Annotated in this window: 76 protein-coding genes, 2 tRNA genes and 1 pseudogene; 49 read left to right on the top strand and 30 right to left on the bottom strand. The window is 68.3% G+C overall.

Translation table 11 applies throughout. The features are described from left to right. Window positions 1-159: 159 nt before the first annotated feature. The gene (locus NX1_RS23750; RefSeq protein WP_068063473.1) at window positions 160-825 is read left to right on the top strand and encodes a response regulator; all 666 of its coding nucleotides are present in this window, start codon (window positions 160-162) and stop codon (window positions 823-825) included. Here the strand turns inward: NX1_RS23750 and NX1_RS23745 are convergent, their stop codons facing one another. Continuing rightward, window positions 826-1,722, bottom strand: coding sequence for a serine hydrolase (locus tag NX1_RS23745; RefSeq protein ID WP_245668648.1), 897 nt, complete (start codon window positions 1,720-1,722; stop codon window positions 826-828). A gap of 271 nt (window positions 1,723-1,993) precedes the next feature. On the opposite strand from NX1_RS23745, the gene NX1_RS38560 reads away from it, so the two are divergent. Beyond that, window positions 1,994-5,347, top strand: coding sequence for a serine/threonine-protein kinase (locus tag NX1_RS38560; RefSeq protein ID WP_174555512.1), 3,354 nt, complete (start codon window positions 1,994-1,996; stop codon window positions 5,345-5,347). A 36-nt stretch (window positions 5,348-5,383) separates the two neighbouring features. On the opposite strand, the gene NX1_RS23735 is transcribed toward NX1_RS38560, so the two are convergent. The 3 genes from NX1_RS23735 to NX1_RS23725 are packed head-to-tail and all read right to left on the bottom strand — an operon-like array spanning window position 5,384 to window position 8,939. After that, window positions 5,384-7,876 (bottom strand): ABC transporter permease, encoded by a 2,493-nt coding sequence (locus tag NX1_RS23735; protein WP_068063472.1) that lies wholly within the window; start codon window positions 7,874-7,876, stop codon window positions 5,384-5,386. Continuing rightward, the gene (locus tag NX1_RS23730) at window positions 7,873-8,625 is read right to left on the bottom strand and encodes an ABC transporter ATP-binding protein (protein ID WP_068063471.1); all 753 of its coding nucleotides are present in this window, start codon (window positions 8,623-8,625) and stop codon (window positions 7,873-7,875) included. The genes NX1_RS23735 and NX1_RS23730 overlap by 4 nt, the downstream gene beginning before the upstream one ends. Window positions 8,626-8,654: 29 nt before the next feature. Beyond that, window positions 8,655-8,939 carry a hypothetical protein gene (locus NX1_RS23725; protein WP_245668647.1) on the bottom strand — a complete coding sequence of 95 codons (285 nt, stop codon included), beginning with the start codon at window positions 8,937-8,939 and terminating at the stop codon, window positions 8,655-8,657. A 227-nt stretch (window positions 8,940-9,166) separates the two neighbouring features. Here NX1_RS23725 and NX1_RS23720 point away from each other — a divergent pair, with 227 nt between their 5' ends. The 8 genes from NX1_RS23720 to gatB all read left to right on the top strand — a co-directional run bounded on the left by NX1_RS23720 (window position 9,167) and on the right by gatB (window position 19,886). Continuing rightward, window positions 9,167-10,543, top strand: a complete 1,377-nt coding sequence (locus NX1_RS23720; RefSeq protein ID WP_068063468.1) for a sensor histidine kinase — start codon at window positions 9,167-9,169, stop codon at window positions 10,541-10,543. After that, window positions 10,540-11,229, top strand: a complete 690-nt coding sequence (locus tag NX1_RS23715) for a response regulator (protein ID WP_068063467.1) — start codon at window positions 10,540-10,542, stop codon at window positions 11,227-11,229. The genes NX1_RS23720 and NX1_RS23715 overlap by 4 nt, the downstream gene beginning before the upstream one ends. A gap of 51 nt (window positions 11,230-11,280) precedes the next feature. Beyond that, entirely contained in the window at window positions 11,281-13,302 is a 2,022-nt protein-coding gene (locus NX1_RS38450; protein ID WP_281217004.1) for a serine/threonine-protein kinase, read from the top strand. A 193-nt stretch (window positions 13,303-13,495) separates the two neighbouring features. After that, the gene (locus NX1_RS23705) at window positions 13,496-14,074 is read left to right on the top strand and encodes a hypothetical protein (protein ID WP_157119994.1); all 579 of its coding nucleotides are present in this window, start codon (window positions 13,496-13,498) and stop codon (window positions 14,072-14,074) included. 555 nt (window positions 14,075-14,629) lie between these two features. Beyond that, window positions 14,630-15,511 carry a serine hydrolase family protein gene (locus tag NX1_RS23700; RefSeq protein WP_068063454.1) on the top strand — a complete coding sequence of 294 codons (882 nt, stop codon included), beginning with the start codon at window positions 14,630-14,632 and terminating at the stop codon, window positions 15,509-15,511. A gap of 149 nt (window positions 15,512-15,660) precedes the next feature. Continuing rightward, window positions 15,661-16,695: an ATP-dependent 6-phosphofructokinase gene (locus NX1_RS23695; protein ID WP_068063453.1), complete on the top strand. Its 1,035-nt coding sequence runs from the start codon at window positions 15,661-15,663 to the stop codon at window positions 16,693-16,695. A 240-nt stretch (window positions 16,696-16,935) separates the two neighbouring features. Further along, window positions 16,936-18,315, top strand: a complete 1,380-nt coding sequence (locus NX1_RS23690) for an alpha/beta hydrolase family protein (RefSeq protein ID WP_068063451.1) — start codon at window positions 16,936-16,938, stop codon at window positions 18,313-18,315. A gap of 65 nt (window positions 18,316-18,380) precedes the next feature. Next, on the top strand, window positions 18,381-19,886 hold the full coding sequence (gene gatB, locus NX1_RS23685; protein ID WP_068063449.1) for an Asp-tRNA(Asn)/Glu-tRNA(Gln) amidotransferase subunit GatB: 1,506 nt from the start codon (window positions 18,381-18,383) through the stop codon (window positions 19,884-19,886). Between the two features lie 58 nt (window positions 19,887-19,944). Here the strand turns inward: gatB and NX1_RS23680 are convergent, their stop codons facing one another. Next, on the bottom strand, window positions 19,945-20,352 hold the full coding sequence (locus tag NX1_RS23680; RefSeq protein ID WP_068063446.1) for a DUF4259 domain-containing protein: 408 nt from the start codon (window positions 20,350-20,352) through the stop codon (window positions 19,945-19,947). A 102-nt stretch (window positions 20,353-20,454) separates the two neighbouring features. Further along, a complete protein-coding gene (locus tag NX1_RS23675) occupies window positions 20,455-21,555 on the bottom strand; it encodes a PQQ-dependent sugar dehydrogenase (RefSeq protein ID WP_068063444.1) in 1,101 nt (366 codons plus the stop codon). A gap of 178 nt (window positions 21,556-21,733) precedes the next feature. Between NX1_RS23675 and NX1_RS23670 the strand changes: the two genes are divergently transcribed. Continuing rightward, window positions 21,734-22,573 (top strand): DoxX family protein, encoded by an 840-nt coding sequence (locus tag NX1_RS23670; protein ID WP_068063493.1) that lies wholly within the window; start codon window positions 21,734-21,736, stop codon window positions 22,571-22,573. Between the two features lie 133 nt (window positions 22,574-22,706). On the opposite strand, the gene NX1_RS23665 is transcribed toward NX1_RS23670, so the two are convergent. Continuing rightward, on the bottom strand, window positions 22,707-23,570 hold the full coding sequence (locus tag NX1_RS23665) for a hypothetical protein (RefSeq protein ID WP_068063439.1): 864 nt from the start codon (window positions 23,568-23,570) through the stop codon (window positions 22,707-22,709). Window positions 23,571-23,668: 98 nt separating this feature from the next. On the opposite strand from NX1_RS23665, the gene NX1_RS23660 reads away from it, so the two are divergent. Continuing rightward, on the top strand, window positions 23,669-24,538 hold the full coding sequence (locus NX1_RS23660; protein ID WP_169812274.1) for a YwqG family protein: 870 nt from the start codon (window positions 23,669-23,671) through the stop codon (window positions 24,536-24,538). Window positions 24,539-24,814: 276 nt separating this feature from the next. Here NX1_RS23660 and ilvD read toward each other — a convergent pair whose 3' ends face one another. From ilvD to NX1_RS36495, 3 genes are all read right to left on the bottom strand, one after another. Then, window positions 24,815-26,656, bottom strand: a complete 1,842-nt coding sequence (gene ilvD / locus NX1_RS23655; RefSeq protein WP_068063432.1) for a dihydroxy-acid dehydratase — start codon at window positions 26,654-26,656, stop codon at window positions 24,815-24,817. Window positions 26,657-27,038: 382 nt separating this feature from the next. Continuing rightward, the gene (locus NX1_RS23650) at window positions 27,039-27,587 is read right to left on the bottom strand and encodes a PH domain-containing protein (RefSeq protein ID WP_084501694.1); all 549 of its coding nucleotides are present in this window, start codon (window positions 27,585-27,587) and stop codon (window positions 27,039-27,041) included. A gap of 174 nt (window positions 27,588-27,761) precedes the next feature. After that, on the bottom strand, window positions 27,762-27,908 hold the full coding sequence (locus NX1_RS36495) for a hypothetical protein (protein ID WP_157119988.1): 147 nt from the start codon (window positions 27,906-27,908) through the stop codon (window positions 27,762-27,764). Window positions 27,909-27,933: 25 nt separating this feature from the next. On the opposite strand from NX1_RS36495, the gene NX1_RS23645 reads away from it, so the two are divergent. From NX1_RS23645 to ilvC, 3 genes are all read left to right on the top strand, one after another. Further along, window positions 27,934-29,868 carry an acetolactate synthase large subunit gene (locus NX1_RS23645; protein WP_068063431.1) on the top strand — a complete coding sequence of 645 codons (1,935 nt, stop codon included), beginning with the start codon at window positions 27,934-27,936 and terminating at the stop codon, window positions 29,866-29,868. A gap of 73 nt (window positions 29,869-29,941) precedes the next feature. Then, window positions 29,942-30,445, top strand: a complete 504-nt coding sequence (gene ilvN, locus NX1_RS23640; protein WP_067832673.1) for an acetolactate synthase small subunit — start codon at window positions 29,942-29,944, stop codon at window positions 30,443-30,445. A 42-nt stretch (window positions 30,446-30,487) separates the two neighbouring features. Then, window positions 30,488-31,501: a ketol-acid reductoisomerase gene (gene ilvC, locus NX1_RS23635; protein WP_068063430.1), complete on the top strand. Its 1,014-nt coding sequence runs from the start codon at window positions 30,488-30,490 to the stop codon at window positions 31,499-31,501. Window positions 31,502-31,568: 67 nt separating this feature from the next. Here the strand turns inward: ilvC and NX1_RS23630 are convergent, their stop codons facing one another. Beyond that, window positions 31,569-31,871, bottom strand: a complete 303-nt coding sequence (locus NX1_RS23630; protein WP_157119986.1) for a hypothetical protein — start codon at window positions 31,869-31,871, stop codon at window positions 31,569-31,571. 483 nt (window positions 31,872-32,354) lie between these two features. Between NX1_RS23630 and NX1_RS23625 the strand changes: the two genes are divergently transcribed. From NX1_RS23625 to NX1_RS23605, 5 genes are all read left to right on the top strand, one after another. Next, window positions 32,355-33,755, top strand: a complete 1,401-nt coding sequence (locus NX1_RS23625) for a DUF2252 domain-containing protein (protein WP_068063425.1) — start codon at window positions 32,355-32,357, stop codon at window positions 33,753-33,755. A gap of 9 nt (window positions 33,756-33,764) precedes the next feature. Then, window positions 33,765-33,971: a hypothetical protein gene (locus NX1_RS38735; RefSeq protein ID WP_068063422.1), complete on the top strand. Its 207-nt coding sequence runs from the start codon at window positions 33,765-33,767 to the stop codon at window positions 33,969-33,971. Continuing rightward, window positions 33,968-34,555 carry a nucleotidyl transferase AbiEii/AbiGii toxin family protein gene (locus NX1_RS23615; protein ID WP_068063418.1) on the top strand — a complete coding sequence of 196 codons (588 nt, stop codon included), beginning with the start codon at window positions 33,968-33,970 and terminating at the stop codon, window positions 34,553-34,555. The genes NX1_RS38735 and NX1_RS23615 overlap by 4 nt, the downstream gene beginning before the upstream one ends. A gap of 88 nt (window positions 34,556-34,643) precedes the next feature. Further along, a complete protein-coding gene (locus tag NX1_RS23610; protein WP_068063490.1) occupies window positions 34,644-35,525 on the top strand; it encodes an AAA family ATPase in 882 nt (293 codons plus the stop codon). Between the two features lie 157 nt (window positions 35,526-35,682). Next, window positions 35,683-37,098 (top strand): vWA domain-containing protein, encoded by a 1,416-nt coding sequence (locus tag NX1_RS23605; protein ID WP_068063488.1) that lies wholly within the window; start codon window positions 35,683-35,685, stop codon window positions 37,096-37,098. 54 nt (window positions 37,099-37,152) lie between these two features. On the opposite strand, the gene NX1_RS23600 is transcribed toward NX1_RS23605, so the two are convergent. Next, window positions 37,153-38,478, bottom strand: a complete 1,326-nt coding sequence (locus tag NX1_RS23600) for a DNA cytosine methyltransferase (RefSeq protein WP_068063413.1) — start codon at window positions 38,476-38,478, stop codon at window positions 37,153-37,155. Between the two features lie 187 nt (window positions 38,479-38,665). Between NX1_RS23600 and NX1_RS23595 the strand changes: the two genes are divergently transcribed. Beyond that, a complete protein-coding gene (locus tag NX1_RS23595) occupies window positions 38,666-39,079 on the top strand; it encodes a very short patch repair endonuclease (RefSeq protein ID WP_245668646.1) in 414 nt (137 codons plus the stop codon). A 34-nt stretch (window positions 39,080-39,113) separates the two neighbouring features. Continuing rightward, entirely contained in the window at window positions 39,114-39,893 is a 780-nt protein-coding gene (locus NX1_RS23590) for an NgoMIV family type II restriction endonuclease (protein WP_068063410.1), read from the top strand. Window positions 39,894-39,905: 12 nt separating this feature from the next. Here the strand turns inward: NX1_RS23590 and NX1_RS23585 are convergent, their stop codons facing one another. The 3 genes from NX1_RS23585 to NX1_RS23575 all read right to left on the bottom strand — a co-directional run bounded on the left by NX1_RS23585 (window position 39,906) and on the right by NX1_RS23575 (window position 43,941). Then, on the bottom strand, window positions 39,906-41,747 hold the full coding sequence (locus NX1_RS23585; RefSeq protein ID WP_068063408.1) for a DEAD/DEAH box helicase: 1,842 nt from the start codon (window positions 41,745-41,747) through the stop codon (window positions 39,906-39,908). Continuing rightward, a complete protein-coding gene (locus NX1_RS23580) occupies window positions 41,744-43,171 on the bottom strand; it encodes a ParB N-terminal domain-containing protein (protein ID WP_068063406.1) in 1,428 nt (475 codons plus the stop codon). Before NX1_RS23580 ends, NX1_RS23585 begins: the two co-directional genes overlap by 4 nt. A 95-nt stretch (window positions 43,172-43,266) precedes the next feature. Next, window positions 43,267-43,941 carry a KpnI family restriction enzyme N-terminal domain-containing protein gene (locus NX1_RS23575; RefSeq protein WP_068063404.1) on the bottom strand — a complete coding sequence of 225 codons (675 nt, stop codon included), beginning with the start codon at window positions 43,939-43,941 and terminating at the stop codon, window positions 43,267-43,269. A gap of 210 nt (window positions 43,942-44,151) precedes the next feature. Between NX1_RS23575 and NX1_RS23570 the strand changes: the two genes are divergently transcribed. Further along, complete coding sequence (locus tag NX1_RS23570; RefSeq protein ID WP_157119984.1) at window positions 44,152-44,946, top strand: hypothetical protein; 795 nt, start codon at window positions 44,152-44,154, stop codon at window positions 44,944-44,946. 391 nt (window positions 44,947-45,337) lie between these two features. Here NX1_RS23570 and NX1_RS23565 read toward each other — a convergent pair whose 3' ends face one another. The 3 genes from NX1_RS23565 to NX1_RS23555 form a co-directional block, all read right to left on the bottom strand. Then, window positions 45,338-45,628: a hypothetical protein gene (locus NX1_RS23565; RefSeq protein ID WP_068063400.1), complete on the bottom strand. Its 291-nt coding sequence runs from the start codon at window positions 45,626-45,628 to the stop codon at window positions 45,338-45,340. Window positions 45,629-45,769: 141 nt separating this feature from the next. Further along, window positions 45,770-46,783 carry a Gfo/Idh/MocA family protein gene (locus tag NX1_RS23560; RefSeq protein WP_068063398.1) on the bottom strand — a complete coding sequence of 338 codons (1,014 nt, stop codon included), beginning with the start codon at window positions 46,781-46,783 and terminating at the stop codon, window positions 45,770-45,772. Between the two features lie 12 nt (window positions 46,784-46,795). Beyond that, entirely contained in the window at window positions 46,796-47,830 is a 1,035-nt protein-coding gene (locus NX1_RS23555) for a LacI family DNA-binding transcriptional regulator (protein WP_068063397.1), read from the bottom strand. Between the two features lie 288 nt (window positions 47,831-48,118). Here NX1_RS23555 and NX1_RS23550 point away from each other — a divergent pair, with 288 nt between their 5' ends. From NX1_RS23550 to NX1_RS23520, 7 genes are all read left to right on the top strand, one after another. Continuing rightward, window positions 48,119-49,021, top strand: a complete 903-nt coding sequence (locus tag NX1_RS23550) for a TIM barrel protein (RefSeq protein WP_068063395.1) — start codon at window positions 48,119-48,121, stop codon at window positions 49,019-49,021. A gap of 68 nt (window positions 49,022-49,089) precedes the next feature. Then, complete coding sequence (iolC, locus tag NX1_RS23545) at window positions 49,090-50,046, top strand: 5-dehydro-2-deoxygluconokinase (RefSeq protein ID WP_068063393.1); 957 nt, start codon at window positions 49,090-49,092, stop codon at window positions 50,044-50,046. A 44-nt stretch (window positions 50,047-50,090) separates the two neighbouring features. After that, the gene (locus NX1_RS23540; protein ID WP_068063484.1) at window positions 50,091-50,945 is read left to right on the top strand and encodes a Cgl0159 family (beta/alpha)8-fold protein; all 855 of its coding nucleotides are present in this window, start codon (window positions 50,091-50,093) and stop codon (window positions 50,943-50,945) included. 13 nt (window positions 50,946-50,958) lie between these two features. Continuing rightward, window positions 50,959-51,852, top strand: coding sequence for a 5-deoxy-glucuronate isomerase (iolB, locus tag NX1_RS23535; protein ID WP_068063391.1), 894 nt, complete (start codon window positions 50,959-50,961; stop codon window positions 51,850-51,852). Next, window positions 51,843-53,687 carry a 3D-(3,5/4)-trihydroxycyclohexane-1,2-dione acylhydrolase (decyclizing) gene (gene iolD / locus NX1_RS23530; RefSeq protein ID WP_068063386.1) on the top strand — a complete coding sequence of 615 codons (1,845 nt, stop codon included), beginning with the start codon at window positions 51,843-51,845 and terminating at the stop codon, window positions 53,685-53,687. The genes iolB and iolD overlap by 10 nt, the downstream gene beginning before the upstream one ends. 210 nt (window positions 53,688-53,897) lie before the next feature. Continuing rightward, window positions 53,898-54,104, top strand: a complete 207-nt coding sequence (locus tag NX1_RS23525) for a cold-shock protein (protein WP_011210759.1) — start codon at window positions 53,898-53,900, stop codon at window positions 54,102-54,104. Window positions 54,105-54,258: 154 nt separating this feature from the next. Beyond that, a complete protein-coding gene (locus tag NX1_RS23520) occupies window positions 54,259-54,465 on the top strand; it encodes a cold-shock protein (protein ID WP_068063384.1) in 207 nt (68 codons plus the stop codon). A gap of 50 nt (window positions 54,466-54,515) precedes the next feature. Here the strand turns inward: NX1_RS23520 and NX1_RS23515 are convergent, their stop codons facing one another. Then, window positions 54,516-55,325 (bottom strand): nucleotidyltransferase domain-containing protein, encoded by an 810-nt coding sequence (locus tag NX1_RS23515; protein ID WP_068063482.1) that lies wholly within the window; start codon window positions 55,323-55,325, stop codon window positions 54,516-54,518. 458 nt (window positions 55,326-55,783) lie between these two features. On the opposite strand from NX1_RS23515, the gene NX1_RS36995 reads away from it, so the two are divergent. From NX1_RS36995 to NX1_RS23490, 5 genes are all read left to right on the top strand, one after another. Then, complete coding sequence (locus tag NX1_RS36995) at window positions 55,784-56,101, top strand: hypothetical protein (protein WP_169812273.1); 318 nt, start codon at window positions 55,784-55,786, stop codon at window positions 56,099-56,101. Window positions 56,102-56,903: 802 nt separating this feature from the next. Next, on the top strand, window positions 56,904-58,517 hold the full coding sequence (gene serA / locus NX1_RS23505; protein WP_068063376.1) for a phosphoglycerate dehydrogenase: 1,614 nt from the start codon (window positions 56,904-56,906) through the stop codon (window positions 58,515-58,517). Window positions 58,518-58,717: 200 nt separating this feature from the next. Continuing rightward, complete coding sequence (locus NX1_RS23500; protein ID WP_068063374.1) at window positions 58,718-59,725, top strand: 3-isopropylmalate dehydrogenase; 1,008 nt, start codon at window positions 58,718-58,720, stop codon at window positions 59,723-59,725. A 93-nt stretch (window positions 59,726-59,818) separates the two neighbouring features. Beyond that, complete coding sequence (locus NX1_RS23495) at window positions 59,819-60,418, top strand: Uma2 family endonuclease (protein WP_245668645.1); 600 nt, start codon at window positions 59,819-59,821, stop codon at window positions 60,416-60,418. Next, entirely contained in the window at window positions 60,415-60,759 is a 345-nt protein-coding gene (locus NX1_RS23490) for an SbtR family transcriptional regulator (protein WP_068063372.1), read from the top strand. The genes NX1_RS23495 and NX1_RS23490 overlap by 4 nt, the downstream gene beginning before the upstream one ends. A gap of 200 nt (window positions 60,760-60,959) precedes the next feature. Here NX1_RS23490 and NX1_RS23485 read toward each other — a convergent pair whose 3' ends face one another. Further along, window positions 60,960-62,141, bottom strand: coding sequence for an MFS transporter (locus NX1_RS23485; protein WP_068063370.1), 1,182 nt, complete (start codon window positions 62,139-62,141; stop codon window positions 60,960-60,962). A gap of 300 nt (window positions 62,142-62,441) precedes the next feature. Here NX1_RS23485 and NX1_RS23475 point away from each other — a divergent pair, with 300 nt between their 5' ends. The 4 genes from NX1_RS23475 to NX1_RS23460 all read left to right on the top strand — a co-directional run bounded on the left by NX1_RS23475 (window position 62,442) and on the right by NX1_RS23460 (window position 65,255). Next, a complete protein-coding gene (locus tag NX1_RS23475) occupies window positions 62,442-63,215 on the top strand; it encodes a fumarylacetoacetate hydrolase family protein (RefSeq protein WP_068063364.1) in 774 nt (257 codons plus the stop codon). Between the two features lie 13 nt (window positions 63,216-63,228). Next, window positions 63,229-64,704, top strand: coding sequence for a glutamate--tRNA ligase (gene gltX / locus NX1_RS23470; RefSeq protein WP_068063359.1), 1,476 nt, complete (start codon window positions 63,229-63,231; stop codon window positions 64,702-64,704). 257 nt (window positions 64,705-64,961) lie between these two features. Beyond that, window positions 64,962-65,033, top strand: a tRNA-Gln gene (locus tag NX1_RS23465). Between the two features lie 149 nt (window positions 65,034-65,182). Beyond that, window positions 65,183-65,255, top strand: a tRNA-Glu gene (locus NX1_RS23460). Window positions 65,256-66,837: 1,582 nt separating this feature from the next. Here NX1_RS23460 and NX1_RS23455 read toward each other — a convergent pair. From NX1_RS23455 to NX1_RS23445, 3 genes are all read right to left on the bottom strand, one after another. Further along, window positions 66,838-67,020, bottom strand: a complete 183-nt coding sequence (locus NX1_RS23455; RefSeq protein ID WP_068063355.1) for a DUF5302 domain-containing protein — start codon at window positions 67,018-67,020, stop codon at window positions 66,838-66,840. Between the two features lie 144 nt (window positions 67,021-67,164). Next, window positions 67,165-67,665 carry a pyridoxamine 5'-phosphate oxidase family protein gene (locus NX1_RS23450; protein WP_068063354.1) on the bottom strand — a complete coding sequence of 167 codons (501 nt, stop codon included), beginning with the start codon at window positions 67,663-67,665 and terminating at the stop codon, window positions 67,165-67,167. A gap of 33 nt (window positions 67,666-67,698) precedes the next feature. Next, complete coding sequence (locus NX1_RS23445; protein ID WP_067781941.1) at window positions 67,699-68,400, bottom strand: IclR family transcriptional regulator; 702 nt, start codon at window positions 68,398-68,400, stop codon at window positions 67,699-67,701. A 190-nt stretch (window positions 68,401-68,590) separates the two neighbouring features. On the opposite strand from NX1_RS23445, the gene leuC reads away from it, so the two are divergent. The 3 genes from leuC to NX1_RS23430 all read left to right on the top strand — a co-directional run bounded on the left by leuC (window position 68,591) and on the right by NX1_RS23430 (window position 71,469). After that, complete coding sequence (leuC, locus tag NX1_RS23440) at window positions 68,591-70,015, top strand: 3-isopropylmalate dehydratase large subunit (protein WP_068063352.1); 1,425 nt, start codon at window positions 68,591-68,593, stop codon at window positions 70,013-70,015. A gap of 37 nt (window positions 70,016-70,052) precedes the next feature. Next, a complete protein-coding gene (gene leuD / locus NX1_RS23435; protein WP_068063349.1) occupies window positions 70,053-70,661 on the top strand; it encodes a 3-isopropylmalate dehydratase small subunit in 609 nt (202 codons plus the stop codon). Between the two features lie 157 nt (window positions 70,662-70,818). Beyond that, window positions 70,819-71,469, top strand: a complete 651-nt coding sequence (locus tag NX1_RS23430) for an HU family DNA-binding protein (RefSeq protein WP_068063347.1) — start codon at window positions 70,819-70,821, stop codon at window positions 71,467-71,469. Between the two features lie 143 nt (window positions 71,470-71,612). Here the strand turns inward: NX1_RS23430 and NX1_RS23425 are convergent, their stop codons facing one another. The 3 genes from NX1_RS23425 to cofC form a co-directional block, all read right to left on the bottom strand. Beyond that, complete coding sequence (locus NX1_RS23425) at window positions 71,613-72,557, bottom strand: NUDIX hydrolase (RefSeq protein ID WP_068063345.1); 945 nt, start codon at window positions 72,555-72,557, stop codon at window positions 71,613-71,615. Between the two features lie 20 nt (window positions 72,558-72,577). Continuing rightward, a complete protein-coding gene (locus NX1_RS23420) occupies window positions 72,578-74,752 on the bottom strand; it encodes an RNA degradosome polyphosphate kinase (protein WP_068063340.1) in 2,175 nt (724 codons plus the stop codon). Between the two features lie 71 nt (window positions 74,753-74,823). Then, window positions 74,824-75,507 (bottom strand): 2-phospho-L-lactate guanylyltransferase, encoded by a 684-nt coding sequence (gene cofC / locus NX1_RS23415; protein WP_068063338.1) that lies wholly within the window; start codon window positions 75,505-75,507, stop codon window positions 74,824-74,826. 31 nt (window positions 75,508-75,538) lie between these two features. On the opposite strand from cofC, the gene NX1_RS23410 reads away from it, so the two are divergent. Together NX1_RS23410 and NX1_RS23405 are read left to right on the top strand one after the other, a co-directional pair. Next, window positions 75,539-76,549: an NAD(P)H-dependent glycerol-3-phosphate dehydrogenase gene (locus NX1_RS23410; protein WP_068063336.1), complete on the top strand. Its 1,011-nt coding sequence runs from the start codon at window positions 75,539-75,541 to the stop codon at window positions 76,547-76,549. Window positions 76,550-76,637: 88 nt separating this feature from the next. After that, window positions 76,638-77,729 carry a D-alanine--D-alanine ligase family protein gene (locus tag NX1_RS23405; protein WP_068063478.1) on the top strand — a complete coding sequence of 364 codons (1,092 nt, stop codon included), beginning with the start codon at window positions 76,638-76,640 and terminating at the stop codon, window positions 77,727-77,729. Between the two features lie 28 nt (window positions 77,730-77,757). Here the strand turns inward: NX1_RS23405 and NX1_RS36490 are convergent, their stop codons facing one another. Continuing rightward, complete coding sequence (locus NX1_RS36490) at window positions 77,758-78,306, bottom strand: DUF3515 domain-containing protein (RefSeq protein WP_068063477.1); 549 nt, start codon at window positions 78,304-78,306, stop codon at window positions 77,758-77,760. 464 nt (window positions 78,307-78,770) lie between these two features. On the opposite strand from NX1_RS36490, the gene NX1_RS23395 reads away from it, so the two are divergent. The 4 genes from NX1_RS23395 to NX1_RS23380 all read left to right on the top strand — a co-directional run bounded on the left by NX1_RS23395 (window position 78,771) and on the right by NX1_RS23380 (window position 81,742). After that, window positions 78,771-79,766, top strand: coding sequence for a thiamine-phosphate kinase (locus tag NX1_RS23395; RefSeq protein ID WP_281217009.1), 996 nt, complete (start codon window positions 78,771-78,773; stop codon window positions 79,764-79,766). Between the two features lie 11 nt (window positions 79,767-79,777). Next, window positions 79,778-80,461, top strand: a complete 684-nt coding sequence (locus NX1_RS23390; protein WP_068063333.1) for a uracil-DNA glycosylase — start codon at window positions 79,778-79,780, stop codon at window positions 80,459-80,461. A gap of 77 nt (window positions 80,462-80,538) precedes the next feature. Then, complete coding sequence (locus NX1_RS23385; RefSeq protein ID WP_068063331.1) at window positions 80,539-80,802, top strand: hypothetical protein; 264 nt, start codon at window positions 80,539-80,541, stop codon at window positions 80,800-80,802. A 58-nt stretch (window positions 80,803-80,860) separates the two neighbouring features. Beyond that, a complete protein-coding gene (locus tag NX1_RS23380; RefSeq protein ID WP_068063475.1) occupies window positions 80,861-81,742 on the top strand; it encodes an alpha/beta fold hydrolase in 882 nt (293 codons plus the stop codon). A 1-nt stretch (window position 81,743) separates the two neighbouring features. Here the strand turns inward: NX1_RS23380 and NX1_RS23375 are convergent, their stop codons facing one another. From NX1_RS23375 to rpmB, 3 genes are all read right to left on the bottom strand, one after another. Continuing rightward, window positions 81,744-82,532, bottom strand: coding sequence for an enoyl-CoA hydratase/isomerase family protein (locus NX1_RS23375; RefSeq protein WP_068063330.1), 789 nt, complete (start codon window positions 82,530-82,532; stop codon window positions 81,744-81,746). 52 nt (window positions 82,533-82,584) lie between these two features. After that, window positions 82,585-83,100, bottom strand: coding sequence for a GNAT family N-acetyltransferase (locus tag NX1_RS23370; RefSeq protein WP_068063474.1), 516 nt, complete (start codon window positions 83,098-83,100; stop codon window positions 82,585-82,587). 114 nt (window positions 83,101-83,214) lie between these two features. Next, window positions 83,215-83,406 (bottom strand): 50S ribosomal protein L28, encoded by a 192-nt coding sequence (gene rpmB, locus NX1_RS23365; protein WP_039799620.1) that lies wholly within the window; start codon window positions 83,404-83,406, stop codon window positions 83,215-83,217. A gap of 329 nt (window positions 83,407-83,735) precedes the next feature. Between rpmB and NX1_RS23360 the strand changes: the two are divergent. Then, window positions 83,736-83,922, top strand: a pseudogene (locus tag NX1_RS23360) (DAK2 domain-containing protein); the annotation flags it as partial.

Genomic DNA, 83,922 nt, shown 5'->3' with positions numbered 1-83,922 from the left:
ACGGCGGGTTCGAGGTGCGGGCCCGTCTGCCGCTCGGGCCCGCGGAGGCCGCGGCGGTTGTCGCGCCGCCGACCGTGTCCTGAGCCCGGCTGCTCTGGTTTGCGATAGGCGATCGGGGCGCGCGCCTCGCACGCGGGGCGCGGCAATTAGGGTGGGCGAGTGGCAATAACGGTTTTGATCGCCGACGATCAGGCGATGGTCCGCCAGGGTTTCGGCGCCCTGCTCGCCGCCCAACCGGACATCAGCGTCGTCGGCGACGCCCCCGACGGCAAGGTCGCGGTGGCGGAGGCCAAGCGGCTGCGTCCCGACGTCGTGCTGATGGACGTGCGCATGCCGGAGATGAACGGACTGGACGCGGCGCGCGCCATTCTCGCGGCGAATTTCGACCCGCCGGTGCGGGTGCTGATGCTGACCACGTTCGACATCGACGACTACGTGTACGAGGCGCTCAGCCTCGGCGCCAGCGGGTTCTTGCTCAAAGACGCGCCCGCCGAGGAACTGGTGCGCGCGGTGCGGGTGGTCGCCGATGGGCAAGCGCTGCTCGCGCCGACCGTCACCCGCAGGCTCATCGCCGATGTCACCAGCCGCCGCGCCGCCGCGCGCGCCAAACCCGCGCCACAACTGGCCGCGCTCACCCCGAGAGAGCGCGAGGTACTCGAGCTGATCGCGAAAGGCATGTCCAACACCGAGATCGCCGAGGCGCTGTTCGTGGCCGAGCAGACGGTGAAGACCCATGTCTCCAAGGTCTTCTCGAAGCTGAATCTGCGCGACCGGGCGCAGGCCGTCGTGCTCGCCTACGAATCAGGGCTGGTCACCCCCGGCTGATCAGTCCGCGCACTTGCCGCCGCGCAGCTCGTCCACATGGCGGCCGAGCAGCGCGGCGAGGCTGTCGAGCAGCGCCGTCGCGTCCGCGAAGCTACCCGAATCGGCTTGTGCCGCAAGAGCGACCGCCACCAGACCGGACCGGGACGGCAGCAGCCCGAACTGGCGCGCCGTGTAGACCCCGGTCTCGTCGTCGGGACCCCACCCGCCCTTGAACTCGGCGCCGTCCAAAGTGCCGAGACCCCAGCCCTGGTCGGGGACGATCTCGCCCATCAGCCGGGTCACCGTCTCGGTCTGCGGCAGGCACGGCAGGCGCGAGGCGAACCGGACCTGATCGGTCAGCGACCACTCGGTCGCGCCGAACGCCTCGTAGTCCAGCCGGGTGCGCGGGCCCGCGACGCCGGTGACCGCGTCGCCCGCCTCATCGAGCACCTGCTGCACGGCCTGGGCCGCCTCCAGCCCGTCGCCCAGCGAATTCCACAGCGCGTCGGCGGCGGCGTTGTCGGAGATGGTGATCGCCGCTTCCGCGTCGAGCATGGCGCCCTCTGGGTCGTGGCGCAGCGCGGCGATGGCCAGCGGAACCTTGATGGTGGACCAGGCGATGCCGGTGGTCCAATCCCCGAAGACGGTGATCCTGGTTCCGCCCACCGGCATGATCGCCAAGCCGACCTGTCCTGGCAGGGTGGGTTGCAACTGGGTGAAGTCGGCGGCCAGCGAGTTCGGCAGGCTCACCGTGCGTCCCGCGGCCCAGGTGCCCGCCGTCTGCGCGGTCACGGTCGCGGTGGTGTGCTTCTCCGCTCGTTCGGGTCCCAAACCGCAGGAGACCATGGCCAACAGCGTCCCGGCGACGCCGACACGCACCACCGGACGACATAGGGAAACGATTCGAGCCGACTTCACCACCGTGCACCTCCCCACCGCCCTGCGCGTCCCGCGCTGCCCTCGGCGGTGCCTTCTACCCGTCCAACCCGTCCGGGTGAATCACCGGCCGAGAACCCACCACCGTTCTCGCTCGTGGGAAGTGACGCGATGATGATGTGCTGTACATAGTTTGCCGATCAACGCGCGGAATTCGAAACCGAGCGTTCTGAGCAGGGCGAATGCAGGCTTACCTCCGCCTCCGATACGGCCGTGAATTAGGCTGGCTGTTCCGGACCGGAAGGGGGTCGCCTTGCTCAGTAGCGGTGAGGTGTTCGCGGGATTCACCGTGGAACGGCTGCTCGGGCAGGGCGGAATGGGTTCGGTCTATCTCGCGCGGCACCCCAGACTGTCCCGGCGCACCGCGCTCAAGCTCCTCAGCCGTGAGTTGTTCCTGGACAACGAGGTGCGAGCGCGCTTCGAGCGCGAGGCCGACCTGGCCGCGCAACTGGATCATCCCGGCATCGTCGCGGTGTACGACCGTGGCTCCGAGGACGGTCAGCTGTGGATCTCCATGCAGTACGTCGACGGGGTCGACGCGGCGGCGGTGAACCCGCTGACGCTGCCGCCCGAGCGGGCCGTGCAGATCATCGAAGGCGTCGCGGACGCGCTGGATTACGCGCACGGCATGGGAGTGCTGCACCGGGACGTCAAGCCCGCCAACATCATGCTGGCCAGGTCCGGCGGCGGGCAGGGCGAGCGAGTCTTCCTCACCGATTTCGGCATCGCCAGGCTGCGCGAAGACTCCGCCCACCTGACCCAGACCGGCATGTTCACCGCCACACTGGCCTATGCCTCGCCGGAGCAGATGACCGGCGCGCCACTGGGCAACCGCTCCGATCAGTACTCGCTGGCCTGCGCGCTGTACTGGCTGCTGGCCGGCGTCGGGCCGTTCGACGCCGACAATCCCGCCGACATCATCCACGGCCACCTCCAGCTTCCGCTGCCCTCGGTCCGGTTGCGCAGGCCGAACCTGAATCCCGCCCTGGACGCGGTGCTCGCGGCGGGCATGGCGAAACGCCCGGAACACCGGTACCGCTCCTGTACCGAATTCGCCGCGGCGGCTCGCAAGGCGCTGACCGCCGTCGGCCCACCCCCGCTACCGGTCATCCCGCCACCGGCCTACCCACCCCAGTCGTACCCCGCACCCCCCGGCTACCCGCCACCCGTGCCGATGCCGCATGCGATGCCGCCGCCACCCGTACCACCGCAACATGTCCCGCCGCAACAGGTTCTGAGGCAGATCCCGCCCCAGCCGGTGCCGCAGCCGATGCAGGCGCCACCGCAACCCATGCCGCCGCATCCCCCGGCACCGCAGCCCGTGCAGCCGCAGCCCGGGCCGCAACAGCCGGTGCCTCCACATTCCGTGCAGCCGCCCGTGCCGCAACAGCCGGTGCCGGCGCAGCCTCTCGCGGCTCCCGATACGGTGCCCCCGAACGCGCCTCCGGGCCGCCCTGGCGCGGTACATCCGTCGGCCGCTTCCACGCCGCAACCACCGGTTCCGCCGCAACCGTCTCCGGTCCCGCTACCGCCGAACGCAGCTGCTCACGGTGTCGGCCAACCGTCCCCGTCGCAACCGATGGCGGACCCGGCCGTGCAACAGCCGGTTTCGGGGCAACTGCCGCATGCGTCTGCTCCTGGCGCAGGCCAACGGTCCCCGTCGCAACCGATGGCGGACCCGGCCGTGCTACAGCCGGTTTCGGGGCAACTGCCGCATGCGTCTGCTGGCGGAGGCCAACGGCCCCCGTCGCAACCGATGGCGGACCCGGCTGTACAACAGCCGGTTTCGACGCAACCGCCGCATGCGTCTGCTCCTGGCGCAGGCCAGCCGCCCTGGCAGCAGTCCTCGGCTGCCTCTGTGTCACAACCTATTCCACCGCAATTTGCGTCTAACGCAATGCCGCCGAACATGTCCGGCTGCGAAGTGGGCACTGTCTCGCCGCAACCGATGGCCGATCCCACTGCACGGCAGCATGTCCCGGCGCAACAGTTGGCCGACCCGATCGCGCAGTCGCCGGTTCCGGCGCAACCTAGCCCATTGCCGATGCCGCCCACCGTGTCGCCGCATGGTCCCGGGCAGCCTGGCACTGTGCAACCGTCAGTCGATTCGGGGGCGTCGCTGCCCGATCGGCCGTTGCCGGATCAGGTTCCGTTGTCACCGAAGACATCTGCCGCCGGAGCGGGCCAACAGTCAGCGGAGCGGCTGATGCCGCGGCCGCTGGAAATGCCGCGGTCGGCTCCGGTTTCGATGCCGACGAACGCATCCGAGGCAAGCGGTCCTCCCCCCGCGTCAGGGGCGGCGCCGTCCGGCGAGGCGGAGGGTTCGCGCGGCGTTTCGCCGATACAAGGTGCGGCGATGGGCTCGGCTCGGAGTGCTACGAGGCGCGGCGCTGAAGCTGTTGTATCGCAAGCCGATGACGAGTCGGCGGTGGGTTCGGGCGTACCGGGCGAGCTGGAAAACGCGACGGCGGAGCCGGAGTCGTTCACGGCTGGAAGCTCCGCGGAGCCATCGCGGAGGTCTCCACGGGAGGGAGCGTCCAGTCCGGCGGACGCGTCGCCGCCGCCGAAGGCAGTGGGTTCGCTCGAGTTGCCGGCGCACGAAGCGGAGTCCGTTGGCGGCGAGGCGAAGTCGGATGCGAGCGAGCGTTCCGAGCATGCCAGCGCGCAGTTGGGCGACCCGTCCGGCGGCGCGGCCGCGGGCGCTGCGGAACCCCGGAACCGCCCACCCGCGCCGCCGCCGAACCTCGGTGGACCACCGCCGAATGCCGTGCCGCCGATGCCGGTGCAGATCCCGGGGGCGACGCCAGGCCCAGGGCCAGGGCCGACTCAGGGACCAAGCTCGGGACCCGTCAACGGGGCGTCGGTTCCACCTCCGGGGTATTCGCCCGGCCCGAATCCCCCTGGGGCCCAGCCGACGCCACCGCGCCGCCACCTCACCGGGCTGATCGGTGTACTCGCGCTCGGCTTGGTGACGGTCGTCGCGTTGACGGTCGCCGTGGTCGTCGTGCTCGTCTCGCGGTCCGATGCGGGAGAGACCGCCGCCGCCCCGGCGACCGCGCTTCCGAAGGCGGCCTCGCCCGCGCCGGCCCCGGATCCGCTGGCGGCGAGCAGGCGAGCGTTCCCGACGCTGCTTCCGCAGCAGGCGGGCGACATCGGGGAGGCATACGAGGAGGCCACCTGTTACGCCGAGAGGCGCGGGGATCGGTTGAACATCGACGAGGAGACGCTCACCTCGAGCCCGTGGGTCCTCGCCTGGGAATGCCGTCGCGACGTCGACAACCCGTTCGGCATGAGCTACACCGTGCTGGAATACCAGTCCGCCGCCGCGGCGCGGTCGGTGATCGAGACGCTGCCCGCCAATGCCGCGACGCCGGGTCGTAAATCGGGCGTGCCCTTCACCCAGCACCTGTGGATCCGGGCGGATCCGCCGGGACCGGTGCCGTCGCACTACTATACCGCCAAGCTCGTGGTCGGCTTCCCCTCCGACACGAGTCACGCGAATTACCTTGTGTACGCGAGTTATCGGGGGCCGGCCCGGAATCCGCAGTCGCCGCTGCGACCCGCCGAGGACGAATTAGCGGAGTGGTGGACGACGGCGCCACTGTGACGGGTGGCGCGACGCGAAGTAGCACCACCCGCCAAGTCAGTCGACCGCCAACGCCTCCACGATCGGCATACGCGCCGCACGCAACGCGGGCGGGATGGAGCCGAGCAACGCCAGCCCGAGTGCCGCGGTGCCGTAGACGAGCAGCATCGGGCTCGGCTCGTAGACGATGTCGATGGTCATGGCGTGGCCGATGGCGACGGTCGCCAGATACTGGATCGCCGCGCCGACCGCGAGACCGATTGCCGCGCCGATGAGTCCGATTCCCGCCGCTTCGGCGAGCACCGAGCGCAGCAGGAACTTGCGGCTGGTGCCCATGGCGCGCAGCACGCCGAGCTCGCGGCGGCGTTCGAGCACCGAGAGCATCAGGGTGTTCAGCAGCGCGACGGTCGCCACCAGCACCACGATCCACAGAATCGCCCGGCTCATCACCGAACCCTGCCGCATACTCGAGGAGATCGCGGTCACGGCGTCCGCGCCCGAGCTCACATAGATCTGCTCCGGTACGGCGGCGCGGACGGCGGCCTGCACCGCGGCCCGATCCGCGCCCGGCTCGATGTCGATGGCGAGGATGGTCTCACCGGGCCGCTGATACCACTGCCGCAGGGACTCGATGTCCATCATCACGATGCCCGAGATCGCGGACATGTACGGGATCACCTGCAACACCTCGACCCGGTGCGGACCGGTCGGCGTCTGCAGGGTCAGCTCGGAGCCGGTGCTCACCCCGAGCGAGCGCGCCACGTCGCGGGAGATCACCACGCCTTCGCCGGAGGCCATGCGCGGCAACAGATCCCGGTCGACGGAGCTGGTGCGCACATCGCCCTGCGCGGTCGGGTAGCCCTGCAGCATGACGCGCCCGGTGCCGAGGGTGGCGAAGGCCATCTGCGTGGGATTCACCCGCTCGACGCCGGGCAGCCGCGCGATGGTGTCCGCCAGTCCGGCGGGCAGCACCGGCCCGGTCGGGAACTGCTCCATCGCCGTCGGGCTGACGTAGATGTCCGTCCGGCCCAGGTCCTGGAACGAGGCGGTGGCCGAGTCGACCATGTTGGCGGACGCGCCGCCCATCGCCACGGTGGCGGACACGCCGATCATCACGGTCATCGCCGTCGCCCAGACCCGGCGCGGCGCGCGCTCCAATGTGGTCGAGCCGAGCGCACCGGGCGCGCCGAAGCGGCGGGCGATGGCGGCCGCGGTGCGCACGATGGGCCCGGTGGCCGCGAAGCAGACGAGCACCGTCGCCGTGAACGCCATCGTGATGGACGCGAGCGAAAGCCTGCCGAGGTCGGCCCTCGCGACGAAGACGGCGGCTACCGCGAGGCCGATGCCGAGCGCCGCCGCCGCCCAGCGCAGCGGCGGGCGGACCGAGTCGGACTGGCCGACGCCGACCGGCGCCAGCGCCTCGATCGGCTGCACCTTGTAGACCTGCCTGGCGGCGAGGGCGGAGGCGATGACGCTGGCCAGCACGCAGGCCGCCACCGCGGCCGGGATCGCGTAGCCGGGCACCATGTACTCGGTACGCGCCTCCACCGACTGCACCATGGCGGCGGGCAGGCGGTCGATCGCGGTGCGGCCCATGAACATACCGATGACCGCGCCGACCGCGCCGCCGAACAGCCCGAGCAGCGCCGCCTCGGCGAGCAGATCGCGCACCATCGGCCCGCGCTTGCCGCCGATGGCGCGCAGCAGCGACAGCGTCGGCCTGCGCTGGGCGACCGCCATGCTCATCGCGTTGTAGATCAGGAACGCCGAGACGATCAGCGCGGCGGCCGAGGACATCAGCGTCGAATAGCGGACGATCTGGATCGCCCCGCTCGCCTGCGCGGTGCGCAGATCCGGGTCGGCGACGACGGCGCGGCCGTCCACCGCCGCGGTCAGCGCGGAGCGCAGCTCGCCGAGGTCGGCGCCGTCCGTCGCGACGATCTGCACCGAGTCCAGCTTGCCCGCCCTGCCGGTCAGCGTCTGCGCCAAACCCAGTGGGGCGGCGATGATGTGGCCGCCGTTGAGCTTGTCCGAGGTATCCGCGTCGAGGACACCGGCCACGGTGACGGTGCCAGTGCCGAGCGGGAACCGGTCGCCTTCCGAATAACCCATCGCGGCGCCGACGAGGACGCCGTTGGGCGTGGTGATCAGTTTGCCTGCCTGCGCGCCCATCGGCCCGGCGATCTCGCTGCCGAGCGCCGTGATGCCGGCGTCAGCGCCGAGCAGCAGCGCGCGATCCTCGCCCGTGCCGAGCTGGGCGCGCAGCATCGGCACCGCCTTGTCGACGCCCGGTGTCGCCGAAATGCGCGGCAGCAGTCGCTGATCGAAGCCGGCGTCGGTGATGCCGGTGATCTCCAGCACCGCCTTACCGCCGAGCGACTTGGTGAGCTGGTCCACCGACCCGGTGACCGAACCGGAGATGCTCAGCACCGCGACCAGCAGCGAGGCCGAAACGCCCATCACGGTCAGCGACATGACGGTGCGCCCGCGGTGCGCGAGCAGTTCGCCGAAGTTGAACAGCCGCAGCCGATCCCAGCCCGCCCGGATCATGCGCGCACCGAACCCTCGTCCACCGCCGCGTCCGTGTCCGGCTCGGCGCGGGCGCTTCGCTCGACCCGGTCGTTGGAGCCGATCTTGCCGTCGCGCAGCGTGATCACCCGGTCGCAGTACTCCACCGCGCCCATGTCGTGGGTCACCATGACCACCGAATTGCCGTTGCCCGCGATGTCACCGAGCAGTTCCAGGATCGCCGCGCCGGTTTTGGAGTCCAGGTTGCCGGTCGGTTCGTCGGCCAGGATGAGCGGCGGGTCCATGATCAACGCCCGCGCCACCGCCACCCGCTGCATCTGGCCGCCGGACAATTCGGCGGGACGGTGCTCGGCCCGGTTGCTCAGCCCGACGCGCTCGAGCAGTTCCAGCGCCTTCGGCTTGGCCTTGCGTAATCCGGTGCCGTCGAGCAACTTCGGGATCGCCACGTTCTCCCACGCGGACAGCGTCGGCAGCAGGTTGAAGAACTGGAAGATGAAGCCGACCTGGTGGCGGCGGAACTCGGACTGCTGTTCCTCGTTCAGCGCCCCGATCTCGTTGCCCTGGAAGCGAATCGATCCAGAATCGGGGCTGTCCAGCGCGCCGAGCAGATGCAGCAGCGTGCTCTTGCCGGAGCCGGACGGACCGATGATCGACGTGAATTCGCCTGCCTCGATACGCAATCCGATGCCGTCGAGCGCGCGCACTGTCTGCTCGCCCACCCGGTACTGCTTGATGATGTCCGATAGTTCCAACATGGCCGGTTCCGACATCGTGGTTCCCCCACTTTCTTTCGACTGTGCTAACGCGCCAGTGCCTCGGACGCCCGGTGGCGGCGACGATACTGGCAATCGAGCACCGCGCGCAGCACGGGCTGCTCCGCGGCGAGCTCGAGATAGGCCTCGACCGCGGACTGTCCCTGCGTCAAGGCTTGCTCCATTTTGACGTCGAGGTGCAGTTGCCAGCGATACTTCAGGGCGAGCAGCACCCCCTCCGGGCCGCCGAACAATCGATCCAGGCCGGGAATCCCTTCGAACAGGTCGGGACTTTCCGGATCGGCCGCCGCGCGGGCGAGTACGGTGTGCACGATTTCGGTCCGAGCGTGTTGTTCTTCCCAGGACATGACATCGGCCTTTCGTGATGCGTCCGCCGCACCGCCGATCGGGCCGTACGGCGAGGATGCGGCCAACGCTACGGAGCGCTGACGGGAGTGTCGTCGTGCCGAGGACGAGAATCGATCTCCTACCGTGGTAGGAGAGCCGGACCGTTTGCGGAACGATGCGTCGGCGACTGTCTGCCGACTAGCCTGGCAGCATGGATGTGACGCATGTCATCCCTTCGCGGCCGGGCGCGAGGCAGGCGATTCCGCTGCGCGAGCGCGGGCGGGTGCGTGATCGCGTCCGCGAGTTCGCGCGCGATCCGATCGGCATGTTCCAGCGCAGTCTGACGGAGTTGCCGTTCGACTATCCGCCGAAAGTCATCATCATCGCCGACATCATGACCTTCGTGATCGGCGTCGCGGCGACCGTGCAGCGGCACGCCTACTTCCCGACGGCGTTGCCCTTGGCGGCCGTGTTGCTGTTGTTCGTCTCGGTCCCCGCGTTCTGCCTGCTCGGCGTCGTGCCCAATCCGGCAACCCTCGGCGTGTGCGGGATGGCGGCGGCCGGGCTGTTCCTGCTCCAGCCGGTCTCGACGGATGTCGCGCCGTTCGTGCTGGTCATCATCGTCGGTGAAGTGGCGGCGATCGCGTCGGTGCGGGTCGGCGTCGCGGTGGCGATCGGCGCGGTCGCCGAGCTGGTGGCCTTCGACATGTTCGGCCACGTGCTGTGGAGCGCCGACAACGAACGCTTCGAGGGGATGCCGATGTACAGCATCGGCGTCGTGCTCGGGCTGATGTGCGGGCTGATGTTGCAGTACCAGCGTCGCTTCCTCTACCAGGAACGCCACTATCAGGACATGCGCGCGGCACACGCGGCCGAGGAGGAGCGCCGCAGGATCGCCCGCGAGGTGCACGACGTCATCGCCCATTCGCTGAGCATCACCCTGCTGCACCTCACCGCCGCCAGGCACGCGCTGGAAACCGACCGCGATGTGGACGAAGCGGTGGAGGCACTGGTCGACGCCGAACGCCTGGGCCGCCAAGCGATGGCCGACATCCGCCGCACTGTCGGACTACTGGACAAGCGGCCTTCGAAGCTGGTTCCGGAACCGAGCGTCGGCGATATCGAGGACCTGGTCGGCGATTTCGTGCGCGCCGGACTCGACGTGCGATACCGGTGCACCGACGATCTGTCGCCGGTATCGGCGGCCGTTGGCTTGGCGCTGTACCGCATCGGCCAGGAGTCGCTGGCCAACGTGGTCAAGCACGCGCCGGGGGCGACGGCGACCGTCGTGCTCGCGGTGGACGACGCCACGGCCGCGCTCATGGTGAGCAACACGCTGCCCGGCGGTCTGCCCGCGCAACGCGGGCACGGCATGGGTCTGTCCGGCATGTGGCAACGCACCGAACTCCTCGGCGGGCGGCTGACCGCCGGACCCAGCGAGGACGGTTGGTCGGTGCGGGCGGAGTTTCCGCTCGCCACCACCAAGTCGTGGGTGTCGTGCCCGCTGCCCGGACTGCTCGCCGACGCCGCTGCCGCGCTGCCGCCCATCGGCTCCAAGCCGCGAAACATCCTGCGGGAGGGTGCGTGACAGCCGCAGCGCCGGACGCCGACACCATCGCCGTCCTCGTCGTCGACGATCAAGAATTGGTGCGCGGCGGTCTGCGTCGCATCCTGCGCCGCCGCGACGGTTTCCTGGTGACCGAATGCGCCGACGGTGACGAGGTGCCCGCCGCGGTCGCCGCGGGCAAGCCGGACGTGGTGCTGATGGATCTGCGCATGAAGCGCGTCGGCGGCATCGACGCCACCCGGCTGCTGCGCGCCGTCGAGGGCGCGCCGCCGGTGCTGGTGCTCACCACGTTCGACGACGACCAGCTGTTGTCCGGCGCGCTGCGCGCGGGCGCCGCCGGGTTCATCCTCAAGGATTCGCCCGCCGAGGACCTGATCCGCGCGGTGCGGATGGTGGCGACGGGCGGGGCATGGCTCGACCCTTCGGTGACCGATCGCGTGCTGACGACCTATCGAACGGCCCGCCCGGTGGCGGCCCGCACCGACAGCAGGCTCGCCGACTTGACCGCGCGCGAGTACGAGGTGCTCGAACTCATCGGCCGCGGCCGCGCCAACGCGGAAATCGCCAGGCAGCTCGGCATCTCGGAAGTCACCGTGAAAAGCCATGTCGGGCACATATTCGGCAAGCTCGACCTGCGAGATCGCGCCGCGGCGATCGTCTTTGCGTTTGACCACGGGGTGGTCGCACCCGGAGAATCCACTCTTTGACGGGCAGCCCGCACCCATGGGTCGCCGCCTGGGATGTGGAGGTTGCACGGGGTGGACGGACCTGGATGGCGAGTAGGCAGTCGGTTCGGGCCGTACGAGTTGCGCTCGCTGCTGGGCAAAGGGGGCATGGGCGAGGTCTACGAGGCCTATGACACGGTGAAGGACCGCGTGGTCGCGGTCAAGCTGCTGTCCGAGGAACTCGCCAAAGACCCGGTGTACCAGGTGCGTTTCCGCAGGGAATCGCAGGCCGCGGCGCGACTGGCCGAGCCGCACGTCATCCCGATCCACGACTGGGGCGTGATCGACGGCGTCCTGTTCATCGATATGCGGCTGGTCAACGGGGTCGACCTGCGCTCTGTCCTGCGCGGGCAGGGGCCGCTGAGCCCGGACCGCGCCGTGTTCATCGTCGAACAGATCGCCGCCGCGCTCGATGCCGCGCACGCGGGCGGTCTGGTGCACCGCGACGTCAAACCCGCCAACATTCTCGTCACCGACGCGGACTTCGCCTACCTGGTCGATTTCGGCATCGCCCACACCGAGGGCGATTCGGCGGTCACCCAGGTCGGTATGGCGGTCGGCTCGTACATCTACATGGCGCCTGAGCGTTTCGACGTCGGCCAGGTGACCGGTCGCGCCGATATCTACTCGCTGGCCTGCGTGCTGCACGAATGCCTCACCGGGGCAACGCCGTTCCCGGCGGCGAGCATGAGTGTGCTGATCAAGTCCCATCTTTCCGATCCGCCGCCGCAGCCGAGCGTCGAGCGTCCCGGTATCCCGCCCGGCCTGGACGACGTGATCGCGCGTGGGATGGCCAAGGATCCCGCGGACCGTTTCGCGACCGCGAGCGAGCTGGCGCGTGCGGCCCGCGCCGTGGTTGGATCGCCGTCGCCCGCCGCCACCGGGCCCACCTTCGTGGTGCGCGCCCCCGATCCCGCCAGGTTCGGGCAGTCGGATCCGACCGTGCGCGGGGCGACCGTGCCGCCGGAATCCACCGGGGAGCTATCGGTTCCCGCGATCATCCATCCGACCGCGCCGACCGAGATCCGGCCCGCCGACATCCAGTTCACCCCGCTGCCGCCCCAGCAGCCGCAGACACCGCCCGCGACCGGACCGCTGCCGCAGGTTCGGCCGTTTCCCGACGCGCATCTCTACCCGGAGTCCCAGCGGTACGGCGAACCTCCTTACGCCGAGAATCCCTACGGCGCAACCGGATACAACGAGCCTCGGTACGCGGAGCAGTACCCGGCGCCGCAAGGACCCGCGCAGTTCACCGCGCCGGAGACGCAGCGCTACGCCCCCTTGGTGCCGGAGGTGCCGCAAGCCGCGCCGGAGACGCAGCGCTACGCGGCGCCGCCGGTGCCCGAGGTGCCGCAAGCCGCGCCGGAGACCCAGCGGTACCCGGAAGCGCCGTTCGCCCCGCCGCCCCAGCCGCGGCACGGCGCGCAACCCGTCGCGCAGCCGACCTACGCCGACCACGTCGCGCAGGGCCCGGTCGGCGAATCGCATCCGCCGCGCGGGTACGACGCCTACGGCGAGCGCTACGACCATGCCGACCCCTATTTCTCGCACTATCCTGCGGACCAGCCGCGCCGGTCCATTGTGCTGCCCCTACTGTTCGCGGTGGTGGTGATCGTCGTGGTCACCGTGTCCGGCGCGGTCGTCTGGCAGACGATGTCCCGCGAGACAGTGACCGACACGGCCTCCCAAGGCCGGACGGATACGTCCCTGACCACGGCGCGCGCGCCGGGCGCCGCCGCCACCTCGGCCGCGCGCACGACCGCTCCCGCCTCGACGTCCAACGCACCCGCGCGGTTGCCCGACGGCGCGACCCCGTGCGGCGCGGGTCAGGGAACCGGCGCGTTCTCCAGGGCCGCCATCGGCAACGCCGTCACCAGCTGTCCGTTCGCGGAGGAAGTGCGCAAGGCCTACGCGGCGGCGGGGAGTGGGGGCGGCTCTCGGTCGGTGGTGGCCGTCAGCCCGGTCACCGGTCGGAGCTACACCATGACCTGTGCGGCCCAAGGGCAGGTCGTGACCTGCACCGGCGGTGAGAACGCGCTGGTCTACGTCTACTGACGTGGATTTCGCGCACGTCCAGCTATCTTGATCGGCCGATCGGAATGTGCACGAGACGCATCGAATTCCACACGGCTGCCGCTAGGTCACGAACTGATAGCTTTCCTCGATTTGCGAGGTGAGAACCATTTGAGTGGGAATTCGCGACCAGAGTGCGCCGATCGGCGGCGGACTCGGTGCTGCGGGTGGCGTCATGACGCCGACCGCGACACCGATCGATGAGTTAACTGTCAGCGACCTTTCAGGAGGTGCGATGCCCGACCTCTCGTCGATCGTCCGCTCTGCGTCCTCCGGTCCGCGGGGCCGATCTCCGACGCGCCTCGCGCACGGTCCCCCGCGGGTGTCGGAGGTGTGGACGGTCGTACTCGGGGCGGCCCTCGCCCTCGCGGCCTGTCTCGCGCTGCTCGGCTATGCCGGACCGCGGGCCTCGTCGGGCGATCGCCCCGGCCGCGCCGACGCGTCGCTCGATCCGGCCGATCTCGTGCTCGAGTCCGAATTGGCCGGCGTCGATCTCGCCGCCGCCGCGACCGAGGAGGATCTCGGGCGATATCAAACGGCTCTCGATCTCGCCGACGCCGTCTGCATGGAGGATCGGCGGGAGATAGCGGCACTCGCGGTCCACGGCGCCCGGTTGGTGGAGCAGCGCGGCGGCCATACGACGGCGCTCGAGGTGCTGCGCGGTGTCGCGGTGAGCATTCCGGCCGATCTCGCGCCGTTGCGGTGCGCGCAGATCGTCGGGTCGCTGGCAGTGCTGATGACTTACGCCGAGTGACATCGGCCGACTCCGTCGACGCCAGGCTGTCCAGTCGTATTGCGAGAAGTTTCGGCGAAAGCGCCGCCGCCGTAGGCGCTGTTCTGCGGTGATGTCCAAAGGGTATGGAAGAGTCGCGGAATCCGGTGCGGTTCAAGGGGTCACAACCGGCGAGTTCCGGGTAGGATCGGCCGCCAGCAATACGCGCGTGTCGGTACCGTTCCGACCGCCCGGCGAAGCCTGGCTGGAAGGTGAAGGTGCCCCCTCCTGTTACTCCCGACGTCCCTGCCTGGTTCGGCGACGACGAACGTACTCGCGTGTTCGCGTGTGCGCGTCCGTATTCCGGGCGCCGTGTCCGGCCTGCCCGAACCCTTCTGGTCCACAATTCCGCTGGTCCGCGCCTCGCGTGCCGTGCGGACGCCCCGCGCCCCGAGAGCGCGTGGAATCCGCCGTGGCAGTTCGGCATAGGCCGCCGTCCGGCGGAAATGGGTGATCGACAGTCGTTCCCAGTACGTTGTCGGCACGCTCTACTGACACCGAGACCGGGGGGAGTTCGCGACGAGGATGTACCGAAAGATGTCTACTGATCGATGCGGGCGCTTCGGAAAAGCGCTTGGCGCGGGCCTGCTCGCCGTTGCGGCGCTGACCTCGTGCGGCACCGGCCCCAGCGTTTCCACCGAGGCGACGACCATCACCGAGGCCGCCGCGCGCAGCGACCAGATGAACCTGGAGTTCACGCTGCCGGGCACGCTGGCCGGAGACTTCCAGGAATTCCGCGCCGGGCAGCGCGGTCATTTCGGCATGGCGATCATGGCGGTGGGCGGTGAGCGAGTGATGACCTTCGGCGACTGGACCACCGGCCCGGCTTGGTCGACCATGAAGGTCCCGCTGGTCATCGCCGCGCAGCGCCGTAACCCGTCCGTCTCGAGCTACTCCATGACGGCCGCGATCGCCTCCTCCGACAACGCCGCGGCCGACACGCTGTGGCAGGGGCTCGGCAGTCCGCAGGAGGCGGCCAAGGCCGTCGAGGCGGTGCTCCGCGAGGGCGGCGACGGCAAGACCGTGGTCCCCGCGACGCGCAGCCGCGCCGAGCATTCGGCGTTCGGTCAAGCGGAATGGTCGCTGACCGAGCAGGCGCGTTTCGCCTCGCGACTACCCTGCCTGCCGCAGTCGGAGACCGTGCTCGACCTGATGACCGAGATCGTGCCCAATCACCGCTGGGGCCTCGGCAACATCCGCGGCGCGGAGTTCAAGGGTGGCTGGGGACCGGATGCCGCCGGCGACTATCTGGTGCGCCAGTTCGGCATCATCGACGGTCCGACGGGGAAGATCGCCGTCGCCTTTGCCGCCCAACCCGATTCCGGCGCGTTCTCCGACGGCATGAGCGCGCTCGACGCGATGGCCACGCTCGTCTCCGAACACATCGACGAACTGTCCAGCGGCCGCTGCCCGCGCTGAGGGAAACCGCCGCGACCAGCGTCGATGGACCCCGCGCCGACCCGAGTGCGACCCGACTCGCGCGGCGAATGCCGCGCTGAGCGGGACGTAACCCAGGCTTCACGGGGTCGGGGCTGCCGAACATCGCCGAGCGGTGCAAGATAGCGGCCATGCGCATCGGAGTCTTGACCGGAGGCGGGGACTGTCCAGGACTGAACGCGGTGATCCGCGCCGTCGTTCGCACCGCGAACGGACGGTACGGGGACGCGATCGTCGGCTTCCAGGACGGCTGGCGCGGCTTATTGGAAGACCGGAAGATCAACATCCTCAACGACGACCGCACCGACCGGCTGCTCACCAAGGGCGGCACCATGCTCGGCACCGCACGCACCAATCCCGACGTGCTGCTGGCTGGCCTGGGCCAGATCAAACAGACCCTCGACGACAACGGCATCGAAGCACTCATCCCGATCGGCGGCGAAGGCACCCTCACCGCCGCGAGCTGGCTGTCCGAGGAGGGCGTGCCCGTGGTCGGGGTGCCCAAGACCATCGACAACGACATCGACTGCACCGACGTCACATTCGGCCACGACACCGCGCTGACCATCGCCACCGAGGCGATCGACCGCCTGCACACCACGGCCGAATCGCACCAGCGCGTGATGCTGGTGGAGGTGATGGGCAGGCACGCGGGCTGGATCGCGATCAACTCCGGCATGGCCGCGGGCGCGCACCTGACTCTGGTGCCCGAGGTCCCGTTCGACGTGGACGAGGTCTGCGCGATGATCAAACGCCGCTTCCAGCGGGGCGACAAGCACTTCATCTGCGTCGTCGCGGAAGGTTCGCATCCGGCGCCCGACTCCGGCTTCGCGCTGCGCGAAGGCGGCATCGACGAATTCGGGCACGAGCGGTTCACCGGTGTCGCCCAGCAGCTCGGCGCCGAGATCGAACGCCGCATCGGCAAGGAGGTGCGCACGACCGTGCTCGGCCACGTCCAGCGCGGCGGCAGCCCGACAGCCTACGACCGCGTGCTCGCCACCCGATTCGGCCTGCACGCCGCCGAGGCGGTGCACGCGGGGCGATTCGGCCAGATGGTCGCCTTGCACGGCACCACCATCGACCTGGTGCCGCTCTCGGAGGCCACCAAGCAGCTCAAGCGAGTCCCCGCCGACCGCTACCGCGAAGCGGAGGCGTTTTTCGGCTGACACCTGCCCCCAGCGGAATTACGCTGGCCGCCATGGGTCTCGTCGAGGACGCGATGCTCGAGTTCGGCGAGGTCGCGGACCCGGAGATGGACATGGCGGCCGTCGCCGCTGCGGTCAGGTACGCGCGCGGGGAGTGACCCGCCTCCGGGATGCCGTGGAGGACGGATCATTCCCGGGGCGTACATACGCGCGACTCGCGGTTGATCCCGGTCGGGCGTCGTCATCGGTACTGTCGCTGGCATGCGTACCGGTCGAGTGCTCGCATTGGTCCTGTTCGTCGTCGCCGCGCTGGTGACGAGTTGCGCCGAGGAGTCGAACCCGCCGGAACCGACCACGGGGGATTGGCACGGTGCGATCCAGGTTCCCGGCCAGCCGCTGGACATCGGGGTCACCTTCGCTGGCGACGGCACCGCCACCATCGACATCCCGGTGCAGGGCGTGCAGGACGAGCCGCTGAAGGACGTACGATCCGACCGCACCGGTGTCGCCTTCGCGATCCCGGACATCCAGGGCGATCCGGCCTTCAAGGGCGTCTACGACGCCGGATCCGACCGGATCACCGGTGATTTCACGCAGTTCGGGCAGTCGTACCCGCTGACGTTGGAGCGCGGCGCCGTCGCGCAGCTCGCCAGGCCGCAGGAACCGCGACCGCCGTTCCCGTACCGCTCCGAGGACGTGAGCTATACCAGCGGCGGCATCACCATCGCGGGCACGCTCACCGAACCCGAAGGGCCGGGACCGTTTCCCGCGGTGCTGCTGATCACCGGCAGCGGCCCGCAGGACCGCAACGAAGAGCTGATGCACCACAAGCCCTTCCTGCTGCTGGCCGACACTCTCACCCGCGCGGGCTACGCGGTATTGCGCACCGACGACCGCGGCGTCGGCGGCAGCGGCGGCAACCTGGACCAGTCGAACTACACCGACCTGTCCGGCGACGTCGCCGCGGGCGTGCGCTTCCTGCGCGCCCGCCCCGACATCGACCCGGCGCGCGTCGGGCTGCTCGGCCACAGCGAGGGCGGCTACCTCGCGCCGATGGTCGCGGCGCAGCCCGACAGCGGCGTGGCCTTTGCGATCCTGATGGCGGGGCCGACGGTGCCCGGCGGCGACGTGCTGATCGAACAGACCAGGGCGTTGCTGGCCGCCAACGGCGCGCCTCCCGAGGAGATCGACAAGCAGGTGCGCGAAACCACCGAGATGGTCGAACTGCTGAAGAAGGGCGATCTGGAAGGCGCCAAGGCGCTGGCCAAGCGCAACAACGCGGCGCTGCCCGAGGACCAGCGTGTTCCGGACAACCAGGCGGGCGCCGAGATCACCCCGTACTTCGCCGCCTTGATCGCCTACGATCCCGCGCCCGCGTTGTCCGCGCTGCGGATCCCGGTGCTCGCCTTCTTCGGCGACAAGGATCTCCAGGTGCTCGCCACGCAGAACGAGCCGCCCGCCCGTACGCTGCTCGCCGGTGACCCGGACGCCACCGTGCACGTGTTCCCGGGCCTCAACCACCTGATGCAGCCCACCCAGACGGGTCTGCCCAGCGAGTACACGACGATCCCGACGACCATCGATCCGCAGGTCCTCACCTATGTGACGGACTGGCTCACCAAGCGGTTCCCCCCGAAGTAATTCCCCCGACGCGAACCGCGGAGGTCGGCGCGGTGCCGACCGGACTCTTACCTAAACTGATCGGCATGAGCACAACCACCGTCGAGCTGATGGACTACAGCGACGTCATCGCCCGGTACGAGCCGGTGCTCGGCATGGAGGTCCACGTCGAGCTGTCCACCGCGACCAAGATGTTCTGCGGCTGCGCCACCGAATTCGGCGCGCAGCCCAACACCCAGGTGTGCCCGGTGTGCCTCGGCCTGCCCGGTTCGCTGCCGGTGGTCAACCAGCAGGCCGTTGAGTCGGCGATCCGTATCGGCCTGGCGCTGAACTGCTCGATCACCCCATGGGGCCGGTTCGCGCGGAAGAACTACTTCTACCCGGATCAGCCGAAGAACTACCAGATCAGCCAGTACGACGAGCCGATCGCCACCAACGGCCACCTGGACGTGGTGCTCGACGACGGCAGCATCTTCCGCGTGGAGATCGAACGCGCCCACATGGAAGAGGACACCGGCAAGTCGGTGCACGTCGGCGGCGCCACCGGCCGCATCCACGGCGCGAGCCACTCGCTGCTCGACTACAACCGGGCGGGCGTGCCGCTCATCGAGATCGTCACCAAGCCGATCACCGGCGCGGGGGAGCGGGCACCCGAGGTGGCCCGCGCCTACGTCACGGCGCTGCGGGATCTGCTGAAGGCCCTCGACGTTTCGGACGTCAAGATGGAGCAGGGCTCGCTGCGCTGCGACGCCAACGTCTCGCTGATGCCGATCGGAGCCACCGAGTTCGGCACCCGCACCGAGACGAAGAACGTCAACTCGCTCAAGAGCGTCGAGGTCGCGGTGCGCTTCGAGATGCGCCGCCAGGCCGCCGTACTGGCCGAGGGCGGCAGCATCGTGCAGGAGACTCGCCACTTCCACGAGACCGACGGCACCACCTCGCCGGGCCGCCGCAAGGAGACCGCGGAGGACTACCGCTACTTCCCCGAACCCGACCTGGAACCCGTGGCGCCCGCCGCGGAGTGGGTCGAGGAACTGCGCGGCACCATCCCCGAGTACCCGTGGCTGCGCCGTGCCAGGATCCAGGCCGACTGGGGCTGGTCGGACGAGGTCATGCGCGACGTGGTGAACGCGGGCGCGCTGGACGCCATCATCGCCACCGTCGAAGCGGGCGCCCCGGCCAACGAGGCGCGTTCCTGGTGGGTCAACTACCTCACCGAGAAGGCCAAGGAACGCGAGGTCGGCCTCGAGGACCTGCCCATCACCCCGGCGCAGGTGGCCGAGGTGACCAAGCTGGTCGAGGCGAAGACCATCAACAGCAAGGTCGCCAAGCAGGTCGTCGACTTCGTCCTCGCCGGCGAGGGCGAGCCCGCCGCGATCGTCGACGCCAAGGGCCTCGGAATGGTCAGCGACGACAGCGCCTTGCAGTCCGAGGTCGAGAAGGCCCTCGCCGCCAACCCCGACATCGCCGAGAAGATCCGCTCGGGCAAGGTGCAGGCCGCGGGCAAGATCGTCGGCGACGTCATGAAGGCGACCCGAGGCCAAGCCGACGCCGCGCGCGTGCGCGAACTCGTTCTCGCCGCCTGCTCCTGATCGCGTCTTTCGCGCCGCCCGTGGCTTCGTCGCGGGCGGCGCGCGCTGGCCACCGGCGCTAGCGGGAGAGGGCGTCGCGGTAGCGGTCCAGGGAACGCACCATCGTTTCGCCGAAGCCATCGCTCGTTTCGTCCCAGAGGTCGAACCATTCGTTGTCGGCCGGGTTCTGGATGCGGCGGATGCAGTTCGCGATCGACTCGCGCAGTTCGCTGGTCGGGGTCACCGCGATATCGGTTGCGAGCCGGGCGATTTCTGGGTCGCCGCCCTGGTCGACCAGATGGGTGAGCAGCGCGGCGATGCCGATGGCGGCTTGCGCCTCGTAGACCTCCACGTACTCCTCGCCGAGCACGCCATCGCAGATCTCACGGATGTGCGCCTTCGCGGCCGCCTGGTCGGCGTCGCGCAGACCGGCCAATGCGTCGTGTGATCCGTCGTTGTCGAACGGTCCTTCGCCCCACGCGCCCACAGGTTTTCCTTTCCTCGACCGATGTGCGGGCGAGGTTAGCGCCGGGGTCCGACACATCGCGCCGGACCGGGCCTGGCGCGGGCCGCGTGCACCCGCGCGGGCTTAGTCCGGTCCGGTGCCGCCCCCACCCTGCGGCGGGATGCGGACGACGCGGTCGTCGTTGGGACCGGGCTGGCCGTCGGTCTTGTTGACAGTGCCGACCCAGACGTTGCCGTCGGGGCCGACGGTCGCGCCGCCGAGCTGGCCGTAGCGGTCCTGGGCGAGCAGGCTCGGGGCCGTGGTCACCGCGCGGGTGTTCTCGTCGGCCGCCGCGATGGCCAGTGCCTTGGCGTTGGTCAGCGAGATCGCCACACCGTCCGCCGCGGCGGCGCAGCCCGCGACGCCCGGCCGGTCCGGCCACGTCCACGCGATGCTGACCGAACCGTCCGGACCCAGCCGTTGCAGCCGATCCTCGACCGGCGTCCGGTCGGTGAACCAGACGCTGTCCTTGCCGTCGCGGCACAGATCGCCCGCGATACCGATGCCGGAGACCGCGACCTCCGGCGACGCCGCGCCCGGCGCGGGCGAGTTCACCCGCAGCAGCTTGCCGGCCAGGGAGGACGGGGTCGAGGCCAGTCCCGGATTGCCCGCGTCGCCGGTCAGCACCAGCAGCTGGTTCGGGGTCGCCCACTCGATCGCGCCGTGATTACCGTTGGCGCCCTTGGGGATTCCGGTGAGGATGTCCTTGGGCTGGCCGCCCTCCGCGATGCGGACGACGCGATTGTCGCCGGCCGTGGTGATGTACGCGTAGAGCAGACCGTCCTCGCGGTAGGTGGGCGAGAGCGCGATGTCGCTGAGCCCGCCGTCGGCCGAGCCGTCCACGTCGAGGCGCGCGATCTCGATCGGCGGCTGATCCGGATCGATCACCTTCAGGATGCGGCCGGTGCGCCGCTCGGCGACCAGTGCGCCCTCGGCGACGCCGACCATCCCGGCGGTGGTGTCCAGGCAGGTCGCGACCACGGCCGGGTCGGGGTCGATGCACGGCCCGCTCGGGCGGGTCGTCGACGGCGGCGCCTGTTTCGGCGGCTTGGGATCCGCTGGACTGAACGTCGGCTCGGGGGTGAACGGGCTCGACGCGGAATCGTCGAACCGTGCGCACCCCGCCAGCAGAGCGGATGCGAGCGCCACACTCCAGGCGAGACGCCCCACGACAACCAACCTCATGCCCCAGACGTTACGGAAATACCGTCGCCCGCGCCGCCTCCGGGTGCGTGTTGACACGCCACAACGCGTCGGCTCCCGCCGTCGCGCGATGCGACATAGGGTGTACTTCCATGAGCGAGCGAAGTATCGGCACCGCGCTTTCATCGAACCCGGCGCCGAGGGGCAGCGAGGCCCGGCCGTGACCGACAAGCCGAACAAGACTCCCACCGCCACGGTCACGGGCGAACAGCCCGCCGCCGCGCGCGCGGTCACCAGCCCGTTCGATTCGCCGACCCAGCAGCTCCCCGTGGTGGATCTGGCCAAGCCGCGCCCGGACGACATGCCACGCACCGACGACGAGCTCGGTCTCGACCCGGATGTGCCGAGCATCGGGCAGATCGAATCCGACGAACCCGCCTACTCCTACGCGAGCATCCCGCCCGCGGCCAACTCGCCGGGTGAGCCGAGCAAGGCGGCGCTGCGCCGCAAGGCCGAAAACCGGCGCGGCACCCTCGATCTCGGCCTGTTCTTGCTGCGGCTCATGGTCGGCGCCACCTTCGTGTACCACGGTTTGCAGAAGCTCACCGGCTGGTTCCACGGCGCCGGGCTGGACGGCACCCGCGACATGATGGCCGAGGGCGGCTGGGACCACTCGATCATCGCCACCATCCTGCTCTTCATCGGCGAAATCGGCGGCGGCGCACTGCTGATCCTCGGTCTGGCCACCCCGCTCGCCGCGGGCGCGGTGCTGGCCGTGATCCTCGACGCGTGGGCGTGGAAGCAGGGCATGCTCCCCGGCTTCCAGTACAAGAGCTCGGTGCCCACCGGCGTCGAACTCGAGACCATCCTGGCAGGCGCGGCCGCCGTCGTCATTCTCACCGGTCCCGGCCGCTGGTCCCTCGACCGCGGCCGCGCCTGGTCCACCCGCCCCTCCTACGGCTCCTTCGCCGCCCTGCTGGCCGCCATCGCCGCTGCCGCGGGCGCCTACTGGTACTTGCACGGCGGCAATCCCCTCACCGGCATCGGACCCTTCGACTGACGCGGAGGAAGATTTCCAGTTACGCGAAAGGCCCCGGTTGCCGGGGCCTTTCGGTCGATCGGGTCAACGGTGCCTTGTCCGTCAGCGTTCTCAGGACAGCAGTCAGGGACTCCGTCGATCCGCGTTCCTGGGATCAGCCGTGAAACAGGTCCTGCACATCGGTGACGACCAGCGACCGATCCAGCCAGGTTTGCAGCATGTCCGGATCGGTGCAGGTGGTGATCCGATCGTGAGCCTCCGCGGAAACCGCGACACCGCGGCGGTCGAGCACGCGCAGAATGCTTCCGCATACGCCCTCGGCATGCCCTTCAGCACGCAGGCGCTGCGAACTCTCCGAGCGGAAGAACGTCAGATCCAATGACATCAGCTTCCTCCAGGTTTTGGCGGCCGGGCTGGCTCCGAGCCCCATTTCGGTGAGTTCGGCGAAGATGGACTGATCCTCGTCGAACCCGTGCAGGGCGGCAGCCAGCGCCTTCAGTATGGCATTGATATCGGGCTCGTTGGCGTGGGTGACGGCGGACAACGCGGCCAACGGGATGTCGGCGGCTGCGGTGGCGACGTCGGTCACGGCAGGAACGTTGTGCGGACCGAGGACTATCGGGGCGAGGATGAGGCTGCGCCGGAACGGTGCGCCGATCGCGGGCGGCCTGCGAGCCCACTGGGCCGTCTGCTGATCTTGGCACACCACCAGCAGCACCGGCGGAAGCCGGTATTTGGCGTGCAGATGCGACAAGTAGTAAGCCCAAGACGCGGGTTTGGCGTGGTCGATCTTTCCCTGCGCCTCGACCAACAACAGGAACGCACCATCGACGGTGCTGATCCGCAGCAGAGTATCGACCCGACGTTCCACCGGGCGGGTCTCGGTCAGATCTGTGGGTAGCAGCGCGACCTCGAGAGGGTCGAGGAACGGTAGTCCTAGGGCGCGTACGGCGCGCGTGAAAACGCCTGGGTCGTGCTGGAAGATCCGGTGCATCGCTTCGTGCGGGGAACCGACCATGGCGGCCACAGTAGGTCATCGATCGAAAATGTGTTCGGTGATTCGACGGGAGTCGGTTGCGTCACCGGCGTGTCGAGCGAATTCGGCAAGATGACACAGTGACTCACACTTCTGATGTGCCGCCGGTTGACCTTTCCCGCGTTGTTCCGGGAATAGGCGCGCACATTCGGCACACCGTCCGACTTCATCCCCGGCCAGGCGCGCCTGGTCTGCGGGACAGCCACATCGGCGGCCCGTTGCTGTGGCCAACGGCAGAAGAGTGGCCGCGCTGCGCGGCTGCCGACTGTTACCTGTATGAGGGGGCCCCGCTGGTCCCGCTGGCGCAACTGACCGCCGCGGATTTTCCCGAGATCACATTCCCCGACGACACCGACCTCGTGCAGCTGTTGTGGTGTGGCGGGGACTGGGATTCCGAGGCCGTCCGGGTCTTCTGGCGGCGGGCGGCCGATGTGACGGACGTGCTGACGGATCCGCCCACATCCGAGCTGGACGACGAGCCGATGGCCGAAGAGTTCTTTCCGCGCCCGTGTGTCCTGGATCCGGAAAGGGTGCCGGAGTATCCCTGGTACGAGGAGCTTCCTGACGAGCTCCGCGCGCGATTGCGGGCCTGGATCCCGGGTCCGGCCGAGGAGTACTACCCGCAGCTGTACAACGAGGTGGCCACAGCCCCCGGCTTCAAAGTCGGCGGCAGCATGAACTGGTCGACCACCGACATGCCGCAACTCGCTTGCCCCATCTGCTCCGCACCACCTGTCCTGCTGCTCCAGCTCGACACTTACGAATTCGATCGCAGCGGCGATCGCGTCTCGCGCTGGCAGCCGCTCGAGGAACGCCACCTGATCCATCACACGCCGGAGTACGAGCTGGCCTGCGAGCCAACCGGATTGCTCGTCGGCCGAGGTAGCCGTGGCGGTGTATTCGTCTGTTCCACGAATCCCGAACACTGGACGGGTTTCTTCTGTCAGTGACCGGCTGAGTGTCGATCATGAAAGCCGCGGCTGGATTCCGGGCACACCCGTGCGCGGCAACGCCCACACACGCTATCGGCCGTTTCGACTGACACCAGTCCGAGGAGGCATGTGGTTACGCGAAAGGCGACGGTAGCCGGGGCCTTTCGGTCGATCGGGCGTCTGATGGAATTCTGTCCAAGGACATCAGCTTCCACCAGGTAGCAGCGGTCGGGTCAGCTCCGAGCCCACGAAGGCCCCCGGTACGGAACTCGGGGGCCTTCGTCGTCGGATCGATCAGGGCACGCGGCGGACGGCGCCCTTGTCGGCCGAGGTGGCCAGGGCGGCGTAGGCGCGCAGTGCGGTGGTGACGGGGCGTTCGCGGTCGACGGGCTGCCAGGGGCGCTCGGACGCTTCCATCTTGGCGCGCCGCTCGGCGAGGACCGCGTCGTCGACCAGCACCTCGAGGGTGCGGGTGGCGACGTCGATGCGGATCTGGTCCCCGTTCTCGACGAGTCCGATCACGCCGCCGCTGGCCGCCTCGGGGGAGATGTGGCCGATCGACAGACCCGAGGTGCCGCCGGAGAAGCGGCCGTCGGTGATCAGCGCGCACTGCTTGCCGAGGCCCGAGCCCTTCAGGAATGCGGTGGGGTGCAGCATTTCCTGCATGCCGGGGCCGCCCGACGGACCTTCGTAGCGGACGACGATCACGTCGCCGGGCTTGATCTTCTTGGCGAGGATGACCGACACGGCTTCCTCCTGCGATTCCACGACGACGGCCGGTCCCTGGAAGGAGAACAGGTCCTCGTCGATGCCCGCGGTCTTGAGGATCGCGCCGTCCGGCGCGATGTTGCCGCGCAGCACGACCAGACCGCCCTCGACGGTGTAGGCGTGCTCCTTGTCGCGGATGCAGCCGTTCGCGGCGTCGGTGTCCAATGAGGACCACCGGTTGTCCGTGGAGAACGGCTCGGTGGTGCGCACACCGCCTGGCGCGGCGTGGAACAGCTCGACGGCCTCGTCGGACGCCTTGCCGGAGCGGATGTCCCAGGTGTCGAGCCACTCGTCGAAGCTCGCGGTGTGCACCGTCGTCACGTCGGAGTCGAGCAGCCCGGCGCGGCGCAGTTCGCCGAGGATGGCGGGGATGCCGCCGGCTCGGTGCACGTCCTCCATGTGATAGTCGGAGTTCGGCGAGACCTTCGACAGGCAGGGCACCTTGCGGCTGATCTCGTCGATGGTGCCCAGATCGAAATCGATCTCGCCCTCCTGCGCGGCGGCGAGGGTGTGCAGCACCGTGTTGGTGGAACCGCCCATCGCCACGTCGAGCGCCATCGCGTTGCGGAACGCCTTCGCGTTGGCCACGTTTCGCGGCAGCACCGAGGCGTCGTCCTCGCGGTACCAGCGGTTGGCGATATCGACGATCACCCGGCCCGCCTTCTCGAACAGCGCGCGGCGGGCGGCGTGCGTGGCGAGCGTGGAGCCGTTGCCAGGCAACGCGAGACCCAGCGCCTCGGTGAGGCAGTTCATCGAGTTGGCGGTGAACATGCCCGAGCAGGAGCCGCAGGTCGGGCAGGCGCTGCGCTCGACCTCGCTCAAGCCTTCCTCGGTGACATTGCTGTTGGCGCTGGCCGAGATCGCGGTGATCAGGTCCGTCGGAGCCTGGGCGACGCCGCCGACCACGACGGCCTTACCGGCCTCCATCGGACCGCCGGACACGAACACGGCCGGGATGTTCAGCCGCATGGCGGCGTTCAGCATGCCAGGAGTGATCTTGTCGCAGTTGGAGATACACACCAGCGCGTCCGCGGTGTGCGCGTTGGCCATGTATTCCACGGAGTCGGCGATGATCTCGCGGGAGGGCAGCGAGTAGAGCATGCCGCCGTGGCCCATGGCGATGCCGTCGTCCACGGCGATGGTGTGGAATTCACGCGGCACGCCACCCGCGGCGCGAACCGCATCGGCCACGATCTCGCCGACGTCCTTCAGATGCACGTGGCCGGGCACGAACTGGGTGTAGGAGTTCGCGATGGCGACGATCGGCTTGCCGAAGTCGGAATCGGTGAGGCCGGTGGCCCGCCAGAGCGCGCGTGCGCCTGCGGCGTTGCGTCCGGCGGTGGTGGTGCGTGAACGAAGCGGTGGCATGGATGGTCCTCGAGGGGGTCGCGGGGGCTGTCGTGCGACTGCGCGGAGTTCGCTCGGCGTGCGCGTGGCTTGCTCGGCGGCTGTTCCACGGTACTCCCGTGGGTGCCGGGCCGAGTTCGCCGGTCGCGGTAGCCGATCCGCCGTTGCGGCGGCCGCTCGCGCGTCGCGGGTCGGTGGGGTCGCCGCGGGTGGTGGTCGCCGGCGCTGACGGTGTCGTCGGGTGTGTGTCGGTACCCGAACCGTCCAGCCGCGCGGGCGGGTGTCCGTCTTCGGCGCGGCTGTGCCAAGACTAGCGCCGCGTGTCCAGCCGATATTCCGTCGCGGCGAAGACCCGATCGGATCTCGTCCCGCGCGGGCCGAGCGTGGTGTCGCGGACGAGGCGCTAGTCCTCGCCGGACTTGCGATCCGTCTCCGGAGCGTCCTGCCCGGCAGGCTCCTCGCTCGCGCGCTCCGCGGCGTACCGCTCGGCCTCGGCCTCGGCGGCCGCGCCGAACAGATCGGGTAGCCGCCCGTTCGACGCGGTGATCAGCGTGCGCAGCCGGTCGTAGCTCACCGCGGGCAACTTCACCTGCGAATCGTCGGTCAGGTGCGCGCGCACGAACCCGCGCTTGGGAATGCTCACGCCCTTGATCTGCTCCCAGTCGAGGTGTCGCGAGCCGACGAGAGTGCGCAGGTCCAGCCCGGCGTCGGACACGACGGTCCTGGTGCGCGCCACCCACGCGGCCACCACGACGGGGAGCAGCAGCAACCACCACAGACCGGCGGGCCACCCGACGAAGAACAGGAACACGCACAGCGCGAGCACGATCACGCCGAGGTAGGCGAGCGGCTGGATGCGGATGACCTTCGCTTCCGGTCGACCCGTATCCGATCCCGAGTCGGAGGTGTGGGACGATTTAGCCGGTGGCACGGACTGATGCGGTGATGACACACCACCATCCTCGCATCCTGGTAATCGGACACAAGCAACCACTGGAGTCCCACATAATGGGATGCACTGGGTCATCTGTTTGACTCATCGCTTCACGCCCGCTTAACGTCGTGCGCGTGAATCGAAACGAGTTGCTCGTAATCGGCAGGCGCGTCCAGCGTTGAGCCCGACTACCTAGGTCGAATACGTCAGCTCGCGTTGCGACGCGCCACCCTCGAACAGCATGCGCTGGTCGGGGGCTTTTTTGTGTTCGGGCATTTTCGGGCGCGGCGGGTCGCGAAGGCCGGTCGTGTCAAGCACAGCAGTGTTGTCCGGGGTCAAGAACGACAAGTTAGGAACGAAGACGGTGAGCGCACCAACCGCACGGCCCGGGCCATCGGCCCGCAGGTCAGCGCCTTCGGCTACTCAGCAGGCATCGCCCGCTGGCCACTCGACGACCGCGGCGAACCGCCGCCAGGTCCCGCCCGAGCGGGTCACCGGCGCGCAGTCCGTCGTCCGTTCGCTCGAGGAGCTCGGCGTCGACACCGTGTTCGGTATTCCCGGCGGCGCGATTCTCCCGGTGTACGACCCGCTCTTCGACTCCACCAAGGTCCGCCACGTGCTGGTGCGCCACGAGCAGGGCGCGGGTCACGCGGCCACCGGTTACGCGCAGGCGACCGGCAAGGTCGGTGTGTGTATGGCCACATCCGGCCCCGGCGCGACCAACCTGGTGACGCCGATCGCCGACGCCCAGATGGACTCGGTGCCGATCGTGGCGATCACCGGCCAGGTCGGCCGCAGCCTCATCGGCACCGACGCATTCCAGGAAGCCGACATCTCCGGCATCACGATGCCGATCACCAAGCACAACTTCCTGATCACCGACGGCGCCGACATCCCGCGGATGATCGCAGAGGCGTTCTACCTGGCCGCCTCCGGCAGGCCGGGCGCCGTGCTGGTCGACATCCCGAAGGACGTGCTGCAGGCGCAGACCACCTTCAGCTGGCCGCCGGAGATGCGGCTGCCCGGCTACCGTCCGGTCACCAAGCCGCACGGCAAGCAAGTGCGCGAGGCCGCGCGGATGATCCTCGAGGCCAAGGCCCCCGTGCTGTACGTGGGTGGCGGCGTGATCAAGGCCGATGCCTCCGCCGAGCTGCTGGAACTGGCCGAACTGACGGGCATCCCGGTGGTCACCACCCTGATGGCGCGGGGCGCGTTCCCCGACAGCCACCAGCTGAACATGGGCATGCCCGGCATGCACGGCACCGTCGGCGCCGTCGCGGCGCTGCAGAGGTCCGACCTGCTGATCACCCTCGGCGCCCGCTTCGACGACCGCGTCACCGGCCAGCTGGACTCCTTCGCGCCCGGCGCCAAGGTCATCCACGCCGACATCGACCCGGCCGAGATCGGCAAGAACCGGCACGCCGACGTCCCGATCGTCGGCGACTGCCGCGAGGTCATCACCGAGCTGATCGAGACGCTGAAGTCCGATCCGGCCGCGAGCGAAGCTCCGCTGCTCGAGCTCACCGAGTGGTGGTCCTACCTGGACGGCGTCCGCAAGCAGTACCCGCTCGGCTGGACCCCGCCGAAGGACGGTTCGCTCTCGCCCGAGTTCGTCATCGACGCGCTCGGCCGCCTGGCCGGACCGGACGCGATCTACTGCGCGGGCGTCGGCCAGCACCAGATGTGGGCCGCCCAGTTCATCAAGTACGAGAAGCCGCGCACCTGGCTGAATTCCGGTGGTCTCGGCACCATGGGCTACGCCGTCCCGGCCGCCATGGGCGCCAAGATGGGCGCGCCGGACAAGGAAGTGTGGGCGGTCGACGGTGACGGCTGCTTCCAGATGACCAACCAGGAGCTGGCCACCTGTGCTGTCGAGGGCGTGCCGATCAAGGTCGCGCTGATCAACAACGGCAACCTCGGCATGGTCAGGCAGTGGCAGACCCTCTTCTACGAGGAGCGCTACTCCAACACCGATCTCGGCACCCACACCCTGCGCATCCCCGACTTCGTCAAGCTCGCCGAGGCGCTGGGCTGCCATGGCATCCGGGTGGAGAAGGAAGAGGACGTCGAGGCCGCGATCCGCGAGGCGCAGTCCATCAACGACCGTCCTGTGGTGATCGATTTCATCGTCGGCAAGGACGCCCAGGTGTGGCCGATGGTCGCCGCGGGCACCAGCAACGACGAGATCATGGCCGCCCGGGGCATCCGGCCGCTGTTCGACGAGGACGAGCAGGCCGCCGAGCCCGCCGTCATCCACGAGGCGATGTCGCACGACAAGAACAAGGGGACCGAGGCGTGAGTGAGCGCAGCGAACGAACCATGTGCCAGCGTGCGCTACGCATGCAGGCACCGAGCGTTAGCGAGGGGCAGGCATGAGTAGCACCCACACCCTGAGCGTCCTCGTGGAGGACAAGCCGGGCGTGTTGGCGCGGGTGGCGAGCCTGTTCTCGCGCCGCGGGTTCAACATCGAGTCGCTCGCGGTCGGCGGCACCGAGATCCCCGAGATCTCGCGCATGACGATCGTCGTGACGGTCGAGGACCTGCCGCTCGAGCAGGTCACCAAGCAGCTCAACAAGCTGGTGAACGTCATCAAGATCGTGGAACAGGACGCCGACGCCTCGGTGGCGCGCGAGCTGATCCTGGTGAAGGTGCGCGCCGACGCCAGCGTGCGCACCCAGGTGATCGAGGCGGTGCAGCTGTTCCGCGCCAAGGTGATCGACGTTTCGCCGGACGCGCTGACCGTCGAGGCGACCGGAACCAGGTCGAAGCTGGACGCACTGCTGCGCATGCTCGAGCCGTACGGTATCCGCGAGATCGTGCAGTCGGGCGTGGTCGCGGTCGGTCGCGGACCGAAATCGATCACCGCGACGCGCTAGACAAACAGACCTATCGAGAATCACTAGAAGGGAACCAACCAAGTGGCAGTCGAGATGTTCTACGACGACGACGCCGACCTGTCGATCATCCAGGGCCGCAAGGTCGCTGTCATCGGCTACGGCAGCCAGGGCCACGCGCACTCGCTGAGCCTGCGCGACTCCGGCGTGGACGTCCGCGTCGGTCTCGCTGAGGGTTCGAAGTCGCGCCCGAAGGCCGAGGAGGCCGGCCTGACCGTCGGCACCCCGGCCGAGGTTTCGGAGTGGGCCGACGTGATCATGGTGCTGGCGCCCGACACCGCGCAGGCGTCCATCTTCACCAACGACATCGAGCCGAACCTGAAGGACGGCGACGCGCTGTTCTTCGGCCACGGCCTGAACATCCACTTCGGCCTGATCAAGCCCCCGGCGAACGTGACCATCGGCATGGTCGCGCCGAAGGGCCCCGGCCACCTGGTGCGTCGCCAGTTCGTCGACGGCAAGGGCGTTCCCGCCCTGATCGCCATCGACCAGGACCCGAAGGGCGAGGGCCAGGCGCTCGCGCTGTCCTACGCCAAGGGCATCGGCGGCACCCGCGCGGGCGTCATCAAGACCACCTTCAAGGAAGAGACCGAGACCGACCTGTTCGGTGAGCAGGCCGTGCTGTGCGGTGGCACCGAGGAACTGGTGAAGACCGGTTTCGAGGTCATGGTCGAGGCCGGTTACGCGCCGGAGATGGCCTACTTCGAGGTGCTGCACGAGCTGAAGCTGATCGTCGACCTGATGTACGAGGGCGGCATCGCGCGGATGAACTACTCCGTCTCCGACACCGCCGAGTTCGGTGGCTACCTGTCGGGTCCGCGGGTCATCGACGCCGACACCAAGGAGCGGATGAAGGCGATCCTCAAGGACATCCAGGACGGCACCTTCGTCAAGCGCCTGGTCGCCAACGTCGAGGGCGGCAACAAGGAGCTCGAGGGTCTGCGCAAGAAGAACGCCGAGCACCCCATCGAGGTCACCGGCGCCAAGCTGCGCGGCCTGATGAGCTGGGTCGACCGGCCGATCACCGAGACCGCGTAATCGTTGCGGCACAGAACGGCCCGGCACCTCGAGGTGCCGGGCCGTTCTGTTATCAAGTGCTGTATTGCTAGCTGCTGCCGAAGAAGATGCCGCGTGGCCAGCCCCAGTGGCCGTTGCCGTGCCAGCCGTTGTCGTGCCAGCCGTCGCAACGATCCCACTGGTTCCAATGGTTCCAGTCGTTGTCCCAGAAATCCCAGCCCCCGTTCCCGTGGCAATCCCTGGGGTGGTGGCGGACCTCGGTGATGGTGGGGGCGCCCGGCTCGGCCGACGCGGGTACGGCCAAGGCGGCCAGAGGTATTGCGGCGACCGCGCCTGCGACGGCCACTCGGGCCAGCATGCGTCCGGCCGCGGACTTGCGTGTGGTGGGCAACGTGAATCCTTTCACTCTGCGGCGAACCGCTCGTTCGCCATCTCCTCGCGGAGATTCCGTCCGCCTGAGCTGGGCGAAACGGGTCGGGGACAGGACGTGCCGTCGTCGTCGCCGGAATGCGACCCCCTGGTCATACCGCCGTGCGGGCGACCGCACGCCTACACTCTGCACCACTCGGGCCGAAAGGTCACTGCGCGATCGGCATTCGAGAAAAACTTTCAGTCTGAAGTACTACCCCTCTAGGGGGATTCCCCGAGTGCGCCGCCGGGGTTCAACCGGATCTAACGCATACCTGTTGGGGCGCAATCTTATCCGTCGGCACGTCCCGCCGCTGAGAACTCCCGTGCTTTCGGACCAGATGCGCCATGAAAGCAAATCCAGAGCAACTGGCCTCGAACGCGGGCCGCCTGGTGAGCGGCTTTCGACTCGTCGCGAGGTCGCTCGGGCCTTGCCACGCCGGTCGCGACGCGCCAAACTGGGCAAATGACGACTCCGTTCGCGGTGTCACCCGCACCGACCGCCGCTGAACTCGGACGTGCGGCGCGCAAACGGGTCTCGCGTTCCGCGCTCGGCGACTGGCGCCCTCCGGCCGACCGCATCGATCCGGTTACCATCCTGGAGCGTCAGGCCGCCACCCGAATCCCCGAGCTCGTCCCGATCCGCTACGCGCGCATGGCCGCCGCGCCGTTCCCGTTCCTGCGCGGTGCGCCCGCCATCATGGCCGCCGATCTGGCCGCGGCACCGAGCACCGGGCTGTCGGTACAACTGTGCGGCGACGCGCACCTGTCGAACTTCGGCCTGTTCGCCTCGCCGGAACGCTCGCTGGTGTTCGACCTGAACGATTTCGACGAGACCTTGCCCGGTCCGTTCGAATGGGATGTGAAGCGCTTGGTCGCCAGCGTCGCGGTCGCCATGCGCGCCAACGGCAACCCCGACAGAGACACGGAGCAGGCCGTGCTCGCCGCCGCCCGCGGCTACCGCGAATCGATGCTCCGGCTCGCCGCCCTCGACGGCATGGCGGTCTGGTACGAGCAGATCAACGCCGACACGGTCGCCGCGGTGATCCGCAACCCCAAGCGACGCAAGGGCGTCGAACGGACGCTGGAGGCGGCGCGCTCCCGCACCAGCCTGCAGGCGCTGGCGAAACTCACCGAGCCCGGCGTCGACGGTCTCCGGATCCGCCACCGCCCGCCGCTGCTGACGCCACTCGAAGACGAGCAGATGGAAGCGGTCGCGGCGGTATTCGCCGCCTATCGCCGCAGCCTGCCGGAGGAGCGCCGCGTTTTGCTCGACCGGCACCGGTTGGTCGACATCGCACGCAAGGTGGTCGGCGTCGGCAGCGTCGGAACCAGATGCTTCATCGCCCTGCTCCTCGACCGAGACACAGCCGGCCCGCTGTTCCTCCAGGTCAAAGAGGCCGAACCCTCGGTGCTGAGCAGGCATCTCGCGCCGAGCCAGTTCCGGCACCAGGGCCACCGGGTGGTCCACGGGCAGCGGCTCATGCAGGCCGCCAGCGATATCTTCCTCGGCTGGGCCACCGGCCCGGAGGGCCGCCATTACTACTGGCGCCAGTTGCGAGACATGAAGGGCTCCGCGGTGATCGAGGACATGTCCGACGCGGCGCTGACCGAGTACGCCGCGCTGTGTGGATACAGCCTGGCGCGCGCACACGCCCGCTCCGGCGATCGCGTCGCCATCGCCGCCTACCTCGGAACCGGTGACGCGTTCGACCGCGCGATGGTGGAGTTCGCCCTCGCGTACGCGGACCAGACCCTCGACGACCACCGGGCGCTGCTCGCCGCGATCGAGACCGGACGCGTCGTCGCCGCCGAGCCTGCAGCAAACCGCGATCCGAGCGCCGCCGGGGCGCGGACAAACCGATAGACTGGATCAATGACCGAAGGAACACCAGCTCAGCGCCTGCGTTGTGCGTTGGACATGTCCCAATTCGGCCTCGAGATGTATCGCGCTCGCATGCGACGCACCTTTCCGGGCGCCTCCGAGAGCGAGCTCGAGAAGAAGGTTCACGAGTGGCTCCTATCCCGCCCTGGCGCCCCCCTGGGTGACGCGCTCGGTCACTCGTCCACTCGCTTCGCGTGAACCCGCTCGAGGCGGCACTGCGTCGCGCGGCGACCGACATCGACAAGTTCGGCTACCGCTGGGCGCTTGTCGGCGGCTTCGCAGTCTCCGCCCGTTCGACTCCCCGGTTCACTCACGACATCGACCTGGCCGTCGCGGTTGCGGACGATAACGCAGCAGAATCCTTGGTGCGGCACCTGTTCGACAGCGGCTATGTCATGAACGCCTCGGTCGAACACGACAATGGCCGGCTGGCGACGATCCGCCTGCGGCGTACGTTCGACGGAGTACCAATTCTCGTCGATCTGCTGTTCGCCAGCTCGGGTATCGAATCGGAGATCGTCTCCGCCGCTGAAGAACTGGAGATCGTCGTAGACCTTGTCCTCCCGGTGGCAACAACAGGGCATCTCATCGCACTGAAACTACTTGCTCGTGATGATCTCACCCGACCACAAGACCTCGCCGACCTTCAAGGCCTGCTTTCTGCGGCAACCGAGGATGATGTGCGAGAAGCCCGGGCTGCGGTGCGTCTGATCACAGAACGCGGATATCATCGAGATCGAGACCTCGAAGCCGGCCTCGATTCACTCATCGTTGCTCGTTGACCTGCCGATCCATGAAGTCGAGCGGTTGCGCCGGCGGCTCCACACGGATGCCGACTGGCTCAGGAGCGCCACGGTAGACTTGCTACCGATGAGTAAGTTCTTTACGTCGGTCGATGAGGTGACCCGGCGTCTGACCGCGGCCGGTTACCTGCCGTCCCTGGACATCGCCACGGCCGTGTTCCTCGCCGGGCACCTCGGCAAGCCCTTGCTGATCGAGGGTCCCGCCGGCGTCGGCAAGACCGAGCTGGCCAAGGCCGTCGCCGCGGCGACCGAGGCCGAGCTGATCCGTCTGCAGTGCTATGAGGGCATCGACGAGGCGCGCGCTCTCTACGAGTGGAACCACGCCAAGCAGCTGCTGCGCATCACCGCCGCCGACAGCGAGGACTGGAACCGGACGCGCGATCACGTCTTCACCGAGGAGTTCCTGCTCGACCGCCCGCTGCTGGCCGCCATCCGCAACCCCGAACCCACCGTCCTGCTGATCGACGAACTCGACAAGGCCGACGTCGAACTCGAGGGCCTGCTGCTCGAGGTGCTCGGCGACTTCCAGGTCAGCATCCCCGAACTCGGCACCGTCACCGCGGTACGCAAGCCGTTCGTCATCGTCACCTCCAACGCCAACCGCGACCTGTCCGAGGCGCTGAAGCGGCGCTGCCTCTACCTGCACATCGACTACCCGACGGCGGAACTCGAGCGCGCGATCGTCCGGATGAAGGTGCCCGAGCTGGACGAGGCGCTCGGCGAGCCGGTGGTGCGGGTGGTCGGCGCGCTGCGCGAACTGCCGCTGCGCAAATCGCCGTCGATCGCCGAGACCGTCGACTGGGCAAAGACTCTCGTCGCGCTGGGGGCGCGGAACCTGACCAACGGGGTGGTGCGGTCGACGCTCGGCGTGTTGCTGAAGTATCAGTCGGACCATCGCGTCGCGGTCGAGCGCCTGGCGTTGTCGGAACCGGAGAGCGACCGGCGATGAACGGGTATGGCGGCAAAGTCGTTGTCCGACAACGTATGCACCCGGTCATAGGTCGAATCGCCCTCAGGGACTGGTGGTTCGTGGCGTCGATGAGCCGAGCCGGGACCTTCCGCGCGCCAGCGGCTGGTGGCGGCTCGCAGTGGAAAGGGCGGGCACGGTGAGTGCGTCCTCTCGGCATGATTTTCGGCCCGGGTCGGGCGAGACGCTCACTGACCGTCTCGTCGACTTCGTCGGTCTGCTGCGCGAACACGGCATCCACGCGGGTCCCAGCGAAACCGTCGACGCCGCGTCGGCGATCGTCGCGCTCGGCATCGACAACCGCGAACGCCTGCGTTCCGGTCTGGCCGCCTGCCTGCTCCGGCGCAACGGCCAGCGCGCCGTCTTCGACCAGCTCTTCGACCTCTACTTCTTGACTGCCGAACGACGAACGCTCGCAACGACTCCCGAATCCGTCGAGGAACTGCGCGAACGTCTCACCGCCGCGTTGGCCTCCGACGATCAGGCCGCCCTGGCCGAACTCGCCGCCCAAACCCTCACCGAGCTAGGCGGTTACGGCGGCGCGGGCGGCGCAGGCCAATCCTCTCGACCGGTCACCACCGCCTCCGGCGCGGGATGGTCCTCCTACCAGACCATGAAAGCCCTTCGCCCGGAAGAACTCCTGGATCGCGTCGTCGCCGGCATGGGCGGCGCGGGCGAACTCGACTCCGCCGTCCAGACCATCGAGGCGCAGCGCAGACTGCGCGCCTTCCGCAGCGCCGTCCAAACCCAGGCCCGCCTCCGCTCGGCCGACCTGCGCGGCACCGACTACATCGCACGTCGCGGCGTCGACACCGCCACCGACCGGATCGACTTCCTCGGCGCTCGCGAACAAGACCTCGCCGAAATGCGCCGCCTCGTCAACCCGTTGGCGCGCAAACTCGCCACCCGCCTCGCCGCCCGCCGCCGCAAGGCCGTGCGCGGCCAGATCGACATGCGCCGCACTCTGCGCCGCTCCATGGCCACCGGCGGCGTCCCCGTCGACCCAGTGCTGCGCGCACGCAAACACGGCCGCCCAGACCTCGTCGTCCTAGCCGACCTCTCCGGGTCCGTCACCGGCTTCGCCGAGTTCACCCTCCAACTCGTCCAAGCGCTGCAAGACCAATTCAGCAGAGTCCGCAGCTTCGGCTTCATCGACACCTGCGACGAGATCACCGGCTTCTTCACCCCCGGCGAACCACCCCAACCCGGCCTCGCCACCCGAATCACCCGCGAAGCCAACGTCTCCCGCTTCGGCAGCAGCAATTACGGCGAAGCTCTCCGCACCTTCGCCGACACCCACCTCGACACCCTCGGCCCCCGCACCTCCCTCCTCATCCTCGGCGACGCCCGCACCAACCGCACCGACCCCAACCTTCCTGCGCTGCAGGCGATGACGGACCGAGCGAAACACGCCCACTGGTTGAACCCCGAACCCTCCCGGTCCTGGGCCACGGGGGACTCCGCCGCGTTGACCTACGCGGACCACGTGACCATGCACGAATGCCGCAATGTGCGTCAGTTGACGGAAGTGATCAGCCGCCTCTTGCCTGCGTGAGGTCGAGCCTCGGCTCCGCCGTGGGTCTCTGTGATCGCGAGCTGGTCCTGCGGCTCAACTGATGCGCGATAGGTTCTTCCTGTAGTAGTCATGGCGCGCGTGGTCGTCCTGCCCGGTGAAAGCCCGGAACTTCCCGAGCTTGTAAGCCAACCCTGAGCTTCGCTCTTCTTTCAGAATCTCAAAGTCCTTACCCAGCAAGGTCATTCGTTCATCGACCTCGTGATCTTCGAGCTCGATTCCTGCCTTGCGGGCGATTTGAGCTGCAGTGAGGAATGTTTCATGCTCACGAAGCACGCGATAGATCGGATCGGCGAAGGAGATGTCTCGCGCAGCTGGTTCGCCTTCATGGCGCAGGGCACGCGCAATCGACAGCCCAAGGGCCTTCGCTACCGGGGGTGGGAAAGCATTTCCGATCTGGCGATACACGGCAGTTTTCCCACCCGCGAACCACCAGGCATATTCATGGCCTTCAGGCGGGTCCGTTTCGATCTCCGCAGCGTGCTCCGGGTTGCGGATCAGCAGCCACCCTTGCAGTCGTGCGACCATCTCGACGGTGAGTTTAGGGCCGAATTCGGTCATCGGGCGCGTCTTGTAGGGCGGTGCGGTGTCATGCACTCCATATGCATCTACGCCCAATTCGGCCCATGCACGCTTGGCACGTGTTGGTCCGAGGTCAGCACCGCCGTGCTTCTTCGAGCCACCAACGATCGTGGGCGCTATGTCATGGGCTTGTTCTGCCCATTCCTCGGCGCCCTCCCACCCCCTTGCTGCCATCAATGGAAGCAAAGTTTCACCGACTGTCTTCGCTTGACCTGTCGGTTCAGGCCAGTGGAAGTACTGGAAGTCGTCTTCTCGCATCGCGATCAATACGAACCGGGGGCGAAGCTGTGGCACACCGTAGTCAGAAGCCTGGATCAACCGCCACTCGCCTGTGTACCCGAACTGCCGAAGTCTGTCCAAGACGTGCTGACGGTAGCCGGCGAAGCGCGGCATGCTGAGACCTCGAACATTTTCGAGCAGCAGAGCACGCGGTTTCAGAACATCGACTTGCTCGACCGCCCAGGCGAAGAGGTCCCGCTCATCATCGGCCCCGAGCTGCTTGCCCGCAATCGAGAACGGGGGGCACGGGACGCCTCCGGCGAGAAGGTCGATCGGTCGACCACCGGGTCGGGACTCGGGCGCGTACGCCTTCGGATCGAATACATCCAGGCTGGCGACATCGCCCTCCGCAACCTTCCAATGCGGACGGTTGAGCTGGAGCGTCGCGACGGCAGTGGGGTCCAGTTCCACGGCAAGTTCGTGTTCGAAGCCCGCCAGCTCGAGTCCCAGAGCCTGCCCGCCTGCGCCGGCGCAGATCTCGATGACGCTGAGCTCACTCACCAGCAGGCCTTTCCGGAGTGTTGGACGGGTTGAACGGTGCGGGTCGCGTCGACGTATCTTTCCCTAAGGGAGATGTTGTCGCAGAATCAGGACCGGTATGACTGAACGTGGAGCGGCTGCCGCTCGGCTCCGTGCGCACGAACGCGGTACGTATCCCGCGCCACTGAACGCTGGCCGATCTCGGAACATGCAAGCAAACCGTAGATCGGATACGAAACCCGAGGTCACTCTCCGCAAGGCGCTTCACCACCTCGGCTACCGGTATCGCAAAGACTTCCGGCTCGATCTCGGCGCCGTCAAGGTGCGTCCGGACATCGTCTTCACCGCACGGAGGGTGGCTGTCTTCGTCGACGGCTGCTTTTGGCATGCCTGCCCCGAGCACGGACGGCAGCCGACCACCAACGAGTGGTACTGGGCGCCCAAGCTTCAGAGGAATATCGAGCGCGACCGTGCAGTCAAGAGTGCGCTGACCGAGGCCGGCTGGCGTGTTGTCCGCGTTTGGGAGCACGAAACTCTTCAGAGCGCGGTAGCCGCGGTAGTCGACGCACTCGAGAGCGGATCCGAACATGTGAGCGATGATATGGGATCGGTACCGGGTTGACGCTGGAGACGCTCCGTGCAGTTAAATGTCACGTATGGGGATGATGTTCGGGGTGGACCTGCTGGGGTGGCGACGTAGCACCAAGAAGAACAAGCTTGGATGGGCGTGGGTGCCCAATTCCGCTGATACTGACAACATCCCGAGCGTGAGGATGGCTGCCCACGTTCTGGAACGCCTCGGTCAGCCGAATCCGAATAAGAACGGGATCGCACCCATCGAACCGCCTCCGAACCCGGGAGCGCTACTGGAAACCCAGGTTGCGGCGGACCTGGCGACTGCGTTGCCCGCCCTCGATCCGCGACGTGACTGGGAAGTCACTCGGGGCCGAAGCATCGTTCATTACGCTCAGTACCAACATCTGGCAGGTATCGATGCCGCGATAGCACAGGATCCGAATCTTCGGGTCACGCTGGGAACGGACTACCTGATCACGCCAGATGTGCTGGTAGGGCTGCGCGGCACGCCGACACAGTCGGAACACCCGTGGCTACACGCGGCCCTGGCCTGCAAGTGGACGATCCGGTCCGATCGAGTCCAGAACATCCGCCATGAGAACAGCAACATGATCCGGCATCGCCGTGGACGCTTGCCTCATCTCGTGACGGTCACCGCAGAACCTCTTCCGACCAGACTCGCGTCGATCGCTCGCGGCACAGGGGAAGTAGACGCTACGTATCACATCGCCTACGAAGCGACGGCCGAAGCGGTGGCAGTCTTCGGCACCCCGGAGCAAAAGAACGCGTGGTCCGAGGTGACCGGTCAAGGGCGTCTCCTGGACTACCAAACGTTGGCGCAATCGTTGGTGGATTGGTAGTTGCCTCCGCGATTAGGTCAACGGGGCGGGCGCGTCCAGATGACGCAGAAGCGCACGCACATCAGCGGTGTCCATTCCGGCGCCCGCCGGGGGCTCTTCCTGGAGGTCGGCGAGCTGCTGTACGCCTGGGTCGTCGAGGATGCGGCCCATGAACTCCAGCTTCTCGTCCAGCCGCAGACGCACCACCTCATCGATAGTGCCCCGCGTCGCGAGGACAGTCACTCTTGTCTCGGTGCCGGGGGCCAGGCCGAGGCGATGAATGCGGTCCAGACTTTGCAGAAACCTACCGGCCATGAAGTCGCGGTCAACGTAGACGGCATCATGGCACACCTGGTGAAGGCTGATCCCTTCGCCGAGGGTTGCCGGATTGGAGATCAGAACGTGGCAGCCAGGATCCTGACGAAACCGGCGTAGCTGCTCGTCACGATCGGGCGTCCCTCCGTAGACCACGGCTGGGCTGTATCCGCCCAGCAGTTTCTCCAGAGTCGTGAGACTGCGGACGAACGTCGTCCAGACCAGAGTCTTCCGTCCCTCGACCGCGTTGTCGGCGACAATCTTCAGAGTCTCTTGATACTTCGGTGAGAGCTCATAACGCGGGAGGTGGCGCAGGAGCTCGTAGAGGTTATCGCCTGGGGAAGGTTCCAACGGCGGGACCTGGTATTCGAGCGGTTCGTACTGGCTTGCGCCTTCCAGAAGCAACGCTGGGCTAGTGGCAGCCATCAGCAGCCGCAGCATGGCCCGGCCTAGAGCTTCGATGTTGTCCCGTGAGCCTTCTGCGCGAGCCGAGAAGTTGCCCTTCAGCGCTTCATAAACTTCCGCATGGAGTGGCGGCATGTCCAGGTAGCGGACTTTAGGTTCGAACGGAGGGAGGCCGAGCTCCTGCTTGGTCGTACGAGTGAACAGCGGTCGCAGCACTGAGCTGGCGTAAGCCAGGTCGCCTCCACCGACGGCTTCGTTCACCACGCGCTTGCCGTGGCCCGGCCATACGAACGACAGCAGATTCTCCAGGTCTTTCGCCCCGTTGGGTGCCGGAGTACCGGTCAAGATCAGTCTCCGGTCCGCAAGCGGGCCGAGCGCAAGGCATGCGGAGCCATAAGTTCCGCTCGCCCCCAGCTTCATACGGTGGGCCTCGTCCAACACAACCATCGAGGGCGCTGACCGCAGCCAGGCGGCCAGGTCACCCAGGCAACGGTCGAGCCGCTCATAGTTGACGATGCGTACTTCCGCGAGAGGGTCGTCGGATTGTCCTGTCACAGCGGTACGGAGCGGTTCCTTGAAGCAGATCGAGCTCTCGTACTCCCACGATTCATATGCGGACTTCGGCCCAACGACAAGGAGCCGCTGTGCGTTTCGGCTCGCGCGCATCACGGCGTAGACCGCCAGTGCGACGCGAGTCTTGCCGGCGCCGGGGACACTGAAGTTGGCGCCGTGCCGCAGCGAGAGCAATCGTGCGATATCGCGTTGCTGGAATGACGTGAGATCCGCGATCCAATCCGAGCCCAGCAGTCCGACTATCTCATGAGGCTGGACCGTGTCTCCAGCGTTGTCGGAGGGAGCCTGGTCGAGGCTGCGCTGGACCGTATCGGCATCGTCCAGAACGCCGTTGACGAGCGCCATCAGATCCGTGTCCCAGTCGACGCCGGAGTGCGTCCAGGTCGCAAGCTCGCTCAAGTTGACGAGGAAGTCGTCTAGATCGATCTCCGCGGACAACGGACTGCGCTGGCCCCCTGGCGCGATCCGTGCGGTCAGCCGGGCGAAATCCTCTTGAAAAGCCGCCAAGGCGCGCAGCTCTACACGCGTGCGTGTGACGTCGAAGCCCAGCCGCAGCGAGACGTTTGCCTCGGGACCACTCATGACTGCGGCTGCTTCACATCCACCGCGGCGATCAGCCAGGCCACACCATTCCCAGGAAGGTCGATACTGCGCTGCGCTTCGATTGCCAGTTTGCTCAGGACGCTTCGCAGCCGATCAACGGAGTCATCGAACGCTCCCTCATCGAGGCTTGAATTACCCCGGGACATCACGAGATCCGTGATGGCCTGCTCGAGGTCTTTGCAGGCGTCATTGATCCGATCCGGAGCGGCCAAGCGCTTCTTTCGCAATCGAGCGTCGCGGCCGGCAGTCTCGATGGCGTCGTTGAATGCCTCTTTGTACGAAGCGATAACTGCTGCCGCAGCAGACTGTTCGGCAGGAGTGGCCGACTCGCTGACTGCCTCGACGGCCTTCGCCTTGAGCAGCACATCCGTTACGGCGCGAGCCGCCGTAACGTTTGCTCCTGCCGCCTTGACCGTCCGGTTCAGACCGGGAATCGCCACAGTAGACGGAACTGCTTCCTCGGTTGTCTTGAATTCGTCAGGCAAGGTCTTATCCAGATAGCGACTTTGGAAATCGGCGTCTATGTAGCGGACATCGGTCTTCGAGAAGTCGAGCACGATCGCGGCCAGCCGTGCCTCCTTGATCAGGTCCGCCTGCTCTTTGCTTTTGGCAGTAAGACAGGCTCGGTAGAGCTCGGCGAGTTTCTCTTGAGACCGCTCGAGGTCCATGAGGCGCAGCGACGCCCCGCCGGTGGTTTCACTGCGCTGGATCAGGTCGCGGAGTTGTGCGAGCACCCAAAGGTCGCGCTGGCAGGATTTCGTGTCGGTGTGAAAAGCCTTGGCAATTACCGACAGGTCTCGATCAAGTTGGACATGCTGCTCCTCAATAGCCAGCAGCCTGTTGATGTAGGAGTAGTCCCGCCGCCGATCCGGACGCAGCTGCAGGGAAAGTTCCAGATCATTGATGTCCTCCCAGGTGCAGGACTCAGGCAGCACGCCGACGCGCATGTTCGGGGTGGCCTTGAGTTCCCGGAGCGCCGCACAGCGAGTGTTGCCGTTGACAAGGATTCCATCGCGAGTGATCAGGCCGGGCTCGTTCTGCTTATGTTCTTCGAGGCTCTTCTTCAGTTTTTCGAAGGCAGGGTCCCGGTGGTTGGGTTCCGAAGGCTCGATTGTCAGCAGATGCCGCAGGTAGTCCTGGCTTTCTGGGCTCCAGGGATCTTCATCGAGAGCATTGTCACGATCCGGATCGAGGCTGCGTTGCGCGCGGATCCGATGTGTACCGGGGTTGTACAAGAGATCATCCAACGGCATGCTGATGACCTCGACATGCAATGGTTCACCACGCCACTCCACTCTGAGGGTCTCCGCGACTCCGTTGTTCGCGTGCAGCTCCTTCAGTCGCTGCTCGACCTTCGAGCGGGTAGCAGCAGCGTTCGGGGGGAACCCGAAATCGTTTAACATGTCTGGATTCTCCTAGAAAAGGACTGGAGTGCGGGCCGTCGTGATCGAGTAGTGCGGCCGCGAGACGCCCCGCAGTAGGACATCGAAGCTTGAAACTAGGCCAGGGCGTCGCGGACCTTGTCCCTGGAGTCCGCCGGCAGCGTCCGGTAGGCCGCCCACAGCTCCTCTGTCTCGCTGAAGCTGCGGGCATCCTGATCAACCCACGCCGCCAGCATCTTCCGCTCGTAAATAGGCAGGCGGCCGATTCGGGCCAAGACATCGTCCAGGTCTGCAACCAGATCGCGGCCTCCGATGCGGCAGCGGTTGCACTCGATCACGAGTTGCACGCTGATCTCGCCGGAGGGCATCCGGACCGAGCGGCGGGCGACGTCCAGCTGAGAAGCGACATATGTGCCGGCGTACTGCTCGCCGGGGCCGATTCCGCATGAGCGGCATTTGTGACCGTCCTGCGTCATCAGCGTGTGCCGCTCAGCGGCAGTAACGGTGACGCCGGTCTTCTTCGTCGCTTTGCCCGGCTCCCACACAGCGACACCCTGAGTTACGAACCGCTGCTCATGTGTTCCCAGGGTAGGGTCCTCACGGTTGGTGTCGATACGCCACCCGAAGTCACGCAAGTCACGCATCCGGCGGTCGATCTGAGACGTGTTCGGGAAGGCCTCGCGGAGCTGGGACTTCGTGAACAGCTCACCGACGCCAACCTCCTGGACAAGCCAGAGCGCCGCGCGCTTCATGGTGCCGAACTTTGGGTCTGCCCAGGACGGCATGGTCATGTGGGATCCACCTTTCGGGTAAAGAGCGAAGTCAGAGCAGGGCCACTCGCGGATAGTGCCCGGCAGCAGTCTGTTGGCTACATCGTCAACTGAACATCAACGAATCGAGATTGGGAAGTGCTGTCTGTCCCGAGATTCGGAGCCATGAGATGTAAAAATCGGGACAGCGGGCTACTGCGCATTCGGCTCTCGAGACGGACAATGACTTGATTGATTCAGTCGATTCTGATGGGGGAGAACGGTTTGCCGCCGCGTGGAAAGTTCGCAGACCTCGGTCCCGGCCTGTCACCTGAGTGGGAAGAATTTACAGGAGAACTACGCAATCTGATCCGCTGCATCGACCTCTCGTACCGAGAGATCGCAAAGCGTGCCTATACAACCAAGAACGTGTTGTCGAGCCTGGTGAGCGGGAAGCGCAAGCGTGCACCCGAGGAGCAGTTGTTGAAGGCGCTCCACGATCTCGCGGTGGCGCGTGTCGGCGCCGATGGGATCCTGCCTTGGGAAGATTTCAATAGCCTCAGACAGGCCCTTACACCGCTAGCGACTACGAATGAAGGGCCTCAGCCTGTCCTGGCATGTCCTGACTGCGGCGCGCCTGTCCTCTTGGACCACGTGATGGTTGCAGATAGGCCGGCTGAATCCCTTGCCGCGATCACGGCGGATGTTGTGCCGGTCCCCCGTCCAGGAGGGGACCGGCACAACAGTCGAGCCGTAGATGTGAGCTGGCCGCCCGCGCAAAACCTCGCTGTGTACATCACCGCTGGAAACTATGAGCGCGCCAACGGCTTGATCCGCCATGTAGGTTCGGAGGCGATCCCCACTGATGCGGCCGACGCAGTGGTCTCGTGTCGCGATTTGGGCATGCTCGAAGCTACTGACGCGATCATCAGCTATGCCGCCGGCAGGGAGTCAAAGGACGATGTGCTGCACATTGTTCACCTACTGATCCAGCGGAACCGGCGCGACGACGCGGAGACCCTCGTGGAGCGCGCAGTCGCCAACTGACGCAGGTCATTCAAGGCTGCGCGATATCTCGTTGGCGTTTCGCGATGTTCTGGTCGTATCGAAATGGCGATCAATTCGGCCGCGGTGGGTCGGCTCGTGGACGATCGGCTTCCATCGAGGCTATATCGTGATCGTCTCGTCGGCACGACAGGTAACTGCTGGCGCAGGCGCTAACTCATCGGCTTGCGGACAGGAAACCCTTATGAGCCCGGTCACCAGCAGGTGCAATACTTATCGGCGTTCTGCCCTTGCGGTCCGAGCCCATAGTGCGTCCACCATCTCTGCTGGAACGCGGGTCGTGAAGTGAACGCGGGCACGGCAAGCAGCCGCAGCCGGGCAACCTCTTGCTGCCTGAGCATCCGCATGCGAGCTGGAGTTGGGTAAGGGCTCGTCAACGCCCCGCGTGTTTGAACTGCCACGCAGCCACCCCCAACACCGCGATCCCCACCACCAACGTCCCCAACCCGCCCATCATCAACCGCACCGTGATCCGGTGCAGCCGTTCGTATCTCTGCCGGTTCTCGAAGAACTTGTCGGTGGGAAGTGCGTCGCCGATGAAGCAGGATTCGGAGGCTTTGCTGGCTCGGGCGGCCAGGGAGTCGGCTATGCCGCCTGCGGTGAGGGCGAGGATGGCGGTGGCGATGCAGGTGAGGGAGACAGCGGTGAGCGCGATCTGGAACATTGGGACCCCCAGTTGTGCGTGTCGCCGGTGTGCGCGGCGGCTGTTGTGCTGAGTACCAACAGTTTGCCGGTGGGGTCCGACAGGTTCGGCTGACGTTTCTCGATCGTTGTGCCCGGTGTCTCCCTGATGTGTGAGCAGGACTCAGCGGCGTACTTCGCTGAGCGCGACGGGGCGGCGCTCGATGCGGGAGCGTTCGCAGGCTTCCGCGATGTAGGAGGCTTCGAGCGCGTCGGCAACCGTGCAGGGGTTGGGGGTGGAGCCGGTGGCGACGGTGACGAAGGTGGCGAGTTCTTCGGTGTAGGCGCGGCGGAACCGTTCCATGAAGCCGGGATACGCGGGGTAGGGCGAGGCGGGGTGAGCGGGTTCGACCGAGCGCAGCGGAGCGCGGTCGTCGAGGCCGACTATGGCGTTGCCGCGCGAGCCGAGGACTTCGAGGCGGACGTCGTAGCCCGCACCGTTGTAGCGGCTCAGGTTCACGGTGGCGATGGTGCCGTCGTCGAGCCTGAGCAGGGCGGCACCGGTGTCGATATCGCCTGCGGCGGTGAATAATTCGTCGCCGCGATTGGCGCCATGCGCGTAGACCTCGGTGACTTCGCGGCCGGTGACCCAGCGGATGATGTCGAAATCGTGGACGCCGCAGTCGCGGAACAGTCCGCCGGAGCGGCGGATGTAGTCGGCGGGCGGCGGCGCCGGATCCAGCGTGGTGGCCCGCAGACTGTGCAGCCAGCCGAGTTCGCCGCTCGCGACGGCCGCGCGGGCGGCGCGGTACCCGGCGTCGAAGCGGCGTTGGAAGCCGATCTGCACGGGGACGCCGGCGCCGCGCAGGCGGTCGAGAACGGCCAGGGTGCCGTCGATGTCGGCCGCGACGGGCTTTTCGCAGAAGACGGGGATGCCGCGGTCGACCGCGGCGGCGATCAGCGCGGGATGGGAGTCGGTGGCGGTGGCGACGACGAGGCCGGTGAGGCCGGCGGTCAGTAGCGTTTGGATGTCGGGGACGGCTTCGATGCCGAGCTTGGCCGCCGCTGCGTGCGCGCGGGTGGTGTCGATGTCGGCGACCAGGACGCGATCGACCCCGGGAAGCTCGTGCAGTGTTTCGGCGTGCGCGGTGCCGATGCGGCCGGTTCCCGCGAGGCCCAGCGTGACGGTGGTGCTCATCGATCCTCCTGGTCAGTAAGAATTCGATTGCATGCCTGGGTATTTCGATCCGGGTGCGGAGGTGGTGCCACGGACGACGAGCTGGGGCTCCAACCTGCGGCGGACGGGATCTGTGCGGTCACCGCGCAGACGTTCGGCCAGAGCCTCGACGGCGAGGCCGCCCATCCGGACGCGCGGCTGGTCGATGGTGGTGAGCGAGATGTGGCGCAGCGCGGCCAGCGACGTGTTGTCGTAGCCGACGACCGAGACGTCGTCCGGTACTCGCAGCCCGGCTTCCTCCAGCGCCGACATCGCGCCCACGGCGTTGAAATCGTTGCCGCACACCAGCGCGGTGGGAAAAGCACTGGGGGAGAAAATCTTCAGCAGTTTGCGCACGCCTTCCATGCCCGCCGAGTCGGTGTGCTCGCTGGAGATGATCATCGGCTCCAAGCCGTGCCGCGCCATGGCGATTCGGTAGCCGCGGCGGCGGGCGGCGGCGGTGAAGGCGGCGCCGCCGTCCAGGTGCACGATTCGGCTGTGGCCGAGGGAAACCAGGTGGTCGACGGCCAGCGCTCCGCCGATCTCGCCGTCGTCGTTGACGGTGTCGACACCCGCGATGGTGGAGCCGCGGGAAACCAGAACGATCGGAACCTGTTGTGCCGCTTGGCGAATCGCGGCTGCCGGTAGGACAGGGGAGAGCAGGATGACCCCGCCGGGGCGGAACGACAGCAGGCTCTCCAGCGCGGTGCGCTCGCGGGTGGCGCTGCGCCGGCCGGTGTTGAGGATCAATTCGAGCCCCGACCGTTGCGCGACGGCGTCCATGCCCTCCACGACGTCGGCGAAGAAGGCGTTGCGTAGATCGGAGACGAGGACGCCGACGATATTGGAGGTGCGGCTGGCCAGCGATCTGGCCATGATGTGCGGCTGATAGCCGAGGTCGCGCGCGGCCTCGAGCACCGCGCGGCGGCGGTGCTCGCTGACCTTGGGCGAATCACGCATGACGAGCGATACCAGCGCTCGCGAGACGCCGGCGCGGGCGGCGACGTCCTCCATCGTCGGTCGCGCCATCTCGCCTCCGTCCGCCGTCTCGGGGGGTGCGGCTCCCGGCCGTCGAACGCGCTGTGCAGGGTGCCGGATCGGACGTTACACGCGTTGGAGCGCTCCAACAATAGAGCGCTCCAACCTGCGCCCGACCGGCCATCGCGCCGCGCGAAGTTGTCGTGTCGTGCAACGAAATACGAGGTCGGGATATGGAAACGCGGCCGGGTCGCACCCTTGACACACTGTGGCCCGCGTTACATAGTTGGAGCGCTCCAAAGCGAGGGCACCTGTTCACCTCGAAGGCCGGAGAGTGCGATGACCGAACCTCTCTACGCGCTGCGTATCGCGGCCGCGCCGATCTCCTGGGGCGTGTGCGAAGTCCCCGGCTGGGGCCATGTGCTCGACGCACCCACCGTGCTGGCCGAGATGGCGCGACTCGGCATCACCGCGACCGAGCTCGGCCCGCCCGGCTACCTTCCGGACGACCCGGCCGCGCTGCGCGCGCTGCTCGACGGCTTCGGCCTCCGCGCTGTCGGCGGATTCCTCGCGCTGCCGCTGCACCGTGCGCCCGAGCGCGCGCTCGCGGCGGCGCGGCACGCGGCGGAACTGTTCGCCGCGACCGGCGCCGAGGTGTTGGTGCTGGCGGCCGCCACCGGATTGGACGGCTACGACCTCCGCCCCCGGCTGAACGCGTCCGGGTGGCGGACGCTGTTGGACACAGCTGCGGCCATTCGCGAGATCGCCGCGGCGCACGGCCTGCGAACCGCGGTGCATCCGCACGTCGGCACGCAGGTGCAGACCGAGGACGAAGTCGAACGATTCCTCGCCGACTCCGATCTCGATCTCTGCCTCGACACCGGCCACCTGCTCATCGGCGGAACCGACCCGGTCGGCCTGGCCCGGCGGTATCCGCACCGCATCGGCCACGTCCACCTCAAGGACGTCCGCGCCGAGCTCGCGGCCGAAGTGCGAAGTGGCGCAGCAGAATACAGCGAGGCGGTGCGCCGCGGACTGTATGCGCCGCTCGGCGCGGGCGGCGTCGACATCGCCGCGCTGGTGCGCGCCGTCCACGCGGCCGGTTACCGCGGCTGGTTCGTCATCGAACAGGACACGGCGCTGCGGCCGACCGATCCGGTGGAGTCGGCGAGCCGTGACGCGCAACGCAGTCTGCGCTATCTCGCCGATCTGGGTGTCGCCTCGACGTCGGCGCGGATGTAGGAGGCGCAGATGGCGGGCGGAGCCGAATCGGACGCGCTGCGACACGAATTGGCGCGGGTGGTCGGTTCGTGACCGCGGCCGCCGGGGCGGGCACGACGGAGGCGCTGACCATCGGCCGCGTCGGCGTCGACCTCTACCCGGAGCAGAGCGGTGTACCGCTAGCCGAGGTTCGCACCTTCGCGAAGTCGTTGGGCGGCACCGCGACCAACGTCGCCGTGGCCGCCGCGCGCCTCGGCCGTCGCACGGCGGTCCTCACCAAGGTCGGTCCGGATGGCTTCGGCGCCTACGTGCGCGCGGCGCTCACCGAGTTCGGCGTGGCAGCGGACTTCGTCGGCACCGCGCCGAATCTGCTGACACCCGTGGTCTTCTGCGAGCTGAATCCGCCCGCCGACCCGCCGCTGCTGTTCTATCGCGCCCCGATCGCGCCCGACCTCACCCTGACCCCCGACGACGTGCCGTGGGATCTCATCGATTCGGTTCCGCTGCTGTGGGTCACCGGCACCGGCGTGAGCGCCGAACCCGCCCGCGGCACCCAGCGCGCGATCCTGGAGCGGCGCGCCCGGCGGGGGCACACGGTGCTCGACCTGGACTACCGGCCGATGTTCTGGCCCGACGAGGCGACCGCGCGCACCGAGATCGGCGGGTTGATCGACCACGTGAACGTCGTCGTCGGCAACCGCACCGAGGTCGGCGTGGCGGTCGGCTCCACCGATCCGGACGAAGCGGCCGATCGGCTGCTGGCGCGCGGTGTCCGGCTGGCGGTGATCAAGCGCGGGGCCGAGGGCGTGTTCGTGGCCACCGCCGACGGGCGCTGGACCGTGCCGCCGTGCCCGGTGACGGTGGTGTGCGGGCTCGGCGCGGGCGACGCTTTCGGCGGCGCGCTGGTTCACGGGCTGCTCGCGGGCTGGGACCCGCACCGGATCGCCGCCTACGCCAACGCGGCGGGTGCGCTGGTCGCGTCCCGGCTGGCCTGCGCGGACGCCATGCCGACGGCGGCGCAGATCGAGGAGCTGCTGTGCCGATAACCGTCCCGTACCTGACCGACGACCGCTGGGCCGAGCTGCTGCGAATGCGAGCCAAGGACCCGGCGGCCGTGGAGCGGGCCTACGCCAAGCGGGTTCGGCGCGCGAGCGTGTTGTCGGACCGCGAGACGCTGTTCCTGGTGGCCGCCGACCATCCCGCCCGCGGCGCGCTGGGCGTCGGCTCGGACCGCACCGCGATGGCGGACCGGCGCGCGCTCTTGGAGCGGCTGCTGATCGCGTTGGCCAACCCCGCGGTGGACGGCGTGCTCGGCTCGCCCGACGTGGTCGAGGAACTGCTGCTGCTCGACGCGCTCGACGACAAGGTGGTGATCGGCTCGATGAACCGCGGCGGCCTGGCGGGCGCGGAGTGGGAGATCGACGACCGGTTCACCGGTTACGACGCCGACGCCCTCGTCCGCTGCCGCCTCGACGGCGGAAAAATGCTGCTGCGCCTGGTCGATTCGGATCCCGGTACGGTGCCCACGTTGCACGCCTGCGCGCAGGCGGTCTCCGAACTGGCGGCGCACGGCCTGATGGCGATGGTGGAACCGCTGCCGTATCACCGCGACGACTCCGGCGCGCTGGTGATGAGCAAGGACGCGCCCTCGCTGGCGCGGGCGATCACGGTCGCCTCGGGTCTCGGCGTCACCTCCGCCTATACCTGGCTGAAAATTCCAGCGCCCGAGGACAGTTCGGTGCTGGACGCCACGACGCTGCCGGTGGTGGTGCTCGGCGGCGCGCCCTCCGAAGATCCCGCGGCCGACCTGGCGACCTGGGGCGACGCCCTGCACCACGACGTGGTGCGCGGTCTGGTGGTCGGGCGCACCCTGCTGTATCCGCCGGACGGCGATGTCGCCGCCGCCGTCGACGCCGCGGCCCGCATGCTGAAGGCGTCCCGATGACGAAGGAGTCCCGATGACATTGCATCGTCCGGCCGGGACACTGGCCGACGGCCGAGATCCGATCCGGTTGACCGCCGAGGACGCCGGGTGGCGCTACACCGGCCTGCGCGTGATAGCGGTCGCGCCGGGCGAGACAAGAACGCTGGCCACCGGCGAGTACGAGGCATTCGTCCTGCCGCTCTCCGGCTCGTGCGTGGTCCGCGCCGACGGAATCGTCCTCGAATTGGCAGGTCGCGCTTCCGTTTTCGACCGTGTGACGGACTTCGCGTACGTGCCGCGCGACGCCGAAGCGGAGATCTCCAGCGCCGACGGCGCGCTGCTCGCCATGCCGATGGCCAAGTGCACGCGGCGGCTCGTGCCGAGATACGGTCCGGCCGAGGATGTTCCGATCGAAATCAGGGGTGCCGGCCGGGCCACGAGGCAGGTCACCAACTTCGGCGTGCCGGGTGTATGGGAGCACGCGGACAAGCTCAACGCCTGCGAAGTGATCACGCCCGACGGCAATTGGTCGTCGTATCCGCCGCACAAGCACGACGCGGCGAGCGAGTGCGAGGTGGTCAACGAGGAGATCTACTACTTCCGCATCGCGGGCCGCGACGGCTTCACGCCATCCCGCGAAGGCTTCGGACTGCACCGCACCTACACCGCCGACGGCGCGGTGGACGAGAATGCGGCGGTGCGCGACGGCGACGTCTTCCTGATACCCCGCGGCTACCACGGGCCCTGTGTCGCCGCGCCCGGCTATCCCATGTACTACCTCAATGTGCTGGCCGGTCCGGCGCCCGAACGGTCGATGGCCTTCTGCGACGATCCGGCGCACGCCTGGGTCCGGGACGGCTGGGCGGGGGAGCCGACCGACCCGCGCTGCCCGGTCACCGGCCAGGAAGGACGGTCGTCATGGAGCTGACCACCGCCCAGGCCCTGGTGGCCTGGCTCGTCGCACAGCGCTCGGAGACGCTGGACGGCGCGGAGGTGCCGCTCTTCCCGGCCGCCTTCGCGATCTTCGGACACGGCAACGTGCTCGGCCTCGGCACCGCGCTGCACGAGCGCCGCGACGAACTGCCCGTCTGGCGGGGACACACCGAGCAGGGGATGGCACTGGCCGCGGTCGGGTATGCCAAGGCCACCCAACGGCGTCAGGTCGGCGTCGCCACGTCCTCCATAGGTCCCGGCGCGCTGAACATGGTCACCGCGGCCGGGGTCGCCCACGCGAATCGGCTGCCGCTGCTGCTGCTCCCCGGCGACACCTTCACCGGACGCGCTCCCGACCCGGTGCTGCAACAGGTGGAGCACTTCGGGGACGCGACGGCGACCGTGAACGACGCCTTCCGCGCGGTGAGCCGATACTTCGACCGGATCACCAGGCCCGAACAGCTGATGGCGACGTTGCCGCAGGTGGCGCGGGTGCTGACCGATCCAGCCGACGCCGGACCTGTCACCCTGGCGCTGCCCCAGGACGTGCAGGCCGAGACCTTCGACTTCCCGGACGCGCTGTTCGCTCCGGTACTGCATCACGTGCCGCGGCCGCGTCCCGACCTGCGCGCACTGCGCGAGGCCGCCGCCGTCCTGAGCACCGCGCGGCGGCCGCTGCTGATCGTCGGCGGTGGTGTGCGCTACTCCGGGGCGGGCCCGCAGGCGGTGGAATTCGCCGAGCGGCACGGGATTCCGATCACCGAGACCACCGCGGGACGGACCCTGGTGCCGCACGATCACCCGCTACACGCGGGACCGCTCGGCATCACCGGCTCGGCGTCGGCCAACGCCCTCGCCGCCGATGCGGATCTGGTGCTCGCCGTGGGTACCCGGCTGCAGGATTTCACCACCGCCTCGTGGACGGTCTTCGCGCCCGACGTCCGCCTGGTCACCGTCAACGTGGCCCGCTTCGACGCGGTGAAGCACGGGGCGCTGTCGATCGTCGGCGATGCGGCGGCCAGCTTGACCGAGCTGGACGAGCAGCTGTCGGGGTGGACCGCTCCCGCGGACTGGTCGGGGCGCGCGGCGGTGCTGCGCGAGACCTGGGACGCGGGAATCGACAAGCTGCGCGCGCCGACGCCGGGGACGCCCAGCTACGCGCAGGTGGTCGGCATCGTCAACGAACTCTCGACGCCGGAGGACTACGTCATGACCGCTTCCGGCGGGCTGCCCGGCGAGTTGATCGGCGGCTGGCGCGCCGCGGGAGGAGCGCCGAGCATGGATGTCGAGTATGGATTCTCCTGTATGGGTTACGAGCTCGCCGGCGCGTGGGGCGCCGCCATGGCGCACCGGCCAGGTCTGGTCACCACACTGCTCGGCGACGGCTCCTATCTGATGTTGAATTCGGAGCTGTTCTCGGCGGCCTTCGCCGGGCATCCGTTCGTCGCCGTGGTGTGCGACAACGACGGCTACGCGGTGATCGCGCGCCTCCAGGAAGGGCAGGGCGGCGCGGCGTTCAACAATCAGTACCCGGACTGCCGGACCACCCTTGTCGACCCGCCGCGGGTCGATTTCGCGGCGCACGCGGCGGCGCTCGGTTGCTCGATATTCGCTGTGAGCAGTACCGACCAGTTTCGAACCGCCTACGCGGAAGCCAGGGCGGCCGCGGTCACGACGTCCCGTCCCGCGGTCGTCGTGGTGCGCACGCGGGCGGGCGACTGGACCGACGCGGGTGCGTGGTGGGAAGTCGGTGTACCGCAATACCTTTCCGGTCGCGGCGGTTACGAGACGAACAAGCCCGTTCAGCTACGCTATGCGCGCGGGCGGTGACAACTGCGGGCGATCGCCCGCACCCGTCGAGACGCCGACCGGTTCGCTGGGCGGTCGATGGGAGGTTTGTGAGACGCCGACCGCGGGATTCGTTGAATAGCTCACAGTAGGCGGTGCCGAATGTGGAGAAATTCGTCGGATGATGGCATTGTGGATCTACGAGACCGGGGTGTCTATGCAAGTCCCTGGCTCGTCAACAGAAAGTATGAAATGGCTCAAGGCATTGTTAAGTGGTTCAACAGCGAGAAGGGCTTCGGCTTCATTGCACAGGACGGCGGCGGTCCCGACGTCTTCGTGCACTACTCGGCTGTGAGCGGCTCGGGTTTCCGGTCCCTCGATGAGGGGCAGCGCGTGGAGTTCGAGATCGGCCAGGGACAGAAGGGTCCGCAGGCCCAGGACGTCCGCGTCGTCGCCTGATTCGACACGCACTTCGAGGCTCCGCACCGGTTCGGTGCGGGGCCTCTCGTCGTTTCGGGCCAGGTGAGGACCCCGCGACCGCCTGCTGATGGACCGATCGGCCTCGGCCGGTGTACCCTTCCCCGGTTCTGCGCGTTCGGAGAAGGTACGGCGTATGGCCCAGGGCACAGTGATGTGGTTCGACACCGAAAAGGGTTTCGGTTTCATCGCCCAAGACGATGGTGGCAAGGACGTGTTCGTGGATTACCTGGACCTGGAGGGTTCGGGGTTCCGGTCCTTGGTGGCCGGGCAGCGGGTGGAGTTCCAGCTGCGCCAGAGCAAGTCCGGTCCGGAAGCGATCGGCGTGCGCGTCATCGGCTGAAAGTGCCCGCCTTCCTACGCGGCTCATCGACGAACTTCGTCCGGTCGTGTCTACCGGACCGACAGTGCTTGCGCGCGGAAGAACTCCGCGGTCAGCGCCCGGACGCGCTTCGGATCCTCGGGTGTGGTGCGTGGGAAAGCGTCGGCGGCGCAGTCGAATTCACTCGCGATGAAGGCGGCTATCGGCGCAGGCACGGCTCCGCTGCCCATTTCCCTTGTCCGCGACTTGAGTTCGGTGAGGTCGGACACGGCCGCGACCAAATCGGCGGGCAGCTCGCACTGCGCCAGCATCGTCGGCAGATGCATCGGGGCCACCGCCGCCTCGGGATGCTCGCGCAGCCACCGCAGCGCCATCGCCGGGCGCAGTGAGTAGAAGACCTTCTTCAGGGATCGGTTGCGGTCGAACAGGTCCCACTGTCGCGTGCCCAGATGCAGGTAGTGCCGCGCCACCTTGTCGCGAGCGGCGACCTGCTCTGCCAGCTCGCGCAGCTCGGCGCGGAATCGCTCGTCGCCGCGGTACACGATCGGCGACATCAGCCATTCGATCAGCACCGCGTTGCCGTTGACGAGCAGGCGTAGCGCCTTGCCGAGATCCCAGCCGTTCACATCGAGCAAGCCGATCAGCGGCGTCTCGATCACATCGCGCGTGCGCCACGGCGACAGGTAGGTGTCCAGCTCCGCCACGTACACGAAGCGGCAGTCGTAGTCGGAGTCCGGCGACGGGAAACCCCATGCACGGCTGCCGCTTTCGATGGCCAGCCGCACGCTCACCCGATGCTCGCGCTCGATCCGGTCCAGCTCGGCGTCGACGGAACCGACCACCGCCGGATCCATCGACTCGGGTACAGCGCGCAACGACATGCGCCGATGGTATGTGGAGCGGCGTGCGCGCTTCAGCTCATTTTCCGGTCGGAACATGCTCCGCGCCAACCACTGTCGCGCCAGAGCCGGTTCGGTCGCGATGCTGGGGGCGGCGAGCGGCAGCACTGGGGCCCATACAGGTCGCCGCCAGGTGGGGGCCTGATGCTGCTGTGTCATCCGAGAGCCGCTACCTCGAGCGGTTTCGACGGTATTCCTCTGTGCGCGGGCGCCCGGATTCTCGGCTGGGGTTGGTGTGGCATCGCACGGCCGAGAACGAGCGGGCGCGTGCGGTCGCCGCGGCGAGCGGGGCCTCGAAGGGTGGCCGTCGACGATCAGCGAGCACTCGCTTCGTCGTTGGTGGCCATGCGGTGGAAGGTCTGGCGGATGTCGTTGGCCGCGGCGAGGGAATCAGTTGCCGTTGGGCCCCTCCGGGTTCACGGCGGAAGGCCGCGGCCGTCGTGTCGCGAGCAGCTCCGCCGGGGCCGGGTGGTCTGGAGATCGGCCACGTCATCCTCGATGCGAGCCCGTCGCCGCGCGGCATGCAAGGTTGGTCGCTGAACGCCCGCGCCCGTCCCGGCTTGGATCAGACCTCGGCGGCCAGTTGCGCTGCCGCGGTGAGGTGGCGCGCCCGACTGGAGCACGGATTGCCGCGAGCGGTCGCCGCCGCCCGCGTCCGTGGCGGAAACGGAGCTCTCGGCTGTCTCCACGCGTTACTCACCGAATCGCCGGTCAATAACTCGGTGGTTGTGTTCCCCGAGAATATCGTCATCGCGTGACGCCGCTTATCCCGCTCTTCGGCGGCGCCGTATCCGAATTGGGCGATGGTGCTCGAGCTGGGACTCTTGGAGTTTCTTCGGCGATTTCCTCAGAGTTCTCTCAGAGATTCTAGGCCCGCGCGTCCTCGCATGATCTGGACGTTCGACCAGTGTGCAGAGTCGGCAAACATGCAGGTAGGAGCGCATTTTCGTGCGGTGATTCATCGGATGCTCGGTGACTTGCATCGCATTCGATAAATGAATATAGTCTGCGTCACAATTATCCAGAATTTCGTAACCGCATTCGCGACGCCGCCGATGTGCCGTGTGTCAGCCAGTTCGACTGGATAATTTCGACGAAGAGGAATTCTCATGATCCCCGTTATCATCGACACCGGTAGTGCTGCCATCAACGGCCTGTTCGACACTCTCGGTGCCGCGCTGCACGGTGTGCTGAACACCCTGTGGACGGGATCCTTCGGCGGCCGCTGATTCGACTCCGCGATCGACCGACTCGATCGACACCGTGCCGTCCGATCGGCACGACCGATGGAAGATCCCGCATCCGCTCGATGCGGGGTCTTCCCGTGTTTCGGAGGGTTTCGGACACCGCTCGCCCGAGGTGGGCCGGTGATACCCGCGACCGACGCGAGTCCGGTGGCGTTACGGCAGAACGGCATTCGTCCTCGGCTGTACGTCCTCGTCACCGCGCCGCTCGCACACTGACGGCAGCCGCCTACCGGGTGGTACGGCCGGACGAATTGCCGACTACTAAGCTGGTCGGCGGTAACTGCCGACCCCCTTTCCCCAGGAGTACCCCACAGTGAGCCAAGCAGGCCGTCCTGTTGTTCTGATCGCCGACAAGCTCGCCCAGTCGACCGTCGACGCGCTCGGTGACGGTGTCGAGGTTCGCTGGGTCGACGGCCCCGACCGCCCGGCGCTGCTCGCCGCGGTCCCGGCGGCCGACGCGCTGCTCGTGCGCTCCGCCACCACCGTCGACGCCGAGGTGCTCGAAGCGGGCAAGAACCTGAAGATCGTCGCTCGCGCCGGCGTCGGCCTCGACAACGTCGACGTGCCCGCGGCCACCGAGCGCGGCGTCATGGTCGTCAACGCGCCGACCTCGAACATCCACACCGCCGCCGAGCACGCGGTCACCCTGATGCTGGCCGCGGCCCGCCAGGTCCCCGCCGCCGACGCGACCCTGCGTGAGCGCACCTGGCAGCGCAGCAAGTTCAACGGCGTCGAGATCTTCGACAAGACCGTCGGCGTCGTCGGCCTCGGCCGCATCGGCCAGCTGTTCGCCGCGCGTCTCGCCGCGTTCGAGACCAAGATCATCGCGTACGACCCTTACGTCTCCCCGGCCCGCGCCGCCCAGCTCGGCATCGAGCTGGTCACCCTGGACGAGCTGCTGCAGCGCGCCGACCTGATCTCGGTGCACCTGCCCAAGACCCCGGAGACCAAGGGCCTGCTGAGCAAGGAGAAGCTCGCCCTCACCAAGCCGGGCGTCATCATCGTCAACGCCGCGCGTGGCGGCCTGATCGACGAGGTCGCGCTGGCCGACGCCATCAAGTCCGGCCACGTGCGCGCCGCCGGTCTGGACGTGTTCGAGAGCGAGCCGTGCACCGACAGCCCGCTGTTCGACCTCCCGCAGGTCGTCGTCACCCCGCACCTCGGCGCGTCCACCTCGGAGGCGCAGGACCGTGCGGGCACCGATGTCGCGAAGTCGGTGCTGCTCGCGCTGGCAGGCGAGTTCGTCCCCGGCGCGGTGAACGTCACCGGCGGCACGGTCGGCGAAGAGGTCGCCCCGTGGCTGGAGATCGTGCGCAAGCAGGGCGCGCTGATCGGCGCGCTGTCCGACGAGCTGCCCGTCAGCATCGAGGTCCAGGTGCGCGGCGAGCTCGCCTCCGAGGACGTCGCGGTGCTGGAACTGGCTGCGCTGCGCGGCATCTTCTCGGCGCTGGCCGAGGGTGACGGAGAGGGGCCCGCGGTCACCTTCGTCAACGCCCCCGCGCTCGCCAAGGACCGCGGCATCACCGCGACGGTCACCACCGCCCCGGAGAGCCCGAGCCACCGCAGCGTCGTCGACGTGCGCGCCGTGTTCGGCGACGGCCGCACCCTGAACGTCGCGGGCACCCTCACCGAGCCGCAGCTGGTGCAGAAGATCGTCAACATCAACGGCCGCAACTACGACATGCGCGCCGAGGGCCTGAACCTGGCCGTGCTGAACTACGACGACCGGCCGGGCGCGCTCGGCAAGATCGGCACCAAGCTGGGCGAGGCGGACGTCGACATCCTGGCCGCGCAGCTGAGCCAGGACGTGAACAAGGAAGGCGCCACCGTCATCCTGCGCGTCAACAAGGAAGTGGCGGCCGACGTGCAGAACGCCATCGCCGAAGCGGTCGGCGCCGCCAAGATCGCGCTGGTCGACCTGTTCTGATCGCCGCGCGCCCTCGGGCGTGCAGTAGATCGTGTGCGCGCCGTCACCGCAGGGTGGCGGCGCGCCGCACGTTCCCGGCGCGACGCCGGGACGTCGGGAGCGGCCCCGCCCGGTTGGCCGGACACGGCGGGGCGCCTAGTACCGTGTCGTTGCTCGCCGAGCGTCCGGCCAGGTCCGGTCGAACACTGAACGGAGTTGTCATGAAGCTTGCTGTCATCCCCGGTGACGGTATCGGGCCCGAGGTCATCGCCGAGGCGCTCAAGGTGCTGGACGTCGTCGTGCCCGGAGTCGAGAAGACCGAGTACGACCTGGGCGCCAAGCGCTACCACGCGACCGGCGAGATCCTGCCCGACTCGGTGCTGCCGGAACTGAAGCAGCACGACGCCATCCTGCTCGGCGCGATCGGCGACCCGTCGGTGCCGAGCGGCGTGCTCGAGCGCGGTCTGCTGCTGCGCACCCGGTTCGCGCTGGATCACCACGTGAACCTGCGCCCGTCGAAGCTGTTCCCCGGCGTGACCAGCCCGCTGGCGGGCAACCCCGACATCGACTTCGTCGTGGTGCGCGAAGGCACCGAGGGCCCCTACACCGGCACCGGCGGCGCGATCCGCGTCGAGACCCCGCACGAGGTCGCCACCGAGGTGAGCACAAACACCCGCTTCGGCATCGAGCGCGTGGTGCGCTACGCCTTCGCCAAGGCGCAGGCCCGCCGCAAGCACCTCACCCTGGTGCACAAGAACAACGTGCTGACCTTCGCCGGATCGCTGTGGCAGCGCACCGTCGACGAGGTCGCCGCGGAGTTCCCCGACGTCACCACCGCCTACCAGCACATCGACGCGGCGACCATCCACATGGTCAACGACCCGGGCCGTTTCGATGTGATCGTCACCGACAACCTGTTCGGCGACATCATCACCGACCTCGCGGCCGCGGTCAGCGGCGGCATCGGCCTTGCCGCCAGCGGCAACATCGATGCCTCCGGAACCAACCCGAGCATGTTCGAGCCGGTGCACGGCAGCGCCCCCGACATCGCGGGCCAGTCGAAGGCGGACCCGACCGCGGCGATCCTGTCGGTGTCGCTGCTGCTCAACCACCTCGGCAACGCCGAGGCCGCCGCTCGGATCGAGGCCGCCGTCGCCAAGGACCTGGCCGAGCGGTCCGGCGCTTCCTCCACGGTGGAGGTCGGCGACCGCATCGCCGCCGCGGTCTGACCATCGTCGGCGAGGCCCCGCATAGGGTTCGGGTCCGGGGCTTTCCCGTGTGAACTGGCTATCCTCGGGTCGAGTGCGAACCAGGGAGGTCGGGTGACCGTGCGACGAGCGAGCAAGCGGCCGGAGCCGGGTCCTTACACGATCCGGGACCTGCACGCGCTGCCGGACGAAGGCAAGGGCTTCGAGCTCGAGGACGGCTGGTTGATCGAAGTCGCGCGCGGCGCACGGCACAACCACGTCGCCCAGCGGCTGGCCCGTTTCCTCGATGTCGCCGCCGGCATGGCGACGCACGTCTGCCTCGGCGGCGGCTGGGAAGTGAGCACACCCAACGGCATTCGCAAACCCGACATCGTCGTGGTGCCGCGCGAGGTGGTGCGCACGGCGCTCGTCGCCGACCCGCCCCGGCTGCTGCGAGGCTCGGAAGTGCAGCTGGCGGTGGAGGTCATCGCGCCGGGGACCGGCAGCGAGCGCACCGACCGGGTGCGAAAGGTCCGGGAGTACGCTGCCGTTGGCATACCGCAGTATTGGATCGTCGAACACCACCCGGACGTGCGCATCTACCCGCTCGTCCTCGACGGAGGTGTCTATCGCGCCGAACCGCCCGTCGGACCAGGGTCCATACTGAGCGCGAACATCGGTCACCGCAATTGCTTTCGCGTCAGCGTCGATCCGGCGGCGCTACTCGAAGCGTGAGTCGGCTACTGGTGCAGCCCCCGGTGAGCATGCCGTTGACCGGCTCGTTGGCGGACTACTGCGTTTGCAGCGCGACGAACGACGTGCCACCGAGACGTGCCGCCGCCCGCGCCCTCGTCGACCGCGGTGATCCGCGCACGGCGTTGTTCGAGATCTGCGACGCGGTGGTCGCGGAGGCGGCGGTGAAGAAGAGCTTCGGGGTGGCCGTCGCGACAAGCGAGCCGGAATCCATCCCGGCCGCCGCGGAGATGCGGTCCGCGTTGGCCGAGTTGCTCGCCGCTGCGCAGGCGGAGGCGGTAATACGAGCGGATCTCGAACTCTCGGATCTGCTTGTCGCGTAGTACGGATTCTGCGCGGCCGCAGAGCATTACGGCTGGAACGAGGCGGGGCACAGGCGCGCGTCGGAGATCGCGTTCGGCGGACTACGTCGGTGACGATGCTGCGCGGCAAGCGGATTCGAGCGTGAGCTGCGTATTCGTCACCGTACGACCGAAAGCCGGGAGGGTCGCGGTCGAGAGCGGCGGCCCTCCCAGCTCGATGATCAGCGCGAGGCGTCGCGGTCGGCGGGGACCAGCGGGATGGCAGCCGTGGCCAGCGCCGCGGCTGCCAAATAGGCCGCGGGGAAACCCCCGATCGTGATCAGCGCGCCGAAAACCGGTGGTATGGCGGCCATCGCGAGGTTCTGGCCGGTGTTCTGAATGCCGAGACCGCGCCCGCTCCAGTACGGCCCGGCGATTTCGGCGACCGCGGTGAAGGCGAGTCCGTTGTCCGACACCGTGATCACCGAAGCCGCGATCAGGAGCGGGATGGCGGCCCACCACCACTGTGTCCACGCGGTCAGGCCCAAGGCCGCCATGGACATGACGGCTGCGATGGCGACCGTCCGCAGCGGACCCAGCCTGCTGCCGACCCGGTCGGACCAGGCGCCGGCGCCGATGCGGCCGAACGCGCCGAGGATCTGCGTCGCCGTCACCAGCGCGCCCGCGGCGGCCAGCGACCAGCCGATGTCGCGGTGCAGCCACAGCAGCGCGAAGGTCCACACCACGCCCTGCGGCACGCACAGCAGCACGGACACGGCGTGGATCCGCCACAGCGTGGCGTCGCCGCGATACGGATTGGCCCGATCGACGCCATTGCCCTCCGGCCGCGGCGGATCGATGATGCCCAGGTAGCAGGCCGCGGCCGCGATGCCGGCCATGATCGCGGGCACCAGAACGGCGGCCGAAATGCCGTGCGCGGCAGCGACAGCGGGCACCGCCAGCGCGCCGACGCCGACACCTAGCGGTTGCGCGGTCTGCCTGATCCCCATGGCGAGACCGCGCCGCTCCGGCGGGAACCAGCCGACGATGACGCGGCCGCTGGCGCCGTTGGTGCTGGCCGCGCCCGCGCCGCCGAGGAACAGCAACGCGCCGAGCGCGATGTCGTTCGTGGTGGCGGCCGCGGCGGCGCCCGCGACGAACATCACCAGCGGCCCGCCGACCAACACCTTCCGCTCGCCGACGCGGTCGACCACGTAGCCCCACGCGATGAGCGTGCACACCAGTCCGACGGTGGGCATCGCCACCAGCAGACCCGCTGTGGGCAAGGACATTCCGCGCGCCGTCAGCGCGGGCAGCAGGAAGGGCGTTCCGTGGATGAACACGGCGCTCGATGCCTGCGCGAAGACGCCGAGGGCGAGCATGGACCACCGTCGTGCCGCGCGGATCTCTGTCACGGTCGCCATGGGCCACACCTCGAATCTCACAATATGGAACGCAAGTCTCACTGAATGAACATCGAGGGTTAGGTTACACCCGAGGGCGAGTGGATTTCTCGCTCCGGGAGCGCTCGTTCGCGCGGCCGGTCCATGGCGACCGGCGCGAACGCGTCGCGGATCGAGTCGAAAGTCACACTCGATGCCCCCTTCCGCCCTGCGGTGCGATCCGTCACGGTGACGTGCCGAAGCAGTCGGTCGCGCGCCGCGATCGAACCGCTCGGTCGGGTGCGTTCGAGCAGGTCGATGCCGGTCGATAGACTTCGGGGCATGCGTCTAGGTCGAGTTGCCAGTCCCGATGGGGTCGCGTTCGTCAGCATCGAGGGGGAGGGAAGCGACAGCATCGCCAAAGAGATCGCGGAACACCCGTTCGGTACGCCGACGTTCACCGGACGGAGCTGGCCGCTGGCCGACGTACGCCTGCTCGCGCCGATCCTGGCCAGCAAGGTGGTGTGTGTCGGCAAGAACTACGCCGCGCACGCCGCCGAGATGGGTGGTCCCGCGCCGGAGGAGCCGGTGATCTTCATCAAGCCGAGCACCGCCATCGTCGGGCCGAACGCCCCGATCATCTTGCCGCCCAGCTCCTCTCAGGTCGATTACGAGGGCGAGCTCGCCGTCGTCATCGGCCGTCCGTGCAAGGACGTGCCCGCCGCCCGCGCCAAGGACGTCATCCTCGGCTACACCGTCGCCAACGACGTCACCGCTCGCGATCAGCAGCGCAAGGACGGTCAGTGGACGCGCGGCAAAGGCTACGACACCTTCTGCCCGCTCGGCCCGTGGATCGAAACCTCGCTGGACCCTTCGGATCTGGAGATCGTGACCGAACTCGACGGCGAGGTCCGCCAGCGCAGCCGCACTTCGCTACTGCTGCACGACATTCCGAAGCTGATCGAATGGGTGAGCACGGTCATGACGCTGCTTCCCGGCGACGTCATCCTGACCGGAACGCCGGAGGGCGTCGGGCCCATGCAGAACGGCCAGCAGGTGTCCGTCACCGTCGAGGGCGTCGGAACCCTCACCAATCCCGTTGCCGCCAAACGCTGATCGAAAGAGAGCCATGACTGAAGTACGGGTCCGATTCTGCCCGTCACCCACCGGTACACCGCACGTCGGCCTGATCAGGACGGCGCTGTTCAACTGGGCGTACGCCCGCCACACCGGCGGCACCTTCGTCTTCCGCATCGAAGACACCGACGCGGCGCGCGATTCCGAGGAGTCCTACCGCGCGATCCTCGACGCGCTGCGCTGGCTCGGACTGACCTGGGACGAGGGTCCCGAGGTCGGCGGCCCCTACGGGCCCTACCGCCAGTCGGAGCGGCGGGAGCTGCATCTCGATGTGGTGCGCAAGCTACTGGAGGCGGGCGAGGCGTACGAATCCTTCTCCACGCCCGACGAAGTCGAGGCGCGCCACCGCGCGGCAGGCCGCGATCCCAAGCTCGGCTACGACAACTTCGACCGCGATCTGAGCCCCCAGGCCATCGCGGCCTTCCGGGACGAGGGCAGGCCGCCGGTGATCCGGCTGCGCATGCCCGACGAGGACCTCACCTGGCGCGACCTGGTGCGCGGCGAGACCACCTTCAAGGCGGGCACCGTGCCCGACTTCGCGCTCACCCGCGGTAACGGTGACCCGCTCTACACGCTGGTCAACCCGGTCGATGACGCGCTGATGAAGATCACCCACGTGCTGCGCGGCGAGGATCTGCTCTCTTCGACGCCGCGCCAGCTCGCGTTGTACGCGGCGCTGGAGCGGATCGGAGTGGCCGAGTTCACCCCTGAGTTCGGGCACCTGCCGTTCGTCATGGGGCAGGGCAACAAGAAGTTGTCCAAGCGTGATCCGGAGTCGAATCTGTTCGCCCACCGTGACCGCGGATTCATCCCCGAGGGTTTGCTGAATTACCTGGCACTTCTCGGTTGGAGCATCGCCGACGATCACGATGTGTTCTCGATGACCGAGATGGTGGCGGCCTTCGACATTTCGACCGTGAATTCGAACCCGGCGCGTTTCGACCAGAAGAAGGCCGACGCGCTGAACGCCGAGCACATCCGATTGCTGGCACCCGGCGATTTCGCGAGCCGACTGCGTGAGTTCCTCACCGAACACGGTCACATCGGCGCCGAAGTGGACGAGAAGGTGTTCGCCGCGGCGGCGGAATTGGTGCAGACCAGAATCGTCGTGCTGTCCGATGCCTGGGAACTCCTGCGATTCTTGTTCGCACCAGCGGAAGAGTTCGCCATCGACCCGGTCGCGGGCGCCAAGAATCTGGGCGCGGACGCCGTGCCGGTACTCGACGCCGCAATTGCCGCGCTGGAGCCTTTGGCGTCCTGGACCACCCCCGCTATCGAGGAAGCGCTGAAAATCGCGCTGATCGATGATCTAGGGCTCAAACCGCGCAAGGCATTCGCGCCGGTGCGCGTCGCGGTGACCGGATCGCATATCAGTCCGCCGCTGTACGAGTCGCTGGAATTGCTCGGCCGGGAGACCACGATGGCGCGGCTGCGTGCCGCGCAGCGGTGGTCGCCCCCCGCGGAGTAGGTCTGCCCGCCCTCTCGCTCCGGTTGGCGCTGGACCCTCACGGACGTAGTCCGGTAGGTCGGTCGCGCCGGGGCGAGCGGCGCCGGGACCGGTTCGCTCGCCGTACGCGGACCGGCGGCGCCGAGGCCGCTTTTGCGCCGAAAACATGGCTTTGACCAGGCGATTTGTAGTTTACCGGTAGAGGTTTGGTAATCTCTTTCTCGGCCGGAACGCGGCCCCGAAGTCAGCCAGACGGCGGGGTCGAAAGAGCTGGTCACTGGGGTATGGTGTAATTGGCAACACAGCTGATTCTGGTTCAGCCATTCTAGGTTCGAGTCCTGGTACCCCAGCGGAGAATGTTGTACGTCTCTCGGTTCGCGGCCGAAAGTAGTTCAGCATCCGGCGATTTGGTCGCCGAGCTTCGGTCAGCTAAACTAACCGAGCTTCCACTGATCGAAAGATCAACCGGAGATCACTGAGAACGTGAGTGATCAGTCCTGGCCCCGTCGTCTAGCGGCCTAGGACGCCGCCCTCTCAAGGCGGTAGCGCGGGTTCGAATCCCGTCGGGGCTACGCAAGTGGGAGGCCCATGCTCATGGAGAGCATGGGCCTTTCTTGCTTCGCAGGTGTTTTGCGGGGGTGCGACCCCCACACCCCGCCCGGAGGGGCGTTGCCCCCCGGACCCCCCTTGGTAGGTGGTCCCGTTTGTGGGGGTAGTCACTTTGAGTCTTTGCCCAGTGGGGACTGGGTTGTGTCGTCGCCTTTTGGCTTCCGCTCTTCGGCCGCTTGATGGGGCGGGCCTGTATGTGGGGGTCGTCACGTCTGGTCTTTGGGGCGTTGGCCTCTTGGGGAGTCGGAGTCGCGGCAGGGGCGTCTGCCGTGGTGGTCGCGCTACTTGGCTTTGGGCTCTCGCCGCGAGCGGCGTCGTTTCGTTGGGGTCGTCGCCTTGGGACTTCGGCACTTCGGTCGCCTGGTGGGCGGGTCGGGGTGCGGGGTTGTCTCTTCGAGTCTTGGCCTGTGGCTGCTTTGGTGCGGGCACGTCCTGCGGCAAGCCGGTGGTGCCGCTGGGGCAGGATGATGAGGTCGCCGGATTTGGTCGGCGCGCGCCCGTTTCGTGGGCGTCACTTCGAACCGCTTGTCGCGGGCCTAGGTGGTGTCACCGCGGCCAAGGGCGTTCTTGGTGCTGGGGGCGGCGAAATACCCGGTGGGTCTGGCGCGGAGCTGACGTGCGGTACGCAGATCCGACCAGGTGGCGCGGGTTTTCACGGTCTCGGAGGGCGGCTCGTGTTGTGCTGGTGGGACTGCTCCGAGTGTCTGCCTCTCGGCGGTGGTCTCGGTTCGTGTGGTCCGAATCAGCCGGGCGCGCCGAGTGGCCGCGGGCGGCTTCTCGGCAACGGTCGGATTCGCGGCCTGTAGCTCGGTGTTCTTCCACGCAGGCCGCGGTCTAGATGACGGCGTAGACCGCCTGTACCCCTCGCAGGGAATACAAGCCGCTGTGAGGCGTGGGAAACCTCTGGGGGATGTCAGCGGAGCGTCTGGAGCGGGGCGCAGGGGGTTGTGGTGCGGGAACTGACGCGCGGCACGCAGGGAGGTGTGGGAAACGTCTGCGGGGGAACGTCAGCGGAGTATCCAGAGCGGGGCTCGGGGGGTGTGGCGCGGGAGCTCACGCGCGGCACGAAGATTCCGAAGCGGAGGCGCGGGAATCTCCGTGTGGGAACGTCAGCCGAGCGTCTGGAACGGGCGGAGGGGTGGCGCGACACGTAGATTGAAGCGGGAGTTTCGCGAGCTCGAGGCGCGGGCTCGGGTTGCGTGAGTGGGACCGCTTCGAGTGTGTGCCTCTTGGCGAAGTTCCACGTTGGTGGTGCTCTGCGTCTGCCTGGCGCGTCCAATGACTCGGACCGATCTACGCATAGGTCCGATTCGTGACCCGTGGCTGGGCGTCGCGCCCTCGCCGTCAAGATCGACTGCGCAGACCGTATGTACGCGTCGCAGGGGATATAAGTGCTGCGAGGCGTGTGAAACCTTTGCGAGGGTGCGTCAGCTGAGGGTGGGGACGGTAGCTCGTGGGGTTGTGGCGCGGGAGTTCGGGTGAAGGAGCGCGAGGGAACGGGGCGCCGTTGATGGGGATCCGTGGGCGCCCCGTGCCGGGGCGTCGTTATCCGCTCTTGCGGCGGAACTCTCGCTTGTGGCTGGCGCTGCCGTGGGCGGCGGTGGCCTTGGAGTGGCCGTTCTTGTGGTCGGCCGACTTGCCGTGCTGGGCGTTCTTGCGTTCCAGCGCCTCGCGGAACTTGCGCTTCACTTCTTCGGCACTGCCGTTGGGACTACCCGATTCCGTCATCGCCTGCTCCTCGTCGTCGCGGCCGCGCGCAGCGCTACCCGCGGGGCGGCGCTGCCCGGCCGAATCGTGTCGAACGACTCGACGCTAACGTGCGGAAGCGCCGCTGTCAGCTGGATTTCCGGTGCGCCGCAGCGCACTCCCGAATCAGTCCAGCGCGTTGGCCGTCGTGCCACCGAGCGGCAGCGCGGGCAGGCCTAGTTTGCGGTGATCCCAGCTGCGCACACGCTCGGGGACCACGCGCACCGCGACCCGCTTGTTGAGCATGTTCTCCACCAGCGGGCGAACCTCTTCGCTGTAGGGGCCGGTGTAGCGCTCCCAGACGCTCACGCCGACCGCGAACAGCCGCTCGGGATCGTCGATGATCTCGGCGCGCCCCTCGATGGACACCCCGCGCAGCTGGTCGTAGGTCTGTCCGGCCTCGACCATGCACGTGATGCGCGGATCGCGGCGCAGATTCACCGCCTTCTGCGATTTGGCCTTGGTCTCGAACCAGATCTCGCCATCGATCAGCGCGTACCACATCGCGGTCAGGTGCGGCCTGCCCTGCGGACCGAGGGTGGCCAGCGTCGCGATGCGGCTGCGCTCCAGGAACTCGGCGATCTCGGCGTCGGACATGACGATCTGCGCCCGTTGGTTGACTCCCATGGGCCAACTCTAGAGAAGAAGATCTGAAACGTGTTACAGACGCTTGTGCAGCGCGTCCGCGGCCGCGACCAGATCGGCGGCCCAGCGCGCGCCCGGCCTGCGGCCCATCCGGTCGATCGGGCCGGAGACCGAGACCGCGGCGATCACGTTGCCCGCGGTGTCGCGGACCGGAGCCGAGACACTGGCCACGCCCGCGGCCCGCTCGGCCGCGCTCTGCGCCCAGCCGCGCTTGCGCACTTCGGCCAGCGCTCGCTCGCCGAACACCGCGTCGGCAAGAATGGTGCGCTGCAACTCCGGATCAGCCCAGGCGAGCAGCACCTTGGCGGCCGAGCCCGCGGTGAGCGGCAGCCTGGCCCCGATCGGGACCGTGTCGCGCAGGCCGACGGGCGGTTCCATGGCGGCGATGCAGACCCTCGCTCCGCCGTCGCGGCAGTAGAGCTGGACGCTCTCCCCGGTGATCTCGCGTAGCCGGGGCAGTATGGCGGCGGCGGCTTCCTGTAGCGGGTCGGTGGCGCCGGCGGCCAGCTCGGCGAGGGCCGGTCCTGGACGCCAGGTTCCGTTGTTGTCGCGGGCGAGCAGACGGTGCACCTCGAGGCCGACGGCCAGCCGGTGCGCGGTGGCCCTCGGCAGGCCGGTGCGGGTGCACAGTTCGTTGAGACCGCACGGATGCTCCGCGACGGCGTAGAGGACCGCCACTGCTTTGTCGAGGACGCCGATACCGCTATGCTGTCTCATAGAACGATATTAGCGTCTCGGATATTGAGATAGTCAAACTGCGCCGGGAAAGTCGCCGTCGAGACGAGCGGCCGGGCGAGGGCGACGCGGTCGAGATGTCCGAAGACCGAATCCACAACTCTGTGCAGCAGGCCCCGCGCACTCAGCCCGAATCGCGCGGGACCGCTGCTCGTCCGAAAGGTGATCGAGAATGGCCGACCGCCCACGCACCCTGGCCGAGAAGGTGTGGGATCAGCATGTCGTCGCGCGCGGCGAGGGCGAAGGCGCCTCGCGCGAGCCCGATCTGATCTACATCGATCTGCATCTGGTGCACGAAGTGACGAGTCCGCAGGCCTTCGATGGTCTGCGGGCCGCGGGCAGGAAGGTGCGCCGCCCCGACCTGACCATCGCGACCGAGGACCACAACGTCCCCACCATCGATATCGATAAGCCGATCGCCGATCCCATTTCGCGGACCCAGGTCGAGACCCTGCGGCGCAATTGCGCGGAATTCGGTGTCCGGCTGCACCCGATGGGTGATCTGGACCAGGGCATCGTGCACGTGGTCGGTCCGCAGCTCGGCCTGACCCAGCCGGGCACGACGGTGGTGTGCGGCGACAGCCACACCTCGACGCACGGCGCGTTCGGCGCGCTGGCGATGGGTATCGGCACCAGCGAGGTCGAACACGTGCTGGCGACACAGACTTTGTCGCTGCGCCCGTTCAAGACCATGGCCGTCAACATCGACGGCCAGCTGCCGCACGGTGTCACGAGCAAGGACGTGATCCTCGCGGTGATCGCCCAGATCGGCACCGGCGGCGGCCAGGGCTACGTTCTGGAGTACCGCGGCGAGGCCGTGCGCGCCATGTCCATGGAGGCGCGGATGACGATGTGCAACATGTCCATCGAGGCGGGCGCCCGGGCGGGCATGGTCGCGCCGGACGAGGTCACCTACGAGTTCCTGAAGGGCCGGCCGCACGCTCCCGAGGGCGCCGACTGGGATGCCGCGGTGGCGGCATGGGACGCACTTAAGACGGACGAGGGCGCCGTTTTCGACGCCGAGGTGCACATCGACGCGAGCGCGCTGACGCCGTTCGTCACCTGGGGCACCAACCCGGGTCAGGGCGTGCCGCTGGGCGACGCGGTGCCGAATCCCGCCGAGATTGCCGACGAGACGGCTCGGGAGGCCGCGGAGAAAGCGCTGCGGTACATGGATTTGGAGCCGGGAACTCCGCTTCGGCAGATCCCGATCGATACCGTATTCGTCGGATCGTGCACCAACGGGCGCATCGAGGATTTGCGCGCCGTGGCCGGGATTTTGAAGGGTCGGCGCGTGGCGGACGGCGTGCGAATGCTGGTTGTACCGGGCTCGATGCGGGTTCGCGCGCAGGCGGAAAAAGAAGGATTGGGCGAGATTTTCACCGCGGCTGGCGCCGAATGGCGGCAGGCGGGATGTTCGATGTGCCTGGGAATGAACCCGGATCAGCTTTCGCCGGGCCAGCGCTGCGCCTCCACCTCCAACCGCAACTTCGAAGGCAGGCAGGGCAAAGGCGGGCGTACCCACCTGGTTTCTCCGCTGGTGGCCGCCGCGACGGCCGTTCGCGGAACGCTGTCCTCGCCCGCGGATCTGAACTGACGCCGCACGACACCCCCTATCTACCCAGGAGAATCCGATGGAAGCCTTCACCGTGCACAAGGGGATCGGCGTGCCGCTGCGCCGCTCCAACGTCGACACCGACCAGATCATCCCGGCGGTCTACCTGAAGCGGGTCACTCGTACCGGATTCGAGGACGGTCTGTTCGCGGGCTGGCGAACGGACCCCGACTTCATTTTGAACACCGAGCCCTTCAGCCGGGGTAGTGTGCTGGTTGCGGGTCCGGATTTCGGTACCGGTTCCTCGCGTGAGCATGCCGTATGGGCTCTGGCGGACTACGGCTTTCGGGTGGTCATCTCGCCCCGATTCGCCGACATCTTCCGTGGTAATGCTGGCAAGGGCGGTCTCTTGGCGGCCCAGATGTCACAGAACGATGTCGAATTGCTCTGGAAGATGATCGAGGAACAGCCCGGTCTCGAATTGGTAGTGGATCTCCAGGCGCGCACCGTTACGGCGGGAACCGTCGTGTTGCCGTTCGATATTGATGACTACACCCGGTGGCGCCTGCTCGAGGGCTTGGACGACATCGGGCTGACGCTGCGGCGTAGCGACGTCATCGCCGACTTCGAAAAGGCAAGGCCGGCTTGGAAGCCCACCACCCTGCCCGCGCATATTTCGCAGGCGTAATCAATCAGGGGCGATAGCTGGACGTCATGGACGGCGGTAGCTAGACGTGTGCTAAACCACCATGAATTTTGGCGTGGCACATAGACTCTTGCTCAAAGTGGGTTTACCGTGGTACCTAGTCGGTCCGACGACGGGCCATTAGTCTGCGGAGGATTCAATGAACAAGGCGGAACTGATCGACGTTCTGACCGAAAAGTTGGGTACGGACAGGCGCACGGCTACCGCGGCAGTCGAGCATGTTGTGGACACCATCGTGCGCGCGGTGCACAAAGGCCAGAGCGTCACGATCACCGGATTCGGTGTGTTCGAACAGCGTAAGCGTGCTGCCCGGGTGGCTCGGAACCCGCGCACCGGTGAAACCGTCAAGGTGAAGCCGACTTCGGTGCCCGCGTTCCGTCCTGGCGCCCAGTTCAAGGCGGTCATCGCGGGCAAGCAGAAGCTCGCGGCGACCGGCCCTGCGGTCAAGCGGGGCGTGAATGCCCCTGTGGCGGCGAAGAAGGCGGCCGCCAAGAAGACGGCGGCCAAGAAGGCCGCCGCCAAGAAGGCGACCGCCACCAAGGCGCCCGCCAAGACGACGGCGAAGAAGGCGGCGGCGAAGGCTCCGGCGAAGACCACCGCCAGGAAGACCGCCGCCAAGAAGGCGCCCGCCGCCAAGAAGGCGGCCACCAAGGCCACCGCCGCCAAGAAGACCACGGCGGCGAAGAAGACCACGGCCAAGGCCACCGCCGCCAAGAAGACCACGGCGGCGAAGAAGGCTCCGGCCAAGAAGACCGCGGCCAAGAAGGCTCCGGCCCGCCGCGCGCGCTGAGGCGTAGTCGGCGGCCCGGCCGACTAATCACGCCATACGGACCGGAAACGGCCCCGGGGATCGCCCCCGGGGCCGTTTCGGTCTGTCCGCACCTGGTTTTCGTGGCGAGATCTCCGGCCGCGCCTGTGGCCGGCGAAATGGCGCTACGGCTTCACCAAGCCCGTCGACAGCGACCGATCGAGATGATCGGCGGCCACCATTCGCCCGCCCGCGAAAGACAGCACCCAGACGCTGCCCTTGCGGTTGCGCGCGGGCGGAAGAGCGATCCCTGACCGGCCCGCCCACCAAGGCAGCAGATCGGGAATCACCTTGCCCTGGCTGCACAGAACCCGCACCGTGCCGTGCGGTTCCAGCTCGACGGCCCGCGCCCGCGCCTCGTCCCGCGCTGCCGCGTAACCGGTTTCGGAGAGCAACGGCTCCAGATGGATCTCGACGCCGAGTTTCTCGGCCAGCGGTTCCACCGTCTGCACGCAACGCGCCGGATCGGCCGAATATATCTCGCTCGCGCCGAAAGCCAGCAGATGTGGCACCAACGCCCGAGCCTGGTCGCGTCCGGCCCGATCCAGCGGGCGTTCGTCGTCGGGACCGTCGAATCGGGCGCGGTGGCCCGCTTTCGCGTGCCGCACCAGCAGCAGCGTTTCCGTGACGGCGGGCAGTCTGCTGAATGCCCGCACGACCTGGCGGTCCATCGGATAGGACAGCGCGTCCATCACCCGATCCAGCGGATACCAGGTCAGCAGGTCCACTTCGGAATTGGCGGTGAATTCGCCGCCCGCTACTTCCGCCGCCCAGTAATCGACCCGCTTGAGTTTGCGGTGGCCCGGAATGGGGTAAGTGACGTGACCGAGGTACCGGCCGAGGCGGGAGTCGAGGCCGGTCTCCTCGCGCACTTCCCGAACGGCGGCCAGCACCGGGGTCTCACCCGGGTCGAGCTTGCCCTTGGGCAGTGACCAGTCCTGGTATTTGGGCCGGTGGACGACCGCGATCTCGACGCCGCCCTGCACCGCGGGGGCGCGGCGCCACAGCACGGCGCCCGCGGCGTGAATATTGGCCGTCACTCGGGGATCCCAGAACGGGCCCCCGTCCATTTCGTATCCCGTCGTGGCATTCACGGCTGTTCTGGTCTCCGCAGTCGCATGAGGAATTCTTGGTGGTCCCGGACCTGTTCACCGTCTTGGCCGGTGTGTTCAGGTGAGGCTTGCCAGCTGCCATCCGGTTGGAGTACCCAGCAGCGGGTGGTGGGATACAGGGCGGAGTCGAAGACGGCGCCGAGCTGCTCGCGCAACTTGGGATCCTTCACCTGCGCCATCACCTCGACTCTGCGGTCGAGGTTGCGGTGCATCATGTCGGCGCTGCCGATCCAGTACTCGTCCTGCGCCTGGAAGTGCATGATCCGCGAATGCTCGAGGAAGCGGCCGAGGATCGAGCGCACCTCGATGTTGTCGCTCATGCCGGGCACGCCGGGACGCAAACCGCAGATGCCGCGCACCACGATCTGCACCGGAACCCCAGCTTGCGAGGCGCGGTACAGTGCGTCGATCACCTGCTCGTCCACGATCGCGTTGGCCTTCAAGCGGATTCGCGCCTCGACCCCTTGCAGCGCGAGATCGGTCTCGCGCTGGATGCGGTCGATGATGCCCGCGCGCACGCCCTGCGGAGCGACAAGCAGGTTGCGGTAGTTGGCTTTTCGAGAGTAGCCGGTCAGCGAGTTGAACAGGTCGGTGAGATCGGCGCCGATTTCCGGTGCGGCGGTGAGCAATCCGACGTCCTCGTAGAGGCGGGCCGTCTTCGGGTTGTAGTTGCCGGTGCCGATGTGGCAGTAGCGGCGGATGGTCGAACCTTCGCGCCGCACCACCAGGCAGGTCTTGCAGTGCGTCTTGAGACCGATCAGGCCGTACACCACGTGCACGCCCGCCTGCTCCAGCGCCCGCGCCCATTTGATGTTGGCCTGCTCGTCGAAGCGGGCCTTGATCTCCACGAGCGCGACGACTTGCTTGCCCGCCTCGGCCGCGTCGATGAGCGCGTTGACGATGGGGGAGTCACCGGAGGTGCGGTAGAGGGTCTGCTTGATCGCGAGCACCTGCGGGTCGGCGGCCGCCTGCTCGATGAAGCGCTGCACGCTGGTGGAGAACGAGTCGTACGGGTGGTGTACCAGCACATCGCCCTCGCGCAGCGCCTGGAAGACGTTGCGCGGGGTCTCGCGCTCGCCGAAGGCGGGCGGGGTGGCCGGAACGTAGGGCGCGTCCTTCAGGTTCGGCCGGTCGACGCCGTACACCTGCCACAGGCAGGACAGGTCGAGCAGGCCGGGCACCTGGATCACGTCGTTGGGATCCACGTCGAGTTCGCGCAGCAGCAGATCGAGCATGTGCTCGGTCATGTCGTCGGAGACTTCCAGCCGCACCGGTGATCCGAAGCGGCGCCTGGCTAGTTCGCGCTCCAACGCCTGTAGTAGGTCCTCGTCGCGATCCTCGTCCACCTCGAAATCCGCGTTGCGGGTGATACGGAAGGAGTGGTGCTCCACCACGTCCATACCGGGGAAGAGCTGATCCAGGTGCGCGGCGATGAGTTCTTCCATCGGCAGGAAGGCGGCCACCGAGGAACCGGACGAGTTGCGCCGCACCCGCACGAAGCGGTCCACGTTGTCGGGCACCTTCACCCTGGCGAAGTGCTCGCCGCCGGTGGCGGAGTCCTTCACGGTGACGGCGAGGTTGAGGCTCAGACCGCTGATATAAGGGAACGGGTGCGCCGGATCGACGGCCAGCGGGGTGAGCACCGGGAAGACCTGATCCTGGAAGTAGGCCGAGAGACGCTGGCGCTCATCGTCGTCCAGATCGCTCCACTCGATGATGGCGATGCCCTCCGCGGTCAGCGCGGGCAGCACCGAATCGAGGAACGCGCGCGCGTGCCGGTCGGCGATCTCCTGCGCGCGTGCCGCGATCAGCTCCAATTGCTCGCTCGGCGAGCGGCCGTCGGCCGAGCGCACCGACAACCCGGTCTCGGCGCGGCGCTTCAGCCCGGCGACCCGGACCATGTAGAACTCGTCGAGGTTGGAAGCGAAGATCGCAAGGAATTTGGCGCGTTCGAGCAACGGCAGCGAAGCGTCCTCCGCGAGGGCGAGCACCCTGGCGTTGAAGTCGAGCCAGCTCAGTTCCCTGTTCAGGTAGCGATCACGTGGCAACTGCTCTGTAGCCTGGTCGGGCCGCACCGGGGTGACGGCCGGTGGCGGTGTGGGAAGCACCTGCTGTTGCTTGACGGTTTCCGTATCGCTCACGTCAACGATCATCCCCTACGAACCGCCCGGTGTGCAGGCCCGCATCGGTATTACCGGACGAATCACGCCGTTTCGGCGATCGCCTAGCACACGTGACGAACGGGTTCGTGAACACGACAGGACCAGCCGATGTCACGCAACACAGCGCGGGTGGCGTCGCCGGCCCCGAGTTCGACGGCGAGGTCGAGATCCGCTGCCGTATCGACGTCGAGGCGCAGCCCCGGCCAGTGACCGGTCAGATCCGCTGCCCCCGCCGCGATGTGCCGCCGCGCGGAGTCGGCGCCGAAGCGCGGATCCAGCGGCGCGACGCCGTCCCGGACGACGAGCGCGGCCGTGCCGGTCCCGGCGTGGTCGACGACCACCGCGCGCTTGCCGACCGGTGCGACCGTCAGCATGTCCGCCAGTTCCTCCGGGCGCAGCGCGGGCAGATCCGCTTGCAGCGCGAGCAGTTCGACCGCGCCGTGACGGCGGCGCAACGCGTCCGCGGCATCGGACAGCGCGGTGTTCAGCCCGTCGGAGTCGGCGATGCGCGGTTCGGGATGCACGTGTGCGCCGAGCCCGCCCGCCAGCTCGGCGACGACGGGATCCGGGGTGACGACGGTGACCGATCGGACCAGCGGGACCGCCGCGACGGCCGCCACGGTGTCGGCGAGCATGGCGAGCACCAGCCGCGCCCGGTGTTCCGGGCGCAGCCGGTCGGCCAGTCGGGTCTTGGCCAGATCGAGGCTCTTGACCGCGATCACGGCGTGCACGGCGTGCGGGCGCATGGTCCCAATCCTTCCATGGCATATTGGGCTGATGACGAGGGCGGCAGTACTTGGCGCGGGATCGTGGGGCACCGCGTTCGCGAAGGTGTTGGCAGACGCCGGAACCGAGGTCACCATCTGGGCGCGCCGCGCCGAGGTGGCCGAGGCCTTGGCCACCGAGCACCGCAATCCCTTCTACCTGCCCGATGTACAACTGCCGGCGGTGGCCGCCACCGACGATCACGAGCGGGCGCTGGACGGCGCCGAGTTGGTGGTGCTCGCCGTGCCGTCGCAATCGCTGCGGGCGAACCTCGAGTCGTGGAAACCGGCGCTGCACGCCGCGATCACCGAGCGCGACGCCACGTTGCTGAGTCTGGCCAAGGGCATCGAAACCGGCACTCTGCTGCGGATGAGTCAGGTGATCGCCGAGGTGACCGGCACCGAGCCGAGCCGCATCGCGGTGCTGTCCGGACCCAATCTGGCCAGGGAGATCGCGATCGGTCAGCCTGCGGCCACCGTGATCGCGTGCACCGACGCCGCGCGCGCGGAGGCGGTGCAGCGTGCCAGCTACACCGGCTATTTCCGGCCGTACACCAACACCGACGTGATCGGTTGCGAGATCGGTGGCGCGTGCAAGAACGTCATCGCGCTGGCCTGCGGCATCGCCTCCGGCATGGGCCTCGGCGACAACTCCATCGCCAGTTTGATCACCCGCGGCCTCGCCGAGATCATCAGGCTCGGCGTCGCGCTCGGCGCCGAGCCTGTCACGTTCGCCGGGTTGGCCGGGGTCGGCGATCTCGTCGCGACCTGTACCTCGCCGCTGTCGCGCAATCGGTCCTTCGGGCACGTGCTGGGCGCGGGCGGATCGATGGAGGCGGCCCAGGAGGCCACCCATGGACAGGTGGCCGAGGGTGTGAAGTCGTGCACATCGGTTCGCGCGCTGGCCGCCGCGCACGATGTGGAAATGCCGCTCACCAACGCGGTGCACCAGGTGTGTCACGAGGGCCTCTCGGTGCGCGAAGCCGTCGGCAATCTGCTCGGCCGCCGCGTCAAGCCGGAGTGATCGCCGCAGGGTAGCGGTAGCTATGACCGTCGCGCACCGGGCCCGGTCCGCGATCGGCGCGCCGCCGCGGGCGGGTACGGTTCGGAGCATGACGAACCGGATCAGGGTGGCTGTGGTGTTCGGCGGGCGCAGCAATGAGCACGCCGTCTCGTGTCTGTCGGCCGGCAGCGTGCTGCGCAACCTGGATCCGGAGAAGTACGAGGCCGTCCCGATCGGCATCACCACCGAGGGCGGCTGGGTGCTCGGCGGCGCCGAGGTCGCCGCGCTGCGCGGCAAGGACGACGGACTGCCCTCCGTCGACGCTTCGGGCACCGCCCTGACGCTTGCCCCCGACCCGCAGCGTTCCGGGTCACTGGTGGCCCTGGACGACCCCGGCGCCGCACTCGGCTCGGTCGACGTGGTATTCCCGATCCTGCACGGCCCGTTCGGCGAGGACGGCACGTTGCAGGGCATGCTCGAGCTCGCGGGCGTCCCGTACGTCGGCCCCGGCGTGCTGGCCAGCGCCGCGGGCATGGACAAGGAATTCACCAAGAAGCTGCTCGCGGCCGAGGGCCTGCCGATCGGCACGCAGGTGGTGCTGCGGCCCGGCGTCGCGACGTTGTCGGCGGCCGAACGGGAACGGCTCGGACTTCCGGTGTTCGTCAAACCCGCCCGCGCCGGTTCCTCGCTCGGCATCACGAAGGTGGACGACTGGAGCGAGCTGGACGCCGCCATCGACGAGGCGCGCGCGCACGATCCGAAGGTGATCGTGGAGGCGGGCATCGTCGGTCGCGAAGTGGAATGCGGCGTGCTGGAATTCCCGGACGGACGGGTCGAGGCCAGCGTGATCGCCGAGATCAGGATGCCCGACGACGACGCTCCCGAGTTCTACGACTTCGACACCAAGTACCTCGACGACGTCTGCGAGTTCGACGTGCCCGCCAAGCTCGACGACGAGGTCGCCGAGCAGATCAGGGAACTCGCGGTGCGCGCCTTCCGCGCCCTCGACTGCCAGGGACTTGCCCGCGTCGACTTCTTCGTCACCGCGGACGGGCCGGTGATCAACGAGATCAACACCATGCCGGGCTTCACGTCGATCTCCATGTACCCCCGCATGTGGGAAGCCACCGGCATCGACTACGACGTCTTGATCTCGACCTTGATCGAGACCGCGCTGGCTCGCGGCACCGGCCTGCGCTGACCGCCCGACGAAGCCGGTCGCGCGCGGGTCAGTTCGGCAGCGGGCCCGGGTCGAGTTCCTTGGCGGGCAGATTCGCGGTGATGGTGTCGGAGACCTCCTGCAGCGGGGTCGGTCCGGAACCGTCGGGCACCGTCAGCGCGATGTAGGTCTCGCGGTCGACGGCGAACCAGGTGCTCGTCTCGGCCGAGTCGTCGCGCACCTCGAACCACTGCACGCCGTCGACGATCTGCAACGGCGACGCGCGATGGAATTCCAGCGGCCGGTCCAGGCCGCAGCGCAGCACGATGGCGTTCCCGCCCTCCGGGCGCTGCCAGGCGCGGGTGGCGGGCGGAGCGGGTTCGACCAGGGTCGACTTGGTGAACTCGCCCAGGTCGGCGGGCAGTGCGGGCAGCAACTTGGTGCAGGCTTCGCCCTCCGCGGCGGGCGCGGGCACCGGACCGAGCGCCAGCGGCTCCCGCTCCACGGGCAGGCGGCGGGCCAGCACGGCGGCGACCAAGACGGCGACCACTAGAACCACCGGCAGAGCTACTGCCGTGGCGATCAAGGCAGGCGGGTAGGGACGGGATTCAGCGTCTATCCTGGCGGTTTCGGAATCTCCTGTGGCGCTGCGCTTTTCGTCGGCCTCGCCAGCGGCGGCCGGTTCCTCGGCGTTCTCGCCGGTGGCCTCGGATTCGTCGTCGGCGCGAGAATCCCCGGCAGCGGAGCCGTCGGTGGGACGCGGCTCCCCCGATGCTTCGGGCTGCTCGTCGGTGACCGGCCGCTCGGCGGACCGATCCGCGGTCGCGCCATCGGGCGCCGCCTCGCCGAGGCCGGTCCGCTTGTCGTCGTCGGTGGGGTCGTTGCCCTTCGACGAGTCGCTGTCCGACGAGTCCGCCGCCATGCGTACCGGTCCTTCCTCTTCGCGCTCGCTGGAGCCGGTCGGCGCGGGTCGCGCTGCCTACGTCGCGGCGGGCGCGCGCACCGACTCGGTGGTCTCGATTGCCCAGGACAGGGTACCGTCGAGCCGATTTCAGCTGGCAGTACCTCGGGAAGGGACCGGTCATCAGCGAGAGCGCGGCGCCGCGGACGGTGCGTGAGCTGGGAGAGTTCGCGCTGATCGAGCGCATCAACGCCCGTAGAGTACAGGCGCCCGCCGTGTTGCTCGGCCCCGGCGACGACGCGGCGCTGGTCGCCGCGCCCGACGGCCGGTTCGTGGTGACCACCGACATGCTGGTCGAGGGGCGGCACTTCCGGCGCGACTGGTCGAGCCCGAGGGAGATCGGCCGCAAGGCGATCGCGCAGAACGCCGCCGACGTGGTCGCGATGGGCGCCGCGCCGACGGCCTTCGTGGTGGCGCTCGGCTGTCCCGCCGAGACCCCCGTCGCGGTGATCGACGAACTGGCCGACGGCATGTGGGCCGAGGCGGCCCGCGCGGGCGGCTCGATCGCGGGCGGCGATCTGGTGCGCAGCCCCGAGCTGGTCCTCTCCGTCACCGCGTTCGGCGATCTGCGCGGCGGCGCGCCGGTCACCAGAGCTGGTGCGCGCGTGGGCGACACGGTCGCGGCGGCGGGCCCGCTCGGCTGGTCGGCCGCGGGACTGGCCGCGCTCACCGTGGGTGCCGACGCCGAGGAGTTCGCCGAAGCGCTTGCCGCCCACCGAGTTCCGCAGCCACCGTACGAGGCGGTGCTCGGTTCGACTTGGCGGGCGGGGCACTCGCTCACCGATATCTCCGATGGACTGCTCGCCGATCTCGGCCATATCGCCGAGGCCTCGGGCGTCGCGATCGATCTGGACGCGGCCGCGCTGCGCGATCCTGCCCTCGACGCGCTCGCTGCCCGGCTGGATGCCGATGCGGCGCAATGGGTTCTGGCCGGGGGCGAGGATCACGCCTTCGCCGGGACCTGGCCGCAGGGTGCTGAGCTGCCGGAAGGATGGCGTGCGATCGGCCGCGTGACGGCCGGGTCGGGGGTCACCGTCGACGGTGCTCCGCACCGAGGCGGCAGCGGCTGGGAATCGTTCCGTGGGGCGGACTCGGCGTCCGGGCCCGAACCACGATAAGTTGTGCGGTCATGGGTGCGAAACCACTGTCGGAAATCATGGATTCGGGCTGGGCACAGGCCTTGCAGCCAGTCGAGGACCGGATCGCGGAGATGGGTGAATTCCTCCGCGCCGAGAACGCCGCAGGCCGCGGCTACCTGCCCGCGGGGGAGAACGTGCTCCGCGCTTTCCAGCGGCCGTTCGACAAGGTCCGCGTGCTGATCGTCGGCCAGGACCCGTACCCGACGCCCGGCCACGCCATGGGACTGAGTTTCTCTGTGGCGCCCGATGTTTCGCCGGTACCGCGCAGCCTCGCCAACATCTTCGCCGAGCTGCACAAGGACCTCGGCCACCCGACGCCCTCCTGCGGCGATCTGAGCCCGTGGTCGGATCAGGGCGTGCTGCTGCTCAACCGAGTGCTCACCGTCTCGCCCGGCCAGCCCGCCTCGCACCGCGGCAAGGGCTGGGAGGCGGTCACCGAACAGGCCATCCGCGCGCTGGTCGCGCGTGACGAGCCGCTGGTGGCGATCCTGTGGGGCCGCGACGCCTCGACGCTGAAGCCGCTGCTGAGCCAGGCCGAGGTGCCCTACATCGAGTCGGCGCACCCCTCGCCGCTGTCCGCGTCCCGCGGCTTCTTCGGCTCGCGCCCGTTCTCGCGGGTCAACGAACTGCTCGACGAACTCGGCGCCGAGCCGGTCGACTGGCGCCTGCCCTGATCCCTCCCGCCTCCCGGCCCGCCGGGAACCAGCACCACCCGCATCACCGCACGAACACGAAACCGAGGAGCACTGCAATGCAGCACAACACCGTTCGCGGCGCCCTGCGCGGCACCACCGCCACGCTGGCCATGGCCGCCGCTATCGCGGGCGCCACTTCCGCGGCGACCGCCGCGCCGCTGGCACTCGAGCCCGTCGTGGAGACCAGCGAGACCGCGCCCGCGGCGCCGGTGGCCGAGGAGTTCACCTCGACCGGCTCCTCCACCATCTCCTCCTCGGTGAACGCGAAGGTCGCGTGCCTGTTCCAGCGCACCTTCAGCGCCATGCGCCTGGACTGCTGAGCATCCCGTTCACCGAGGCTCACGACGAGCCGTGCGCGTACTGTGCGATCCTCAGATCGTGAGTAATGCGAACTATCTTCTCGAGCCCACCCGGCTGCGGCTGCGCGGTTCGGGTGGCATCGAGCTGGCCGCCGACCAGTTCGGCCCGGTCGACGGCCCGCTCGTCGTCTTTCTGCACGGCGGCGGGCAGACCAGGCACTCGTGGAAGCAGACCGGCGCCAAACTGGCCGCGGCCGGGATGCGGGTGGTCACCGTGGACGCCCGCGGCCACGGTGACAGCCAGTGGTCGCCGGACCGCGACTACACGCGCGAGACGATGGTCGCGGACCTGACGCTCGTGCTGGAACAGCTCGACGCCGCGGCCGCACCGGGCGGGGGTGCGGTCGTGGTCGGCGCCAGCATGGGCGGCATCACCGGGCTGATGACCTCCGCGACGCCGGGCGGTGCGGCGATCCGGGCCCTGGTGCTCGTCGACATCGTCACGCGCCCCGAGCCCGAGGGCGTCGCGCGGGTGATCGACTTCCTCAGCAAACATCGCGACGGCTTCGACACCCTCGAACAGGTTGCCGACGCGGTCGCCGACTATTTGCCGCATCGACCGCGGCCGAAGAACACCGACGGCCTGCGCCGCAATCTGCGTCAGCGCGACGGCCGCTGGTACTGGCACTGGGATCCGGACATCCTGCGCGACCGCGTCGAGGATCCGAGCGCGTTGACCGAGCAGATGGAGCAGGCCGCCGCCGCGCTGCGCATCCCGGTGCTGCTGGTGCGCGGCATGCAGTCCGACGTGGTGAGCGCCGAGGGCGCGGCGGCGTTCCAGGCGCTGGTGCCGCACGCCGAACTCGTCGAGATCGGCGGTGCGGCGCACACCGCGGCCGGTGACGACAACGACGCGTTCACCGACGCGGTCGCGAAGTTCGTGGTGGAGAACCTGGCCTAGGTCAGGCGGGGTTCCGGTAGTCCGGCTTGCGCTTGGCCACGAAGGCGTCCACGCCTTCCCGGCCGGTGCGGCTGTTCGCCGCCGTGGCGATGAAATCGCGTTCCAGATCCAGCTGTTCGCTCAGCGTGGCCGAATCCGACTGTGCCAGAAGCGATTTGATGCTGGCATGGGTGGAGCGCGGCCCCTGCGCCAGCTGCTGCGCGAGCGCCATTGTCGCGCTGCGCACTTCATCGTCCGCGACGAGGCGGCTCAGGAGCCCCAGCCGCACTGCTTCCTCGGCGTCGAGGACGGCGTCGGTGAGCAGGATCTCGCGGGCCCGGCCTGCGCCGACGATGCGGGGCAGCGTCCAGGACATGCCGCCGTCGGGGCTCAGGCCGATGCCGGGATAGGCGGGGCGCAGCTTGGTGGACGGACCGCCCAGCGCGATGTCCGCCGCGCAGACCAGGCTCATACCCGCGCCCGCCGCCCAGCCGTGCACCGCGGCGAGCACCGGCACGCGGGTCTCGTCCAGCGCGCGGACGAACGCGTGCAGATCCGTCGCCAGGCCGTGGATGTGGGCGGCGCGATCCTCGGCGGCGGCGAAACCGCGCACGTCACCGCCCGCGCAGAAGTTCGCGCCCGACCCGGCCAGCACCACCGCGCCGATCTCGGGGCCGAGGTCGGCGAGTGCCGCGGTGCCCGCGGTGATCCCGGCGAAATCCATCGAGGTGCCGTTGGCGGCGGTGGCGATCGTGATCTGGAGGACGCCGTCGACGGTCGTGACGTATTCGGTCTGCGCGGTGGAGGTCATGAGGGAACCCTATCGTTTGCTCGGGCGGGATCCCGACGCCCGGGCTTCGGTGCTACCCGGTCGCGCGGGCCGGGCGAATCATCCGCACCTGCATGGCGACGGTGAAGTCCTCTACCTTGCGCGCGCCCTCCAGCGCGAAACCGTGTTTGCGATAGAAGGCCCTCGCGCGCGGATTGTCCTCGAACACCCACAGAGAGCACGGCTGATCCGGGTCGACGACGGCGGCGAGGAGCTCGTCGGCCAGGCCCGTGCCGTACCAGTCGGCGCGCACGTACAGCGCGTTGAGTTCGAGCGGAGCGACCGGGGCGCGGTCCCGAGATGGGCTCGAGCTCGCGAACCCGATGACGATGTCGTCGACGACCGCCACATGTGTGCTGCCGGGACGGGCGAGGCGGATGCGGTCCCACGCCTCGGCCCGTCGATCCACGTCGAAGGCATCGAGCACGTGATCGGGGACCAGGCCGCGGTAGGCCTCACGCCAGCAGGCGATGTGGCATTCGGCCAGACTGCGTACGTGTTCGGTGGCGAGCGGCGTGATCCGCCACGCTCGCGCGGGCGCCTCGGTCATGCGATGTCCCCCGGTGAGATCGGCGAACTGGAACACCTACCGACGACGACGCCCCGGACAACCCGTAACGGGCGCCGGGGCGTGTGTCTTGGTGCTGATCGACCGGCGGCCGAATCAGCCGCGAGCGACCTTGCCCGCCTTCAGGCAGGAGGTGCACACGTTCATGCGGCGGGTGTTGCCCGGGGCAACCTGCGCGCGCACGGTCTGGATGTTCGGGTTCCAGCGACGGTTGGTGCGCCGGTGCGAGTGCGAGACCGACTTCCCGAAGCCGGGGCCCTTGGCGCAGACGTCGCAGACGGCAGCCATAGTCGCGAACTCCTTCATGTCATGTGGGGACCGCCGCACAATGATGCGGCATGTCCGGAAACAATGTCGTGATGTGCCCTGCCGACTGACGCCGGCCAGCGCAGGCCAGCTTCAGGCCGCACGAGCAACCCAGCAAGGGTAGCCAATGCCGTGCCGATCCGCCAAACCGGGACCCGGTCGGACGGGCCGTCACGGCCGTCGAACACGAGGAAAGCATACCGATTCGGTGTCACGCGCCCGCTGTCGGTATCGCCAGCTAACCTGGCGAACGGTGGTGACGCCGGTGGCGAGAAGGGAGCGAGGTGACGGTGCCGGGGCAGCGGGAAGAGATGGACGGCGCGGCGCTGAGGCTCTGGAGCCGCCTCTGTCTGGACGATCTCGAACAGCGCCGCGCGGAGATCAACGCGCTCAATGTGTTCCCCGTCGCCGACGCCGACACCGGGACCAATCTGCTCGCCACCATGCGCGCCGCGGTGCGGGCGGCCGATGCCGCGCAGGCCGCGGTGCGCGCCGATC

This window comes from Nocardia xishanensis NBRC 101358 (genome assembly GCF_001613365.1).
GTDB lineage: Bacteria > Actinomycetota > Actinomycetes > Mycobacteriales > Mycobacteriaceae > Nocardia > Nocardia xishanensis.
The sequence above is the reverse complement of the archived record's forward strand: the minus strand, read 5'-3'. Positions and strand labels throughout refer to the sequence as shown.

Coding starts and splice junctions, on each gene's coding strand:
- NX1_RS23575 (WP_068063404.1), bottom strand. CDS start 43,941: ATGACCATGCCGTCCTGGGCAGACCCAAAGTTCGGCACCATGAAGCGC.
- NX1_RS23555 (WP_068063397.1), bottom strand. CDS start 47,830: ATGGCGCGACCGACGATGGAGGACGTCGCCGCCCGCGCCGGCGTCTCG.
- NX1_RS23665 (WP_068063439.1), bottom strand. CDS start 23,570: ATGGTCGGTTCCCCGCACGAAGCGATGCACCGGATCTTCCAGCACGAC.
- ilvN (WP_067832673.1), top strand. CDS start 29,942: ATGAGTAGCACCCACACCCTGAGCGTCCTCGTGGAGGACAAGCCGGGC.
- ilvD (WP_068063432.1), bottom strand. CDS start 26,656: ATGCCACCGCTTCGTTCACGCACCACCACCGCCGGACGCAACGCCGCA.
- NX1_RS23500 (WP_068063374.1), top strand. CDS start 58,718: ATGAAGCTTGCTGTCATCCCCGGTGACGGTATCGGGCCCGAGGTCATC.
- NX1_RS38735 (WP_068063422.1), top strand. CDS start 33,765: ATGACCGAAGGAACACCAGCTCAGCGCCTGCGTTGTGCGTTGGACATG.
- leuC (WP_068063352.1), top strand. CDS start 68,591: ATGGCCGACCGCCCACGCACCCTGGCCGAGAAGGTGTGGGATCAGCAT.
- NX1_RS23550 (WP_068063395.1), top strand. CDS start 48,119: ATGACCGAACCTCTCTACGCGCTGCGTATCGCGGCCGCGCCGATCTCC.
- NX1_RS23390 (WP_068063333.1), top strand. CDS start 79,778: ATGGGTGCGAAACCACTGTCGGAAATCATGGATTCGGGCTGGGCACAG.
- NX1_RS23375 (WP_068063330.1), bottom strand. CDS start 82,532: ATGACCTCCACCGCGCAGACCGAATACGTCACGACCGTCGACGGCGTC.
- NX1_RS23560 (WP_068063398.1), bottom strand. CDS start 46,783: ATGAGCACCACCGTCACGCTGGGCCTCGCGGGAACCGGCCGCATCGGC.
- cofC (WP_068063338.1), bottom strand. CDS start 75,507: ATGCGCCCGCACGCCGTGCACGCCGTGATCGCGGTCAAGAGCCTCGAT.
- NX1_RS23370 (WP_068063474.1), bottom strand. CDS start 83,100: ATGACCGAGGCGCCCGCGCGAGCGTGGCGGATCACGCCGCTCGCCACC.
- NX1_RS23425 (WP_068063345.1), bottom strand. CDS start 72,557: ATGGACGGGGGCCCGTTCTGGGATCCCCGAGTGACGGCCAATATTCAC.
- NX1_RS23515 (WP_068063482.1), bottom strand. CDS start 55,325: ATGTCGTTGCGCGCTGTACCCGAGTCGATGGATCCGGCGGTGGTCGGT.
- NX1_RS23625 (WP_068063425.1), top strand. CDS start 32,355: ATGACGACTCCGTTCGCGGTGTCACCCGCACCGACCGCCGCTGAACTC.
- NX1_RS23450 (WP_068063354.1), bottom strand. CDS start 67,665: ATGGGAGTCAACCAACGGGCGCAGATCGTCATGTCCGACGCCGAGATC.
- NX1_RS23410 (WP_068063336.1), top strand. CDS start 75,539: ATGACGAGGGCGGCAGTACTTGGCGCGGGATCGTGGGGCACCGCGTTC.
- NX1_RS23735 (WP_068063472.1), bottom strand. CDS start 7,876: ATGATCCGGGCGGGCTGGGATCGGCTGCGGCTGTTCAACTTCGGCGAA.
- NX1_RS23565 (WP_068063400.1), bottom strand. CDS start 45,628: ATGTTCCAGATCGCGCTCACCGCTGTCTCCCTCACCTGCATCGCCACC.
- gatB (WP_068063449.1), top strand. CDS start 18,381: ATGAGCACAACCACCGTCGAGCTGATGGACTACAGCGACGTCATCGCC.
- leuD (WP_068063349.1), top strand. CDS start 70,053: ATGGAAGCCTTCACCGTGCACAAGGGGATCGGCGTGCCGCTGCGCCGC.
- NX1_RS23525 (WP_011210759.1), top strand. CDS start 53,898: ATGGCTCAAGGCATTGTTAAGTGGTTCAACAGCGAGAAGGGCTTCGGC.
- NX1_RS23385 (WP_068063331.1), top strand. CDS start 80,539: ATGCAGCACAACACCGTTCGCGGCGCCCTGCGCGGCACCACCGCCACG.
- NX1_RS23720 (WP_068063468.1), top strand. CDS start 9,167: ATGGATGTGACGCATGTCATCCCTTCGCGGCCGGGCGCGAGGCAGGCG.
- NX1_RS23455 (WP_068063355.1), bottom strand. CDS start 67,020: ATGACGGAATCGGGTAGTCCCAACGGCAGTGCCGAAGAAGTGAAGCGC.
- iolD (WP_068063386.1), top strand. CDS start 51,843: ATGGAGCTGACCACCGCCCAGGCCCTGGTGGCCTGGCTCGTCGCACAG.
- NX1_RS23690 (WP_068063451.1), top strand. CDS start 16,936: ATGCGTACCGGTCGAGTGCTCGCATTGGTCCTGTTCGTCGTCGCCGCG.
- iolB (WP_068063391.1), top strand. CDS start 50,959: ATGACATTGCATCGTCCGGCCGGGACACTGGCCGACGGCCGAGATCCG.
- NX1_RS23610 (WP_068063490.1), top strand. CDS start 34,644: ATGAGTAAGTTCTTTACGTCGGTCGATGAGGTGACCCGGCGTCTGACC.
- NX1_RS23405 (WP_068063478.1), top strand. CDS start 76,638: ATGACGAACCGGATCAGGGTGGCTGTGGTGTTCGGCGGGCGCAGCAAT.
- NX1_RS23485 (WP_068063370.1), bottom strand. CDS start 62,141: ATGGCGACCGTGACAGAGATCCGCGCGGCACGACGGTGGTCCATGCTC.
- NX1_RS23585 (WP_068063408.1), bottom strand. CDS start 41,747: ATGAGTGGTCCCGAGGCAAACGTCTCGCTGCGGCTGGGCTTCGACGTC.
- NX1_RS23540 (WP_068063484.1), top strand. CDS start 50,091: ATGCGAGCCAAGGACCCGGCGGCCGTGGAGCGGGCCTACGCCAAGCGG.
- NX1_RS23675 (WP_068063444.1), bottom strand. CDS start 21,555: ATGAGGTTGGTTGTCGTGGGGCGTCTCGCCTGGAGTGTGGCGCTCGCA.
- NX1_RS23695 (WP_068063453.1), top strand. CDS start 15,661: ATGCGCATCGGAGTCTTGACCGGAGGCGGGGACTGTCCAGGACTGAAC.
- NX1_RS23595 (WP_245668646.1), top strand. CDS start 38,666: ATGCAAGCAAACCGTAGATCGGATACGAAACCCGAGGTCACTCTCCGC.
- NX1_RS23420 (WP_068063340.1), bottom strand. CDS start 74,752: ATGATCGTTGACGTGAGCGATACGGAAACCGTCAAGCAACAGCAGGTG.
- NX1_RS23445 (WP_067781941.1), bottom strand. CDS start 68,400: ATGAGACAGCATAGCGGTATCGGCGTCCTCGACAAAGCAGTGGCGGTC.
- NX1_RS23520 (WP_068063384.1), top strand. CDS start 54,259: ATGGCCCAGGGCACAGTGATGTGGTTCGACACCGAAAAGGGTTTCGGT.
- NX1_RS23700 (WP_068063454.1), top strand. CDS start 14,630: ATGTCTACTGATCGATGCGGGCGCTTCGGAAAAGCGCTTGGCGCGGGC.
- rpmB (WP_039799620.1), bottom strand. CDS start 83,406: ATGGCTGCCGTCTGCGACGTCTGCGCCAAGGGCCCCGGCTTCGGGAAG.
- NX1_RS23430 (WP_068063347.1), top strand. CDS start 70,819: ATGAACAAGGCGGAACTGATCGACGTTCTGACCGAAAAGTTGGGTACG.
- NX1_RS23475 (WP_068063364.1), top strand. CDS start 62,442: ATGCGTCTAGGTCGAGTTGCCAGTCCCGATGGGGTCGCGTTCGTCAGC.
- gltX (WP_068063359.1), top strand. CDS start 63,229: ATGACTGAAGTACGGGTCCGATTCTGCCCGTCACCCACCGGTACACCG.
- NX1_RS23705 (WP_157119994.1), top strand. CDS start 13,496: ATGACGCCGACCGCGACACCGATCGATGAGTTAACTGTCAGCGACCTT.
- NX1_RS23730 (WP_068063471.1), bottom strand. CDS start 8,625: ATGTCGGAACCGGCCATGTTGGAACTATCGGACATCATCAAGCAGTAC.
- NX1_RS23580 (WP_068063406.1), bottom strand. CDS start 43,171: ATGTTAAACGATTTCGGGTTCCCCCCGAACGCTGCTGCTACCCGCTCG.
- NX1_RS23590 (WP_068063410.1), top strand. CDS start 39,114: ATGGGGATGATGTTCGGGGTGGACCTGCTGGGGTGGCGACGTAGCACC.